Here is a 102,540-nt window from a genome sequence, read left to right on the forward strand (position 1 = left end):
TTTTATGCTCAATATGATTGCGGGACTTATCGCCTATCAATTGAAAGACAATAAGCCACAACTGAACATCACTCACGCAGAGTTTAATGCTATTGCAGTTATGGCTTGTTAAACCGATCTCAGGTTAACTTGAGCCCCTGCCGGATGTACAACAAAGTCAGCCACCTCTAGAAGAGACAAGCATACATCCTTGGTTGCATACATAACTTTTCTAGGAATAATCCCATTATCAGAGCTCATTTGATAAGCACTGAAATAGCTACGCGTTGCCTTCCCAATTCTTTGTGAATCTTCAATTACAAATACAACTTCAGACGGATTAGTTAGCGATGCAAATTCGCACACTTGATGCATCACAGACTGCACTAATAGGTGTAAGTTATCAGTGCCACTTCCGTTTTCAAAACTGATTGCAGACATAGTTGCAAATCTGAAGATGGGTGAATTCGTAAAAAAGGACTCTAGAGCAGATAATTGATCTTTTGAAGGATTCTTTAGCTCTGCAGCGTGAAGCGGTTTATTCCTCCCAGAGAAGTAACTGTCTTTGATCATTGACCATGGTTCTTCTATAAACCGGAAATAATCCCTAGCAAGTACAGCGCATCCACCCAATCCGAAAACCGGAAAATTCTTATCAGCATAATTCTCGCATCCAGTTTCATCGATACCAACAACAAGAGCTGTATCTGGAAGATGATAGCTCCCATTTTCGTGTTCGAAAGATAGCATTCCGATACTCTTAGTTCTGTGGTCTAAGGTCTTATATTTATGCATTACGCTGTTTGCAAAACATAACCCGCTTGTCGGGCTTAGCCGCTGCCACACTCATGTTAATTGGTATGAATGATGCTATCGGAATTTGCTTTTGTAGGATAGCTGTTTTCTATGCGGCTCAGATCGTATTCACTTGATATCGTTTTAGCTTTATAAGTTTAACAAGATACCGATTGTTAGATTTAACTCCCTGCATACACAGATGTCGACGAGATTAAGCACTGTCATGAAAGTGACCGTTGGCGGCATGGATGCCGCCGTCGAGCCTATAGGGATATATTCACGGCGTGTCACTGGAATTGCAGTGCTTAATCGTTCCCCGCCATCATACCTAACGCTATCAAAGCGAGCTTTTGACTGCGGCTTAACTTTTTAACTGCGATTTCACGCCTTAGCGCATCGCTGCGAGTGCCGACTTGCTCTTGATACATTAGGGTTAGTGGCCCTTTGCCGCGCAGGTACTTTGCTGCTTTTGGGCTGTTTGATTGATGTTCGTCAAAGCGGCGTGCGACATCTGTGGTGATGCCAGTGTATAAGTGGCCATTGGCGCAGCGGATAAGGTACAGATACCACATCGAGACTTGTTCTATCTCTGACGTCGCGCCTTGCTCCGAAGTCACAGCTTGCTCAGCTCCTAGCGCTTCTGGCTTGCTAGAAAGCTGAGCTTGGTTAACAGCTGGCGCTTGGCTAGCCCCTTTTTTGGGGCTAGCCGATGGATGTGAATTTGCAGACTTAACGACTAAATCAGTCACCCGTTGGCGCCTACTTAGTCATGCCGAGCAGGCTTAGGAAGAAGGCATATTCCTGCGCAGTGTCTTGATACTGGCGGTAACGACCACTCTTGCCACCGTGTCCTGCATCCATATTGACGTCGAATAACAACACCTTATCGTCCAGTTTGTACCATTTATTTTGCACTTCACGCAGTTTTGCTACCCATTTCGCTGGCTCGAAATACTGCACCTGTGAATCATGCAAACCTGTGGTCACCAACAGATGCGGATACTCATGGTCGGCGACATTGTCGTAGGGCGAGTAGCTGAGCATATAGTCGAAATAGGTTTTCTCGTTTGGATTGCCCCATTCATCGTACTCGTTGGTGGTGAGCGGAATCGACTCATCGAGCATAGTCGTCACCACATCCACAAAGGGCACATGCGCCGCGATAGCAAAGTACTTTTCAGGCGCCATATTGGCAATCGCCCCCATTAGCAACCCGCCGGCACTGCCACCCGAAGCCACCACTTTATTTTTATCACCATAACCTTGCTCGGTTAAGGCGGTAGTGACATCAATAAAGTCATTAAAGGTATTCTTTTTATTCAGCAACTTGCCCGCATCGTACCAAGGGCGGCCGAGCATTTCGCTGCCACGCACATGGGCGATGGCATATACAAAGCCACGGTCGAGCAGACTGATAACCGACGAAGAAAAATCAGGCTCTACTGTGTAACCATATGAACCATAACCATATTGGTACAGAGGGTTGGTGCCGTCTTTCTTGAACTTATCCTTACGATACACCAAGGACACTGGCACCTTAGCGCCATCGCGGGCGGTGACAAATAAACGTTCGGCGCGGTACTGGCTGGCATCGAAGCCACCGAGCACTTGTTCCTGCTTAAGCAAATCGCGTCTATCGGGATTACTTAAGTGGTACTCATAAATCGCCTCGGGCGTGGTCAGGCTCGAGTAGAAAATACGTAACTTATCGCTATCTTGCTGGGCGTTCACATCTAAACCGAGCACATAGGCGGGTTCATCAAAACTCAGCTCAAAGGGCTTTTGACCATTGAATGGCATCACTTTAATGCGCGTTAGACCATTCTCACGGGTTTGAATCACCAAATAATCCTTCAGCACCAGCTCGTCTTCGATGCGCGCATTGGGATTATGGGCAACCACTTCCTGCCATTTGGATTTATCGGCGGCATCCTTAATCGCCACTTTCATCAAACGGAAGTTTGTCGCCTGCCAGTTGGTGAGAATGTAATAGCTATCGCCCAGCTTAGAGACGCTGTATTCATGGCCTTCTTCCCGCGCCAGCACAGGTTTGAACAGGCTTAAGGGATCGTTAGCATCCAGTGCCGACACTTCGCTAGTGGTGGTGCTCTCGTGGAACAGCACAATTTGCGACTCGTCTAAACTCTTGCCGAGGGAGATGTAATAAGCATCATCTTGCTCCTCATACACCAACACATCGCTCGATTGTGGCGTGCCGAGTTCGTGGCGATATACACGGTAGCCGAGCAGGGTTTGCAGATCTTTAGCGATATAAAACACATGGCGATTATCATTGCCCCAAACGATACGACCCTCTGTGTTTTCAAGCACATCGGTGATCATGGCGCCGGACTCAATATCTTTAAAGTAGATGTTGTACACGCGGCGGCTTAGCACATCTTCACCGAAGGCCAACATGGTTTCATCTGGGCTGACGCTGACGCCACCTAAACCATAAAACTCATGGCCCTTAGCGCGCTCATTCACGTCCAGCATCATTTGCTCAACCCCGTCACTGCCTTTGCGGGCGATCAACGGATATTCGCCGCCCTCTTGGTAGCGGCGGTAATAGCTGTGCTGGTGCCATTGGTACGGCACGCTCGACTCATCGGCCACTAAGCGCCCAGTCAGTTCGTTAAACAGCCCATCCTGCAATGACTTAAGCGGCTTAAAGTAGGCTTTGGTGTAACGGTTTTCGGCATTCAGATGCGCCAACACCTTAGGATCTTGGCGTTTATCGTCGCGCATCCAGTAGTAATCGTCGGTACGCGTGACCCCGTGCAAGGTCATCACATGGGGGATTTTTTCCGCAACGGGCGCAGAGACTTGCCCTTTTGGAGTGGAGCAACCGGGTAATAGCATAGCGAGACCTAAAGTAAGCAGCAGAGTGCGCATGTATACGTCCTTGTGACGTTCAAACACCATCGTGGGGCACGACGGCAAGCCAATAAGTTGATGTGTCGGATATGATATACCCAAGCTAGCGCTTGTTGCGAGTTTCCTAAAGATGATGCTGGTTTAAGCTTGGCGGCCAGTTGTGCGCTTGCGCAAACATTGCCCAATTTATGGCGCGATTTTATTGCCATTCCAACTAAATAGGCGCAACATAACCGCGTTTTTAGGCCAAGGCCTAACAACAATTCTCAGGGCGGGGTGAAACTCCCCACCGGCGGTAAATAGTGTCGTGAGCCGTTTTCACTCCCACTAAAGCCCGCGAGCGCCCGAACGCAATTTCGGGGTCAGCAGATCTGGTGACTTAGCTTGTCTCGTGATGGTTAATGCCTATCGAGCGCTACTATTCCAGAGCCGACGGTAATGGACTGTTTGCCATCATAGCAACAGTACTGAGTCCGGATGGAAGAGAATGTAAGACAACATTAGGATACGGGCGCTTCGTTTCAGCCAATGAACAAGAAGCCGTCATCTGAATGTTAGCCTCATATTTTGCAATGAGCCGATGTAAGCCATTGAGCTTAAATGGGTCTATTGCTACAGCTCAATCCCTTTGGGGTAGAAGGCTGTATTTCTGCACGCCCTGATTCTGGAAATTCCCATGTCGTATTTTTGAAGGATATTAACCATGAATCAGTCTTTACTTGCTCCTTTTGGTACTGCTATCGAACGCGTTGAAGCGGGTCTTAAAGCCCTGCGCCAAGGCCAAGGTGTGTTGGTCGTCGACGACGAAGATAGAGAAAACGAAGGCGACTTAATTTTTGCCGCCGAGTCACTCACCAATGCGCAAATGGCCATGCTTATTCGCGAATGCAGCGGTATCGTGTGTTTGTGTTTACCAGATGAAAAGGTCAAAGCCCTTGAGCTGCCACCTATGGTCGAAAACAACTCGAGCCAATATGGCACTGCCTTTACCGTGAGTATCGAAGCTAAAGTGGGTGTCACCACTGGGGTTTCGGCTGCGGACCGTGTCACCACCATTAAAGCTGCTATCGCCGACAATGCTAAGCCGAGCGATTTAGCGCGCCCAGGCCATGTGTATCCACTGCGCGCCCAACCCGGCGGCGTATTAACTCGCCGTGGCCATACCGAAGGCACTATCGATTTAATGCAACTGGCCGGCCTCAAGCCTGCGGGCGTGTTATGTGAAGTCACCAATCCCGATGGCACTATGGCACGTCTGCCAGAAATTATCGCCTTTGGTGCCGAGCACAATATGCCAGTGCTGACGATTGAAGATATCGTTGTTTACCGTAAGTCATTATTAGCCAACGTTGGCTAATTAATCCCCAAAGCGGGATGCTAGTTAAAGGACGTCGGCTCTGCCCACGTCCTTTTTTATTTAGCAAACATCATGCTAAAAAGCGGGAGAATTTGTATCAAATTAAGCTCAATATCACAGACAAACAAAAGATTCGTTTGCTAGGAGAGCAAATACACTAATAAAAATAGTATGTTAGTTATATATAATAAATCTCTGAATTTCGTGAGCTAGATTAGATATCCATAAACTAGGGGTCGCGACCCTCTTGCTTCTATGTTAAATATCCACACCCAGTGCCCGGTCTTTTTCCACTTTCAACACATCAAGGTTATGCCTTGATTTTTTATGTCTCCAACCGGGCAAAAGTAGGAGTAAGTTTACATGCCATCCACGCTACAGCATCTCAGCCTGAAGCAGAAGTTGATTCTGTTTTCACTGCTACCTTTGCTGATGATGAGTATTTTTGTGTTGTCGCGGATGTATGTGCTGGTGAAGGAATATCGCTCCGCCAATCAGAACCATCTGGCAATCCAAGCGACCGCCCAAACCACCGAACTACTCTACCAACTGCATAACGAATACGGCCTCAGTGTCCAGCTTTCTGCCCCCGGTTCCCCCCAAGAAGAAACACGCCTGCTACAGCAACAACAGATAACCTCAGACGCCTTAGATACCCTGCTCAATGGCTCAGGCTTAAGCACTTTAATGTCTGCCTTGGGTCGCAATCAACTCGCCGCCTCGCAGCTGCAGGAGCAGCTCAATACCCTGACCCTGTTAAGTCATAGGCTAGCATCGGGTCGCCAAGAGGCACTCGACCAACATCCTAAGGCCTTTATCGATCTGTATAACCAGTTCAACACGGAATTGGTCAAACTTATCCAGCAATTACAGTTACAAACCAACGATATTGCGCAATCTCGCGCCTACACGGATTTGCTTAATTTATTGATGGTGCAACAACTGGCGGTAAAAGAGCGCAGTGCGATTAATCGAATGCTGCTGTCGCAAACGCTGAACATTAACGACTACCGCACGATCAGCACTATCATGTATGAATATGGTCAAGCCATAGAACATGCCAGCAACGCCTCGATTTCTGACCGTCAGTCCTTAATCCGCAAGGTACAGACCTCCCCCGAGAATCTGCGCATCCTCAAGATTAGCCAACAAATAGAGCAACAAATCCGCGTCAGTACCTTAGTGCAAAATATCAATGCCCATTTAGGCTACGGTGGCTTGATTGACAGTTTTCAGGATTACCTCATCAAGGGCGATGCTGCCTCGCTAGAGAAATTTACTAAGGCGCAGGCAATTATCCAGCTGAATCTCGATGAACTTAATCATGAAATCCGCAATATTCCCGAGCTCAAAGCGGCGGTCAGGACGATTGAAGACAGTGTCGACCAATATCAATTCTGTATGTCTAAACTGCAGCAGTTGAAGCAACAGCAACTGTCACTCGAAGAAATCACCGCCCTCGCCCAAGTCAATGATAGCGGCCTGAGCGAGGCCATAGACAAGCTGTTAATGCCACCGCATCCGGTCAGCAGTAAACACTGGTGGTCGCTCACCAGCGATAGGATCAATAAGCTGCACGCCATCAGCGATGAAATCACTGAAAACATGGCGCACCAGAGTGAAGTACAACAAACTAAGTCACTCAGTTTGCTCGGGTTATATTTATTCTCCGCATTTTTTACCGCGGCAATAACCCTCTGGCTGGGGCGAAAAATTATTCGCAGCTTTATGGTGAAAATCACTAAGATTGCCAATGATATGCAGCGAATGGCCGCCGATCCGCAGCTCAATATCAATATCGATGCTTCCGGCTCCGACGAGCTGGCTCGCATGGCGCAGGCGATGAATCGGATGATCAGCGAGCGCCAAAAGGCCAACCACGCCCTAAGCCGCGCCGCCGCCGTGTTTAACTATTCCGCCGAAGGCATTATGGTCACGGATGCCGATAACCATATCGAGCTGATTAACCCCGCCTTTAGCCAGATCACCGGCTATAGCCTCGAAGAAGTTAAAGGCCGCAGCCCCTCGATTTTAAGCTCGAATCGTCACCCGCATCATTACTACACCGCCATGTGGGAAGCCCTGCATAAAGAAGGCAAATGGGAAGGCGAAATCTGGAATAAACGCAAAGATGGCCAAGTGTATCCCGAGTACCTCGCAATTACTGTGGTGCGCAATGAGCAGGGCGAAATAATCCAACATATTGGTTTATTTATGGATATCAGTAAGCGCAAGCAATACGAACAAGACCTCTGGTATCAAGCCAACTTCGACACGCTAACCGGGCTGCCCAACCGTAAGCTGTTTAACGAGCGGCTACAGCATGAAATCCAACTCGCCCAACACGACTCCCGCAAGCTAGCAATTCTGCTGATCGACTTAGACCAATTCAAATATATCAATGATGTGCAAGGCCATGCGACGGGCGACCTCTTGCTGCAGGATGTGGCCAAACGGTTAGAAAATATTATGGGTAAAAACGATTTTATCGCCCGTATCGGCGGTGATGAGTTTGTGCTTATTTTACCAAGATTAACCAATGAGTTAGCCATCGAGCATATGGCGAGCCGAATCATCGAAACCCTAGCAACTCCCTTTAATTTAAATGAACGGGAAATCCAGATTTCCGCCAGTTTCGGCATTGGCGTCTACCCAGAAGACGGGCTCGATGTCAGTTCGCTGACACGCAATACCGAAATGGCCATGTATCAAGCCAAGGATGCTGGTCGCAATAACTTTAAATACTTTACCTCTGGCATGAACCAGGCCATGTTTGCCCGCATGGAGCTGGAACAACGACTGCGCCGCGCCGTGGCGCAGGACGAATTTACTCTTCACTATCAACCGATTGTGGATATGAAAACGGGTAAAGTGTGTAGCCTTGAGGCACTGATCCGCTGGCAAGACCCAGACTTAGGCCTGATCCCTCCCGATCACTTTATTCGTATCGCCGAAGAAACTGGCCTTATCGAACCTATGGGTGAATGGGTACTCAACCAAGCCATGCACGATTTGAGGCAATGGCAACATATGGGATTCAAACTCAATGTCGCGATTAATGTCTCGAGCCGCCAATGCATCAACACCCGCGGCATAGGTTTCGACCAAGTGCTGCAGGAGTGTTTTAATCGTCACCATATCAACCCGAGAAACGTGCATATCGAGATCACCGAGAGCATGCTGATGGGCGATGCCAGCCACTGCCTAAGCACCCTCGAATCGATTCGCCACTTAGGCTCGCAGATTTATATCGATGACTTTGGCACAGGCTATTCATCCTTGAGTTATCTGAAGAAATTCCCGATTTCCGTTATCAAGATTGACCGCAGTTTTGTCGAAAACGCCCTCGATAACAACTCGAACGCCAATCTGGTCAAGGCCATTGTAATGATGGGGCAAAGCCTTGAAATGGAATTGGTGGCCGAAGGAATCGAAACCGAGGCGCAGTGGAAGTTTCTGCGCGACCTAGGCTGCCACTATGCCCAAGGCTATTTACTCTCTAAACCGCTACCATTCGATGAGATTACGCCATTACTCAGCCAGACATTGCCGAAGATGTTGCACTTAGAGCAGCGTGAGAAGTGTGTAAATAGTTGATAGATTTACCCTGTCGCCACGAATCATAGAGATTAAAAAAGCAGCCTAGGCTGCTTTTTTATTATCGCGTTGAATATCGCAATGGCGCTTAGGCCTGTGGTTGGCTTTGGGGGTTCATAATGCTCTCGCCGCCCTTTGATGCCAACTTAGCTAAATCTTTATCGATAAAGAACAGTGCTTTACCATCTTCGCCCACTAAACGGATCTTATCGACAATCGACTTAAACAGCTTTTCTTCTTCGTGCTGTTCGGCCACATACCATTGCAGGAAGTTGAAGGTCGAATAATCTTGGTTTGAAAAGGCTGCATGGGCCAAGGCATTGATCTTACTGGTGATCAGCTGCTCATGCTCATAGGTCAGCTCGAATAACGCCAGCAGAGAGTCAAACTGTGACTGCGGCGCTTCAATGGCACCCAGTAGAGGTAAGCCGCCAGTTTCGCTCACATAGGTGAACAAACGACGCATATGGCCCATCTCTTCGTCCGCATGTTCGCGCATAAATTTTGCTGCGCCTTCAAAGCCTTGATCTTCACACCATGCGCTCATTTGCAGGTATAAATTAGAGGAGAAGAACTCCATATTAATTTGTTCATTCAACTTTTCGATCATGGTTGCAGACAGCATAGTTAATCCTCTTGGGCATTCGAACTGAAATCTTGGCACACATTGTCATGAAGGGCGTCGCCAAAAGCAACAAAATTTACCTTTGTTTATAGAGCTAAGTTAATGATTCATTGATAAAAATGATTTTCATTTGTTCATAGACTCGTATTTAGCAGCATATCCAAGCCATCGCAAAATGATGTCTTGCTAGCGTTTTCTTTAGGCAAGACTTAAGCAAAACTGTCTGACAAATCACATAAACCCCTATGCAGATCATAGCCAAGCAAGCACAGCGTGGCATAATAGCCAGCATATTTGCCCAACCTTTTGCCCATAAGGAAGACCCGATGTCCGTGAAAGCCGATCCTTGTTCGCAATCTAGCTTAATGCATCCAGATCAAGCCATTCCCCTTCTGCTTGAGCAGGTTAGCCCAGTGTCAGACACAGAAGTCGTTACCCTTCCCCATGCGCTTGGCCGCGTCTTGGCCGAGGATTTGGCCTCTTGCATCGATTTGCCGCCCTTCGATAACTCCTCGATGGACGGCTACGCCTTTCGCTTTGCCGACTTAAACAGCCAGACCAATCAAACCACATTAACCCTGATTGGTAGCTCCTTTGCAGGCCATGGTTTTGAAGGTGAAATCCCCCCTCACTCCTGCGTGCGTATTATGACGGGCGCGCCAGTGCCAGCGGGCTATGACACAGTGCAAATGCAGGAAGAAACCCAAGCGCAGGGCAATCAAATCCAAATCAATCACCCTAAGGCTAAGGGCGCCAATGTGCGTTGCCGCGGTGAAGAGCTGCTGCAAGGCACTAAAGTCTTGAAGGCGGGCATCGAAATTAAAGCCGCAGAACTGGGCGTATTAGCCACCATTGGCGTGAGTCAGGTGCGGGTTTACCGCCAACTCAAAGTCGCGTTTTTCTCCACTGGGGATGAACTGCGCCCCGTGGGCAGCGACTTAGCACCGGGACAAATTTACGATTCAAACCGTTATTCCATCCAAGGCTTACTCAGCCGCGCCAATGTGGAATGGTTGGATTTAGGCGTGATAGCCGACGACCCAGAGGCCATTCGCCACGCATTTCGTCATGCCGCGAGCCAAGCGGATATGGTATTAACCTCAGGCGGCGTCTCGGTCGGTGAAGCAGATTTCACCAAGCAAATTCTTGATGAAGAAGGCAAAATCACCTTCTGGAAACTCGCCATTAAACCGGGCAAACCCTTTGCCATGGGACGCATAGGTAAGGCGGTATTCTGCGGCTTACCGGGCAATCCCGTGTCTTCCATGGTGACCTTCTACAAGTTGGTGTGGCCCATTCTGAATAAGATGCAGGGCTTAACCCCTAAAGCACCACTGATGCTGTCAGCCACTCTGACAACTCCGGTGCGTAAACAGCCCGGCCGTGTCGAATATCAGCGCGGCATTTTATCCCACAATGCACAGGGCGAATTGGAAGTGGCCATCACGGGCAGCCAAGGTTCGGGCATGTTGACCTCTATGAGTCTGGCGAATTGTTTCGTACTGCTGGAGCAATTCCAAGGTGACACCCCAGTGGGCACGCAAGTGACGGTTGAACCTTTTAATTCAGTGCTCTGCTAAGGTACGCCTCGATGAATGAACAACTAGAGATCCTCAGCGACGGCGAACTCACCCGCTACAGTCGCCAAATCTCCATCAAGGCGATGGATATCGACGGCCAAGAGCGCTTAAAACTCGCCAAAGTCTTGATGATTGGCGCCGGCGGTTTAGGCTGCGCGGCGGGGCAATATCTCACCGTTGCGGGCATTGGCGAGCTGACTCTAGTGGATTTCGATACGGTCGAACTCTCTAATTTGCAGCGCCAAGTGCTGCATCAAGACGCCACTATCGGCCAACCTAAGGTCGAGTCGGCCAAGCAGAGCCTTAACCGACTCAATCCTCACGTTAAAATCAATACCATCAATGCGGTATTGGATGACCATGAGATCGACGCCTTAGTCGCCAGCCACAGTATCGTGGTCGATTGCACCGATAATGTCAGTGTGCGTGAGCAGTTAAATCAGAGCTGTTTTAAGCACAAGATCCCGCTGGTCTCGGCCGCCGCGATTCGTATGGAAGGCATGGTTACTGTCTTCGACTATCAAGCACAAACGCCTTGTTATCATTGCTTTAGTTCACTCTTTGGCGAGCAGCAACTCAGCTGTGTCGAATCTGGCATTCTCGCCCCAGTAGTTGGCATGGTCGGCTGCTTGCAAGCGGTTGAAGCCATTAAAGTGATTGCAGGGATGGGCAAGACACTCGCAGGACGAATATTGATGATCGATGCCATGACCATGGAATTTCGCGAAATGAAACTCCCTAAACAACCCCACTGCAAGATTTGTGGTGAGTAACAGATTAACCTTTACCACTTAGCACGCTTTTTACAATTAAGGATATAAAAATCAATGGATTCTGAAAACAGCGTATTCGACCGCCGCACTACCGATGACACTCTCATAGGCGCGGGTCTTTATAATTTAGTGATTGGCTTAACCCTACTCTGGGGTTTTGCCGTGAACTATATAATGGTCAGCCATATCGACCCCGAAGCAATTGCCAGCGTTAACCCGTGGATTTTCTTTATCGGTTATTTCGCCTCCTGCTTCTTTGGGATTTACTTATTTCAAAGTTCGAGTAATCCCCTCGTCAGCTTTATTGGCTACAACTTTGTGGTCGTGCCCTTCGGCTTGATCATTAATATGGTCGTCAGCCAGTACGACCCTGAGCTGGTGACCGAGGCGATTCGAATCACGGGCTTAGTTACTATCGCCATGATGTGTTTAGGAACTATGTTTCCGGCCTTCTTCCAGAAAATCGTCGGGGTGCTGACTATCGCATTGTTATTAGTGATAGTCGTTGAACTGATTGAAATATTTATCTTTAAAACCCACCACGGAATTTTGGATTGGATAGTTGTGCTCATTTTCTGCGGCTATATTGGCTACGATTGGGGCCGCGCGAATCAAATCCCGAAAACAGTCGATAATGCCGTCGACAGTGCCGCCGCTTTGTATATGGATATCATCAACCTATTTCTGCGTATTTTGCGGATTTTAGGACGTAAATAAGTCACTCAACGACAAGGAAAACAGCATGAAGTTAACCTCACCACTGTTAATCGGCCTGATCATGTGCGGCAGCTTAGTCGGCTGCGGCGAGAAGACTGAGCCTACAACTCAGGCGCCTGCCGAAGTAAAAACCGAAGCCAAAGCTGGCGCTAAGGTGCAAATCGCCAACCCAGCCGCCGAATATTGCGTCTCACTGGGCGGCACTTCGGAAATCCAGAAGACAGCTGAAGGTGAACATGGCATTTGTACTTTACCAAGCGGTGAAAAAATTGATGAGTGGGCGCTATTTCGTCGCGACCACCCACAGGAAAACGCCCAGTAATTGAGGCTAGTAAAAAAAAACAGGCGCACTCGGCGCCTGTTTTTATGCCCCGCTGATGACCTGATTACGCCACTGCAAACGTTTAGCCTGCGAATGGAAACTCCATGCGAGCACCCGAGTGACCTTATTACCCTGCTGCATCTCAATGGTTTTTACTGTATCGACACCCAACTTTTCCAAAGCCTGATAACAAGGCTTAAGGTTCTCCTGCTTCGACACTAAGCTAGTAAACCACAAACACTGCTCGGCAAACGCTTGGCTCTCGCGGATCATAGTGGCTAAAAATTGCTTTTCCCCTCCTTGGCACCATAACTCCGCCGCCTGACCACCAAAGTTTAAGGTCGCGCTGGTCGCTTTAGGCTGCTCACCACGATTAAGTTGTAGATTACGCACCTTGCGCAGCGAGCCTTCACTCGCTTCTTTTAACGAGCCATGAAAGGGAGGATTGCACAGGGTTAACTCGAAGCGATCAGAAGCTTGAATAACCCCCTTAAAGACCGCCTTGTCATCCTGCTGCCGCCTTAAGGATAAGTGCCCCTGTAAACTCGGGTTACTGTCGATAATCCGCTGCACATTGGTAAGCGACTGAGGATTAATATCCGAGGCGACAAACTGCCAGTCATACACTTGATGACCTAGGATGGCATAAACGCCATTCGCCCCAGTGCCTATATCTAAGGCACGGATCGCCGCAGCGCGCTTAACTTTAGCGTCCTCAAATAACAGATCGGCCAAGTAATGCAGATAGTCGACCCGCCCTGGAATTGGCGGGCACAGCGCGCCCTTGGGAATATCCCAAAATGCTAGCCCATAATGATGTTGCAAGAGAGCCGCATTCAGAGTTTTCACCGCCAAGGGGTCGGCAAAATCGATAGACAAGTCGCCATAGGGCGTGGGCCGAACAAAGACTTTTAGCTTGGGATAACTCGCCATTAGGGCCGGAAAGTCATAACCATTAATGTGCAAATTACGCGGATGTAAGCGCTTCTTCTCGCCATGCTTTACTTTGGGCTTGCTGGCCGTTTTCGGATTGGCAGTTTTGGGCTTGGCTACCGATTTGGGCGTGCTTGGCTTACCCCGTTTACCTGCGGATGACGTCGCGGGTTTTGCGGCAGTTTTAATGGCGGGTTTAGGCATAATGACTTATCAACAAGGGCGGGCTAATCCAAGGATCAGCCCTCAAACATATTGGCGGAATTAATCGTAAAGATAGGAGGTAAACAGTAGGTTGACCACTAAGGGTTTACCCGCCTCTTTGGTCAGCAGATTATTCACCATATCGAAGCACTCACGGCGGATTTCTTCACGGCCAGTGAGGGACTTAATCTTTTCTTCGGCCTGATTACCCAGCACTTCAATAATCGCGGCGCGCAGCAGCGGATCATGGCGCTCGACGATGACGAGATCATCGGGATTTTGTACCATCAGCTCGACACTGATCTTCACAAACCCTAGTTTTTTGCGGTTTGAAATATAGTTAGTCACGATTTCGGGTTCGAAACCGTAGTAAGCGTAATCCCCTGCGGGAGTCGCTTCTTTCTCGTCGGCCGCATATGCATTCAATACAACACTGAATAAGATCAGGCAGGCTGATAATAATTTTTTCATCGCGGTTTACAGCTCCCTAAAAACAATAATGGTCAATGGAAGAAACTTCCCAATCTATCTGGTAGACTGCCGACGTTTGCTTATATTGTAACGAGTATTTGATGAATGTGACCAGCTTAAGCTTTCCCTATGGCGAATCTATTCAATGGTTTTGTGCCGATAACGCCAAAAATCTTCCCTCATCTCCCCTTAAAGAATGGTTACTGGCACCGGGAAGTCTGACACAAAAGCTTAAGGGCTGTTGTGATAAGTTCGAAGTCAAAATCCTCGGTGAAGGCCAATGTGCGCCGCTCGAAGGGGAATATCCCAAGCAAAATGCCGTTTGGGTGCGAGAAGTGTTACTCTGCCTCGATTCTGTGCCTTGGGTATTTGCTAGAACCTTGATCCCGCAGTCTTTATTATCGACCCGCCAAGCCGATTTTTTAGGCTTAGGAACACGTCCACTGGGCGAATTATTGTTTAGCCAAGACAGTTTTGTGCCCGGTCGCATCGAAATCGCCCGCTTTACCACCGACAGTCGCCTCGCCCAACTCGCCCAAAGCTTAGCGCAAAACGTCGAACACGAACTCTGGGGACGCCGCCGATATTTTCACCATGACGAGGAGGAAATGTTTGTCAGCGAAATGTTCCTCCCTGCCGCAGTACAAGCTATGGCTAGGCTACAACCCTAACCTCTAAGCTAAAACAAAAATGCCTCTATATCAGAGGCATTTTTCGTTAACACATCCGCTTATTGACGCTGGCGGCGCCACACAAAACCACCGAGCAACATCAGGCTCAGCCAGCTTAGGCTGCCACCACCGCCGCCACTCGACGTTTCAGTTGGCGTCGTTGGTACTGTCACGGTAACGCTTGAGCTGCTGCTTGCAGTAGCGTTTTGAGTATCTTTGACCGTCAGCGTGACAGTGTAAGTGCCCGCGCGAGTGTAAGTGTGGGTTGGCGATACCGAAGTGCTTGAGGTGCCATCGCCAAAGTTCCATGTATAACTTAGGCTACCAACGCCACCTGCCGAGGTGTTGCTAAAGTTCACCGTGAGCTGGTTGGCACTGGCACTAAAACCAGCGGTTAAGGGCAAGCTCACCACAAGCGTTTTAGTGGCAGTCGCGATTGTGCCTTTGGCATCGGTTACCGTTAAGGTCAGCGTATAGGTTCCTGCATTTGCGTAGGTATAAGTCGCCGACGCTGAAGTGCTGGTCGCTCCCGCAACACCAAAATCCCAAGCATAAGTGTATGCGCCTTCGCCACCATCAACCACAGCAGCCACAGTAGCAGTTAAGCCACTTTGACTCAGATTGATTGTCGCGGTTAAGGGCGTTAACGCAGGATCGGCATTCGCATTGGCTAAACGGATCACCGCTGTGCTGTTATCACTGGCTTGAGAGACCACTTGCATCGTCAAGCCCAGCTTTTGCAGCACCATCCCCGACTGAGGTTGGAGCGGCGCACTGTAATCGAAACTATCGTCAAACAGGCTCACAGGCTCAAGATTAGTGTCGCCAAGATATGCCGTTTGTCTTACCGTACTAAAGGCCGCATCACGGATTTGAGCATCGGTAGAATTAGTGCCAATCATATTCTGATCCGCATCAATCACCCCAATCAAACTATGGCCAGGATGATCAGACACGTTGTTATCGTAGTAACTAAAATCCTCTAACCACAGGAGTACGCCGGGATCAAAACCTTCATTCTTTAATCCGGCATCCACACCATTGTGACTGCGTAGTTGGATTAAATAGCGGGATGCTGCACCTGGACGCGTGTTGGTGATCCGGCTGTAACCTGCCAGAGTGGCCTTACCGGCAACCTCGACATTATCGGCATACAGCTCAGTTGCACCTTGTTTGATACTGATGTTGTCGATAGTGATTCCCGACTCGATTGCGGCCTCATCGGTCACATAGGTAAACTCAATCGTCACAGCTTTACCAGCGTAGGCTGATAAATCATATTCCAACCCCACCCAAGCATCGCTGCCTACAGCTGTCGAAATACTCGATGATTTACCCGTAATAATATGTCGAGCGCTGTTAATCGCGTTGACGGACTTAGTGTAATTGCCCGCAATCGCCACACCGTTCACTTTGACCTGCATATAGTCGTAGTCGGCTTCAATCTCCCAACTTGCCTGCATGGCAAGCGTGAGTTTGTCACTCGTCGCTGGCAAGTTTACCGTAAAGCTCATGCTGTTGCTCAGCATATCCCCTTGGCCCGAATAGTACTGGTAACTCCCTTGATAGGGTGCTTTAAAGGCTATAGGTGCTGCGGGAAGAGGAATCGATATCTGGTTTACTACGTCTTGATTTGACGCCTGATTCAGTGTCACTTCCATGCCAGATTTAGGAATACTGTCTAAGCTGATTTCACGCTCATTCAGCCATTTACCTTTATATTTTTCCTGTAAATAGGAGCGCGCGTAGGGGCTAAAACCGCTAGGTTTAGTACCAGGGATGGCCCCCGTCCAACTACCCGAAGACATTAAAGACCAAGCGCCCACGGGAGAACCATCTTTATTGGTGTTATCCGTAGTGTCATATTCATCGGGCAAGCCCAGATCGTGGCCAAACTCATGGGTACAGACCCCAGTCGCCGCATCGATTGGTTGAATGGTGTAACCGAAGAGTTTTTTGGTCGACCCAGGTAGGCTATAACCTTGCGTGCTCTGGTCAACATAATAACGGTGCGACCAAATCGCGTTGTCCCCTAATTTACCGCCCCCTGTTTCTTCCCCAATACTCGAGTGGAAAATCATCACATGGTCAATAATGCCATCGGGCTCGTTTAGATTGCCGTTATCATTTAAATCGTATGGATCTTCAATATCATAGGTTGCGAGTTCCGCCGCAGACATATTGGCTACCGCTTGGCTCACCGCCTCTTTAACCAGCTCAGTCACATGGGCATCGCTACCTGTATCGGCATCATTCGCGCCATAGTAATCGGCATTTTGGCTTGCGGTATACCAACCTTTAACATCGCCAGTGAAGAAGAAGGTCTTGCCTGAAACGGCTTGGTAATATTGATAGGCCGAGTCTAAGGTCTGCCCCTGGGGACCATTAAAACCAGTGGTGGAGAAGAGTAAATTTTTATAGTGAGACGCAGGGTAACTTGAGTAATACATGTCGGTATCACTCGCCGTTAAACCATTGTTGTTATACTTTAAATCAGGAAAATCAATCAGTACGGTTAATACCTTCACCGTTTTGGTTACGTCAGCATCCGCTAACACTCGCTGTGCGGGTGCGCGCATCATCGCCGTCGACTTCACTTTTTGTAGCCTGTCTTGCTCGGCCTCAACCACCATTCTCGGCTCTTTGGGCTGGGCTAGGCTGGCACGGGCAATATAGGCTTCAACGGCCGCTTGCTTAACGCTGTCGCTGGCATCCGCGGAGACTTCGCCCCGCTTGATCAACCAATAAAGGATCCTTTCTTTATTGATGACCCCTGCATCCGCTGGCGTATGATTGGGCGCCGCAATACTAGCGCCACTCACCAAGGCCAACATCAATCCTAACGCTGTGATACTTTTTGAACTTCGCATTACTCTTCCTTCCGTCACAATGTGCGCTGTAGCTAAGCTATTTTCTAAGGCTAGTGCCTATTTGCTCTATGGCAAGTTTGTTTTTGGCGGCTCGCGATCTTGAATACCTTCCCCCATTTCGGGGGATGTAAAAACATATCAGGACTATTTTTGCGTAACAACTTGATACATTCAGGGATGGGATTCTTTTTATGTTTTGTCAGGCGTTATTCAGCAAACGCTCCTCATCGCCCCTTAGGCATAAAAAAACCGCATTAACGGGCGTCAATGCGGTTCTTGCAAAACAAAGCTAGGTTTAGCTGGCGGTTTTCATATAATTTGAAACCCCATCGAGGAACATTTGCACCGATATCATCACCAGTACCATGCCCATTAAGCGCTCAACAGCCGTTAGGCCTTTTTCACCCAACATACGGGTAAAGAGCTTATAGAACATTAGGATAACTGCACTCGCTCCCCACGCAGACACTAGCGCTATCGTCCAGTCCCCCATGCGAGAGCTGTCGGTGTGAGCAAGTAAAATCAGCGCAGCCAGAATCGATGGTCCCGCCATCAATGGAATGGCCATAGGGACGATAAAGGGTTCCTCTCCCGCCGCAAGACCAACCACGCCGCCCGGCTGAGGGAAAATCATTCGAATGGCGATCAGGAATAGGATAATCCCGCCAGCAATACTGACTGACTCGGAACGTAGATTTAAGAAACTGAGGATGGCTTCGCCGGCATACAGGAAGGCCAACATGATCAATAATGCGAAAATCAGTTCGCGGATCAAAACCCTACGACGTTTTTTCGGGTCGATATGCCTTAAAATCGACGCGAAAATCGGTAAATTACCGAGGGGATCCATGATCAAAAACAACATTACCGCAGCAGAAAATATATCCATTTAACGTTATCAACACCCAAGCCAACATGAGCCGATATTGTATAACCTTTTCGCGTTACAGATGTGAAAAATTATCTATAAAATTCCTAATGATGGCCCTAAGCCAGCATGCCATTGTCAATTTCCCCCGCCAAATGCCAAGCCGCACTGAGTTTACGCCCTCGAGCGTTAAAGGGATTTCTGCGCCTGCAATGATAGGTCATTGTCACTTGAGTAAATTGCCAGTAAGTCGCTGCTCATTTTGATTACAACTGGTATACTATGGCGTTTTTTCAGCAAAATTCGTGGAATCCATGCTCTATCTTCTCGCTAGCTGTATCGCACTCTTAATCGGACCACTGTTTTATCGCTACTTTTCATCGGGCAGCGGCTTACAGAAGGGACTCGATGGCTTTATCTTCGTCTCTTTAGGCGGGCTAGTGCTGATCCATATTTTGCCTGAATTGCTCGAGCATGGTGGCCTATTGGCCATCGTCTTTGTCGTGCTCGGCCTCTGGGGACCGACCGCCAGCGAACGCTTATTCCATCGCTACTCGGAAATCACCCATAATCTCACCCTGTCACTCGGGATTGGCGGTCTTTTACTGCATACCATCACAGATGGCGGCGCTATGGTGCTGGCGCAGCAGGATGGCAATTCCAGCCTATTAGCGCTCGGGGTGATATTGCATCGACTGCCCGTAGGCCTCGCGATTTGGTGGTTACTCAAGCCTCAAGTCGGAACCCGTTGGGCAAGTCTCGTATTAGTCGCCATGATGCTACTCACTGGCGTGGGTTATTTCGCGGGCGAGCAATTATTATCCCAGCTCAGTTTAGATAATACCGTTTATTTACAAGCTTTTGTGACAGGCTCAATCCTGCACGTTGTGCTGCATCAACCCCATGGTCAACACGATACCGATAAGCAAGGCCAGTATGAATATCAGGCTGGTATCGGCAGTTTACTGGGGATTGGATTGTTGATGGTGCTGCTCCTGATGGATTCCGGCGGCCATGACCATGCTCACCACGATCACAGCACCGAACAGCTAACCACTTGGCTAATGACCATAGCGCCGGTACTTTTACTCAGCTATGCCGCGGCCGCGCTGCGATTCCAGTTAGGCTTAACCCCGCAGGATAACAGCCTCGCTCGCCGTTGGTTCCAACGCTTGGCAGGCCCTGAGGCGCTCGTGCTCACCGCGTTACTGCTCGGCCCTTGGTTAGCGTTATTCCAGCTACTCGTGGTGTTTATTATGAGTGCTTATCTGGCCCACGCTCGGGTCGAGATAACCGATCCCCACAGCAAGTTGCCCCACAATGCGCTGCGCTTTGGCTTTGCCCATCTGGTTGATCGCAGCGCCCCTTGGGTGCTTCTCAGCCTAGTGCTCGTCAATCTGATCGGCCATCCTTCGGTACCGTTAAGCAATCCTATGTTGCAGATTGCCGTACTCTTGTTGGTCTTTTTACCTATGCGCTTCTGTAATTTAGGCGCAGCAGTACTGTCGATTGCCCTTGCCTACAGCGGCTGGAGCCCACTTGCCATCATACTGCCTCTAATTGCTGCGCCCGTGCTGAACATCGCCCAACTTAAACTTATGAGCTGGCCGCAGCGTGGTGTTTTGCTGACTATTATTGCCGTATCACTGGTAGCAGCCCTTAAGTTACCTATGTGGTTCTCCTTGGTTACCTTGCCTGAGGCGATTAATTTGGCCGCCTTGCTGGTTCTATCCGGTTTATTTGCCGCGAGCTTACTGCGCCTAGGACCACGTAAGTTCTTACGTCGCCTGATGATGTTAAAACCCGCTACTCATGGTCATAAGCACGGCCATGATCATGCACACGCGCATGCCGCGGCTACAGAAACCGCCCATAGTCACGGCCATGGCCATACACACTCTCATCAGAGTGGCGGCCACAGCCATAGCGATGCAAATAAGCACCATCACTAGCACTGTTCATTTGTTCACAGACAGGCTAAGTTAATCCTACTCCTAGGATAAATTTAGCCTGTTATGTGCATACTCTTCGTCGCCCTTAAAACTCACCCCCAGTATCCGCTGATCATTTGCGCCAATCGGGATGAGTTTCACCACAGACCCACAGCCCCTGCACAATTTTGGCCGCCGGAGCAGAATATGCTCGCGGGCAAGGACTTGCAGGCGGGTGGCACTTGGTTTGGGGTGAATAAACAGGGGCAAATTGCGGGAGTCACTAACCTGAGGGTGGCGCAAAAATCCCAAGAGCCGATGCGTAGTCGCGGCGAACTGATCATTAAAGCCTTAAGCTCGGGTTCGCTTATCTGTCCAAATTGGCTTGAGGAGCACGCCGAAGATTATCAGCCATTTAATCTCGTGTTTGGCCAAGGCACCAACCTCTATTGCTTCAACAGTCTTAAGCGGAACACGGTAAAACTCACGGCAGGATTCCACGCCATTAGCAATGGCGCGCTCGATGATATTTGGCCGAAAATGGCTAAGGGCCAACGTTCGCTCGAGGCCCTTATCCAACAATCGGAACCGCTTGAGCTAGAGTCGCTGATTCAGTTAATGCAGGATGATTCGCGTCCAGAGGATAACGAGCTACCCGACACGGGCGTCGGGCTAGAATGGGAACGCCGACTCGCGGCAATTTATATTCGTCACCCCGACTATGGCACCCGCTCCACCAGCATTTTGCTGCAAAATGCCCAAGGGGAAGTCCAGTTTACCGAAGTAAGATATGACGGTAAGGGTCGGCGACTGGGACAGCAGGATTTCCACTTCACCCTGCCGTCGCAATTACCTAAAGAGCCGGACTGTCTCGCCCACTTTTAGTGGTTCAGTCCGAACTGTGGTCCATAGTGATCACCCAGCGATCATCAATTTTTTCCACCAGCAGGGTAAATACCCCCGTGGGCGCATCCTTTTGCCGCTTTAAATCCCAGCGCCCCACCACCATAGCGGCGTAGTTACTGAGCATTTTGATTTCTTTGATGGTGAACTTCAGCTCACCCAGCGCCTCTTTATTCGGATAGTTTTTCTTGTAGGCGGCAAGGGTTTCATCCCAGCCGTAACGAAACTTTCCATTAGAGACAAATCTAAGCTGTTCGCTCTTCCAATAACCCTGCATGTAAGCGTCAAGATCGCCGCGGTTCCACGCATCTTCCTGACCTTTTAGCATTTGGGCAATGTCATCCGTCGGCACTGCACTCACCTGCCCAACAAACAGCAACATCAGTACCGCGAGGCACCGTAAAATATGTTTTTTCATCAATCCCTGTCGCAACATAGTATCGCTCCCCAACTATCAGGTTAGACTGTACTATAACCAAATTGGCGCAGACTATCTTGTCAAAGCCGATTTATAATTAAAAAAAGCTGATGATATTATTCATTTTTCGACTCTGAGCACCAAACTATGTTTACACATTTATGCCGCTGGCTACTTAAGATTTCAGGCTGGCAAATCCAAGGGCAGTTACCTTCTCAAGCCAAATACATTGTAATTGTTGCGCCCCACACCAGTAATTGGGACTTTATCATCGGCGTGCTCGCCCGCGGCGCCTTAAACACCCGCATACACTTCCTCGGTAAGCATCAATTGTTTATTCCGCCTTGGGGTTGGTTCTTCCGCGCTATCGGTGGCAGCCCAGTGGACAGGCGTAAAAACAATAACTTAGTCGATGCTGCCGTGCAGTTATTTGCCACCCAACCCGACTATAAACTCGCGCTCGCCCCCGAAGGTACTCGCAGCCCAGTGACTCGCTGGAAATGCGGCTTCTACCATATCGCTTCCAAGGCGCAGGTGCCAATCGTGCCAGTCGGCTTAGACTTTGCCCGTAAGGCCGTGGTGATCCAACCGCCACTGCAACCAAGGGAAATCGAGCAAGATATGGCGGAAATCCTCAGTTTTTACCGCAGCATTAAAGGGCGTCATCCCAAAACGATCCCCGACTATACGCCAGACAACAGACGTTAATGCCTGAGGAATAACGGAGCAAAACATGCAGACCGAAACTTGGTTACTCTACCTTTTTGCGATTGTGTTGATTGGGGTTTCCCCCGGGCCTATCGCTATGTTGTCTATGTCCCACGGCATTCATTTCGGTAAAAAACGCAGCATAGCCACAGGGCTTGGCAGTGTCAGCGCCGCGCTGGTGTTGATGGCGGCTTCGGCGGCAGGATTAGGCGCGATAATCAGCGCCTCGGAATACGGCTTTAGCCTACTCAAATGGTGCGGCGCCGCCTATCTGGTGTTTTTGGGCATTAAGCTATTGCTCACTAAGCAACAAGGGCAAAAGCTGGAAGTGACGAAAACCGAAGGAAAAGGCACAGCTAAGCAACTCTATAAACAGGCATTTTTAGTAGGGTTCAGCAATCCTAAAGACCTGCTGTTTTTTGCGGCGTTATTTCCACAATTTATCGATTTAACTGCCCCACAAATGCCGCAACTGACGATTCTTGCCCTCACCTGGGCGCTGGTCGATTTTAGTTTTGTGATGCTGTACGCCTCGATGGCCAATGTGCTGGCCCCGAGCCTAAAGGTCAGCAACAAACTGCATTGGTTTGACCGTACCAGCGGCGGCGTGTTTCTCACCCTCGCCGCCATCTTAATCAGTCGGGATTAGCCCTCGACTTTCACCGATTTTAGACTGCGGATATCGTTGCCCGTTGGCGCTTGGAAGGCCTGCAAACCAAATTCGGGCAATACGGCAAAGATATGGTCGAAGATATCCGCTTGTATCGCCTCATAAAAAGCCCAACGAGTGTCATTGGTAAAGATATAAATCTCTATCGGTAAACCTTCGGTAGTTGGTGCCAATTGGCGCACCATCAGTGTCATATCCTTATGCACTTTATCGTGGCGTTGCAGGTACTCCTGCAAATAGGCGCGGAAAGTGCCGACGTTGGTCAGATGGCGGCCGTTGACCTTCATATCCAGATCCGACACTTTGGCATTCGACTCTTGGATCTCGCTGATCTTGGCGGGGAAATACTCTTTCAAGCAATTGATTTTACTGAGGCGATTTCGCTCTTCCTCAGATAAAAACTTAATGCTGTTGATATCGATATTGACCGCACGCTTGATACGGCGACCACCCGATTCCGACATACCACGCCAGTTACGAAACGCATCCGACACTAAGGCATAGGCGGGGATCATGGTGATGGTCTTGTCCCAGTTACGCACTTTCACTGTGGTTAAGGACACTTCCTCCACCGCACCGTCGGCGCCGTACTTGTCCATTTGGATCCAGTCGCCCTTGCTCACCATGCGGTTGGCGGCGAGCTGAATGCCGGCCACAAAGCCCAAAATGGTGTCGCGGAACACTAACATCACAAAACCCGTTGCCACACCTAAACCGCTGAGGAAGTACACGGGGGATTGATCCGCCAGTACGGAAATCGACACGATCAGACCGACGAAGAACAGAAACAGTTTAATCAGCTGCACAAAGCTTTTTACCGGCAAGCGGCGGCTGACCAGATTGACATCGGAAATCTCATTAACCGCATCGAGCCCAGCGTAAATGGCGCGGATCATCAGGATAACCAACCAAATACTCAATAGACGGTCGACTAAACTGCTAAGCACGGGGTGCTCGGTTAAGGTAATGGGCACTAGCAGGTTGAGCACTATGGCGGGGACTAACATCGCCAGCTTTTCGAGCACTTTATAGCGCATAAACACATCGTCCCACGTCGCCTTGGAACGCAGGATCACCATGTTCACCGCGCGGATCACCCCACGGCGCATAATAAAATAGGCAATGGCCGCCACCAGCACACAGGCAAGCAGCATAATGCTCGTTGAAATGCTGTCGGACGGTTGGCTGTCGATCCCGACACTCGATAACCAGCCCGAGATTTCAAGGCGAATTTCTTGATCCACAATCTACTCCTAGAGAAACGGCTGGATTATCTGCCCAATCAAGCCATCCCAAGATAAAGCCATAAGGTTGCGAGAGCATGACGCGCTCACGATTGAAGCTAGCAACAAATATTTCACAACCATTTATTTTTCAAACGATTTTAGCATTCGAGGCCAAGAGCTTAAAGCGCATCGCGGTTTAAAATGCCAGATTGAGTCCTGCATCCATAGCGCAGCAGCAAATGGCCTAGCCGCTATTGCTCAAGTTTGGCCTGCGCCTGCTCCAATTCAGCTTGAGCCTCTGCCACCTTTTGGCGTTTTTTATTGATTTTATCCATAGACTTACCCGCAGCTATCGCATCTGTCAGCTCATTTTGACGTTCGACGAGTTTAGCTTCTAAGGCTTCGACCTTGGCTAAGCGCTCTTGGTATAGCTTGTCATCGTCACAGTGGGTTAGCACAGCTTGGCGTGCCTGATCTAACCCCTCTGCTTTTGCTTGATTACCCGCGGCTTTAGCCTCAACAAGCTGCGCCTCAATTGCCGCTAACTTAGCAGCACAGCCTTTAGGGGGCTCATCCTGCGCCAATGCCACGCCACTGCACAACAAGACTAGCAAGCATCCGTATCGACAAAACATAGGCTCCTCCTTTAGGTGGCAATATTTAATCCTGTAATAGGTTTGATAGTGCCATAGCTTATAACCACAAGCTGTATTTGTGCTTAAGTAAAATCGACTTTCTTGGTACAAATGCGACTTAGGCAGTGACTTAATAGCAATAAATTGTTTATGTTAGGGCAAAATATTGACTCAGACGGATATCGGAGCCAGAAACCATGCCCAGTTCATTTCGCCTCAGCGCGCTCAGCTCATTATTGCTGCTCTCTTCATCTGTGATGGCCGCCGATGTGGCAACTATCACCCTAGAGAATGGCGCTCAGGTCAGACTCAAAGATGACTTCACTTGGGAATATATCATCACAGAAACCAAAGTCGCGGCAGCGCCAGCGGTTGCCACAGTTGCTGCCCCAACTACCGCGGTGACATCAACCGCAGCGGCCACAGCAGTAGCCAGCAGCACACCCGCCATTGAAGCTGCCCAACCTGTCACCACACTAACCGCAAACGCCATTGCGCGCCCCGAGCTCTTAGGCTCTACCGCTAAAGATGGCATTAAAGTCACCTTCAACGAGAGCCAATGGAAGGGCGATAAACTCGGCCTGACTTTCGAGCTTGCCAGTACTAGCGGTGAGCACGTGACCTTAGTTGAAGTCGAAGCTAGCTTCTTTGCCGACGATGGCACCTTGCTCAAAACCGAAAAACTGGAAGTCTGGGAAGCCATTTTCCGCATGCCAGAAACCTACCTACGTAAAGGCGAGCAACGTAAGAGCCCAGTGATTTGGGTCGAAGGCGTCGATAAAAACCGTTGGCAGAAACAACTGATTAATCTCAAGATCACTGAGATTAACTCGCGCTAATCCGACGAATGAGGTAAGGAATTGGAGTTAGCTTTCAATTCCTTACAAACACAAACGGGTGTTATCAGACGAATAAGCTACAATTGCCAGCATGCCCTTATTCCCCATATGAGCCAGATGCAAGATGCCCAATAGATATTCATCTCTCGCTCTTACACTCTGGCTCTGTGGTGTTAGTCACCATGCCATTGCCGATACGGTATTTCTGAACAATGGCGATAAAATTACCGGTGAGATTAAAGCGCTAGATGAGCAAAATCTGGTAATCAAACCTAGCTACGCCCCCAAAATCACTATCGAACGCAGCGCGGTTCGCAGCTTTGAAACCCGTGAGCAACAGCCCTGGAGCATCAATCGCTCAATCAAAGAGGTAACGGTTCAAGCTTCTGAATTAGATAGCTTTGTGCTGATAGACGATCAGCAGACCCCAATCAGCGAGTTAATCTATTCGGAACTCCTGAGTGACTCGGACTGGCACTACAGCGGCAGTGTAGAGGCCGCCATTGATGTCACCCATAACAGTAAAAACACTCAAAAGCTGCATGCTAAGGGAGATGTGACCGCCGAAACCTTAAACTGGCGTCATAACCTCAAGAGTGAAGTCCGCTACGAGACCGAAGACAAAACCACTAAGCGTAATACCCTCGAAGCCCATTACAGCCTCGACTATTTGATCAGTGACCATTGGTTCCTGCGGCAAGAGGATTATTATCAGGAGGATAAGCTCAACCTCGATATCCGCAGCTACTACGCCGCATTGGGTCCGGGTTATCGTTTTTGGGGTGTCAACCGCAACAAACTCGACTTTGTACTCACCTACAATCACTTCTGGTTAGATTATCAAGTGTTTACTTATGAGCTAAATGCTTGGGCGGCAACCATTAACTACAAGCAATATTGGTTCGACGGCGTGTTAGAGACCTATGCGGATTTGCAAATTGCCTTCCCCGATATTCCCACCATCGAATATATTTCTGACTCGACGTTTGGACTTAAATACCTGCTAACACAACAGATTTACCTCTCATTTAAATACGATATCAATGAGACTAAATCCGCTGTGCAGCATTCGCGGGATATTTCCTACAGCCTAGGTTTAGGGGTTAACTTCTAAATTTACTGAGGTTTTACCACGCAGGTCATTTCTGGCGCTTCGTATCCCCAGACAATTTTGGCTTCGCCATGGTGTTCCCACAGACTCTCGTTGCGCCCTTGATACTTAGCGCCGCTGCCACTGGGCTGAACAAACATCAAGGAAGTTTGATCGCCACGTTCGGCTATCAGAGTGGCAGGCTCAGTCTTAAAGTAACTCACTACTACTTCATTCGCCGGATTACCGTCGCAGGCGTAAAATATCGGCCCGGTCATTTCCACGAGGCGATACTGCGCCTGTAGCTCGGCAATCCGCGTCTGGTAACTCGACTCGACACAGGCGCGTTTATCTTCGCTCTTCCAACATTCATTACGGCCTTTGACCCAGCCCCGCTGCATGGCTTTTAGCATAGGAGGTTGCTCATTCTTTGCCTTATCAGCAGCTTGCGCGTATACCTCGGCGAGTTGCAGGTCGAGCTTAGTCAAGCCCGCATCCTGGCACACCAGCTCTTCGATACTGCCTGCCTGAACCTTGCCACAGTCAAAGGAAGGCTTTTCTGCGGCCATCGCAGGGACACTTAAGGCCACAGCTAAAAGCCCCGCCACACCTACAGTTTGCATATTGATTCTCTTGGTAAATGTCATACCCGTGATTCCCTTTATCTTTTGCCAATGGCTATCTGTTGCCCATAGCTAACGCCACCTTGGCTTAACCTAAGCTGACTTAAGCTCAATCCCCCTCTTGGAGCGAGCAAAAATCAGCACTTAGCCACAAATACCTGCCAATGTTAGCGCTACAAGCTAACGGCTTTGCACAAACTCGAGTAAGTGTAGTGCAGCCACAGACGTTATCCCAAGAGTGTCCACTGAACGGACAATCGCGCGGACACATTTAGAGTCAGAATGCGGACACTTTAGACTCCTCACGCGGACATAACTTTTATCATGCTGATAAATAAAGAATATTTAGTTGGCACATATTCTGCCTAGTCAGTGGGTCATCACACTTATCCCTATACAAGGAAGCATTATGAACACTCACACAAAAGTATTCGGCGGTTTATTGATCCTCGCGCTCATCCCCTGTGGGATTTGGGCAGCCCAACAGGTAAGCACTCAGTCATCTAGCGACACCCAAATCTCGATCAATAGCCGTAACTATCCTGACTTTTCGTGGATTTATGTACGCCAAGATGGCGAGCTCACGATAGGCGCGGGTGAGAGCCAAGATTGGAATAAACTCAAACGCCAAGGCAATGCTTATCAAACCGACTATCTGTGGGTCAAAACCGCAGGAAATAGCTATGTGATTACCGATCCGGCCTTAGTCAATCAAGTAAAAGAGGCGGTGCGCCCAATGCAGATCCAAGGCGAGAAGATGCAGCGTCTGGGTGAACAAATGCAGGTTAAGGGCGATGCCATCAGCGCCGAAACCAGCAAACTCTTAATCAATCTCGCCTCAAGTGAAAAAGATGCTGAGGTTAACGCGCAAATCGAAAGCCTAGGCGCGTCGATGGAAGTGATGGGTAAAGAGATGGAACAACTCGGCGAAGAGCACCAAGCATTAGCCGATGTGGCTGAGAAGCAGGTTTACGAACTGGCGCAAAACGCGATAAAAAATGGCACCGCAGTACTAACACCTTAAGCCATTTTTAGCACTTAAGGGTAAATTATCGGTTATTCCAGTTATAGAGATTGAATTTCCTAGTGAAATTGACTATTTTCACGCCGCTTTGTTATTTCACTAGGAAAAGGATCAACATGGAACAAGCGATTAGCACAGGGAACGACAACCCCATTCAAATGGCCGATACCGTCTATTCGAAAGAAAAGTCACTGTTTGCAATTTTAGCGATTATTTCGGGACTAATTTGGGCCGTGCTGATCTTAGCCACCAAAGGTCTCGCCCTGATTTATGTGCTGATGTTTTTTATCATTTACCTCTTCACCCACTCGGCGTTTATCAGCTACTTAAAGGGTACGGCGGTTGAAATCAGCCCTGAGCAGTTCCCCGATTTACACAAACAATACCTCGCCTGCTGCGAGCGTTTAGAGATTAAAGAACCGCCCCGCGCCTACCTGTTAGCCGCCGATGGCATGCTAAATGCCCTCGCCACCCGCTTTCTGCGTCGTAACTACATAGTGCTGTTCTCATCGATCGTGGATGCACTCGAGTCCGATAAAGATGCCCTTAACTTCTATATCGGCCATGAGCTGGGCCATATTCGCCGTAACCATATTGGTAAAGAGCCGCTGTTAGTGTTCGCCACTTGGCTGCCGTTAGTGGGCGCAGCCTATGCCCGCGCCTGCGAGTACACCTGCGACCTGCACGGTCTGCGTTGCTGCAATAGCCTACGTTCGGCCACCAATGCGGTTGCCGTATTAGCCGCTGGGGTTGAGCAGTGGAAGCGGATGAATGTCGATCAATATATTCGCCAAACCCAAGAGTCGAGCGGATTTTGGATGTCCTTCCATGAGCTTAATAGCAGCTATCCATGGCTGACTAAACGTATGGCAAGAGTACAAGCGACCGCACAAGGCAAAATGTATGCAGCGCCTTCTCGCAGTGTATTCGCCTACCTCTTTAGCCTGTTTATGCCACGTATGGGCACCGCGGGCGGCGGGATTATCATCCTTGCGGCCATTATCGGTGTGGCCGCTGCGGTCGCGATTCCCGCATATAAGGAATACCAAGAGAAAGCGGGCGCAGCCAGCATTAACTATGATGATGCCAACTACGCCACCAGCACCCCGCAAATGGACTCTGAGCCCGCTAACGTGCCCGATGCCGCACTGGCAATCGAGCATATCGATCAGTTACATCAATCATTAGCCCCGATTACCGGGGTGCTGACTCAGTACTACCAAAACCATAAAGCTTGGCCGACCGAGTTAGAGCCGCTAGGTTTTAGCGATGAGCAGCTAACCACCTTTAACCTTTATTCCGAGGGGATTGTTGGTTTTGTTGCCGGCGAAGCCTTAGGAGATTATCAAGATTATGAGGTGTATCTGTCGCCCCAAGTTGACGAGCAAGATAATGTCACTTGGGTATGTAGCAGTAACGGTATTCCCGACGAATATCTACCAGCCGATTGCCAAGGCTAAGATCAAAAAGCGCTGCCAATGCAGCGCTTTTTATTTTAGGACAAATTAACCTTTTTGAATCGTCATTGTCCAAGCAGCATCACCCTTCTGCGCAAAGTGAATAACTTCATGCCCAGCCTCTGCGGCCCAGCGCGGAATATTTTCAGTTGCTTGGCCACAATCGTAATCCAATACCACTTTATCACCGGTCTCAAGATTGGTGATTAAACGTTGCAACTCAATTAAAGGAAAAGGGCATAACTTACCCGTTGTGTCGAGATAGTGTTCCATATACAGCTCCTTTATCGAAATTAAATCTGCGCAAGGCGCATCGGCCTCAGTAGTGCAAAATAGTTAAAGCACCAACTACCCAATAAAATAGCAGGAATAAATAGCCAGCCTTGCCACGACAAATAGGCTGTACCAACCAGTGCGTTACCCAGCATACAGCCACCAGCAAGCCCACTGCCTACTCCCATAAACAAACCACCTACAAACCCAAACAATACGACTTTATGTCCAGGATAGCGCCAGCGCTGCTCAGCACTACCTCGGGCGGCAATGAAGGCACCGGCAAATAGCCCTAAGAGGAAATATCCAGGCCAACTAAAAAACTTAGTGTTGCCTGTGGTGATAAGATCCCATAATTGCGCACTTGGACCACTGATCCCCACGCTACCAACCCGACCGCTCTCAAGGCTGGCTGGCCAAGCCAGCAGCGCTAGCAAACCAATCATTAGAGCTGTTACAAAAGGATGCCAACGCGCCTCAAACAACCAATGAGCTATCCCCGTTTTACGAGGCGCCATTAGCGCTACCGGACGTTTGCGGCGTTTGAGATAACTCAATGCCAACCATAATGTGAGTGAGACGAGAGCAAGCACGATCACCCAAGGGGAAACACCTAAAGTTTGATAGAGGGTTTGATCCTCAAGTTGATGCTGTTTCAAAGGCTTAAGAAGCCCCTTCATCTCATCAAGGCGCACAAATTTACTGGCAACAATAAAACCAAGCACCGCCATCACACTGGCTGCCAATCCTTCGGCTGCACGGTAATAGGCACCAGTAGAGCAACTTCCCGCTGCAGCCATCCCTACACCAAACAATATTCCACCCACTAAGGTGGCCAACCAGGGAAAATGCCCTTCGGGCAATTTAACCCAGCCCCACTCATAGAACAGAAACAGCCCTAAACTTTGGATGCTGATGGCAATCAAAATCGCGATCACCATGGTAAAGTCACGTTGTAGATAGGTATCGCGGATCCCTCCCGCCATACAGAATCTGCCCCTTTGCATCACAAAGCCCATAGCCAAACCAATCCCTAAGCCACTGATGATAGTTAGCATAGCCCTATCCTCAGCGCAGGATCAGATAACGGATCGTTGGCCCATTTTGCTCAATCTCTAGCACTTTATAGCCATGATTCTTGGCATCGAGTGGAATGTTATTGATTGATTGTGGGCAGTCGCTGATCACTTCTAATATCTCCCCCGGTTTCAGCGTTGGCATGGCCTCAAGGGTTGCCACTGCAGGATAAGGGCAAGGCTCGCCCACCATATCGAGTTGATAATCTGGAATATATTGACTCATTAAGCCGCCTCCGCGATCAGTTGTTCATCCCGCTTCGCCTTACGGGCAAAGAAACGTTTTTCCCACAGCAACATGGCCGCAAACGACAGCGCCAGCAGCAGATAGGTCAGCAATAAACCGCCCTTATCACCAAAGCTAGAGAGCAAGTTAACCTTGTCCCAACTTGTGGCTAATGGCTGGGCTAAATCATCCCAGTAATAGGCCAGCAGGGTTGAACCCAGTACGTTACCTAAACCAACCCACCAGAAATGCACTTGGCCTTCGACGGCGCGGTACATCCAACCCGTCTCACATCCGCCCGCCAGTACAATGCCAAAGCCAAACAGCAGGCCACCAATCACCGCATTCGGGCCAGCCCACATAATTTTTGGCGGCACACCTAATTGCACATAGCTATAAATCCCGATGGCACTCACCGCCATACCGAGAATAATCGCCTTGGCCATATGGGTGCGTCCGGTGATCCACATATCGCGAAATGCCGAGGTAAAGCAGATTTGCGCACGCTCAATCAGTAGGCCAAAACCCACACCGCAGAGCATAGCGATACCCAGCTTAGGCGCGTTGAACATCGTCAGTAATCCCCAACCGATAATGGCCGCAAACACTAACATGCCAATGCGAAAACGCCGTCTGGCTTGGTTTTCATCCTGTTTAACCGAAGTCGCCTTATCGACTTTCTTCAATTTCACTGGAATGCGAAACATAGGCAGTAGCGTAAAGCGCGCACCAAAGTAAGAACCCGCCGCCGTCGCCAGAGCAAAAAACCACGCATGTAAGGAAAACTGCGGAATACCAGTGAAGAAGGCCGCTAAGTTACAGCCCATCGCCAAACGCGCACCAAAGCCCGCAATAATGCCGCCAATTAACGCCTGAGCGATGCGGATACGGCTCTGTGGCATACGCAGCTTAACGTTATTCGCCCACAGCGCCGCCGCAATACAACCACCAAACATGCCGATGATCATCATGCCGTCGATGCGGTCTAAGGGAGAGCCCTGTAAACCTATCACTTTGAAATAACCCCAAGTCTCAGGATTAGCACCGACCAGTTGCAGTAAGTGCCCGCCCCAGCGCGTAAATTCCCCCGTAACAGCCCAAAAAGTGCCAGTTAACCCAAAATAGTAAGTAGAAAGGATACCGGCGGCGATAACCGCAGGCATAGGAGCCCAAAAACGGACTAAATATTGTTGTTTAAATTCTTGCCATGTCATGTCATTACCCTAATGAACGAGACTATAAAAAAATAAGCACAAGGCTTATACCCGTTGCCACACAAGCAAGGCACCATCCCTTAAAAATAAGGCGTTAAAGAATCTTAATTGTGTGGCGACACGCTTTAGATGGCTTTCGCTAGACAACCACGATTTACTCCCGATAACCGATAACTATGGGTGTAGAGCGTGGCTCTGCCATTACGGCAAAAACCGATAAGCGTGATGTTGCTTTTCTCTGCTAATTCCAACGCCAGTGAAGTCACGGCGGACATAGCAAACAGAATTTGGATATTGGCACTGGCGGCCTTTTGCACCATTTCAAAACTGGCGCGGCTAGTGAGCAACACAGCGACAGGTCGCTCTGCCTTACGCATTGAAAACCCACCGATTAATTTATCCAGTGCGATGTGCCGGCCTATGTCCTCAAAGGCGGCAATGATTTGTCCTTCCGCATCTAAGCCCATGGCGGCGTGAGTGGCCCCCGTGAGCTTAAAGTGATGTTGATTCTCTTTGATCTGCTCTAAGGCGAGCTGCAGATGATCGATATTAAATCTGGCGTCCGAGTCCACGCGGATAACGGGTTTAACCGCTTCCTCCAACTGCGCCACACCACAAAGGCCACAGCCAGTACGCCCTGCCATATTGCGCCGTTGCTGCTTAAGCTCCATAAAGCATCTTTGGGTGATTTCCACCTGAATGAGCACGCCTTCGGGGGTGAACTCGAGATCCACCCCTTTGATTTCATTCACATGGGAAACAATCCGCTCCGACAGGGTAAAGCCAATGGCGAACTCTTCGAGATTTTCTGGGCTGGCGAGCATTACAGTGTGGGCGATGCCGTTATACACCAGCGCCACTCGCACCTCGTTAGCCACATAATCGGTTAACTCGGATGCCTGCCCCTGCTCTAAAAGGGTCACTTTTCTCTCAGTAACCACTGCGTGTGAATGATATTCCATAGCGACCCTCTAAACTCATTAATTCAAATAAAAACAATTTGTTTGCTAACAAATTTCGACTCAAGTCACAAAGCGACTAACGAAATACGAATGCGCTTGATTCAGGTTTAAGCATTTTCTACTATCGGTTTGTCTTCTATTGGAAGAACGTCGTCTCCGGTGAGGCGTCCGGACTTCAAATCCGGGTAGGGCTGCCAGCAGTCCTGGGTAGGTTCGACTCCTATGTTCTTCCGCCAATTCTCATGGGAATAAAACAGTTCCCCATCCCGGATCTCCCGACTGTTACTGCGATATTTCCTACGGGTAAAACCACTGCGGTCAAAAAACTCCAACAGCTGAATACTGACCTTACGGCCTAGGCCAATCAGGTCCTTAAACTCTGCGGTTTCGAGCTTGCCGTGGATTTCCACATGCGCTCGCACCAGATTGGCGTAGTGGCACAACTGCTCGCTCAGCAGATATCTGTCCTTCACCACGGCGGTAATAAAGCCCTGTTGCACCAATTGAAAGCACAGCAACCTGAGTTTGGCGGGCTCGAGTTCGAGATATTCAACCATCTCAGTCACCCACACGGGCGAGGTTTGCAGCGCCAACCAAGGGGCCAAGCGTTGCCAGCATTGCTGCGCCTCGCTATCGAGGACAATCCTGTGATCCGCCAGCTGCAGCAAGGCGCCGCGCAGCACCATCAGCCCTTCTTGGCAGAGACTGTCGAGCACCTTATTAGCAAGCTCGCTGGGCAATACGCTGTGGCTCATGCGTTGCAGGCGATTACGCCCCAGCCCTAATTGGTCGGGATGCTGTTGGTGATACTCACGTAACAGATCGATAAACTGCTGTTTTTCTTGCTCAAGTAACTGAGTCGATAGCCCATAGGCTCCGAGGCGAGTCAGCCCCGCCTGCGCCAGCATGGCAGCCAGCCCTTCATCGGTTAGCTGCCAGCGCCAACGGATTTCATCGATACTGAGCGCCTCACTCTGACCGAGTAGCGCCAGCACATTCACTGGGTTGGAGAGCTGGGCCAGCTGTTGCAACTTGCTGACACGCTCCGGCGTGCGCTTCTTACGATTGGGGACTTTTAATGCCAGCACTCGCCCAGCGCCCAGCGTTTGCTTGCCGCCAATATGCCTGAGCACTATTGGGTCGTCCTGACATAGCAGCAATGGCTTATCGAGCACAATTTCGGCCAGATAACGCCCCAGCTCATCGGCTTCATCCAGAAGCGATACTCGCCCTAGGGTATGGTCGGCGCCGTGGTGACAATGCACATTTTGCCAATGGGTTAAGGGTTCGAAACTGCGAATTTGCACTACGGGTCTGCCGCACAGCTCAGCCTGAGGCAGGCTGCTTAACCAGTCACCGCGGGCGGGCGCCCTATGGTTATCAACGCCAGTAAGATTTAAGGCGATCCGAGTGCCACTTAAGGCTCTGTGGACTTCCATCCCTTGGCAATGAATGCCGCGCACCCGTAATTTCGCTTTTTGCCCAGAGCTGTAGAGGCTATCGCCTATACACACACTGCCGCTAATCACAGTGCCAGTGACCACACAGCCAGCACCTTTAACGCTAAAGGCGCGATCGAGCGTCATCCTAAAGCTGCTGGCATCTTCCGGTTGGGTCGATTGCTGCTCGGCAATATCCAAAATATGTTGTTTAAGGGTGTCTAACCCCGCATCGCCTGCATCATTCGCACAGACCTCAAACACACCACTGGCCTCGATACCGTATTCGGCAAGCAGCGCTTTTCCTTCTAGAGTCAACTTGGCGGCGGTTTGGTCATCGACCAGATCCCGTTTGGTCAGCACTAAGGTCAAACTATTGAGCGGTAACAGCGCGAGGATTTGCAGATGCTCGCGGGTTTGCGGCATCACGCCGTCGTCACAGGCCAACACCAGCAGCGCGTGGCGCACATGGCTCACGCCCACCAGCATGTTATTGATAAATTTTTCGTGGCCAGGCACATCGATAAAGGCTAAGCGAGTACCATCCCGCAGTGGCATAAAGGCGTAACCGAGATCGATGGTCATGCCACGGCGTTTTTCTTCGGGGAGCCTGTCAGTGTTCATACCCGTCAAGGCACGGATCAGCGTGCTCTTGCCGTGGTCGACATGGCCAGCGGTGACCGTAATCATAGCTGCACACCTAAGGTGCTGAGTTCGGCTAACAATTCGGCCTCATCATCGATACCGCGCAGGTCGAGACGAAGTTGATCTTGGGTCATACGGCCAATCACAGGCCGCTGCGCCTGCTTAAAATGCTGCTCGAGCAACGTTAAACTGCCGCCCTCTTGCGCGTTAAAGCACAGGGCGATTGAAGGTAAAAAGGTGTCTGGCTGCGAGCCGCTGCCGACTTGGGTCTGGCACTCCACTAATTCAATGCCATAGCTCGGGGCAAACAGCGGCGCTAAGGCGCGCTGTAACCGCTCACCGATTTGGCGCAACTCAGCTTGGCTGCGGGCAAATTTAGCCATAATCGGCAGTTCCCGATCCAAGGTTTCGGGGTTGAGATAGTGGATCAGCGTAGCCTCAAGCGCCGCGAGAATCAGCTTGTCGCAACGCAATGCACGCTTTAGTGGATGACTTTGAAGCTTATTAATTAGCGCCTGTTTGCCGACAATCAATCCTGATTGCGGGCCGCCAAGAAGTTTATCGCCGGAAAAGCTAACCAAATCGACCCCATCCGCCAGCATAGCTTGGGGTGTTGGCTCTTGTTTTAGGCCAAAACGGCGTAAGTCGGTGAGTGAACCACTGCCAAGATCCGAGATCAGCGCGACCCCACGCTCGCGGCAGAGTTGGCCCAATCTGGCCTCATCCACCGAGGCAGTAAAACCACTGATATGGTAGTTACTGGTGTGCACCTTCATGATGGCGGCGGTATTTTCGGTTATCGCCTGCTCATAGTCCTTGAGGTGAGTACGATTAGTGCTGCCGACTTCCACTAAGGTGCAGCCCGCTTGGCGCATAATGTCTGGAATGCGAAAGGCGCCGCCGATTTCCACCAGCTCGCCGCGGGAGACGATCACTTCTTTGCCCGCCGCGACCGCCGACAACATCAGCAGCACAGCGGCGGCGTTGTTATTCACCACGCAGCAGGCTTCAGCTCCTGTTAGGCGCTGGATTAATCCACTAATGGCATTATCTCGATGGCCGCGCTCACCGGCGGCTAATTCAAACTCCAGCGGCGTGGGATATCGCATCACAGAGGTCACCGCCCGAATGGCCGCCTCAGACTGCTGGGCACGGCCAAGATTGGTATGCAGGATGGTTCCCGTGAGATTCCACACGGGCTTAAGACTATGGCTATAGTCCTTAGACAATTGATCAACCAAATATCCGCTCAGTAACGACGGATTAGCACACCAAGCGGGTAAACGTCGCTCCTGAGCAATCAGCTCACGCGCCGTGCGTAACTGGCTATCCAGCGCCGCTTTTACTGCCGCTTTACCATAGCGTTGCAGCAAAGGGGCTAACGCCGCATCGGCGAGCAGGCTGTCCATCGACGGCAGTGCGCGGTACAGGGCTTGGGGTGTATCGGGTACTTGGGTCATCATTTGTATCATCTTGATAAATATAAGGGGAAGGACTCGACGAGCCCTTCCCGACTTTGGTTATTGCTCAGTTTCGTGGGCCAGTAGCAATGGATTGACCGTGGTCGCTCCAAAGCCCTTGGTATTTAGCTCACTGTCGAGCATCAGGGTCGCTAAGTCGTCGGCCGCCACATCCATCAGCGGTGACTTTTCGACGAACAGCATCTTGGTGTAACCATGGCATTCGTCGCAGCTCTCGATACGCACCTGCGCCTTGGCATCATCAAATGACCAGAGCGTCGTCCCTTTATCCTGACCGCAGCTAGTGCAATGGGCGCGAATGTAGTGCCATTCGCTCTCGCACAAACTGCAATGCAGATAACGCAGACCCGCTCGCGGCTGGTCAACGATCACGCTCGCCACGGGATGACAGCCGCAAATTGGGCATAGGTTCTGCTGCACGACTTTGCGTTGATCAATCCGTTTAATCACCATAGGTGCCCAATGGGACCAGTAGACCCCCATCGCCGCCCAGATAAACAAACTGAAGCGCGCGGGCACTTCGCTCATATGTCCCTGACGCAGTGCACTGCCCCAGGAGGTGAGTTGCTCTGGGGATTGCTGCATCAACAAACGCAGCACTCGCGCCATATCCTCATCCACCTGCGGCAGCAGATCGCTTAACAGTTGTTGTAGCAGTCCTTGCCAGTAGCTATCTGCCTCTGAACCCAAGTGGGAAAGCGGAATCGCTTCATCTTTCCCCCAAGCGAGAAGCTGACCGAAGTCAGCCTCCGCCGCCAATCTGGCCTGAATCGCAACCACACGGCGGCATAGCTCAAAGTAGTCGGCCAGCGGCGAGTCCTTGGCCAACGACAACAAACGCTGCGCCCGTCTGTGATACACAGTTTTAGGGTCCACCGCCTTTAAGGGTTTAAGCTCCAGCGGCGATTCGCTGCCGGGGACCATAGGTATCTCGGCTGTATGACTCATTAATGTTTCTCCACGTCCGAATGTTCATCCAACATCAGCGGATGATGTTTACGGCACCAAGCCTTTGAGACCTTGCCGTAAAGCATGCCTGTGATAGAACCTTCCACCCAGGTCGCCATCCAAAAGTGCACCATCACAAACATCAGCATGATCAGAGCACAAATGGCATGCAGCACGATCGCCCAGCCCACTACAGTGGCCGAGAAGTAAGGTGCAAAGTAGGGTTGCCACATGATGAATCCCGTCACGGTTAAGGTGATAGACGTCAGCACAAAGGCACGGAACAGCACTTTTTGGCCAGGGTTGTAATGGCCGATAGGCGGGATTTTGTCCTCGTTCTCGAACATCACGTCCTTGATGGCGAGCATCCAAGCCAGATCGTGTTTTTCCCATTTGTTGTGGTGGTAATAACGCACCAACATCAACATCAGCGGTAAACACATCATCAGGCCGGCAATTGGGTGAATAAACTTCGCCAATTGCGGCGTGCCCGCTATCGCGCCCAACCATTGGAAGGAGGGATAGAAGAAGGAAAAGCCCGTCAGAAAGGTGACTAGCCCCACGGCCACAATGAACCAATGACAGATGCGGTCGAACAGTTTGTGACGCACTACCATTTCTTGCTTGTTATGCTTGCTCATTTCTTGGCCTCCTCTTCCGCTTGCGCCTTGTCCTCTGGCGGCTGATAGCCGGGTTGGTCCTCTTCCACTATGTTGCGACCGACGGTGATCTTATGCAGGCAGGCCACAGCCGCCGTCGCAAGAAGTCCGACAGTACCCAGTGGTTTCACCCAGTCCTGCCACAGGGTGACAGATAATGGGATTTGCGGATCCTTTGGCATTTCGTAGGTTTCAGGCTGAGTAACATCGTGCAATATCATCAGCATGCCTGTGCCACCGACACCTTCAGGGTTGTAGAGTCCCGCCTTAGCAAAACCACGTTCTTTCAGCTCGTTAACACGCTTTTCTGAGTAGAACAGCATGTCTTCGCGCGTGCCAAAACGCAGCGCACCCGTGGTACAGGACTTAACGCAGGAAGGCTCCAGCCCAACAGCCAAGCGGTCAGAGCACATAGTGCACTTGTAGGCTTTGTTGTCGACGGCGCTGATCTTCGGGATATCGAATGGACAGGCACTGGCACAATAGCCGCAGCCAATACATTTGTCCGAATCGAAATCCACAGTGCCATTGGCATGTTGAATAATCGCGCCAGAGGTAGAGCAGGCCTTTAAGCAGGCGGGATCCGCACAGTGCATACAAGCACTGTGGGTAAACTGCCAACGTAATTTGCCTTGGTCTTCGATCTCGTTGTACTTCATCAGGGTCCAGCACTCTGGCGACAGAGATGCTGGGTTTTGATAAGTCCCTTGGAACGAACCCACCTCTTCACGCAGGTCATTCCATTCAGAGCAAGCGACCTGACAGGCTTTACAACCATTACACTTAGTCGCGTCAAACAGCTTCGCAATTTGCTTCACGCCACCGACTCTCGCCTGTGCAGGAGGAGTCGCTTGCGAAGTGCCGGAACGTTGAATGATATCTTGAGTCGCCATTATCAGACCTCCGCCTTTTCAACATTCACGAGGAACGCTTTGTACTCAGGCACACCCGTGTTGGCATCACCCATCTCAGTGGTAAGGACGTTACAGCTATAGGCCTTACGTGTTAGCGCGTTATGGCTACCGTGACGTGGAATACCGAGTGTGTGTACCGTTTGACCATTGACCTGCAATGGGCGCATACGCTTAGTCACTAAGGCTTTGGTGAGAATGTGGCCACGTTTCGAGCTCACTTTCACCCAATCACCATTCTTAATCCCTTTTTCTGCCGCCAATTGCTCATTCATTTCCACAAAGGTCTCTGGCATGGCAATCGCCGCTAAACGGCAGTGTGTCGTCCAGAAGTTAAAGTGTTCTGTGAGTGAGTAAGTGGTACAGGCGTAGGGATATTCCTCTTTAGTACCGATAGTGTCTTTCACCCCTTCGAACCAACGCAGCACAGGGCTGTGCACCACATTCGGATGCAGAGGGTTGGTGCCGATAGGCGATTCGACAGGTTCGTAATGCTCTGGGAACGGTCCTTCTTTCAGTAGTTTGAGCGCGAAGAAACGACCCACGCCGTCAGCCTGCATAATGAAAGGATGCGCACTTTCCTGTGGATTCAACTTGGCATTGAAGTCGGGCACGTCTATCCCTTCCCACTTGCCGTCTTTCCACTCGACAATCTTACGGTGCTCATCCCAAGGTTTACCGTTCACATCGCAAGAGGCACGGTTGTAGAGGACGCGGCGGTTGAGCGGCCATGCGAAGGCCCAGCCTGGCGTAATACCTTTACCCGATGGGTCATGGTTATCGCGGCGAGCCATTTGGTTACCGGCTTCGGTCCAAGACCCCGCGTAAATCCAACAGGCACTCGCGGTACTGCCATCGGCCTTCAGTTCAGCAAAGCTGCTGATCTGACGCTTGGTCGCGACATCGTAACCATTCAACTCTTTCGTCAGTTCGATAGAGCTTGGGTTGTGCGGATCGATATAGTTCCAGTTAATCGCTTCAATCGGCTCGGGCAGTTTGCCGCCCTCTTCGCGATAGAGCTGTTTCAACTCCTGCAGCAAACCAGAGACAATCTCTGAGTCCGACATCGCTTCGCCTGGAGGATTAGCCCCTTTATAGTGCCATTGCATCCAGCGGCCAGAGTTAACGATCGAACCTTCTTCCTCTGCGAACACGGTCGCAGGTAGGCGGAAGACCTCGGTTTGAATGCTGGTGGTGTCGACCTCGTTGAAACCGGGTTCGTTTTGCCAGAAGGTGGCGGTTTCCGATGACAAGTTATCAAGCACGACTAAGTACTTAAGGTTACTCAGCGCCTTGATGTTCTTGTTGCGGTTAGGCATAGAGTTAATGGCGTTAACCCCTTGCACGATGCAACCGTTCACTTTGCCACGGTACATCATGTCCAGATGCTTACCGAAGTCATACATCTGATCCCACTTAGGTAACCACTGATAACCGAACTCGTTTTCAGGCGTCGCGTTTTCACCCCAGAAGGCTTTGAGCAGGGACACATAAAACTTCGGATAATTTTGCCAGTAGTTGGTTTGACCTGGGCGCAATGGCTTAGGCGTGTTCGCCGCCAAGTGAGCCGCTAAGGTCGGTTCTTTATCGTTTGGCAGTTTAAGGTAACCGGGTAAACTTTGGGCCAATAGCCCCATGTCGGTTGAACCTTGCACGTTGGCGTGACCGCGCAATGCGTTAACACCACCGCCTAACTGACCAATGTTGCCCAGTAATAACTGGATCATCGCCATAGAACGGATGTTCTGTGCACCTTTACTATGGTGGGTCCAGCCCAGCGCATACATAAAGGTTGCCACACGGTCTTTAGTATGAGTGCTCGCAATGGCGTCACATACCACTTGGTAGTCCGCTGTTGGCGTACCAGTGATATTACTTACCGTTGCAAAATCATAACGTTCTACGTGTTGTTTGAGTAAGTTCCACACACAACGCGGGTGCTCAAGTGTTTCATCCACTTTGGCATAACCGTCTTCGTCGAGTTGGTAGAACCAGGATTCTTTGTTGTACTCGCCTTTTGCTTCATCAAAGCCTGAGAATAGGCCGTCATGGAAGTCAAAATCATCCCGCACCAGATAACTGGCGTTGGTATAGGCTTTCACATAATCGAAGTTAACTTGATTGGTCGAAATCAAATAGCGAATCACACCCAGAAGGAATGCTATGTCAGTTCCTGAGCGGATTGGGGCATAGTGATCTGCCAATGACGCACTGCGGTTGAAACGTGGGTCAACCACAATCAACTTAGCATTGTTATGCTGCATAGCTTCTGTAACCCAGCCGAATCCGACAGGGTGAGCTTCTGCGGCATTACCGCCCATAATAATCACTACGTTAGAATTTTTAATATCGATCCAGTGGTTGGTCATGGCACCGCGCCCAAATGTTGGAGCAAGACTTGCTACCGTTGGGGAGTGTCAGTTACGTGCAATAGTATCGATAGCCACTAGGCCTAAAGCGCGCGCAAATTTTTGGGTCGCTAAGCCACTTTCATTGGCCATACCGGATGAGGTCATCATCCCTGTAGTTAACCAACGGTTAACCGTTACGCCATCGGCGTTTTTCTCAATCAGGTTCGCATCACGGTCATCTTTCATTAAACGAGCAATACGTTTAAAGGCATCATGCCAGCTGATCCGTTCCCACTTGTTGCTGCCGGGGGCGCGATATTCTGGATACTGTAAGCGGTGTGGACTGTTAACATAATCCACAAGGCCAGCACCCTTAGAGCACAATGCACCGCGGTTTACTGGATGATCGGCATCACCCTCGATATGGAAAATAGCATGCTCAGAGTTTTTGCCCCCGCTGCCTTGGCTGTACATCAGCAGGCCACAACCAACCGAGCAATACGGACAGTTGTTACGGGTTTCTTTGGCTCCGATCAGCTTAAACTCTCGCACTGCTGCATAGGCCTTTTCGGACATCAATCCCAGCGCTGAAATCGCTGAGGTTGCCGCTCCGGCCGCACACAGTTTAAAAAACTGGCGTCTGTTCATAGCGTTCTCTCACACTTTTGTCGTTATGAGTTGGGTAATTGCAGTGGTAACGCTGCAATCGTTTGAGTGAGTCAATAAAGCCCCCACTTAATTTAAGATTATCCTTAAAGTGAAAATAGATAACAAATAATGACATGAGATCAAGATCGCAATTCACTAGCTACAGAACAAATAACTATAAATCTAGATTTAATTAAACTTATTTAGATTTTAACTTCAACAATAATGAACAAATAAAGATATAAATTCAAAGCATGCCAAAAGACATTTTGTCCAACAAGCAAGACCCATTTTGTCTCACAATGGCATGTTGCGGTTATATAAAGTATGAATTTAAAGCCGAAACGAAATAAGAGATGGTTAAAAACACCTCAGACTTACCGGTTTTGGACGGATAGACAGCGATCAAAGCTGACAATGTAAAGATTGGATAAAAAAACACTCATCCTGCGGTGTTAAACACACCTAAAGTACAAAGTGCAAAAACAGCGAAATCGCCGCATAGATAGACAAAAGGCATAGCAAATCGCTATACCTTTCACTTTATTGAGCACTTACTTCGGCACTTTTCACCCGCGGATGGGATATCGGTGCCAAAGACTGCGTATTACAGACTCGGCAACACACCTAGGGGCAAGTAAGCATTGAAGCTGGCGGTATAAAGCAGATCCGTGGCCGCATCGATATCCGGCGCAAAGTATCTGTCTTTATCATAATAGGCAACCACTTCGCGCAGCTCGGCCTTCGCCTGCGCCACTGCTTTACTTGGCATTAACGGCGCGCGGAAGTCCAAGCCTTGGGCGGCTGCCAATAACTCAACCGCTAACACACCGCGGGTATTTTCGCTCATATCCCGTAAACGACGGGCAGCGAAGGTCGCCATAGACACATGGTCTTCTTGGTTGGCCGAGGTTGGTAAACTGTCGACCGATGCTGGATGGGCGTAGGTTTTGTTTTCAGAGGCCAATGCCGCCGCCGTCACTTGGGCGATCATAAAGCCCGAGTTCACCCCGCCGTTTTTAACCAGGAAAGGTGGCAGTTTAGACAAGCTAGAGTCGATAAGCAGCGCGATTCGACGCTCTGCAATCGCGCCTAATTCGGCAATCGCAATCGCCAAATTATCGGCTGCCATAGCAACGGGCTCGGCGTGGAAGTTACCGCCGGAGATAATGTCGCCAGTATCTTGGAATACCAGCGGGTTATCGGTCACGCCGTTGGCTTCTGTGCCTAACACCTCAGCCGCTTGGCGGATTTGAGTTAAGCACGCACCTAATACCTGTGGTTGGCAGCGCAGTGAGTAAGGGTCTTGCACCTTCTCGCAGTTGAGGTGGCTTAGACTGATTTCAGACTCTTCGCCCAGCAGATGACGGAACACCATGGCCGCATCGATTTGTCCTTTCTGACCACGGGCCGCATGAATGCGTGGGTCAAACGGGCTGCGACTACCCATGGCGGCCTCGACGCTCATGGCGCCAATCACTGAGCTGGCAGCAAACAAGTCTTCAGCGTGGAACAAGCCTTCTAGTGCCAGTGCTGTAGAAGCCTGAGTACCGTTGAGCAGGGCTAAGCCTTCCTTCGCGGCTAAATCGATTGGCTTGAGGCCGGCGATTTCTAAGCCTTCGGCGGCCGAAATAATCTGTCCTTGATAGCTCATCTCGCCTTCACCCAACAGCGGCAAACACATATGGGCTAACGGCGCTAAGTCGCCAGAGGCGCCCACAGAACCTTTTTCAGGCACGCAGGGGTAAACTTCGGCATTCACTAGGCTGATAAGGAAGTTAATCACTTCTAAACGGATACCCGAGAAGCCACGGCTTAGGGAGTTGATCTTTAACACCATCATCAGGCGCACTGTGGCGTCCTGCATGTATTGGCCCGTGCCCGCAGCATGGGATAACACGATAGAGCGTTGCAGTAATTGCAGGTCTTCCGGGGCAATCTTAGTGTTGGCTAGCAGACCAAAACCCGTGTTGATGCCGTAAACGGTGCGACCTTCATCCAGCACCTTTTGCACGATTTGCGCGCTGGTGTTGATCTCGGTAATTGCCTCTGGCGCCAGTTCGAGTGTCAGCTTATGGCGGCTGATTTCACGCAGTTGCGCCAGACTTAAACTGCCAGGCGTTAATACTAAATGATTGACTGATTTCATTTTTACATCCGTATTCTTGTCGTTGTTTTTCACGGTTTGTTGAATAGTTAGTCTTTAAGCATGGGCAGATCTAAGCCCTGCTCTTTTGCACAGTTTTTCGCGATCTCATAACCCGCATCCGCATGGCGCATCACGCCTGTCGCAGGGTCGTTCCACAGCACGCGGCCAACACGTTTAGCGGCGGCCTCAGTACCGTCACACACGATCACCACACCCGAGTGTTGGCTAAAGCCCATGCCGACACCACCACCGTGGTGCAGCGACACCCAAGTGGCGCCGCTGGCAGTGTTCAGCAGCGCGTTCAATAATGGCCAGTCAGATACTGCGTCTGAGCCGTCCATCATAGATTCAGTTTCACGGTTAGGGCTGGCGACTGAGCCTGAGTCTAAGTGGTCACGACCAATGACGATCGGCGCCGACAGCTCGCCGTTTTTCACCATCTCGTTAAAGGCTTGAGCTAAACGCGCACGGTCCTTTAAGCCCACCCAGCAGATACGCGCTGGCAAACCTTGGAAGGCGATACGTTCACGGGCCATGTCTAACCAGTTGTGCAGATGAGGATTGTCGGGGATCAGTTCCTTCACTTTGGCGTCGGTCTTGTAGATATCCTCAGGATCGCCAGATAGGGCCACCCAACGGAACGGGCCGATACCTTCGCAGAAGAGTGGACGAATATAAGCAGGCACAAAACCGGGGAAATCGAATGCGTTTTTAACGCCAGTTTCGAAGGCCATTTGGCGAATGTTGTTACCATAGTCTAAGGTCGCCGCGCCTGCCGCTTGCAGATCCAGCATGGCTTGCACCTGTACCGCCATCGAGGCTTTAGCCGCTTTAACAACGGCGGCTTCGTCTGTTTTACGCATGTCAGCCGCTTGCGCCATGGTCCAGCCCTGTGGCAAATAGCCGTTCAGCGGATCGTGGGCAGAGGTTTGGTCGGTGACGACATCAGGAGTAATGCCACGCTTCACTAATTCGGCAAAGATATCGGCGGCGTTAGCCAGCAGGCCCACAGATACGGGTTTGCCCGAGGCATTGGCATCGTTAATCATAGCCAAGGCTTCATCTAGTGAAGTCGCCTTTTTATCCACATAACGGGTACGCAGACGAAAATCGATACGGGTTTCATCCACTTCACAGGCAAGCACAGAGAAACCAGCCATAGTACCGGCCAGCGTTTGCGCGCCGCCCATACCGCCTAAACCACCGGTGAGGATCCACTTACCGGCAGCCACGCCGCCAAAGTGTTGTTTTGCCACGGCTACGAAGGTTTCGTAGGTGCCTTGGACAATGCCCTGAGTACCGATATAAATCCACGAACCCGCGGTCATCTGGCCATACATGGCCAAGCCTTGTTTATCTAACTCGTTGAAGTGTTCCCAGTTTGCCCAATGTGGCACTAGGTTAGAGTTAGCAATCAGCACGCGGGGAGCATCCGCGTGGGTGCGAAATACGCCTACAGGTTTGCCCGATTGCACCATTAAGGTTTCGTCGTCTTCGAGGCGTTTTAGCACTTCGATAATCTTGTCGTAGCAGTCCCAGTCACGGGCCGCGCGGCCGATACCGCCGTAAACCACTAAATCCTCTGGGCGCTCGGCCACATCTGGATGTAAGTTGTTCATTAACATGCGCATTGGCGCTTCGGTTAACCAGCTTTTGCAGCTTAATTGGCTACCATGGGGCGCAATAATACGGCGGCTTGGGTCGTGTCGCTTGTCCATTGAGATGTCCTCTTTCAACCTGTTGAACTCACTCGCCATTCGGCTGAGTGCTATTGTTTTTATTGTGTTTTTGTCGCTAAACATCGGATGAATGCCATAAGCCTTCACCTCTGTTTGCGTACGTTATTTATTAAATGTCAGGTGTCCGCCGAGCTTAAAGCGGCTACCCGGGTGTACTAATTTGGCAAAACTCACCACCCCTTGGCGTGACCAAGTGCGGCGTGAAATCTGTAAACAGGGTTCGGTCGCCGGAATGGCTAACCTCTGCTGCAATTCGCTACTGGCAATAATGGCTTCGATGGTGTGGTGCGCCTCGGTCAGCGGCGCCACCTGCGACAGGTATTCATGGGGTGTCTGCTCGCTAAAGTCTTGCGCTAGGTAGTCTGGCGCAAAGGCGGGATTCACATAACGCTCCTCAACTTGCAGTGGTACGCCCTGCTCGCAATGCACTAACACCGAATGAAACACTGGAGTCCCGAGCTCCAGCGCCAGTGCAATGGCGATAGGCGCGGTGGCATTCACTTGTCTCAGTGCTAACTGCTGCACACTGTAACCATGACCACGGTCTTTGATTTCATCGGCGATATTGCGGATCGCCAACATGGAGGATTGCGACTTTCGCCCCGCCACAAAGGTGCCCAGCCCCTGTGAACGTTCAAGCACGCCGTTGTCTGTCAGCTCTGTCAAGGCGCGACGCGCCGTCATCCTGCTACAGACAAACAGTTCGGCTAGCTGGTTTTCCGAGGGGACACGGGCATTTTCTTCCCACTCACCAGACTCGATACAGCCAATGATATATTGCTTAATTTCTGCAAACTTAGGCGTAGCCAAAACACTTCCTCAAGATAAAATCTACCTAGGTTTGGCGTGGTAGGTACTCACACACCAAAACACTGAGCCACTTTCAAACGTTCAAAATTGCGGCTACAATCCTAGCTTGTATATACAAGTAAATACAAGCTAGCTCACATAACTTTCGATAATAAAGAGTTTGCTGGGCCAAAAAGCCAACGCAGCGAGGGATAACAATGTCTTGGGATCAGGTTTGGATAGACGTTAACGTAGCAACAATGGACCCTTCCATATCAGCACCTTACGGCGCAATTACCAATGCGGCTATCGCAGTTAAAGACGGTAAAATTGCCTGGTTAGGCCCACGCAGCGAGCTGCCCGCCTTCGATGTGTTGTCCATTCCTGTTTACAGGGGCAAGGGCGGTTGGATCACTCCAGGGCTGATTGATGCCCACACCCATTTGGTCTTTGCCGGTAATCGTGCCAACGAATTCGAACTACGCCTAAAGGGCGCCACCTACGAGGAAATCGCCCGTGCTGGCGGCGGCATTATTTCCACAGTTAACGCCTGCCGTGAGGCCGACGAAGCCGAACTATTTGACCTCGGGCGCCAGCGTTTAAATGCCTTGGCGAAGGAAGGCGTTACCACGGTTGAGATTAAATCTGGCTATGGCCTAGATACCGAAACCGAACTCAAAATCCTACGCGTAGCCCGCGAACTCGACCAACATCACCATGTTGATGTGAAGACCACCTTCCTCGGTGCCCATGCGGTGCCGCCCGAGTTTAAAGGCAATAGCGACGGTTATGTCGACTTAATTATCAATAAGATGCTGCCTGCGGTGATCGCCGAAAATCTCGCCGATGCGGTGGATGTATTCTGTGAAAATATCGCCTTTAACCTAGAGCAAACCGAACGCGTGCTGAGCGCCGCCAAGGCGGCTGGCCTGCAAGTTAAACTGCATGCCGAGCAATTATCCAATATGGGCGGCTCTGAATTAGCCGCACGTTTAGGGGCTAAGTCGGTTGATCATATTGAGTATTTGGATGAGGCTGGCGTTAAAGCCCTAAGTGAAAGTGGCACCTGCGCCGTGCTGTTACCGGGCGCGTTTTACTTTTTGCGGGAAACCCAAAAACCGCCTATCGACTTATTGCGTCAATACGCGGTGCCTATGGTGCTCGCCAGCGACTTTAACCCCGGCTCATCGCCCATCTGCTCGACCCTGCTGATGTTGAACCTGGGTTGCACCCTGTTCCGCTTAACCCCAGAGGAAGCGCTTGCGGGTTTAACATTGAATGCCGCTAAGGCGCTAGGGATTGAAGAGAGTGTCGGCAGCTTAGTGGTCGGCAAACAGGCGGATTTCTGTCTATGGGATATAGCCACCCCGGCGCAACTCGCCTATAGCTACGGCGTGAATCCCTGCAAAGATGTAGTTAAAAACGGTAAGTTAGTGCATCAATAACCTGCGGTTCAGCTAAACAAGGTCGCCATGGATACTGGCGGGCTTGTTTAGCAATCATATCTGCGGTTAGTGAGCGCCATTCTCTAACTGCTCATCTTGTTGTTTTACCAGTTTATGCTCGCCTTCATTACAGCCGATTTTCCAGTAACTTGATGTATAAAAATGGCTTTTCGGTAGGTCGTATGTCTGCTTAAGCAGCTTTCTTAGGGTGCGCATACTGCTAAATTCACAGGCGAGCCATACTGCGCCTTGCCCTTCCAGTTTTGGCAACTGGGCAATGCATTCGGCTAAGGGCTTACCTTCTGGGTCGGCTTGTGGATTAATTACCCAATGCAATTGCACATGGCTAGGATGCACTAAGGGCTGAATATCGGCTTCACTTAACACCTCAATCACAGCGTAACCCACGGCATTGCTTGGCAATTGCGCCAAGTTCACGCTGATGGCGGGCAAAGCCGTCATATCCCCTGCCAGTAAAAACCACTCGGCATCCACATTGATCAGTTTTTTCAGTCCGGGGCCACCGATTTGGATGGTATCCCCAATCTCGGTCGACTTTGCCCAACGGGATGCGGGGCCATCGGTGTCGTGCAAAACAAAGTCTACATCGATTTCATTCGTCCGCTGCTGACGAATGGTATAAGTGCGCATTAATGGCCTCTCATCCCCCGGCTGCGGAAACAGTAACTTGATATAGGCGCTTTCTTGATCGGCGGGAAAACCTGCAAAGCCAGCGCCGCCTAAGGTGATACGTAGCATATGTGGCGTGACTTGGGTTTTACCTATCACGGTCAATTCGCGCGGAGCGGGTCTGTTCATACTAAAACTCCAAAAAGATAAATGGCACTCAATTGTTAGCTTTCCGCCACGCTATCGCTGATCTGGTTGGCAATACGGATAAACACCGCAATTTCATCCTGATCGAGTGCTTGGGTCATATGGGCAACGGTGGCTTTTTCGGCGGCAATAATTTGCGTCATCAACTGCTCGCCCTGCGCCGTCGGCCTCAACAACTGACTTCGACCATCCTTAGGATTATCGACTTTTAGGATATAACCACCCTGCTGTAGCTCATTGAGCACCCGCGTAATTTGGGCTTTATCCCGCTGCATACGTAGGGCAATAGACTGCGCCGTGGCCTCGGGATGGCGGCAAATCCCCTTGAGCGCCCGAATATGGGTGACAGGTAATTCAATCTGCTGCGCGGCAATATCCGCACGCAGCTGTTTTTTGTAGGCATGCACTAATCTGTGCAAGGTTTCACCGAGGGAAGTGGCTGACATAATGGCATCTCGATATAGTTGACAGTATCAACAATATCGGTATTGGTTGATTGTGTCAACTAATGAAGTTTTTGGATAACACCTTTACTGAGAAAGTAGACTTAAGCAATTCACTCATGACGTACTTAATCAAGGGATTTGTGCAACTAAATGACTTATCTCGGAGGTCATTGAATTTACAAAGGAGAATCCTGTAAGTTAGTGCAAACCAACTAACAGGCGCGAAATGGAGTTGTTATGTTAAGAATACTGAGCTTGCTGCTACTGATTTTTTCCAGCCAAAGCCTAGCCAGTTCATGGCCTGTACCTAAGTCGATTGTGATGGTTAGTCCTGATGGAGGAGTAATTGCGCGACTCCACTCTGGCTCATTTCCTTTAGACAAACCTGAATCAGCACAGATGAGTATTTTTATCTGGAATGAACAGTCTGGATATGTGCTTTCCGAGCGCTATCCACTGCCTTATCGCTTTGCTCCGGCCAAATTTGCAGTAAACGACAATGGATTTGTGATTACTGTAGGTAAATATGTTGCAGAAGAAACAGGCCCAGATATTGGCATTTTTAATCCTCAAGGACAGCAAATACAGTCCTATACCTTGGAGCAACTTTTCCCTGATACAACGCAAAGACAGCAATTAATCGCTCAATCACAAAAATTAACCACTGAATGGCAGCAGCCTCTGCGAGATGAACCCCAATGGTATTGCCTATCTGCCCCAGAGGCCATGATGAATAATGCTTTCTCCGTTAGATATGAATTAGGTGCTTTATTGTTTTATGTCGATGAGAATCCATTTGAAATCCACTTATTCGATGGTGGCTGCCCATGATAGTGTTCCACAAGAATTCTATTAGTTCCCAGACAACGAATCCTCTCTTCTCACTCCAAAGTATCAATAAAACTAGCAACAAAATTCTTGCTGTTTAGATGCAATAAACTGCTAGGATAACCGTTCAAATTTGAGCTTGATCACACAAAACACGGTTTAACACTTGGGGGATAGGTTCGATAACGGATTTGCCTCAATGTCTTTGTATGAGTAACCCGATGAAAAGAATAATAAATGCTTTAATGCTGGCCATGTTAGCAACGGGCTGTAGCGATCCAAACCCAACACAGACCAATCAAACTGCTGAGCAGGCCAAGGCCGAAAAGGCCATCCCAGTATTGAGCCTAAAGCAGCAACTCGCGCCAATCACCCAGCGTTATTTTGCCCTTAGACCCGAAATCGCCACCTATTATGGCGTGGCTGAGGATGAGGCAGGCAAGGATGTGCTCTCTAAGCTGACCGATTACAGCCCATCGGGGGAAAATCATCGCCGTAAAGCACTTAAGACCATATTAGCCGAACTCAACGCTATCGATGCCAGCCAGCTTAGCGCCTCGGAGCAAGTGAGTTTAGGCTCGATAAAATCTGAAATCGCCGGTGCCCTGCTGCCTGCCGAAACCGTGGCTTATGGCACTATCCTCGGTGAATACGGCGTTTGGTTTTTACCTTATGTCGTCAACCACTTATCGGGACTACATGTTGAATTTCCGGGGTATATGGAAGATAAGTTTGCGGTCACCAGCCCAGAGCAAGCCAAGGCCTATCTTAACCGCTTAACCATGTACCCTGCCGCCATGGGCACAGTTATCGATAAGTTGGATCAAGATGTGCAGATGGGGGTAATCCCACCCGATTTTATTATCGATAAGACCATAGCGGGTTTGCAGCAACAGTTAGTCCACCATGCAAGTGAACATCCCTTAGTTAGCAGTTTTAAAGCCAAATTAACCGCCGCCCAAGTACCAGACAGTGAGGCGTTGGCGAACTCTGCCGCCGAACTGGTGGAGACAAAATATTACCCTGCGACGCGTCAGTTGATTTCCGCACTGCAAGCCGTGCGCCTTAAGGCCACTCATGTGGCGGGACTCGGCCACCAACCTCAAGGCGCGAAACTTTACAAGGCGATGATTAAGCACCTCGCCAATTCGGAGATGACCCCAGATGAGATCCACCGACTGGGATTAGACGAAGTCGCCCGCATTACCGCCGAGATGGATGTGTTACTCAAACAAGTGGGTTACCGCAAAGGCACAGTTGGCGAGCGTATGCAGCGATTGCTTAAGGATCCTAAATACATCTACCCCAATACCGCCGAGGGCAAACAGCAATTAATGACGGACATTCACGGCTATCTGGCGAAAGTGAATGCCAAATTACCACTGTGGTTTGGGCTGTTACCGAATCAAGAGGTTGCGGTTGAAGCCGTGCCAGACAGTCGCGCCGCCGCAACCAGCGGTGCATTTTACGATGCGCCTTCACAGGATGGTTCACGTAAGGGCACCTTCTGGATAAGCCTGTACGATATGGCGGCGCTGCCCTCCTATTCGCTGCAAACCTTAACCTATCACGAGACCAATCCCGGCCATCACCTACAGACTCTCATCGGTCTGTCGGATACCTTGCCGCTGCTGAGTACCATTTTTTACTCTAATGCCGCGGGAGAAGGTTGGGCGCTGTACGCCGAGCGTTTAGCCGCCGAGATGGGCATGTATCAGGATAATCCAATTAACGACCTTGGCCGCTTGCAGTCTGAGTTACACCGCGCGGTGCGCTTAGTGGTCGACACGGGTATGCATGCCAAGGATTGGAGCCGTGAGCAAGCCATTGATTATGCTGTGGCGACTGAGGGAATACACCTCTCTGAAGCCACGGGCGAAATCGAGCGCTATGTGGTTTGGCCGGGGCAAGCCTTAGGTTACAAGCTGGGCGAGCTGAAAATTATCGAACTACGCACTAAGGCCAAAAAAGCCTTGGGCGATAAGTTTGATATTAAAGTCTTCCACGACAGGCTGCTCGAAAATGGTGCCTTGCCCTTAGATTTATTGGAGCAAAAGATGGATCAGTGGCTCGAATCCGCTAAGGCTGCCAATGCCGCCGAGACCAAGGTTTAATTCGGGTACAACCGCTCAAATCATCTCAATATAGGGGCAGCTTAGGCGGCCCCTATGCTTTTACGGATCCCTTAGTTTTTACGGCACCCTTTCTTTTCAGGACTCAGGTTAATCCGCAAAGCGACGCTGATACTTGCCGCTTAAATAGCGGATCACCACAAAACCGACAACACCTGGTAGTGTCCACGACAACAGACGCAAATTGCCATGGTCGATAAACAAACGGCTGCCACCAAAGGCGAAAAAGGCGGTGTAACAAGCGATACCCGAGCCAATCATGGCGCCTAAATGCTCAATCCACCATTCTAATTTGGTCAGGGTCGCCTTAAAGCTATAACGCAGGAATCCCGCCCCAACCATTGTGCCTAACAGGCCGAAAATCACCGCGAGGATCAGCTTTTCTTGGTATCCCCATAGCGCCATCACAGGGCCAAGTAGCGTTAAGCTCAGCATTAATAACAAATGCAGCGGCGATTTTAATAACTGACGCTGCACCTTATAACGCAGAACTAACACGCCATGCCTCACGGTCACTAGAGTTAACAAGCTGATATAGATGAGAAATATCCAAGCATTTTGACGATCCGCAATCTGCGCTGCTAAGGCGTCGGCACTGACAGCAGGCTGTTTAATCACGGCGAGCGGATCAATTAAGCCCGTTGTTGCCATCGCCACGCCCGTCGCCGCCACTGTGTACATGGCATAGACATAGTAACGGCCAAAACGACTGTGATTCGCGCTGCCCTTTTTCAGCATGGCAGGCATCCAAAATAACACTAATGCCAGTGCGCCCGCGGTGATATGCACAAATTGCGACAGGGTGAAAATCGTGTTCATCATCTTGCTCCATCAAAGTTTGAAGCTTGATAGTAACGAGCACGGGGAGTCACCCATAAGTGCCAAAAGTCATGTTTTAAGCTGCCGCATAAAGCAGCCACAGTATGTGGCTGCTATTGAGGTGACTGTTGCTATAACCCGGTATGCTTATCAAGTTTTAAAGTATCGATGATCGAGAAGGTATAACCTAACTCGGTGAACATCTGCTCGATATTGAGCTTAAAATCGATGGGGCGATCTAAATCGAGTTGATTGATAAAGAAATGGTGTTTTGTCGGGATCTTAATCAGCAATTGTTTTTGATAGAAACAGGCTTCAACCTCGGCATTTAGCTCGCGACCTAAGGCCAAGAGATTCTCCATCATCAAGGGATTGAGTAAGTAGCGCGCCTCGACTTGGTCGCTGCTATACACCTCAAAACAACGCTCAAAACGCACATCCTCAAGCTTGACCCGCGACAGCTTTGTCTTAAACCCCTCAATACGATTTTTTAAACTGCCCTTATCCGTGACTAACAAGGTCGTGCCGTTGAATCGCTTAGGAATATTGCACACCAGTAGCACACCATTGAAGATGGTCTCTCGCTCAACCGAGCCATTATTGTTCGATTTAGTGTTGTAAGCATCGACCTCATAAAACTGGAACGGCACCTTGTTATAGGTTCCCTTAAGGCAATTTTGCGCATACTGTTTATCGGTTTTAGGCAGCAGCCCCAACTCCAGAAAGGTTGAGAAATCCACCTTAGGCTCCCTCGTTAACACATAATCATTGCCGAAGTACTTGAGACTAATGGGATAGAGTTTTTCAAAAGCGGCATTATAGAGTTCATTGCTTTCCTTTCCCGAGGCAATCGCCACTAACGCTATCACGGGAGTCGGCAGAAACGCGCCAATCATCAAAGGCACAAAATAATCCATAGGCACCAGCATAAACTGGACCCCGAGCAACCCGGCGAAGGCGCCCAAAATCACCGTGATGCATAGGTAGTAGATTGGGGTAGTGAACTTGGCATTTTCACGCCGCCTCTGGTTCACGCCTTCACGTTTTGCTTCAAACGGTGCGCATTTAGGGGCGATTTTTTGTTTGTAATACTTCTGAAAGGGAATACGGTGATCTTCGGGAATATCAAATTCAATCGAACTCATTGGCTCCTACTCTTACGACTCAAATCCATTTAGGGCAATGATTTTACGGATTTTATTCCAGCAAGGCCAGTTTAAGGTCAACAAATGACCGATTAAGCCCGAGCCAGCCTACGACCACGGCGCTGCAATAAGCCAAAAATAATCAGCACTCCAAAGGTGGCACTAAAGAGGGTTAAGGCTCTGGCTACGCCGTAAAAATCCGTGAGATTAAAGGAAACCCCATCCGCCCACAGCACTAAGGAACCTAAGGGTAATTGCATCGCCACCGCTGCGTACCAATCGAATGGCAATCGAGGAAAAAGTCGCTGATAGCTAAATAACATCAGCCCAGAGAGCAGCAATAATAAGCCCGCATCATGGGCACCTAACCCCAGATAAACCGGGCTAGTGTGGCTAAGGTTATCGACGCTTCCGAGCAAGGCGTACATATAGCCCGCCGTTGCAACCAGTGCAAAACTCACAAAGCTCAATACCGCCAACAGAATACCTAAGCCAAATGCGGGTAAATATTTCATAAACAGTCTCATCAGTGCGGAGCGCGCTCGACCTCATCCATAAAACCCTAAAGGGGAACAAATTCAGTCGAAAGATAGTAAAGCTACAATAACAGCCAAAATTTCCCTTAGCTATTAAGACCATAGTCTTATGCTGGCAACAAACTGTGGGATCATAAACAGCCTAATTCTCCCGACTAAATCCAGTATTTCATCCATATCCACTAGATAAGCCTCTAAAATTCCTCATTTAATTAAGTTTCAGTCGAATAGCTGAGTGATATGGTGCACAATCTCCCACGGTCTAAGGGCGAAATCCACTAGCCAATTACCCCAATAACGCTTAGGATCGGGGTTGCATTTTTTAGCCAACATATTGTGGAGTATCAAAACATTATGGGTATCAGAGCCATAGTCGTAGACACAGCAGGCACCACGACAGACCTAACCTTTATCCAAGATGTACTATTCCCCTACTCTGTCAAAGCCTTACCAGACTTTTTAGCGCAGAACCAACACAATGTCTTGGTGGAAAACTGTATCTGCGACACCCGAGATATCGCCCTCGAACCCGATGCCGATTTAGCCCGCGTGACTGAAATTTTGCAGCAATGGGTGTATGAAGACCGCAAAGTGACCCCACTCAAAACCCTACAGGGTTTAATTTGGAAGCAAGGTTACGCCCATGGCGAATTTACAGGCCATATCTTCCCCGACTTTATCGAAGCGGTTAGCCGTTTTAGCGCGCAAAAACTGCGTATTTACAGCTTCTCTTCGGGTTCAGTTGAAGCCCAAAAACTGCTGTTCAGCCACAGTGATGGCGGCGATTTAACCGAGCTGTTTAGCGGCCATTTTGATACCCGTACCGGTAACAAATTAGATAAACAAGCCTACGCCAACATACTCAACACCATCAGCCTAAGTCCTAAGCAAGTGCTGTTTGTGTCTGACGTGGTTGAAGAGCTTAAAGCCGCCGAAGCCGCTGGCATGATGACCTGCCAAATGGTGCGCGACAGCAAACAACGCACGGGTGATTTTCGCACTATCAAGAGTTTCGATGAGCTAGTCATCGAGTAACACCGACACTGCACACAAAAAGCGACCCTAGGGTCGCTTTTTGTTTATCAGGCAGGCAACAAAACCTACCTATCCGCAGGGTGATTCACCCCATCGCAAACGGGCACATCACCTAATTCATAGGGATTCACGCCTTCGAGGCAACCAAGGTTATAGCCATATTCATTGGGATTAGAGCGCCTTTGATGATGGGTATAGATACCGCACACAGAGCAGAAGTAATGTTTGGCGGTTTTGGTATTAAATTCGTAGCACTTTAATACGTTCTCGCCTTTGATAATCTTCAATCCCGCCAGCGGCACTGAGCCGACGATAGCCCCCTTGCGCCGACAGATTGAGCAATCACAACGCCTCGGCTTTTCAATGCCATTGGGCAGCGATAACTCCAATACCACGGCGCCACAATGGCAACTGGCGAGATGCTTGGCTTGGATCTGAGTATTGCCAACGTGTTTAATCACTTAAGCTCCTTATTGATTAACGCCCCAACCTGCCTTGCCGTTCAACTTGCGCTTGCCAGTTTTGCACTTGCAGCGCCTTGGCATTAATCACAGGCCCCAGCATTTGGCTCTTAGCGCGCTTAAAGCCACTAAAGACTAAGGTCGCGATATCTAATTGCTTTAGGGCGGGTGCGCCTTGGAACCACTTGTAATACCAAGGCGGCGTATCCATGGTCATGATAATGCGTGAGGTTTTCCCCTTGAGCAGTCGATTGGGAAAGGTTTTCCCCTGCTGGTACTGAAAGGCAAAACCGGGTAAAAATGTTCGGTCAATTAATCCTTTAAACTTGGCGGGTACGCTGCCCCACCAAATGGGCACCACAATCACAACATGCTCAGCCCAGAGAATAGCCTGTTGAAAGCGTTGCAGATCCGCCTCTAAGGGCTGTTGTTGATGGTATCCCTGCGCCAGATTAGGCTCAAATTCTAACTCGCTAAGTTTTAATAGGCGCACCGAATACGACTCGCTCGCAGCCTTGGCGTAAGTGTCGGCTAAATGTTCACACAGGCTATCGGGTTTGGGATGCCCAGAAACCACCAGTATCTTTTTTGTCATAGTAAAAACCTTGAGTATTCAATATGACAACAGCTTAAGCTCTGCCCCTAGGGGCAGAGTCAAGCCCGCAATTACGCGCGGGATTCGCAGGTATCCAAACCATCAATACAGGCATCGAGCCTGACTAATTTATCTTCTAATTCGCTAATCTGCCGTAGGAAATCAGCTTTGATATGCAATAAAAACTGCTGCACAGACTCAAGCTGCGCCGCCTGTTCACCCTCGGTAAACAAGTCTTTAAGTTGCGAGAGTTTGATACCTAAGGTTTTAGCCTCTTTGATCAGCAATAACTGCTTTATATCGGTTGCGCTATAAGTGCGATAACGCCCCTTACGGATCGGCGCACTGATCAATCCACACTCCTCGTAGAGACGAATCGCCTTGATAGACAGGCCAGTTTGCTTCGCCACAGCACCAATATACATAGTATTTAATCCATTAAAATAATTGAAAAAATCATCATAAATCTGCCGCCCTTTGCCAGCATATCACCACGCTTTAGGCTTGTCGCTCGCACTTTATACTGCTAGTCTGGCTTCTTAAACGAGCGTTTTAACTAGAGCTTTTGACTATGAGTAATGCAATGGAAAGTCCAACACTAAGTCCAATGGAAAAGTTTCTCGCACAGCACCCTATAGTGACCGAAATCCCCGTGGCTTGGGGCGAAATGGATGCGCTGCAACACGTCAACAATGTGGTCTATTTCCGTTATTTTGAAACCGCACGTATCGACTTTTTCAACCGTCTCTTTCCACTCGATGCCCTGTATAAATCGGGTGTCGGTCCTGTTATTAGCGAAAATCAGGCCCGCTATAAACGCCCTGTAACCTTCCCCGATACGCTATTGGTCAGTGTGAGTATCAGCGATATTCAAAGTGACAGATTTACCATGCATTATCAGGCATTTAGTAAACAGCAACAGGCAATTACGACCTTAGGTACTTCGGTCGCTGTAATGTTTAACTTTAAAACGGGTCAAAAAGTCGAGCTTCCCACGGAATTACTCACCATTCTTAAACAACACGAGCAAGCTTAAGCTACCGAGTCTATGGCGACATTGCCATAACACTTTAGGCCAAATCAGAGGGAGGCTGTATGTCAGAAAAAGCGCCAATAGAAGCCGCCGTTGAGCATCAACAGGATAAACAACGCTTTGTGATCCCAGTGGACGGGCATGAGGCCGTGCTGGAATACCGACTCAATGGCCAGCACATCGATTTTAATCGAACCTTTGTACCCGACGAGCTACGCGGCAAAGGCCTTGCCGAACGTTTAGTTCGCCATGGCCTGAAATGGGCCAAAGCCCAAGATTTTGAGATAGAAGCCAGCTGTTGGTATGTGCAGAAGTTTTTGAAATAACTAGTTTTATAACATAATCAATGATATCGCCGCAAAGGAATGCTGCAACATGAACCTAACTCGAGTTTGCCAGGGTTTACTGCTTGTCAGCCTAACTCTCATATCCGATTGCCAACAACGCCAAGCCATTTTGATTACTCAAGGTGTTGAGCAAGTTAAGATACAAGCCATTAAAACGGCCTTGATACAATTCGGTTGGCAGGTGAGTCAAAGCCCGATTGCTATTCCGGTGGAATTTCCAAATGCCGTAATCGCCACCAATCCGGCTTTTCGCGATACCCAAGCCATAGCGGAAATTGAAAACATCCTAAAAGGCCAGGGTTTTACCGAGCCAGCAATCTAAAAATTTGCCGAAGGTAAACACTTTTTCAGCACGAATAATGTCGGTATTTACTTACGCGACAGCACACAAGCTTTACACTCTTTGCCGCCATCTTTTATCAGAACAGAGCATTGCAGTGCTGGTGATGCAACCCTGAATCTTACGCCACAAGGCCAAGTCGTACTCGAATACGAAAAACCGACCAACAATAACTTTGAGCTAGAGCAGCACATTGGAACTTGGTTTTTTGATGGAGAACAACTCAAGGTTCGATTAAATCATACTCAACAAGCGTTTCAGCTCACTCACGAACAAAGAGAAACATGGCGCGGCCCTAGCCCTGCCGAAATCTACACGCCAATCCAAAACTCTGATTTTAAAGTACTTAACTGTACCTTCTTGCTTATCTATCTAGAGTAGATCCTTAAGCCGCATCCGAGTTTAAGGATTTATTTTGACTTGTACTGTACAGAGCTAAATCCAATACACTGGATAGTGGCGCTTGGGATCGGTGGAGAGATTATTCACGACCAGCGCCACCAGCAATAGCAGTAGTGAGCCGAGAAAGACTGGCATCAAGGCATAGAGAAACCCGAGTTGATGCACGTTCTCGCCGCCAATCACGGCAATTAATGCCGTTGCGCCGCCCGGAGGGTGCAGCGTGCGAGTTAAATACATCAATGCGATGGCAAGTGATACCGCTAACGCACTCGCGAGCACCATATAGTCGGCAAATACTTGATACACAGCCACACCAATCAGTGCCGATAACACACTGCCGCCAATCAAGTTACGTGGCTGAGAAAACTCTGCCAGCGGCGCACCATAGACTAATACCGCCGACGCCCCAAATGAGCCAATCACAAACATGGTGCCGAGTAGATTATCGCCCATATAAGTGGCGAGACTGGCGACTAGATAAATGCCACAAAAGGCCCCTACCCATGACCAAACGATCTTTTTCAGGGGTTGTCGTGGCGGACAGATGTCCTTAGAACGCATTCGGGTGAAGTAAAATCTCATGCTAAATCCGGCCGGGAGGAATAAAGGCGCGGATAAGTGATCCGCATCACATTTGCGGCCGCCACGTTAACGTTTTCACCGCGCAATTGCAATTGTGCGGTGAAAGCGAAGATCAGACTTAAGCAGCTTCGCCGTTCAGGCTAGCTAAGATTTCACGAATATCTTCAGGGATGGGACGACTCTTCTCGCAGCTGTAGTCGTAGTGCACTAAGGTGGTTTTCACTTCGGCGGTTTTATTGCCCGCTTGCCAACAGCTTTGGGTCAGCTCGAAGCTGCTATTGCCGATACGGCTGACATAGGTTTTCACCGTCACGCTCTTGCCATAATAAGTCGGCGCGATAAAGGCCACGGTAAAGCCTGCCACTATGAGGTTCCACTGATGCAAATCCAACTCGGGATTAAAAATCTCGAAGATTGGTGTGCGCGCCGCCTCGCACCACACGGGGATCACTGTGTTGTTGATATGGCCTAGGCCATCGGTTTCGGTAAATCTTGGGTGGATTTCGAGGCTGTATTCGGTGACTGACATGCAAACTTCCCTTTTGTTGTTCTTATACTTTATATGCTGTGAATGGGATAAACGAGGCGCTTACCCTGTTTATCCCTACCAAGCCTAACAGAAATAAGAAGCGCGATGCTAGAACTGGCAGCTCGCGGTCTCTGGGGTTTGCTTGCCATTGGCATCGTATTTTTTCATACAGCCAGCCTTACCCATATCATAGATTTTTTCGTATTTGAGCTTGCCACTGCTGTCGTAGGACTTAAACACACCATGGCTTTTCGGGTTTTCTAAGTGATAGATTTTGCGCCCCTTAGTCACATGGGAAAAATCCGAGAACCCCGGTTCCTCTTGATAGATAACCCCGTTCATATAGCGCTTATGCACTACATGCTGCTCGTCGATACGCAGCATTTCGCTGGCTAACTTACCATTGCGGTCATAACAGACTTTATCCACGGCATAATTGCCGTCGAGATCCTCGATACAACTCACGGCACCATTATCAAAATACTCTCGCTGGATACCGCAGCGCGCAATGGCGTTATCCCAGAAATAGGGTTCACCGTTCCAAGTTTCGCCTTCTTGCTGGCAATAGTTCCACAAGCTCTTTAACTGGCCGTTCGGATAGAAAGTGTAATGGGGGCCAGAGAGACGGTTATTAATCAGATGACCATATTGGACGAGCGAATAGCCGCCGTCGGTAGAATAGCGGATGCTTGGGCCGTATTCCTGACCCGCTTTATAGGTCTGCAGAGACGTTAAGCGACCGTTGGAATCGAATCGATATTCTTTATCAAGCGACCCATTGGTGTAATAGCTTAATTCGGATAGTTGGCCGCCGCGATACACTCGCTGCTCACCGTCTTTAATCGAGCTAGTTTCAGCATTTTTTGCGCTTAATACGCCCTCACAATCACCTGCGTAGGGCTCTTTTCGCATCATGCATTCATCCTGCGAGGGTTTAAGTGTTACGGCGTCATTAAACTTATATTGGCTCAACTCATTCAGATCGCCGTTAGGCTCGAGCCACATTTGTGCGCCATCCAACTCGCCTTGACGATAGTTGGCAACATTGCTGACGATATTTGGCGCTGAGTACCATAGACTTTCACCGTGGAGGCGGCCCTTATCGTAATGTTTAAGGGCGAACATAAAATTATCTTTATTGAATAGCTTAGCCTCACCTTGGCGTAGGCCATTCTCATAGTTGACTTCGGTCTTATAGAGATAAGTCACTGATTGCTTTGTGGTAAAGGCATCGTTCTCATCGGGCGTTCGAATATAGACCCAAGTACCTGAACGTTTACCATCGAGGTAGCGGCCTTCACCGGTTTGAAAGCGATAATCCCCTTGGGTGACCTTTTCCACCCAAGCGCCTTGTTTCACACCCTTTTGGTATTGGCCTTTGCTGCCATCGGACTCAAGCCACTCACCATCTTTAACGCCATTGAGATAAATGCCCTTTTCGGACAACTTTTTCGCGCCTTCGGTGCTGGAATCGTAATCTGGGGTATAGATTTCACTCGGGCCATCGGGCAAGCCCTTGTTGTAGTGAATAAAGCCGTAGTTATCGGCGTCATCCATAATGGACTGCAACACCCATTTGCCCTGTTTCTTACCGTCGAGGTACTCGCCTACCCAGTAGGTTTCACGGCTGTCGGCTTCAATCCACTTACCCACTTGCTTACCCAGCTTATAGTCACCGGCATACATCACACTGCCATTGCGGGCATCGTAGGCGGCAAAGTGACCATCCAGCTCACCCTGCACATAATGGGCTTCACTGGCAACACCAGCCCAAGTACTGCCCATACTCATGAATTCGTAAAAAGGCCCTGTTCGCGGAATTTTTTCGCTACCATTTTTAAGCCAATCGACGTCGTCGACCTCATAGCCAATGGCCACCAGCATAAAGCTGCTATCTTCTTCGACGTAGGCACTGCGATCAAAGGTTGCCACCAGACTGTATTTTCGTTCACGCCCCTCGGCATCTTTATCGGTGCGAGTCACGGGATAGCGCAGCTTGTATTCCACTGCGGTTTTTACATCCGTCGCCGTACCTTCAGAATTGCGATAGCCAATTAAAGTCGGTTTGAGCTTAGAGGTACCATCAAGAATCGCTTTGATGTCAGGTTCTTGGACGCCCTCAGCCTCATAGGTCATACGGTACTGCTGCGGTGGTAACTGGCTTAATACTTTGCGAACGCCGCCGACGGTAAAGGTGCTAATGGTGGGTGCGACTTCATCGAGTACGGCTTGCAGGCGCGGCAGTTTAGTCAACTCCTCGCCCTCAAAACCATAACCCCGCAGATGCTGGCCATCGGCATCCTTGAGCATGACGATCACCTCTTTGGTGCCGCCCTTGTCGAAGTCATAGTAAAACACCGCCACGATTTCGGCGCGGCCGTAATCGTCAATGCGCACACCTGGCGCATCGCCGTAGAGCATTTCGCCCCACACCTGTTGATCTTTTTGATAAAAATTGAGCCATTGGCCATTGGGAAGATCCACGGGACCGTGAACCATTTTGTCATATTCCGCCGCAAGTGCAGCAGGAATAACCGCAAAAGAAGAGAGCAACACCGCACCAACTGCGGCGCATAAACGACGAATCGAAAGTTCCATTTAACTATCCTTAACACCGACACCTTGCGCCTCGTGCGCACCAGTAAGCGGGGCGAATTTTAAGCGAAGTCCGATGCTTCAGGAAGTGGCTGACACAAAAAAGGCCGCAAAGCGGCCTTTTAGGATCAAAGCTTTAACAATCAATTATTGTACATAGCATTAATTTCATGGGCGTACTTGTGATAAATCATTTTGCGGCGCAATTTCAGCGTCGGGGTGATTAATCCCGCCTCCATCGAAAAGGCCTCTGGCAGCAAAGTAAACTTTTTGATTTGCTCAAAACCCGCCAACTCTTGCTGCAAATGCTTTAAGCGCTGCTCAAAATGCTCAACCACATGGCTATGACGCAGCAGCTCGATAGGTGACTCGTATTTCAAGCCCTTATCCTTGGCCCAGGCTTCGAGGGATTCAAAGGCTGGCACAATCAGCGCAGTCACATAGTTACGGGCATCGGCAATCACAGCCACTTGTTCGATAAAGGGGCAACGGCCCACAGTGCCTTCAACCCGCTGCGGTGCAATGTATTTACCGTTAGAGGTTTTCATTAGCTCTTTGATGCGGTCGGTAATAAACAAATTGCCATTAGCATCGAGTCGCCCCGCATCGCCGGTCTTCAACCAGCCATCTTCAAAGGCAGCCGCAGTGTCTTCAGGGCGATTGTAATAACCGCGCATCACGGTATCACCACGGACTAAAATCTCATCGTCCTTACCTAGCTTCACTTCGATTTCGGGCAATACTTTACCGTTCGAACCTGCAACCCGGTTATCTAAAGTATTACAGGTCACAGTCGCGTTCGTTTCCGTCATGCCGTAACCACAAAGTACAGGAATACCAATGGCATGGAAGAAAGACGCTACGTTTAAATCGAGGGCGGCGCCACCGCAGGGCATAAACTTTAAGCGGCCACCGAGCACAGCCTGCAACTTACTGTAAACCAGCTTGTGCGCTAAGCGCCACTGCAAGGATAGCCACAAACCGCCCTTAGCGCGGCCTTGGCTCACCTCAAACTGACGATCGCCGACGCCCATGGCCCAAGCGAACAGTTTTTTACGGCCTTTGGCGGATTTAGCGACCTTATCCTGCACTGCGCTGTAAACCTTTTCGAGGAAACGCGGCACCACACACAGGGTATGCGGACGCACGGCACTGATGGCCTCTTTCACTCTCTGGGTGTTTTGCAGGTAAACGTTGTGGCCGCCACGGCACAGCACGTAGAAGCTCCAACCACGCTCAAACACATGGCTTAGCGGTAGGAAAGCTAACGACACATCGCCAGTGGTAAACGGCAGGATCTGATCGTGCTGACGCACAGTCGAAGCCATATTGCGGTAATCCAGCATCACGCCCTTAGGGTCGCCCGTGGTACCAGAGGTATAAATCAGGGTTAACAGATCATCGAGATTGGCATCCTTTAAGCGCTGCTCAAGCTCAGCACTCTGGCCGTATTCTTTGGCTAATAAGCTGTCTAAATGCTGATGCTGGGCGTTGTCCTGCGCCAGCTCAACACTCGCGTCGAACACAATCACATGCTCTAGGGTCGGACACTGTTTTTGCAGCTCACAGGCCAGCGCATATTGCTTAGCGTCGTCGACAAAAATCACCTTGGCCGCCGCATCATTAATGATAAAGCTAGCCTGCTCTAAGGTGCTGGTTGGGTAAATGGGTACTACAACGGCACGACTTTTCAGGGTACCTATGTCGGCGCAGGTCCATTGAGGGCAGTTTTGTGACAGGATCACGCAACGGTCTTGCACTTGTACGCCAAGTTCAATCAACACCTGTGCAATTTTATGGCTGATTTGATCGAATGCCTGCCAACTGACTTGATGCCAAGGCGCAGCCATTTCAAAACCTTCCAGCGCGATAGCCTCTTTTAATGACTGGCTTTGCTGCTGTAATAGTCGAATTACGTGATATTGTTCGAGAGACATGAGTGACTCACCTTTTAGCTTACAAGTGTACCGCTTTTGCGGCATTCTACCTGAAGGCAAGCCAAAAACTAAGAGTTTTTGCTCTAATCTTGTGCAAATGTCGCCCCAATCACGCCATTTCAGGGCAATCAGAGCCCGGTAATGTCGCCCTGCCAGAGCTTTTTGCTGCCCCAATACAGTGCGATTTGCCCAAGGATCACCAGTAAAATATTGCCCAGCGACCAATAAAACAGGCTGCCCTCATGTTGCAGCGCTGCAAGGCTAATAGACACCCAGATTGAATGCCCCACGACCACCAGCATGGTTAGGCTCACCTGTAATACGCGGCGGCACAGGCAGCCTAGCCCTAACACTAAGGCGCAGGCCCAATAAGTGCTCATCACTAAGTGCGCCAGCAAGGCCAATGTCATGTTGCCATTGAGCCAAGTGATAAACAGACTCGAGAGCAAAATGCCTATGCCGATGAAAAACAGTAATCGTTGCTGCCCACGGGCAAAGGCTTTGACTAAACCTGCACGCCCATCGAACCCCGGCAGTAATAAGAGCAATTCTGTCGCCCGAGAGCGCTGCACCCGGCTCCAGTGCACTAGCGAGCAGCCGATCACACTAAACTGCGCCAACAGCAGTAACACAGGGAAATTCCATTGCAGTTCATGGGATAACCCCCCGAGCACTATCGTCAGCACAGGGAGTAATAGCAGCAATACGGTCAGCATAGGACCGATAAAGAAGTTAACCGGATGCAGGTAGCGCTCTAATCGACTCAAGATCCGCATCGATTGCAGGCTCGGCAACCAAAACCAGCCCATCTCGAGTCCATTGAGGTACACGCTGCGCGCCTCTACTCGCCAAGGTAACACTAGGCATCGGCGCCAAATCAAGGCGGCTAATACAAACAACACGGCTAAACTCAGCCACAGCGGCACTTGCTCGGCCAAATCGCTGGAAAATGGCACTAAAATAAACAGTAAAAATGAGCTGTAAAACCACTGGGTTTGCAACAAACACAACAGAATGAAGCCTAGGCTTATCCCTTGCGCAAAGACCAGTAATGACAGGCTCGAGGTGAAGTCATACAACACACAAAGCAGCACGGCTAAGCTAAATACACCGATAAGCATCACTTCGCATTGGATAAACACATTCTGTCGATAACGGGGAATTAATATCGAACACTCATTGGCCATCAAACGAATAAGCTGCCAAGCCACGGCCGCCGAAGTCGAAACGACAGCCATGGCAACGAAGATATCGAAACTCTCTTTCTGTCCCGCCCATCCAGCCAAGATACTCAGCACTAAGCCAAATATGCCTGTACCGAGAAAACTCACACTGCCGACATCAAACAACCACAGGCGCAGCATGCCGTTAAAGGGATTAATCGAATGGTGCGTCCCCAGTTTTTCAGGTACTTGAACTAAGGGTTTAGCGGCACTCATTTGTGCAGCTCCACAAAGAGTTGCTCCAAATTCAGCGCCTCACTGCGCAGCACACCGGGCAGATTAAGCTCAATATCGCCCCTGTCCACCAGCACAGAATCACCATCACGGCTGAGGATACGCACCTGCTCCGGCAACTCGGCACCGTCCGCTAGCTTAACGAGTCGCACCTCTTCCCGCAGGGCATCTATCTCCTTAAACAGCACTAACTCGCCCTGCTTAATCAGGGCGACATGGCTCGCGACCCGTTCTAAATCTGAGGTGATATGGGATGAGAACAACACGGCCGAGCCGGATTCGAGGGCCAAGTCGAACAAATCGACCATAAACTTGCGCCTGACTATCGGGTCGAGGCTGGCCACGGGTTCATCGAGGATCAGCAACTCGGGGCGATAGGCCATCGCCATGATCAAAGCTAAGGATTGGCGCTGACCAACGGACAAGCGTTGTACCTGTTGAGTCACATCTAATTCGAAACGGGCGAGCCAATCCTGCTCTAGCTGCATGTCCCAGTGGGGATAAAAACTGCGGTGCAAATCGAGGGCGCGCTCAACGGTAAAACCTTCATAACCAAAGGGTTGCTGCGGAACATAGCCTAAGCGTTCCTTAGCGGCAGAAGAAAGCTGCTCCGGCGTTTCGCCTAAGGTGCGGATTTCACCCGAATCCGGCGAGAGGATCCCCAGAGCGCAGCGCATTAGGGTCGATTTACCCGCACCGTTTTGTCCCAATAGACCCACCACCATACCGGCCGATAAACGTAAGGTCAGATCCTTGAGCGCACGTTTTTCGCTGGCACCTTTGCCGCGAAACACTTTGTTTACGTTAGAAAACGTTAGTATTGGGGTACAGTCTTGGTCCATCGAATTGCGTCCTTTTTATTCTCGTTTTCGCTTAGCTCGACTCAGGCTACCAGCGCTCATTAATCAATTGCAGTAACTCGGGCAGACTCACGCCCAGCTGCTTTGCCTGTGCCAGCAGCGCATCTAATTGCGGCTCGAGCAGACTCACGCCCGACTCCATCGCCTCACTGCGCGCGGCGACCCTAGTCGCCTGACCACGGCGGCGCTCAAGCCAACCTTGATCGACCAATTGCTGAATCGCGCGGGACACCGTCATCGGATTAACCGCAAGATATTCAGCAATTTGGCGCACTGAGGGTAATACGTCTTCCTCTTGCAGTTGGCCGCCCACAATCAAGCGCACGATTTGCTCGTGTAATTGCTTGTAAATTGGCTCACCACTGCTGGGGTTGACATTTAAAAGTTCTAACATTAGCCTTTACACACTGTATTAATACATTGATACACCGATACACTGTATTTAAAGTAACACACTCATCCTGAAATGCAAAAAGGAAAGCGCTCATGATAGATAGCATGATCCACAGGAAGTCCCATAATGCCAGCGCTGACGTGGCAATGAAGCGCATTGATACGCGCCAGCACTCGGGCAAGTTAAGCAAAAGCATCATCAGTTTGAGTGCGCTGATGCTCGCCATGGGTAGCGCCACGGCTTGGGCGAGCGACAACTCAGTAAAGCCCACTGAATCCGCCAACACCTGTTATGTGGAGGGCGTGTCGGACCGCTTAAACTGCGGCTTTGTCACTGTGCCGGAAAACCCTAATAAGCCCGATGGCAAACAGATCCAAGTGCATTATGTGGTCTTGCCCGCAGTGAAAAACGTCAACCACGAAGAGGCCTTACTGGCGATCGCCGGCGGCCCAGGTCAATCGGCCATAGATAACGCGGCAGGCTTCGATAGCATGCTGAACAAAGTGCGCCAACAGCGCGATATTCTGCTTATCGATCAACGGGGCACTGGCCGCTCGAATCCACTGAACTGCAACTCAGGCCCGCAATCTCCGCTCGCCATCGACGAGGATAATGTCGATACCTTGGTCGAGGCGCAAAAATGCCGCGATCAATTCCCCGATACTGACGTTACCCAATATGGCAGCCTCAATGCGGTGCAAGACTTCGAAGCCGTACGCGCCAAGTTAGGCTATAAGAAACTGCACCTCTACGGTATCTCCTACGGCACACGTATGGCGCAGCTCTATATGCGCTTATATCCCGAGCACTTAGCCACAGTCACCATAGACGGCATTGTGCCCATGCAGCAGAGCGTATTGGAGATTGGCTCGGCGATTGAACGTGGCTTTGACTTGCTGTTTAAAGACTGCCAAGACACTGCCGCCTGCCATGCCGAGTTTCCTGAGCTCAAGGCCGAGTTTGACCAAGTAGTCGCTAAACTCAGCCAAGGGCCAGTGATGGAGCAAGTGCACGACCCTGTGACGGGAGAAAAGACCCTACTCACTATGACGCGCTCAAAGTTTTACGGCGCGATCCGCATGGCGCTGTATCAAACCAATGTGCGCGCCTTAGTGCCCCATGCAATTCATCAGGCCGCTAAGGGTAACTACCAACCATTACTCGGGTTATTTGCCTTAACTACGGATAATGCGGGTATGGCAATGGGCATGCACGCCTCAGTCGTCTGCGGAGAAGACATGCATCGCATCACTCCGGCGATGCGTGAACAGGCCAAAAACTCCTATGTCGGCAAAACCATGCTCGAAAGCCTCGAAACCTCGTGCTCTGTGTGGAAGGTGCCTGCGGTCGATGCCAACTTTAGCGAGCCTATCAAGAGCGATATCCCCACACTGTTGCTGTCGGGCGAAATTGACCCAGCAACTCCACCGAGCTGGGGTGAACTGGCGATGGAAAAACTCACTAACGCCAAACACTTTGTCGCGCCATACGCTACCCATGGCGTGGCCTATCAGTCCTGTGCCAATAACTTAATCGCCGAGTTAGTGCGTACTGGTTCGGTCAAAGATCTCGATGGTGAATGTTTGAAGAAGGATGTACGCCGTAGCTTCTATTTAAATGCCAGCTCGGTTGAGCCACTCGTGACCGAAGCCGCAACCCAATCAGCCAAGGATAAGCCCAGCACTGGTGCCAAGGAGTAATCATGATCAAAGTATCCCATCTTTCTAAGCGCATCGGCGAAGTGCAGGCCCTAAACGATTTGAGCTTCGTGGCCGAGAACGGCCAGATCACCGGCCTGCTCGGCCCTAATGGCGCGGGTAAAACCACCTGTTTACGCACGATTTTCGGCCTGTTAAAACCCGACACTGGCACGGCTGAAATTGAAGGTATCGACGTTACCATCGACCCGATTGGCGCTAAGCAGCAGTTAGGCTTATTCCCCGACCCGTTCGGTCTGTATGAGCGCTTAACACCGCGGGAATATATCCGTTACTTTGCCGAACTCAGCGGTTTATCCGCGAGCGATGCCAAGGCGGCCACCGACAATGTCATCGCCAAATTGCGCCTCGAAGATATCAGCGATCGCCGCTGTAAAGGCTTCTCCCAAGGGCAAAGAATGAAGACCGCACTCGCCCAGGCCATAGTCCACAGTCCGAGCAATATTATCCTCGACGAACCGACCCGTGGACTCGATGTAATGAGTACTCGTTTGCTGCGCGACATTCTTATTGACCTTAAGAATCAAGGGCATTGTGTGCTGTTTTCCAGCCATGTGATGCAGGAAGTCGCAGCATTATGCGACCAAGTGATCGTGATGGCGCAGGGTCGAGTGGTCGCCATCGGCAGCCCTGAACAGCTCTGCGCGCAAACGGGTAAGGCCTCACTCGAAGATGCCTTTATCCAGCTGATCGGTACCGATGAGGGGATTGCCGCATGATGACTCACAGCATTAACGCTCACACAAATTGCGATAACGCCTGCTTCGACCTCATGGCGAACAGACAAACTTGGGATAAGGAATAATCATGAACAAAATCATCGCAATGGTTCGCAAGGAACTGATAGACGCCGCCCGCGATAAACGCTCTGTGATGGCGGGACTCTACTACGCCATCGGCACGCCACTGATCATGTGTGGCCTGTTTATGGTGCTTATCGGCCAGCTGACCAGCCCAGACGATCTCAAAATCAACATCACTAACCCCGACAAAGCACCTGACTTAGTGAGATTTTTGTCCAACAAGGGCATTACCCAAGGTGAAGCTGGCGCTAAGGATCTGAAAGCCATCGAGCTGATTATCAGCCCCGACTATGCCAAGCAGATGAACCAAGGCAAAGGCGCCGAGATCACTATCGTGGCCGATAACTCAGAGGAAAAACTGCAAAACTCGATTCGTCGCTTAGAGAAACAGTTGCAGGCCTACAGCGCCGAAATGGGTAGCCTACGCTTAATCGCCCGTGGTATCGACCCTCGAGTGGTGCAGCCACTGAAAGTAAATGTGCATGACCAAGCCACGACCGACTCTAAGGGCGGGATGATCTTAGGCATCGCCATTTTCACTATGATTTATTCAGTGTTTATCTCGGGGATGAATCTGGCCATCGACACCAGCGCCGGTGAGCGTGAGCGCAACTCCTTGGCATTGTTACTCAGCCATCCACTGACCACACGCCAATTAGTGCTCTCTAAAATCATCGCCGTCGGCCTATTTGCCCTGCTCGGCTTAGTGTTGATTTTACTGGTGTCTAAGGTCGCCTATACCTTCGTGCCTTGGCAGGAACTCGGCTTTAGCGTCAGCATCACCAATGAGTTTATGGCGCTAATGCTGCTGGTCGGTATTCCCGTCGCGCTGATGGCCGCCTGTCTGCAATTGTTTGTGTCCTTTATGGCGAAAACCTTTAAGGAAGCCCAATCCTACCTGACCATGGTGTTGTTTGTGCCCTTAGCGCTATCGATGGCGGCCAGCTACAACATAGCGCCGGACATTCTGCAGTGGTTGCCCGTCTCGGGTCAGCAACAGGCACTGATGGATTTTATCAAAGGTAAGGACATGAGCATGCTGCAACTGCTGGTATCGACGCTCGGCACCTTAGCCATCGCCCTCGTCTTGGCGTTCGGTATGGAAAAATCCTTAAAGAGTGAAAAAGTGGTCTTCGGCTTATAACACTATCGACCCAAGGGCACTGTACGCCCTTGGGTTAAAGAGGTCAGTTATGGAAAACGAATATGTGCTGATGGTGATCATGGTGACTTTTGTGGTGGGCGTGAGTGCCACAGAAATGTTTAAGCATTATCTAAAAATCCGCCAACTGGGCGGCGGCAACGAGCGACAGCTTGAGGATAAACTCACGCAACTGAGTTTACAGAATCAAGTGCTTACCGAGCGTCTGCAAGTGCTGGAGCGCATAGTGACAGACGCAGAGAATGACACAGCCAAGAGATCTCTGGCGCAGCAGATTGATGCGCTGAAATAGCCGTTAATGCAGTTCGGCCTCGCAGCAGTTGTCGCTATCAAACTCATATTGCTGAGTATTAAAGCGCTGCCTGTAGGCCCTCGGGGTTAAGCTCGTTAGCTGAATGAATAATTTGCGAAACGAGCTGACATCCTCATAACCCACACGGGTGACCACTTCCTCTAAGCCTAAACTGGTCGTTTCCAATAGACGTTTTGCCTCATCCACCCGCAGACGCTGTACATAGCTGGCCGGAGTCTCGTTTAATGCCTTTTTAAAGCGGCGAATAAGGGTACGCTTACCTAAAGCAAATTTATCAGCAATATCATCTAGTAACAGCGGTTCGGTTAAATGATGCTGCATCCATTGCTGCACATTCCAAATCACCTCGTCCTTATGGCTCGACGTCATCAGATCCATGGTCATAAAGGGTTGTTGGGATTGGCGATTAGGATCAATCAACAGGATTTTTGCCATCTGGCTTGCTAACTGCTCACCCACCAAAATGTGCACTAAATGCAGGGCGAGGCTCATATTCGAGGTCGTCGCCCCCGCGGTATGCAGATGGCCGTCGGACACCACCAGCTTGTCCATCCGCAGGTTCACCTTGGCAAAGTGTCGCTGAAACATCTCATTCAGCCACCAGACGGTGGTCGCTTCACGCCCATCCAGCAGGCCGGAGGCCGCTAAAATCAAGGTGCCGGAGCAATAGGCCGCCAATGGTTTTCCTGAGGCAGCAAACAGCCTTAACGGTTCGAATAAGGATTCAAAATCATTGAGATAGGTTTGAAACTCGCTTTTATTGGTCACCATGGCCGAGGCCAAGATCACCGCATCGGAGTGCAGAATATCACTCGGGGTATTAAGCCCAACGGCAGGCACTTTAATACCTTGATTCGTTAGGATATCACCGCCATGACTCGACACCACTTGGCACTCAAACAAGTCTTGTTCGGCCTGTGGATTGACTCGCCGCCAATAGGTATTGCAGAAACTAAACACATCGAGAAAACCAATAATCCCGCTGGCAACCGTATTATCCGTCGCCAAAATAGTGATCCTTTTCATCCCAATGCCCTCCCCAGCCTCATCATGCATTGAGTCTAGCGCACTGGCCAAAAATGTCACTACTCACCCTAAAACTGTCAATAACGACACTTCAAACCCAATATGGGAGTTTTTAGACTGTGCTTAAATCTCCAGCACACAGGACGACACTATGACACAGCGCACCCTCAGCCAGTTTAAACGCCTGCTGGCCTTTGGCTTACTCAGCCTCATTTGGGCACTCTTGCTCTGGTTAAACTTCAGCATTGCACCCAATGCCTTCGCGCATTTTGTGGCTATCCCAGTGCTGTTTATCGCGACGGGCGTGTCGGCGCTGCTAATCACCAGCAAGCCACCAACTCCGAACAAGCCAATAAAAAACCCAAGCTAGGCTTGGGTTTATGTCATCTTGCTGTGCGGCGCGTTATTTTGCCTTAGGCCTAAAAGGCTTAATCACGGCTTCGTTACACTCGAGGTACGGCCCTTCCATCAGGTCGATGCAGTAAGGGATGGCGGGGAACACCGCATCTAAACATTCGCGGATAGATTTTGGCTTGCCCGGCAGGTTCACAATTAATGAATCCCCTCGCAAGCCCGCAGTTTGGCGCGAGAGAATCGCCGTAGGCACAAACTTTAACGACTCGGCGCGCATCAGTTCACCAAAGCCCGGCATCATGCGATCGCACACGGCCTCAGTCGCCTCAGGCGTGACATCGCGCTTGGCTGGACCAGTGCCGCCCGTGGTCACAATCAAGCAGCAATCCTGCTCATCGGCCATCTTGATCAGGGTCGCTTCAATCACATCCTGCTCGTCGGGGATCACTTGATAAATCGGCTCCCACTCGCTGGTGAGGTAATCATTGAGGGTGTCGATAATGGCCTTGCCCGAGATATCCTCATAAATCCCCGCGCTGGCACGATCGCTTACCGTAACAATCCCGATTTTTGCTTTGCTCATAGGAAATCCCCAATCATGTTGAAATAAAACCAATCGACCGAAAGCAGAGGAGAAACCTATGCTCCTTCGACTATAAGCCGCAGCTAAAATAGCATAAATGCTCGACTAATGGGGCAAGTAAAACGTGATGAAGTTCGCGCAATAGGCTCGAAAAAAAGCTAAGGCAAGCAATCACTCACCTCAGCTTGATGGTTTGCAGGAAGAGTTAACTCACCTGTGACAGTGTGGGCAACGCAGGGAAAGCGCCCTTCTGCCCACAGGTTACGGCGCCGCAACGCACCGCAAACTCAATCGCCTTGCGCAACTGTGTCTGACATGCGAGTCGATGTTTTAAGGTTAGATGCTCGAGATCAAACGCCAACTCAGAACCTAGCGCAAACAAAAAACCCGCCATAAAGCTGTCGCCCGCCGCCGTGGTATCAACGGCTTTAATTTGTGGGACTGGCACACTAAATCGTTCATTCACTGTGATGCATTGCACTGGATTGGCGCCGTCAGTAATCAAAATAACTTCAACACCTTGCGCCAAACAAAACTGCAAATAATCTTCGAAACTCTTATTCCGCGTTAATGCTAAATACTCAGCCTCTTCACGGCTCATTTTCAGCACTTGTGTGTAACGAAAACACTGCTCAACCCGCTCAGCAAGCAATGCGGTATCGGGCCAGAGCGATAAGCGCAAATTAACATCAAAACTCACTATCTTATTGAATGAATTCGCACAACGAGCGCCATAGAGACTCGCGTTAAAAATGCTCGCTTCGGTAAAGGTATTGGAGCAGAGATGAAAAATATCCATCTGTTGCCATGGAATGGCATCAAAATGGCGCGGGCTATAGCAAAGGTCGGCAGTCCCTTGGCGGTTAAACTCAAAGGTCCGTTCGCCATGCTCATCCAAATTTACCACCACAGTCGCCGTTGGCGCCTCCGGCACTTGGGTCAAGTAATCCGTTACAACCCCTTCATTCGCTAGGGCTTGTTTTAACATAGCCCCATAATCATCGGTGCTGATGCCGCCGGCAAAGTAACTCTTGCCCCCCAGTTTGGCATAACCCACAGCCACGTTTGCAGGCGCGCCGCCCGCAATGGCTTGATGGGACTTGCCGCTAATATCTGTGGGCAATAAATCCACTAACACCTCACCGAAACTGAGTAATACCGTCATATGGATCCCTTTATGTCTCTAATGGTTAAGCAAAAAGCCCATGCTTGATGGGCCTTTTAAATTGTTGGTTTTAAGCCTCAAACCCGCCGGAGTTAAAACTCGTATCTCAAGGTTGCACTCGTGGTTCTGCCATTAATGGTGCGAGCACGGATAATATTGTTATCAGGAATCGAACCCTCTTCAGCTTCAGTGATACCCGTAGCATCAAACAGGTTGTTGACGTTTAACGAGACGCTTAAGGCCTGAGTCAAGTTGTAGGTTGCAAAGGCATTGACCTGATTGTAACCATCAAACTTGAGATCATTATTATCCTGTGCATAGGAGTCAGTGGTACCAATCAGGTTGATGCCCACTGAGCCTTGGTCAAAGTTATAACGGCCCATCAGCGAGTAGATAAAGTCGGCCTGTCTTCTTGGGGTATTCCCCACAACGTCTGGCGTTAACGCATCCTTGGCAATTTCAGCGTCGGTCCAAGTGACATTGCCCCTAAAATCGAAGTCACCGATAAAATAGGCCGATTCAATTTCAATACCTTTGGCTTTGTACTTACGGTCGAAGAAACGCTGACTGGTCGCCTCGAAGTTTTGCTCTTCGGTCTCTGAATAGAAAGCGGTCGCGAACACCGATAAATCATCGTAACGGTACTTAACGCCTAACTCATATTGATCCACATTATCGACAGCGTCTTCTTTTGCCACTGAACCATCGGCACGAACCTTACCAAATAACAGGCGATCCGCATTGGCGCGGCCACCATGACTCAAGCGACCAAATGCAGCTAAATCACTGTCAAACTGATAGTTTGCTCCGAGTGAATAGGAGGTGTAGCTCCAGTCATAATTCACGGGTTGCGGATTGGCATTATCGATAGAAGAGACGCTCTGCTCAGGAATAGAGATAACGCCATCCAAGTTCATATCCACTTGCGATTGCACATTACCTGCGTAGTAACCACTGGCATCGCCGCTGTCGTACCGCACACTGGCATCCAACGACAAATCCCCAAAACTTGACGCTACCGCAAGATAAGGCGCCTTAATGTTGTATTCGGTATCGTAATTACGTTGGCAACAGTTGCCCCAATAAGGCACACCATAGCCGTAGAGCCCAGCATCAGAATAGGCGGTACCATCGGTGGCCACCACATCGAGCAATGCGGCGTTATCCCCTTTGACTTCCATCAGATAGGAGTTCCACATCCAGGTCATATTGATATTTTGGGTGGCATTGTAATAACCCAGAGTAACGCTGGTATCGTCAAAAGTTTTCGTCAATTTTAAGTCGTTTACGATTGAGCCAAAGTCATTCATCTTGACGTCGAAGGTATGGATACGCATGGCGAGTCCATCCATAGGATTGCCCGCATCGGGACCATTGGCATAAATCAACTTGGCGCCAGTGCCGGCAATACTGGCCGCAATGTCGGCACCATTAGCCACTTCGGCAGGGAATGGCGCCATAAAATTACCGCTCACATCCGAGAAACGGAAACGGTTTTCGACCTGCCAATCATTGCCTAAATCAAAAGACGCCTCTAAACCCACAGAGTTAACCTCAGGGTTCATACCATCGCGCATATCACCGCGACGACGCTCACCATCGGCGCCCAAACTCAGGGTTGAGAGGAAATAAGCTGATTGAATAGCATCGGATTTCGCATTAAAACCTGGGACAGAACTACCGTCCGAATACATTGGCATAGGTAAGTAGCCAATACTCTTATCATCTAAGTGTTTAAAATAAAGACGAACATAGCCACTATCGAACTCTTTGGTAATGTTGGCTTTTACCTGGCCGCCCTTGTTGGCATCATAACCAGCTTGGCGAGGACCTTCGCCAGTCCGCACAAATCCCCCCACATGGAAACGCAGACTGTCATTGATACTCGTGCCATATTCAAAGTCGGTGCGGAAGGTATCGTAGTCCAAGCCAAAGGTGGTAGACACACTGCCAGCATCCGAGCTACCAGTTTTACTGATCACGTTAATAATACCGCCGGGAGCATTACTGGCCGCAGTAGACGCCGAACCACCGCGAATCGATTCAATAGTTTGCACTGTAGAATCTAAGCGTAAGAAGATATCCGCATTACCAAAGGCAATATCGCCAAACTGCAGAATAGGTAATCCATCTTCTTGGATTTGAAGAAACTTAGCACCGCCCGATGCCACAGGTAAGCCACGGACAGCAATGTTAGCGTTACCTTCACCACCCGTTGATTCCACCTTCATCCCCGGAATGATCCGGAATGCTTCGGCAGATGAACGGGGAGTACTAACCTCCAACTCGGCGAGTGATACGCTGCTAACTGACACGCTCGAGTCCATGACGCGGGTACCACGAGCAACGCCCGTAACGGTAATACGCTCGAGGCCTAACGCATCTTTCTTGGTTTCTTCCTGCGCGGGTGCATCGGCAGCCCAAAGCTGAGAACTCACCAAGACGGCGATGGTACTTAACAAGAATTGTTGTGATGTGCGATTTATCATTTTTATGTCCCCACCCATATTTTGAGAAGCTGCCTATATCTCCCCACGGCAACTTCTACTGAATTGTTGTTAATCGATTAGTGAGTCTTGTTTGGTTCCCAAAAACATCTTAATCGATTAAGTTAACAAGTTAGCAACTAAATAACAAAAAGCAAGTGCGTTTTTTGTACAAGCCAACAAACTTAAAGTGGGAACAGCTAGCAATTAATTGATTAATCGAAAAAATGTGACAGAAAAAATTTTTCTGTCACATTTCAATTCAAACGGTTTCACGGCTTAACAGAGCTTGAGAAGGATCTTTAATCAGATTAATCCCCGCTAACAGGCACAACAAAACGGCAAACCCGGTTGCGAGGTAAAAGCCATACTTCACATGGCCGAAAATATCCCCAACTAACCCCATGCACAGGGGAGCCAACGCCGCAGAAACCGCGGTAAAAAACAGGATAACTCCAGCCACAGAGCCGTGCTGTGCCACGGGGAAACAACTGATCCCCTTGGAGTTTAAAGTGGGATACATCATTGACATAAACAGCCCTGAGAGGGGCAAGAGAATAACGGCGGCCTCAACGCCATAGAGCATAGAGCCGAGGTAGCAAAGGCTGATCGCTAAGCTAAACCAGAACATAACCTGTTGCCACGAAAAGTGATTTAATATCCACCCACCCAAAAACCGTCCACCCGCTCGCAGGGTAAAAAAGATGGTCAAGGCATAGGCCGCAAGTACTGTGTAATCCCCCTGATACTCTTGCAGCAAGCTAGGCATCCATACATAAATCGCCACTTCGGTGGCCACATACAAACCAATCGCAAGGGAAAACCCTAATGCATAAGGATTTTTCATCATACTGAAGGTATTCGTCAGATTAATTGTTTCCGTTGAAGATCGCTTAACCTGCGGATAATCGGCCCTAAACGCTAGCCAACAGAGGAGCAGACAAAACACACCCGCCCCAAAATACAAATACTTCCATGACACACCACTGATAAGCAGATAGCTGACGATGGCTGGCCCCACCATGGCGCCGACCCCAAAAAATCCTTCGACCGTATTCATGGTGCTGGAATGCTGTTTTGTCGACCGAGAAATATCACCGATCAGGGCTAAGGCCCCGGTTTTAAATACCCCTATTGCCAAGCCCACCAAGGCCAATAGCAGCAGGAAATAATAAAACGACTCCCCAAGCGCAAATAAAAAACAGGCAATGGCGAACAACAACAGCCCTAATAAAATGGTTAGTTTACGCCCTATTTTATCCGCCAAAAAACCGAGGAATAGACCACTTATTGCAATAAAAATCATCGGCATATAATGAAAGGCGCTCGCCTGTGATAAAGAGAGGCCAAACTCAGAAATCAGCTGAGGAATGATCACGCCCACGGCATCTGAGGTCATAGCGAACATAAAAAACATTAAATACGTCAACACTCTAATTCGAGTGTGATGGCGATTTTCTACAGAATTTGAATCACTTACCATACTGTTTCACCTTATCGTTATCGCGCTAAATCCCCTTTGAAGCTAGCTAAGCCCCAAACAGCTTTAGGCATTATTTATGTACAGCAGTGAGCTAATCCCCCCAAAACCAAGACTAACTCAAAAATCTAACAAACCACTTGAATAATGTTTCACATTGGTTAAATATACAACTTAATCGATTAAGTTTGTTTGTGCAATTTATAAATAACCGCCAGCAAACTTTACTCTGGGAAGGCTACTAAAGCGTGGGCAAAGTATGAAAAATCAAGTGCAATTGATCACCTATGTCGATCGGATAACCGGTGCCGGACTCAAACAACTCAAAGCCTTACTCGATAATGAGTTAGATGGTTTATTTGGGGGCGTTCATCTACTGCCATTTTACTATCCCATCGATGGCAGCGATGCGGGGTTTGATCCCATAGACCATGTACAAGTGGACTCACGCTTAGGTGATTGGGACGATGTCAAAAGCATAGGCGAAGCGTTCGACATCATGGCCGACTTGATCGTTAACCACATGTCCGCAGAATCCCCCGAGTTTAAAGATGTACTCAAACATGGCAAACAATCGGTTTACTGGGATTTATTCCTGACCAAGGACAAGGTATTCCCTGAGGGATTAAGTGAACAGGATCAAAAAGCTATCTATCGCCCCCGCCCAGGGAGCTGCTTTAGCACTTACACCTTAGCGGATGGTTCAACGGAAGAATTTTGGACCACCTTTACCCGTAACCAGATCGATATCGATGTTAACTCAGCTGCAGGTAAGGATTATTTAAACCGCGTATTGGCGCGATTTAACCACAGCAAAGTCAATTTAATCCGCTTAGATGCTGCAGGTTATGCGATAAAAAAACCCGGCACTAGCTGCTTTATGATTGAAGAGTCCTTCGAGTTTGTGGATAAATTAGCGAAGCAGGCCAATGAGTTAGGTATGACAACCCTAGCCGAAATCCACTCCCATCATATGACGCAAATCGATATCGCCAAACGAGTGGACATGGTTTACGACTTCGCCCTGCCACCGCTCATCCTGCACACGCTGTTTAGCCAAGATTGTAGCGCCCTGAGTCACTGGCTAGACATGGCCCCTCGCAACTGCATTACCGTTCTCGATACCCACGATGGCATTGGTATTATCGATGTCGGCCCAATGGATGGCTTACGCGGATTATTGGACGAAAAACAAATCGATAATCTGGTCGAAACCATACACGACAACAGTAAGGGCGAGAGTCTACAAGCCACAGGGGCGGCCGCCAGCAATGTCGATTTGTATCAAATCAACTGCACCTATTACGATGCCCTAGGGCAAAATGACCTTGATTACTTGATGGCGCGAGCAATTCAGTTTTTCGCACCGGGTATTCCTCAGGTCTACTACACAGGCCTGCTTGCCATACCAAACGACATGACGTTGCTGAATCAAACCCACGTCGGCCGAGACATTAATCGCCCCTATTTAAACCGGGAAAAAGTGCAACAAGCCCTGCAAAAACCTGTGGTTAAAGCCCTCATCCAATTGATTAAACTGCGTAATAGTAGCGCAGCATTCAATGGCCGCTTTTCGATGGCAGCAAGTGGAAAAACACTAACTCTCACATGGTCTGCACAAAATGCATCGGCCAGTCTTAGTCTCGACTTTGCCCATAAACAAGGGCTGATCACCCTACTTGATGAGCAAGGCATCGAAACCCAAATCGCATTAGCAGACCTGCTCACTCAAGCACAGGCCTAATGCAGAACAAAAACAAAAGGCGCTTAATTAGCGCCTTTTGCATATAAAACTGATTGTATTAACAGCTTTTGCCTAAACGTAGTTCATACCCTAATACCTGAGCATGCACGGCATCGTCGATAAACATCTGCGCCGCCATTTGGCCTTTTTGTTCCGAGTATTGGTAAACCGTGGTCAGTGGTGGATTCGAGCGAGTCGCCTCATCAATACCATCAAATCCCACGACACGAATATCCTCAGGAATCGCTAATCCCATGGCCTGCGCCTCACCCAGCACACTAAGGGCAATTAAGTCGCTCATACATAAAAATACATTGGGTCTTGGGGTTGAGTTTAATGCCTCCTTGGCCGCAATCCGCGCATACTCCGCATTACTTTCTGGAATATTCCAAATCCGATCATTACCAAGGGTGACACCCGTTTCCTCAATCGCCTGTAAATATCCCTGCAACCTCTGGTGCGCAATCGACATATCGATTTCGAGCAAATTCAAATCGTAAACTCGGCAAGTTAAATGGGTATCGAGTAGCCTCAATCCCAATATTGCAACTTGATCGGAGGGAGATTTTAACGCCAATTTTGCCACCTCATAGGCGGCTAACTTATTGTCAATGCTGACAGAAGCGTTGCGGTGGATATCAAAGTCCACTGTAACCACCTTCTTCTTAACCTGTTTTAATTGCTCGGCGAGCAAGGTATTGCGCGGGCGACCATAACAAATAAACCCATCCACAAAATCGGCCACCGCATTCACACTGTCGGAGCTGCCAGAAAATAGCAGTAAGTTGAGTTTTTCCCGCTCCAATACCGAAGCCACCCCCTTCATAAACTTACTGGCGACAGGATCGGACACCATATATTCAACACTATCGGACAGTACCAGCGCGACGGTATCAAATTTGCCCCTACGTAGGGACTGCGCCGCCTTATTTGGGCCAAAATACCCCAGTTTAGAGCAGGCGGCTAAAATCTCGTTGCGACGTTTTTCCGATAGCTGATCGGGACGATTAAAAGCATTAGAAACAGTGGCGTTAGAGACACCTAGCTCGTTAGCTATGCTCTTTAAAGTCCAGTTTTTAGTTGTCATGCAGAATTCCTGGCAAAGAATGGGGTCACAGCGGAAGCGAACCTACCGCAAATACTACACAGCTTAAATCCGTCGTGCACCAACAAATCTACTCATGATCCCTAAGCGCAGTCGCAGGCGAGAAATAACCCACAATCGCCGAGCTGAGTGCCACCAGAGCCGCCGCGATAAAACCCCATTGGAAGGCGTGATGCACAACCTCTATGGGTAACTGCTTTATTGCCGCAATTCCCACCTGCGCCCCGTCGAGCGGTAATAAGCCATATAGCAACAGACTGAATAAAGCCGTACCAATTGCCGCGCCCATGGAACGACTCAAGGACACCATGGCGGTGATTTGGCTTAAACGCGCCTTGCCCGACACGCTCTGCACTACCAGCTGCACGCTGGGCATCACAGTCCCTAAGCCAATACCCACCAGCACACCTAAAGCGCCGATCAAATTCGCATTCGGCGGCACTAAACCGATTAAGAGCAAGCCGATAAAGGCCAAGCCCATGCCGAAGGTCGGCAACCATTTAGGCGCCACATCCCGACTCAACAGCCTGCCAGCGATGGTGGAACCTGTGACAATGCCAAAGGTCATTGGCATCAGCAGCAAGCCCGTTTTGGCCGGATTGGTGTGCAGACCGACCTGCAAGTAAATGGGTAAAAAGAAGATCATCGCAAACAGGCAGGCGGCAAACAGCGCAGCCGTGAAGAGCGGCATATAAATGGCTTTATTGGCGAGTAAATCTAGCGGTAAGAAAGGACTCTCACGCCGACGCTCCCACCACAAGAGCACTAGGGCGCCCACACAGATAAATCCCATAAAGCCTAAGCTTGTGGCCGATAGCCAAGCAAAGTCTTGCCCCGCCACAGACAACCAATACAGCAGCGCTGTGATGATAGCGGGAAATAACAGTACGCCGAGTAAGTCAAACCGCCCTTGCCGCACCGGTTTAACACTCTGTTTATGCAAGCGATTAAGTCGCCAAACCGCCAGCATGACCAAAGGAATATTCGCCCAAAATAACCAGTGCCAAGAATAGGCATGCACAACAAAGCCACCAATCACGGGGCCGCCAACACTGGCGAGGGTAAACATAGCGGCAAAATAGCCCTGAAAACGTGCCCTTTGCCGTATCGGCACCAATTCCCCCACAAGGGATTGGGACAGACTCATCAGCCCGCCACCGCCGAGACCTTGGAGTATTCGCCCGGCAATCATGTGGTCCATCGTACTGGCACTCGCGGAAACAACCGAACCCAGCGCAAACACCACTAAGGCGATCATCAGGATTTTAGCGCGGCCAAAGTTATCCCCTAGCCAGCCGTAAATAGGCACACTGGCCGCCATCGCCAGCATATAACCGATAGTGATCCACGAGGCTTGCCTGAGGCCGCCAAGATCTTCCACTATCGCTGGGGTTGCGGTGGCGAGTAGGGTTTGATCGACCGCCGCCAGAAACATGGGTAAGAATACGGCGGAGAAAATCGCCAGAAAAACCGAGGTGGGCAGAGGCTCATGTTGGGACGAAGCAGACGCTGGGGTCATAGAGTCTCCACCTGTGATTAAGGCTTAAATTCGCCTTGCATTCCAATACTTTGATGCCCAATAACTGTTTAGCAGACTCGAAATTTTTACCCCTTGGCTTGTCGAGACATGGAGAAAATTATTCCCGCCCACATAAATGCCGACATGGTGCGTGCTCCAACCCGTTTTGAAAAACACTAAGTCGCCTTTACGCAGTTGGTCCCGCGCCACGGGTTTGCCGAGGGCTTGCTGTTCTTCTACTGTGCGCGGCAGAGTCATGCCCAACATCTTTTGATAAGCGACCGACACAAAGGCCGAGCAATCGATGCCTTTTTTAGTGCCGCCACCTAGGCGATAGGGTACGCCGCGCCATTCGGAATGGAAATCGGCGATATTGCTATCGTTCCAAACGGATACGGGTTCAACTTGCTTCACCACAGGCTTAGGTTCTGGCGCGCTCGCACAGGCGCCAAGACCTAAGGCTAAGATAACTATCAGTAATCGTTTCATTAGCGTAAAACTCATCGCAGGCAATTCTTGCGTAATATCGGGTGCTATCAAAGCGATAACGAAAATATCGTGAAAAAACCGATGGTAACAGCCTAAGCTAATCCCAAGCTTAAAACTATAACGCCGTCCACAATAAACGAATACCCACCAGCACCATTAAAATCAAGATGATGCGTTTAAACAACCTATCGCTGATCTTATCTTGAATCGCCAACCCCAGTTTTACGCCTAACCAAGCCAAAGGCGCAAGTAATAGCGAAATCAGAATGTTACCTTGGTTAATTTGCCCGAGCAGACTATAGGGCACCAACTTAACCAGATTCACCACCGCAAAAAATACCACTGCCGTGGCTAAAAACTCTGGCTTGGCCAAGCGTAACGGCAGCAAATAGGCATTGAGTGGCGGCCCGCCCGCATGGGCCACAAAGCTGGTAAAGCCTGCAGTTAAGCCGCAGAGCCGCCCCACGAGTGGCGAAGGCGTTGCTTGGGTTTTATCCCCTAATATCAAGCCATAAAGACCAAAACCTAAGGACACACAGCCTAAAATCGCCCGTAAGTAATCTTCGTTTAAGCGGTCGAACAACCAATAGGCCATGCCTATACCCACAATCGCCGCGGGTAAAAGGATCCATAATTGGCGTGGATTATGTTGGCCCCACCAAGAACGAACACTTAAAAAATCCATATAAATCAGCAATGGCAACATGATTGCTGCCGCAGTTGCCGGGCTTATGGCCAGCGCTAACAGGGGCACGGTCAGGCCACCGACGCCCCCAGCAAAACCCGATTTAGAGATCCCAGTGATCAACACCGCTGGAATCGCCACCAGCCAAAAAACAGGGTCTGTTAACATCCCTTATTCCCAATATTGCGTTAAAGTCATTAAGGTCGAGCATCGAGTAACAGACCTTGAGGGCGATAACACGCCTCGCTGCACCAGCATAAATGTTAAGTCTATCCGTGTCTAAATGAAGATAAGGAGTCGATATGAGTCAAATGCAAACATCGCCATTTTACGGCGGCCCAAGGGAATGCCCCGTCGAAGATGGGCGGATCCAAATCCAGCAGATTGCCCCCAAAATCAGTGATGTGGGCGGGATACCTGTGGCGTGGGCGATTCCGCAAAAACCGCGTCGACTCATAGGACCTTGGTGTTTTCTGGATCATATTGGCCCAGTCACCGACGGCCCCTTAATGAATGTGGGCGAGCATCCCCATATCGGCCTTCAAACCTTCACTTGGATGCTGGAGGGGGAAATCATGCACAGGGACAGCCTAGGTAGCGCCCAAGTGATCCGCCCAAAGCAGGTCAATCTGATGACCGCAGGCCATGGTATTGCCCACACCGAAGAGTCCGTCGAAGGTCATCGCACTATGCATGCGGTGCAGTTATGGATTGCGCTGCCGCTGGAACACAAAGACACTGTCCCTAGATTCGACCATTATCCCCAGCTGCCCACTTGGCAGGAAGCGGGCGCCGAATTTACCCTATTGATTGGCTCGTGGAAGGATAAACAAGCGCCCACGCTACACTTTTCACCAATCGTCGCGCTCGATATCTTTGCCGCAGAGGCCACTCAACTGACGCTCAGGCTGGATCCGCGATTTGAATATGGCCTAATGCCACTCGAAGGCAGATTCGATATCGACGACGAGGCCTTTGATAACAATAACCTCGCTTACCTTGGCATGCTGCGCGAGAGTGTGACGCTCGACCTTCACCCTGGCGCACGTTTACTGCTGATTGGCGGCGCCCCCCTCGCCGACACCGTCAGTATTTGGTGGAATTTTGTCGGCCACAGCAAGGAAGATATCGCCAGCGCCCAAGCCGATTGGGAGGCCAAGTCCCCACGTTTTGCCACTGTGCAGGGTTATAACGGCAAACGCTTAATGCCGCCGCCCATCCCTTGGTAGCCCAAGCCTTTCATGCGTTAGCGCGAGGTAACCGAGCTAGATTACCTCGCGTAATGGCGGTATTTGCAGCCACTATCCAATGCAACTTGGCGAGCAGAACCGCCAGCCTGATGTAAATGCCAGACAACATTCACAAGCCAAACCCCAGAAAATTTTACGGATTTTTTACGCGCTATCCCTACAGGCCTTTGCTAGAGTAGCCTTAACTTCAGCAACGCCTTAGCCGTTATGACTTTTGCAAACACAGCCTCCATCAACCAATACTGGCGCACGCACCCCGCGTTATTTACCGCCATGTTGTTAGTGATTGCTCTGCTCACAAGCTATTTGATTGATTACTTTTCAGGCTCGGCCATTGCCGTACTGCTTATCCTGCAATTAGCCGTGGTCGCCGTGGCCCTGCAATGCAGCGCCAACTACGCCTATTTTGTGGCCGTGTTTGGCGCAGTGAGTTTCAATTTTTTATTTACCACCCCGCGCTATTCGTTGCAGATGTTCAACGTTGAAGACATAGTCAATCTAAGCGTGTTTTTGCTGGTCGCCCTCACTAGCAGCAAGTTAGCCGAACATTATCGCCGCCAGCAACAGGCACTCGAACAGGCACAGCTTAGAAATAGCATTTTGCTCTCTGTCTCCCACGATTTACGCACGCCGCTTGCGACCATTATCGGCACCTTAACCACGCTGAAGGAATACCAAGCTAAACTCAGCCCAGAGCAAAACGAGGAGCTTATCGACTCGGCCGCTGCCGAGAGTCATCGCCTGCACCAATATATTGAAAACCTCTTGCAGGCGACCAAGTTACAACATGGCGCGCTCAAATTTAGCCTAGACGAAGCCAATCTACGCGAAGTATTACAGCGCACTATTGCCCGCTTTCAAACCGCGCAACCTAGGATCCAAATTCACTGTGAGCCAGAGCTTCCGCCATTAATGATTTGTAGCTCTTTGATTGAACAGGCGATTTTTAATGTGCTCGACAATGCCCTGCGCTACTCGCCCGCAGAACTGCCTGTTACGGTAAACCTATACCGCCACCAACAGCTGCTACGCATCGATATTCAAGACTTAGGACAGGGCATAGCGCCAGCCGACGCCGAGGCCATTTTCGAGCTGTTCTATCGTCAACATCCCTCGACCGATGGCGGTGCGGGATTAGGCCTTGCGGTCGCTAAAGGCATTATTACCGCCCACAGGGGCAGCATCGGCGCCGAAAGTGTCGCCCAAGGCAGCCTGATCCGCATCGCTTTACCCATAACCACGGAGGCGGCATAAATGGCTTATAAGATATTAGTGGTGGATGATGAGCCGCAAATCCATACCTTTATGCGGATCTCACTCGAAGCGGAAGGCTTTGAATACTTAAGCGCCACCAGCATAGCCACGGCGCTCAAACAATACCAAAGCCACCAACCGCACCTTATCGTGCTCGACCTCGGCCTGCCCGATGGCGATGGTATCGAGTTGCTCCATGGGCTGCGCCAGCAGGATAAGACCCCAGTGCTGGTGCTCACCGCCCGCGATCAGGAGGAAGAAAAAATCCGCCTGCTCGAGGCAGGTGCTAACGATTATCTGAGTAAGCCCTTTGGCATCAGAGAATTAATCGTGCGTATCAAGGTATTAGTCCGCGACCTTGTGGATACCTCAAGCCCCATCGATATGCTGCAATTTGGCCCGCTCACCCTACAAAAGAGCAGCCATCAATGCTGGCTCAATCAACAGGAAGTGGCACTCACTAAAAAGGAATTTGCCCTGCTCGCCCAACTCATGTCCCACCCGGGGCAATTACTGAAACAAAGCGAACTGCTGCGCAATATTTGGGGTGAGACTCACCAAGAAGATAGCCACTATCTACGGATTTTAGTCCGCCAACTGCGTAAAAAGCTCAACGACAGCGACGAACAACAGCTGATCAAAACCGAGCCCGGCTTAGGGTATCGACTCACCGACCTCGGCCCGCCCTAGGCCAACTCGCCTCACTCTTTAGCTCAATCACAAAAGGATATGAAATGGCACATTTTACTGTCATCGGATTAGGCCGCTTCGGCGTTGCCGCGAGCCTCGAACTCATCCACTTAGGCCACACGGTTACCGGTGTCGATAGCGACCCCAAAATCGTTGAAAAATATGTAGAAAGTCTTACCGAAGCGGTGATTTGCGACTGCGCCGATGAGGCGTCGCTGCGCGAACTCGATCTGACCAACTGCGAGGCCGTGCTGGTCGCTATCGGTGAGGATATGCAGTCTAGCCTGCTGTGCACACTGGCACTGAAAAACCTCGGCGTGCAGACGATTTGGGTCAAGGCCAGCACCAAGGCGCACCACACCATAGTGTCGAAACTCGGCGTTGCCCGTATTATTCATCCCGAGGAAGAAATGGGGATCCGCGTCGCCCAGTCGCTTAACTACCCTATGGTGAATAACTTTCTCGCCATCGGCGATGGGCTTTATATTGTTGAAATCCATATTAAAGCCCAGTTGCATCACACCACTGTTGGCCAACTGCTCGGGAGCTTGCAGGAGCACAGCGCCGATGAGCAAACCAATGTCCCACGCAATCCTAAGGGCAAGGTAGCGGCGCTAATGGTTAAGCGTGAGCACAACGTATTTAGCAAGATTGATAGCGACTTTAGCCTGCACACAGAGGATGCCCTATTCCTCTGCGGTAGCCGTGCCGAATTAAAACAGCTCGCACCAAGGTTGGTGTAACGTGGTTCAATGGCATCCTTCGCTCACCCTAGAGCACACACCTAAAAGCGGTAAAAAACTCTTTGGCGCGCCGCCCTTTATCCTCAGTGTCAGTTTTGCCCTGTTGATCCTCGTCGGCACTTGCTTGCTTAAACTGCCTATCGCCACCGAGTCGCCTATTAGTTGGCTGCAAAGCCTCTTTACCGTAACTTCGGCGGTAACGGTCACTGGGCTTGTGGTCGTCGATACTGGTAGTGTGTTCACGCCCTTTGGCCAAGTGATTATCGCGCTGCTAATTCAATGCGGTGGCCTAGGCTTGATGACCTTTGCCATCGTCACGCTGATAGCGCTGGGCGGTAAGATAGGTTTCTTGCAGCAAACGGTGGCGAAAGAAGCATTTAATCAAACCGATACCTCCACCTTAGTTTCGACCGCTAAGGCCGTGCTGGTGTTTTCGCTATTGGTTGAAGTCGTGGGCATGTTGATTTTATCCGTCTACTGGAGCGGCGAACAGGGCTGGCAAACCAGCCTGTTTCATGGCTTTTTTTATACCATTAGCGCCTTTAATAACGCGGGTTTTGCCCTAAGCCCTGATAGCCTGATGCCCTATGTGGCCGACCCAGTCGTTAACCTCACCATCACCGGCTTATTTATTGTGGGCGGCCTTGGGTTTTCGGTATGGATTGACCTCAAGCGCAATAAACGTTGGTCGAAACTCACCGTCTACAGCCGCATGATGATCACTGGCACCGTACTGATCAATGCCGTAGCCGTGATTGCCATTTACCTCATTGAGTACAACAACCCCAACACTCTCGCGCCCTTAAGCGAACTCGGCAAATGGTTGGCCTCTTGGTTTCAAGCCGTGACCCCGCGCACCGCAGGCTTTAACACCTTGCCCATAGACCAGCTCGAGGATGGTTCCACCTTGTTGATTTTAGTGCTGATGTTTATCGGCGGCGGCTCCCTCAGTACCGCCAGCGGCATTAAAGTCGTGACCTTTATGGTGTTAATCCTTGCCACCTACGGCTATTTGCGCCGCGATGAAGCTGTGTATGTGTTTAAGCGGGAAATCCCAAAAGACACCATTAGCAAGGCACTCGCCCTGGCAATGATCTCCATCGGCGTAACTTGGCTGGCAATATTCGCCCTCGTGCTCACCGAAAAAGCCCCAATTATGGATATCGCCTTCGAAGCCGTATCCGCCCTCGGCACCGTCGGGCTATCCCGCGGATTAACAGGCAATTTATCCAGTGCAGGCCAAGGGATTATCATCTTTATGATGTTTATGGGACGCCTCGGCCCATTGATGTTGGCCTACTTCCTTGCCAACCCAAGGGTAAAAAAGCTGCGCTATGCAGAAACCAAATTGGCCATTGGCTAAGGATTGATTGGTGGGTGATACACCAAATTGACTGACCATCAGAGATTAGTCATCTTGAGCCAGCGAGATAATCAAGCGAGCTATGAAAGCACTGACTTATCGGCGAACCATGGCATTTGCTCGACGACGCGATGAATAGACCGCAAGTGCCGACGGTCGTCTTGCGCGAATATGAATAATGCCAGCCAAAGTACAACAAGAATCCAGAGCAAAGTGGGGGCAAATAAAGGCCTATGTCATACAGATTTAGGCTGATATGGAGCCCCAACTCGCCATCCCCCCCTTCTAACGACCAAGATTATTTTCAAGTTTCTGCCAAAATGAATGTTGACCTGTCTAAAACTTCACAGTTTATAGTTCGCTCACAAATGAGAGGAACCCCATGTACCGTATTTCTGAATTAGCGCAAAAAGTCGGATTGAGCCGTTCCACTCTGCTCTATTACGAAAAACTCAGACTAATTTCTGCCAAACGGCAAAGCAATGGGTATCGCCGGTATTCAGATAAAGATGTCCAACAAGTCAAACTGTTACAACAACTACAGGCTGGAGGATTAACCTTAAAAGAGTGCCAAGCATGCTTGGAGGCTCAAATTGACAGAGAGTTGCTACTTCATAGGCTGAATGTATTGGATGAAGAAATCGCCCAAAAACAAAGGGCAAGAGAGCTGCTTTCCTCAATGCTTGGCATGAACTCGATGAAGGAGTGGCACCAGTCAATGGAAAAAGAAGCTCCGTCAGCACACCTAGAATGGTTGTTAAAACAGGGCTTTAGTGAAAAGCAGGCACTGAGACTCAAATGGTTGTCCAAAGATATGAATGAACATGATCAATATATGGCTGACTTTGAAGCGATTTTTCAAGGTTTAGATCGGCTGGGGCCTAGTGATGAAGGTGACTCCCTCAAAGCATTACGCTCTTTGCCTATTAAGTCAGGGGATGCACTAGAAATTGGCTGTGGAAAAGGAGTCACAACCCTCTTTCTGGCAAAAAACTCTGCCTTCAATTTAACGGCACTCGATAACGATGAGTACAGCTTAAGCTGCCTTAAAGAAAAGGCTAAAGAAAATGCTCTTGAACATCGAATAACATCGATTTGTGCCAGCATGACGGCGCTACCATTTGAACAGGGGCAATTTGACCTGATCTGGTCAGAAGGCAGTGCCTATATTATGGGCATCAAGCAGGCGCTCAAAAGTTGGAAACCATTTCTTAAGCATGATGGTTACTTAGTGATTAGTGACTTGATTTGGTTGACCAATAACCCAGATACCGAAGCCATAGAGTTTTGGCAACAAAACTATCCCGACATGGCAACTAGCGAACATCGAATCAAAGAGATGATAAAAACTGGCTATGAGGTTATTGAAAACTTTACACAGAGTGAGCAGTCGTGGCGTAACTATCTGGAACCATTGAAGCAAAAGATCGATCAGCTCGATGACAAGGATTTTACTTCTAATTCACTCAATGACTTACGCAAAGAACTCAGGATACACGAGCAATACTTAGGTCAATATGGTTACCAAGTATTTATATTAAAGAAACAACGGTTAAAACATGAAAATTAGAGCTGAAAATCACTCCGACCTTTCAGAAATTGAACATCTTATTTATCGAGCGTTTGAGAACCATCCGCACCACGAACCGGGAGCTAAACCAACAGAACACTTGATCGTCAACAGACTACGTGAGGCGAAAGTGTTGTCGTTATCTCTAGTTTGTGAAGATCAAACTGGCATCATTGGTCATATTGCCTTTTCTCCGATTCTGATAAATGGCGAAGAGTATGCTTGGTGTGGCTTAGGCCCAGTTTCAGTAGTGCCGGAACGTCAAGGTGAAGGTATCGGTGGTGCACTTATTCGTGAAGGGTTATCACAACTTAAAGCACAAGGGATTGAGGGGGTCGTATTACTTGGCGAACCAAAATACTATGGCCGATTTGGCTTTGAGTCACAGCCAAAACTGACACTTCCAAATATTCCTTCAGAATATTTCCTAGCTTTATCGCTAGCCGACGATACTCCGACGGGAGAAGTTAGCTATCACTCTGCATTTTTTGACAACTAAAAAGTAAAGAGAAATTATGAAACCAATGAGTTAGCGTCAATTCCCTAACTCATTTTTTATCCATTGCTGAAATGTGACTTCAAGTAGCTATGCATTACAGCACATCATATAAATGTGGATATGAAGATGCCCTTTCAGCATAGTTCCGGGAGCCTTCAAGCATCACTGAACTTCTATTTTAGTAGGGCCCTCTGGGGCAGTTCTTATTAAAATATAGGGTGGTATGTGACTGAGGTAACAATGACACATCACCCTGCACGCCTAACGACAACGTTATCAAGCTTTGGAGTTAACCAGAAGATTGGCTTTGATGAGTTCAAACCGTCAGGGCTTTAAACTCATCAGTCTTGCAAGCTAGGGATTAAACCACTCGACCAGCGGCCACGCCAGATGCCCAAGCCCATTGGAAGTTAAAGCCGCCTAGCCAACCGCTAACATCCATCACTTCGCCGATAAAAAACAGGCCGGGGACTTTTATGGCTTCCATGGTTTTGGAGGAGAGTTCATGGGTATCCACGCCACCTAGTGTCACTTCGGCGGTGCGATAACCTTCCGTGCCATTCATTAAGACTGTCCAGCGGTGCAGATCGTCGACTAACTTGGCGCGCTCTGCATGAACCAGCTGATTTAAGGCTTTGTTGAGTAAAGCTTCATCGAATAACACTTCCACCAGCCGCTTAGGTAACCACTGACTTAAGGTATTACGCAGACTCTGTTTAGGATGTGCGGCCAGTTGTTGCTCTAAAGCCTGTGCGGCATCCATATTGGGTAATAGATTGATTTCTATGGTTTCGCCCGCTTTCCAATAGTTGGAAATCTGCAAAATAGCGGGGCCAGATAAGCCTCTGTGGGTAAAGAGTAAGGCTTCGCTAAAGGCGGTGCCATCTTTGGCGGTAATACGGCTCGGTACGGCAATGCCCGACAGCGGTTCGAAGCGAATTTTATCTTCGCTGTGCCAAGTAAAAGGCACCAGACCCGCGTGAGTTGGCAACACCTTAAGCCCAAACTGCTCGGCCAATTGATAGCCGTAGGGTGTGGCGCCGAGTTTTGGCATTGATAAACCGCCGGTGGCGATCACTAAGGAGTCGCAACTTAACTCGCCATTTGAGGTGTTTAGCTCAAAGCGGCCTGCTTCTGTTTTGCTCACCGCCAGAATATCGGTGCGAAGTTTAATGCTCACGCCCGCCCACTCACATTCGGTCAGCAGCATAGTGACTATCTCTTTGGCCGAGTCATTACAGAACAGCTGGCCATGGTCACGCTCGTGGTATTCAATGCCGTGGCGCTCAACCAGTTCGATAAACTGCTGCGACGGATAACGCGCCAATGCGGATTTGACAAAGTGCGGGTTGCCACAGATAAAGTTGGCGGGTTCGACTTTCAGGTTGGTAAAGTTACAACGGCCGCCACCGCTGATAAGGATTTTACGCCCAGCCTGCTTGGCATTATCGAGTACCAGTACATCACGACCTCGGTAACCCGCTGTTGCAGCACACATTAATCCTGCGGCGCCGGCTCCGATAATAATTACATCATGATGTTTCACACTTATACTCCAGTCGATAAATTGATTTGGCTATTGCCCATCATCCCAAATAGTTCAAAGACTGAGTGACAGTATTGGTCTTCGATATTGGGGTAGATATTCCGCGTTCAGCATCCAGCCTTAATGGATACAGCCAATGCCGACTGCTGCCAGTACATTAAGGCGATAGCGATCGGACATAAATCCCCTCTGTCACCATCCATGGCGATCGGGGATAAATACTTCCATGTATAAAAAAGGGCGCTATTTTAGCACCCTTTATTTTATTCAGCATCATCACGACTTGCGCTTTATTGCGCTGGCGTTTCTGATTTCTTTTCTCTGCTGAGCAGTTCTTTGGCGGCATCCAAGGGCGCTTTGCCTTGGTAGAGCACTTGGTAGATTTGCTCGGTGATTGGCATTTCGACGCCCATGCGCTTCGCCAGCGTAAACACTTCTTTAGTATTGCGATAACCTTCAACCACTTGGCCGATTTCGGCCTGGGCGGTATCCACATCGCAGCCTTTACCTAAGGCTAAACCAAAGCGGCGGTTACGGGATTGGTTGTCGGTACAAGTTAACACTAGGTCACCTAATCCAGCCATGCCCATAAAGGTGGCGGTGCTGGCGCCTAAGGCTTCGCCTAAGCGGGTTAACTCGACCAAACCACGGGTAATTAACGCAGTTCTGGCATTAGCACCAAAGCCAATACCGTCTGACATGCCCGCACCAATGGCGATAACGTTCTTCACCGCGCCGCCTAATTGCAGGCCGATAAAGTCGTCGTTAGCATAAACGCGTAAACGTTTAGGGCTGTGCAGCAATTCCACTAGCTCAGCGGTAAATTTGGGACAAGTACCCGCAACCGAAATCGCCGTAGGTAACCCCATAGCTAATTCCTTCGCGAACGTCGGTCCTGACAATACCGCCAGCGGATATTGCTCGCCTAACACATCACGGGCCACATCTTGCAGCAAACGTCCGGTTTCAGGCTCGAGTCCTTTGGTCGCCCATACGATGCGAGCATCTTGGCGTAACAAAGGTTTCGCTTGGGCCAGTACCGAGCCAAACACATGGCTAGGTACCACAACCAGCACATTATTGCTGGCAGCTAAGGCTTTGGCTAAGTCGGCTTCGATATGTAAACACTCGGGGAAGGCAATACCAGGCAGGAAAGCTTGGTTGCATTTGTCCTGAGCGAGCGTTTGCATATGGGCAGGATCGTGCCCCCACAACAAGGTCTTATGACCATTGCTGGCTAGAGAGATGGCAAGGGCGGTGCCATAAGAGCCCGCCCCTAACACCGTGATATCGGCAGAGTTTTTCATGTAATTAAGCGTTAGCTTCTTCGGCTGCTGGTGCAGCTGCTGCGGCTTGACGTTGTTGCACGTATTGTGCGAACAGAGCGTCGAAGTTTACTGGTGCTAAGTTCAGTTGTGGGAAAGTACCACGCCCCACTAAGCTACCTACAGCTTCACGCGCATATGGGAATAGGATGTTAGGGCAGTATGCACCTAATGAGTGAGCCAGTTGTGGCTCAGTCAGACCTGCGATTGAGAAGATACCCGCTTGTTGTACTTCACACAGGAATGCAGTTTCGCCAGCGTTTTGTGCAGTCACAGTCAAAGACAGAACCACTTCGTATACGTCGTCGGCTAATTTAGCGCTGCGAGTGTCTAAATCTAACTTAACTTCTGGATTCCATTCTTTTTGGAATACAGCTGGGCTGTTAGGTGTTTCGAAAGAAACATCTTTAGTGTAAACACGTTGGATGTTGAATTGTGGGGCTTGTTGTTCGTTGTTTGCTACTTCAGCCATAATTTCCTACCTATCCTATCAATGTTATGCCAACGCTTATCCGGCTGGCTTTTTGTCTATTTCGCTCGGGCTTGTGCTTTGATGCCTGAATGAGATCTCAGTACCGTCCCAACGTTCCCTTAACGGGGTACTTTTGAAGTCAATCTAAATACTTAATTTAAGCCCTTAGTGACCACAGGATTAGTATGCCAAACAATGATGACGCCACTGCTGCACAATCAATTAACTATGCAGCACAGCGCATAACTGCCGCCGACAACTTATCTTTTGCTTTTTGAAACAGGCATATTTGCTGCCTGCCATTCACCCATACCACCTTTCAAGTTATACAGGTTTTCAAAACCTTGTTTACTTAAAAGCTGAGCCGCTTGAGACGAGGTCATGCCAGCATTGCATACCAGTATAATGGGACTGCCTTTGAACTTTTCAAGGGCTGAAACCTGATTATTTTTGATATCCGCGAGCGTAACGTTAACTGCATCAACAATATGGCCCTTACGGAACTCGTCATTTGAACGCACATCCACGACTTTAGCGTCTTGTCTGTTCACCATAGTGGTGAGTTCTTGATGAGTGACATTTTTGATTTTAGAGAAGCTCGATTTGATCACACTGACCACAAGCATTACAAACAAACCCACCCAAGCCAGACTTAGCATAGTGTGAGCCTTAAAAAATTCGATATATTCTTGCATGGTAACAGCCCGTATAAATGGCGAAAAATTCGATAAGGGCACAGAGTATACCCATTGCCTTGGCAGATTGCAGCAGTTTAGTCACAGTTCTAGAACACAGCTCAGCCCTTGCGCCATCTCGCTTCTCTTGGCGCTCACAGAATCTGCTCAAATAGCGATTCGATGACCTTAATCTAGGTAAAGCGCTTTTTCGTACCCCGCTTACGTAGTAATATTTAACCAATTTCAGATTTCTTTAGCTTCCTTAAACTTTAAAGGTATCACCATGACGACAACTAAACGTCCAATCGCGTTGTTGATCCTCGATGGCTGGGGTTACCGTGAAAATACGCATATGAATGCGATTTACCACGCCAACACACCAGTACTCGACCGTCTCAACGCCCAATATGCCCACGGTTTAATTTCAGGTTCAGGCTTAGATGTAGGCTTGCCCGATGGGCAGATGGGGAACTCTGAAGTAGGCCATATCAACTTAGGTTCTGGCCGAATCGTTTACCAAGAGCTGACTCGTATCAGCAAAGCCATTGCAGATCATGAGTTTGAACAAAACCCAGCCCTTTGCAATGCCGTCGATGCGGCTGTCAAAGCCGGTGGTGCAGTGCACATTATGGGTCTGCTCTCTCCCGGTGGCGTACACAGCCATGAAGAGCATATAGAAGCCATGTGCCGTATGGCAGTAGCGCGCGGTGCCACTAAAGTGTACTTACATGCCTTCTTAGATGGTCGCGATACCCCACCTCGCAGCGCCAAAGGCAGCCTAAGCCACTTTGATGATCTGTTTACTACATTAGGCCATGGCCGTATCGCCTCTATTATTGGCCGTTACTTTGCCATGGACCGCGATAACCGCTGGGACCGTGTGTCTCAGGCTTACGACCTGATCACTCAAGGCAAGGCGAAGTTCCAATACGATAACGCCGTGACCGCGTTAGAAGCCGCTTACGAGCGTAACGAAAACGATGAGTTTGTGTCGTCTTCTGCCATTACCGATAGCGAAGGCAAGGTTGCCAGCTTGAGCGATGGCGACGCGCTGGTTTTCATGAACTTCCGCGCCGACCGTGCTCGTCAAATCACCCGCAGCTTTATCAATGCCGATTTCGATGGTTTTGAACGTGCAGTGACGCCAAAGGTTAACTTTGTAACGCTGACCGAATACGCAGCAGATATCAAAGCACCTATCGCTTATCCTTCTGAAAACCTAGTGAATACCTTAGGTGAAGTGCTGCAAAACCGTGGCCGTACTCAGTTACGTATCTCCGAAACTGAAAAATACGCCCATGTGACCTTCTTCTTCAACGGCGGTAAGGAAGAGCCATTCAACGGTGAAGATCGCATCCTGATCAACTCACCTAAAGTGGCAACCTACGACTTGCAGCCTGAGATGAGCTCAACCGAGCTGACGGATAAGTTAGTCGCAGCGATTGAATCCGCTCAATACGATGTGATTATCTGTAACTACCCGAACGGTGATATGGTGGGTCATACTGGCAACTTCGATGCGGCGGTTAAAGCCTGCGAAGCTGTCGATGCCTGTATCGGCCGCGTAGTCGATGCGCTGGCGAAAGTGGGCGGCGAATGTATTATTACCGCTGACCACGGCAACGCCGAGCAGATGACCGACGAAACCACTGGCCAAGCCCATACGGCGCATACCAGTGAACTCGTGCCCTTTGTGTTTGTTGGCCGTGACGCCACCATAGATGAAGGCGGTAAACTGAGCGATGTCGCCCCAACGATTCTGCACCTAATGGGTGAAACCATTCCCGCAGAGATGACGGGTAAGCCCTTAATCCACGTAAAAGAGTAGTTGTTACCTAGTGAGCACTCGACTCCCCGTTAAAGCCAGCATTATTGCTGGCTTTATGATGTTATCTTTCTCGGTCTACGCTTCTGATTTGGAGAAGCGTCAGTCCGAGTTGAAATCCATCCAAGCGCAAATCAACCAACAACAAAGTGCGCTCAAAAACACCAGTAAACAGCGGGAAAAGTTACTCGCTCTGCTGCGTAGTGACGAAGAGGCGATTGCGGCGGCAGCCAAAAAGGTCAATAGCACCAAAAACAGTTTGGCGCAGATTGATACTAAGCTCGCAGAACTCAAACAACGCCAAGAAGAGTTAGAAACCCTCAAGGTCAGCCAGCAAAAAACGCTCTCAAAACAACTCTCTAGCGCCTATCTTGCCGGTAACCACGATTACACTAAGATGATGCTGAATCAGCAGAGTCCCGCCACGATTGAGCGGATGTTGGCCTATTACCAATACCTCAACAAGGCACGCATGAACTCGATTAACGAGTTAAAGAAAACCATCACCGAACTAGATGAAATTAAAGTCTCGCAAACTAGCAAGCAAAAACAATTAACTAAGCTGATGGCCGAGCAACAAGTGCAATCTAAGCGCTTGAACCAAGAACAAGATCAACGCCAGCTCACCCTAAAAGAATTACAGCGCACCCTGAATACCAAGGGCGCCGAACTCGAACAACTGCAAATTGAAGAAGCCAGCTTAAAACGAGTGGTTGAGCAAGCGCTTAAGGCGATGCGTGATAACCCCTCAATGGAAGGCTTCGATAAACAAGGCGGCAAACTCAAGTGGCCGACTAAAGGTCGTGTCAGTGCCAGCTTTGGCAGCCCGAGATCCGGCCAAGTGGTGTGGAAAGGCACTATGCTCTCCGCACCCGAAGGACAAAATATTCGTGCGGTTTCCGGCGGTAAAGTCATCTATGCCGACTGGCTTAAAGGCTTTGGTATGGTGATGGTGATAGACCATGGCAAAGGTTATATGAGCCTCTACGGCCATGCGCAGGCCCTGTTAAAAAGCCCTGGGGACATGGTCAAAACCGGTGAAGCAATTGCTTTAGTCGGACGTTCGGGTGGACAGACAGAGCCTGGCCTATACTTTGAAATAAGGTATAAGGGGCAAGCGGTCGATCCAGCCAAGTACTGCCGTTAATCAGTACTGTCGCTAAGGTGGCCGTCCCCATCATCACAGGGGACGGCTATGAAACAACTAATCCGCAATATCGTCTGCCTTGGACTCGGCCTAAGCCTAGGTCTGTCCATTAGCCTCTCCAGCCAAGAGAATGCCAAGTCATATCAAAGTGACTTCGACTACCCGCTATTGCAGGATGTATTAGAAACGGTCGAAACCTATTACGTTAAAACCGTTTCCAAAGATGAGCTGGTGCAAGCCGCCATTAAAGGGATTTTTGAGCATTTAGATCCCTATTCCAGCTTTTTAAATCACCAAGAATTACTCGACTTAAAAGACTCAAATCGGGGCGAATACTTTGGCTTTGGCTTTGAGGTCGCCAGCGATAAAGACCATATCAGCATTATTGCACCCTTCGCCAATTCTCCCGCCGAACAGGCCGGTATCCAAGCGGGCGATATCATTATCAAGCTGAATGACACCCCAACCACCGAAACCAACCTTGCGGATATCCTCAATCAAATCAAACAACATAGCCTAAGCAATCAAAGTATCCGCCTGACGCTTAAACACCGTAATGATACCGTGGAATTTGAGGTATCCCTTAAGCCCAGCACCATTACGATTCAATCTGTCGCCAGTAAATTGCTGGATGGTAATATCGGCTACGTCAGGCTCAGTAGCTTTCAAGAGAACTCCACCGAAGACATGGTGCGCAGTTTAAGCCAGTGGCAAAACGCGCATCTTACAGGCCTGATTTTAGATTTACGCAATAATCCCGGCGGCTTGCTGGATCAGGCAATCAAGATTGCCGATCTGTTTTTAGCGAAGGGCCGAATCGTCTCAACCTCTGGCCGCTTTTTCGATGCCAACTCCGACTATTACGCCTCACCGCAAACCATGCTGACTAATGTGCCTATGTTAGTGCTGATCAACAAAGGCTCTGCCTCCGCCTCCGAAGTCCTCGCTGCCGCCCTGCAGGAAAATGGCCGCGCCAAACTACTCGGTGAAACGAGCTTTGGCAAAGGCACAGTGCAAAGCCTGATCCCCATACTGAACGACGGCAATGCCATCAAGCTCACCATCGCCCAGTACAACACGCCCAGAGGGGAAAACATTCACGATATCGGCATAGTGCCCGACATTAAAGTTGTAACCGAAACTGGTTCCAATCAAAAGAATATGGCTATAATCGACGCCATCTCAGCACGAACCGATGTTAGCCAAGACAGCCTAGTGACCTCTGCTATCGCTTGGATGCGACATCATGACTAATAAGAAGAAATAGTGCGTCTATTTTATATATTGGCCCTTTGGGCCCTGTGCATTGCACCAAGCAATGCGGCTCAAATCGCCCTGATCATCGATGATATTGGCTATCGCCACACCGACGAAGCCGTGCTGTCACTCCCAAGCGCAGTCACCTTGTCGGTGCTGCCACACACACCGCTCAGTAATAAATTAGCCAAAGCCGCGCACGCTAAAGGCCACGAGATTATGCTGCACTTACCCATGCAGGCTCTCAATGGTAAAGCCTTAGGTGTTGGCGGTTTAACGAATAATATGAGCGAAGCACAGATCCGTAGCAGTGTACTTGCAGCCATCGCCAGTGTGCCCTTTGCTAAAGGCGCCAACAATCATATGGGAAGCCTGCTAACGCAGCTCGATGATCCTATGCTGTGGGTGATGGAAACGCTAAAGCAGAAGCGGCTCTACTTTGTCGATAGCATGACAACCAAGTTCACTAAGGCAGGAGATAAGGCAGATTTACTCGGCGTGCCACTGTTACGACGCCAACTCTTTCTCGATAATGATGTTAGTGCCGCAGCGCTGGAAAAACAATTTAATCTAATGATTAGTCAGGCTCACTCGCAAGGCAGTCTGGTGGCTATCGCCCATCCTTACCCAGAAACCATTCACTTCCTAAAAACGAACTTAGCGCGCCTAAAGGCGGAAGGGATTGAGCTAGTGCCGACGTCAAGTTTGTTGCCCATAGAACTAGCCCATGAGAAAGGTGCTAATCCAACTGTAAGACAGAAATAGTCATATCTGGCAACAGTGCCAGCAGCTCATTTCGATTGCTGACAATGTCCTGCAGGCTGTATTGATCGAGCACGTTTAAATACGCCTCAACGGCTTGGGCTAACACGCCCTTCAACTGACAGGCGGGAGTGAAACGGCAATAGGGTTTACTGCAATCAATCGGTGCCAGTGAGTTCTCTAACGCACGGATCAGTTGCCCAAGGTTAATTTCACTCGCTGGTTTACCTAAACGAAATCCGCCCATTTTGCCGCGTATGGTTTCCAGATAACCCAACTTGCCTAAGTGGTGCACAATCTTCGAGACATGATTTGGCGACAAATCGAAGACCTCGGTAATCTCCGCGATCCTAAAAAGGGTAGTTCTATCGGGCTGAACCGCCAGATACATCAGCGTGCGAACACCAAAGTCGGTATAGCGTGTTAACTGCATAATTCACCTGTCAGCAATAAACTATTGAGATGTTTGAGATTCAAGGTTTGTGATCAACCAGAGCGCCTCTTCGTTTGAATCCCCACAGACATCTAAAGACGCTTCAAAATCACTACAAACCGCAGGACGATCAGGCGAGCCGAAAATCAAACATAAATTGTCATCACTGAGCTGCACACAGCGCTCTCCAGCCGCCTTACCATTTGGCATACCAGGGATCCCACTGCTGATTGAAGGCGCAATACAGCAAGCACCGCAACCTAGACGACAATTCATTTTATTACTCGTAAAAATTGGTAAACATTATACCGTTTAATTTATCTGAGGGCAGAAACACAGTTCAATACTGCCAAGTGGCGCACAACCACCTCACCCACAAATGAAAAACTGACCTGTCCAGCCGTAAAAACTAGCAGTCTATCATAAAGAAAACCGCTAAACCCTTTTAATAAAAAGAGTGGTTTCAGAATAACTTACATAAACGAGGCTGAGTAAAACACCGCTGAAAGTGGGTCTGAGCAGATTTATCCAGCGTCTAAACGAAAAAAGCCTCATCTTTCGATGAGGCTTATCTCTTTGTGTTGGCGGAGCGGACGGGACTCGAACCCGCGACCCCCGGCGTGACAGGCCGGTATTCTAACCAACTGAACTACCGCTCCAACTC

Annotated in this window: 95 protein-coding genes, 2 tRNA genes, 2 pseudogenes and 1 riboswitch; of the genes and pseudogenes, 42 read left to right on the forward strand and 57 right to left on the reverse strand. The window is 49.7% G+C overall.

What is annotated here, in order from left to right:
• Positions 1 to 112 (forward strand): annotated as a pseudogene (locus B5P39_RS24520) (IS982 family transposase); the annotation flags it as partial.
• Here the strand turns inward: B5P39_RS24520 and B5P39_RS19775 are convergent.
• The 3 genes from B5P39_RS19775 to B5P39_RS19790 all read right to left on the reverse strand — a co-directional run bounded on the left by B5P39_RS19775 (position 109) and on the right by B5P39_RS19790 (position 3,672).
• On the reverse strand, positions 109 to 729 hold the full coding sequence (locus tag B5P39_RS19775; RefSeq protein ID WP_088212684.1) for a DUF3800 domain-containing protein: 621 nt from the start codon (positions 727 to 729) through the stop codon (positions 109 to 111). The pseudogene B5P39_RS24520 and the gene B5P39_RS19775 sit on opposite strands and share 4 nt — an antisense overlap.
• A 353-nt stretch (positions 730 to 1,082) precedes the next feature.
• Complete coding sequence (locus B5P39_RS25035) at positions 1,083 to 1,526, reverse strand: GIY-YIG nuclease family protein (RefSeq protein ID WP_088212686.1); 444 nt, start codon at positions 1,524 to 1,526, stop codon at positions 1,083 to 1,085.
• A 10-nt stretch (positions 1,527 to 1,536) separates the two neighbouring features.
• A complete protein-coding gene (locus B5P39_RS19790; protein WP_088212687.1) occupies positions 1,537 to 3,672 on the reverse strand; it encodes a S9 family peptidase in 2,136 nt (711 codons plus the stop codon).
• A gap of 240 nt (positions 3,673 to 3,912) precedes the next feature.
• Positions 3,913 to 4,147, forward strand: a riboswitch (FMN riboswitch).
• Between the two features lie 210 nt (positions 4,148 to 4,357).
• Here B5P39_RS19790 and ribB point away from each other — a divergent pair.
• Positions 4,358 to 5,011, forward strand: coding sequence for a 3,4-dihydroxy-2-butanone-4-phosphate synthase (gene ribB / locus B5P39_RS19795; RefSeq protein ID WP_088212688.1), 654 nt, complete (start codon positions 4,358 to 4,360; stop codon positions 5,009 to 5,011).
• Between the two features lie 363 nt (positions 5,012 to 5,374).
• Positions 5,375 to 8,608, forward strand: coding sequence for an EAL domain-containing protein (locus B5P39_RS19800; RefSeq protein ID WP_088212689.1), 3,234 nt, complete (start codon positions 5,375 to 5,377; stop codon positions 8,606 to 8,608).
• A gap of 88 nt (positions 8,609 to 8,696) precedes the next feature.
• Here the strand turns inward: B5P39_RS19800 and ftnA are convergent, their stop codons facing one another.
• Positions 8,697 to 9,233 (reverse strand): non-heme ferritin, encoded by a 537-nt coding sequence (ftnA, locus tag B5P39_RS19805; RefSeq protein WP_011620966.1) that lies wholly within the window; start codon positions 9,231 to 9,233, stop codon positions 8,697 to 8,699.
• Positions 9,234 to 9,559: 326 nt separating this feature from the next.
• Here ftnA and moeA point away from each other — a divergent pair, with 326 nt between their 5' ends.
• From moeA to B5P39_RS19825, 4 genes are read left to right on the forward strand one after another with little or no spacing between them, the layout of a single operon-like run.
• Entirely contained in the window at positions 9,560 to 10,813 is a 1,254-nt protein-coding gene (gene moeA / locus B5P39_RS19810; RefSeq protein ID WP_088212690.1) for a molybdopterin molybdotransferase MoeA, read from the forward strand.
• 11 nt (positions 10,814 to 10,824) lie between these two features.
• Complete coding sequence (gene moeB, locus B5P39_RS19815) at positions 10,825 to 11,586, forward strand: molybdopterin-synthase adenylyltransferase MoeB (RefSeq protein ID WP_088212691.1); 762 nt, start codon at positions 10,825 to 10,827, stop codon at positions 11,584 to 11,586.
• A 54-nt stretch (positions 11,587 to 11,640) separates the two neighbouring features.
• Positions 11,641 to 12,303 (forward strand): Bax inhibitor-1 family protein, encoded by a 663-nt coding sequence (locus B5P39_RS19820; RefSeq protein WP_088212692.1) that lies wholly within the window; start codon positions 11,641 to 11,643, stop codon positions 12,301 to 12,303.
• Positions 12,304 to 12,328: 25 nt separating this feature from the next.
• Positions 12,329 to 12,625, forward strand: a complete 297-nt coding sequence (locus B5P39_RS19825; protein WP_088212693.1) for a putative hemolysin — start codon at positions 12,329 to 12,331, stop codon at positions 12,623 to 12,625.
• 42 nt (positions 12,626 to 12,667) lie between these two features.
• On the opposite strand, the gene rlmF is transcribed toward B5P39_RS19825, so the two are convergent.
• Positions 12,668 to 13,762 (reverse strand): 23S rRNA (adenine(1618)-N(6))-methyltransferase RlmF, encoded by a 1,095-nt coding sequence (rlmF, locus tag B5P39_RS19830; protein WP_088212694.1) that lies wholly within the window; start codon positions 13,760 to 13,762, stop codon positions 12,668 to 12,670.
• Between the two features lie 60 nt (positions 13,763 to 13,822).
• Positions 13,823 to 14,233 (reverse strand): flagellar basal body-associated protein FliL, encoded by a 411-nt coding sequence (locus tag B5P39_RS19835; RefSeq protein WP_088212695.1) that lies wholly within the window; start codon positions 14,231 to 14,233, stop codon positions 13,823 to 13,825.
• 101 nt (positions 14,234 to 14,334) lie between these two features.
• On the opposite strand from B5P39_RS19835, the gene B5P39_RS19840 reads away from it, so the two are divergent.
• On the forward strand, positions 14,335 to 14,904 hold the full coding sequence (locus tag B5P39_RS19840; protein ID WP_086902881.1) for a chorismate--pyruvate lyase family protein: 570 nt from the start codon (positions 14,335 to 14,337) through the stop codon (positions 14,902 to 14,904).
• Positions 14,905 to 14,963: 59 nt separating this feature from the next.
• Here B5P39_RS19840 and B5P39_RS19845 read toward each other — a convergent pair whose 3' ends face one another.
• Both B5P39_RS19845 and B5P39_RS19850 read right to left on the reverse strand, forming a co-directional pair.
• Positions 14,964 to 17,774, reverse strand: coding sequence for an immune inhibitor A domain-containing protein (locus B5P39_RS19845; RefSeq protein WP_088212696.1), 2,811 nt, complete (start codon positions 17,772 to 17,774; stop codon positions 14,964 to 14,966).
• 295 nt (positions 17,775 to 18,069) lie between these two features.
• Entirely contained in the window at positions 18,070 to 18,663 is a 594-nt protein-coding gene (locus B5P39_RS19850) for a YhgN family NAAT transporter (protein ID WP_011715396.1), read from the reverse strand.
• A gap of 293 nt (positions 18,664 to 18,956) precedes the next feature.
• Between B5P39_RS19850 and B5P39_RS19855 the strand changes: the two genes are divergently transcribed.
• Positions 18,957 to 20,594, forward strand: coding sequence for a metal transporter (locus B5P39_RS19855; protein WP_088212697.1), 1,638 nt, complete (start codon positions 18,957 to 18,959; stop codon positions 20,592 to 20,594).
• Between the two features lie 63 nt (positions 20,595 to 20,657).
• Positions 20,658 to 21,458: an NRDE family protein gene (locus B5P39_RS19860; RefSeq protein WP_088212698.1), complete on the forward strand. Its 801-nt coding sequence runs from the start codon at positions 20,658 to 20,660 to the stop codon at positions 21,456 to 21,458.
• Between the two features lie 4 nt (positions 21,459 to 21,462).
• On the opposite strand, the gene B5P39_RS19865 is transcribed toward B5P39_RS19860, so the two are convergent.
• Positions 21,463 to 21,912 carry a YybH family protein gene (locus tag B5P39_RS19865; protein WP_088212699.1) on the reverse strand — a complete coding sequence of 150 codons (450 nt, stop codon included), beginning with the start codon at positions 21,910 to 21,912 and terminating at the stop codon, positions 21,463 to 21,465.
• A 129-nt stretch (positions 21,913 to 22,041) separates the two neighbouring features.
• Between B5P39_RS19865 and B5P39_RS19870 the strand changes: the two genes are divergently transcribed.
• On the forward strand, positions 22,042 to 22,602 hold the full coding sequence (locus B5P39_RS19870) for a lysophospholipid acyltransferase family protein (RefSeq protein ID WP_011715392.1): 561 nt from the start codon (positions 22,042 to 22,044) through the stop codon (positions 22,600 to 22,602).
• A gap of 25 nt (positions 22,603 to 22,627) precedes the next feature.
• The gene (locus tag B5P39_RS19875; RefSeq protein WP_088212700.1) at positions 22,628 to 23,251 is read left to right on the forward strand and encodes a LysE family translocator; all 624 of its coding nucleotides are present in this window, start codon (positions 22,628 to 22,630) and stop codon (positions 23,249 to 23,251) included.
• On the opposite strand, the gene B5P39_RS19880 is transcribed toward B5P39_RS19875, so the two are convergent.
• Both B5P39_RS19880 and B5P39_RS19885 read right to left on the reverse strand, forming a co-directional pair.
• The gene (locus B5P39_RS19880; RefSeq protein ID WP_011715390.1) at positions 23,248 to 24,516 is read right to left on the reverse strand and encodes a mechanosensitive ion channel family protein; all 1,269 of its coding nucleotides are present in this window, start codon (positions 24,514 to 24,516) and stop codon (positions 23,248 to 23,250) included. The two genes, B5P39_RS19875 and B5P39_RS19880, sit on opposite strands and share 4 nt — an antisense overlap.
• Before the next feature lie 233 nt (positions 24,517 to 24,749).
• Positions 24,750 to 25,133, reverse strand: a complete 384-nt coding sequence (locus tag B5P39_RS19885) for a DUF1090 domain-containing protein (protein ID WP_088212701.1) — start codon at positions 25,131 to 25,133, stop codon at positions 24,750 to 24,752.
• A 197-nt stretch (positions 25,134 to 25,330) separates the two neighbouring features.
• Here B5P39_RS19885 and B5P39_RS19890 point away from each other — a divergent pair, with 197 nt between their 5' ends.
• Both B5P39_RS19890 and B5P39_RS19895 read left to right on the forward strand, forming a co-directional pair.
• Entirely contained in the window at positions 25,331 to 25,972 is a 642-nt protein-coding gene (locus B5P39_RS19890) for a DUF3157 family protein (RefSeq protein WP_088212702.1), read from the forward strand.
• A 124-nt stretch (positions 25,973 to 26,096) separates the two neighbouring features.
• Positions 26,097 to 27,086 (forward strand): DUF481 domain-containing protein, encoded by a 990-nt coding sequence (locus tag B5P39_RS19895; protein WP_088212703.1) that lies wholly within the window; start codon positions 26,097 to 26,099, stop codon positions 27,084 to 27,086.
• Between the two features lie 2 nt (positions 27,087 to 27,088).
• On the opposite strand, the gene B5P39_RS19900 is transcribed toward B5P39_RS19895, so the two are convergent.
• Positions 27,089 to 27,685, reverse strand: coding sequence for an MliC family protein (locus B5P39_RS19900; RefSeq protein WP_374905391.1), 597 nt, complete (start codon positions 27,683 to 27,685; stop codon positions 27,089 to 27,091).
• 409 nt (positions 27,686 to 28,094) lie between these two features.
• Here B5P39_RS19900 and B5P39_RS19905 point away from each other — a divergent pair, with 409 nt between their 5' ends.
• Together B5P39_RS19905 and B5P39_RS19910 are read left to right on the forward strand one after the other, a co-directional pair.
• Complete coding sequence (locus tag B5P39_RS19905) at positions 28,095 to 28,709, forward strand: hypothetical protein (RefSeq protein WP_088212705.1); 615 nt, start codon at positions 28,095 to 28,097, stop codon at positions 28,707 to 28,709.
• A gap of 116 nt (positions 28,710 to 28,825) precedes the next feature.
• Positions 28,826 to 30,169 (forward strand): M48 family metallopeptidase, encoded by a 1,344-nt coding sequence (locus B5P39_RS19910; protein ID WP_088212706.1) that lies wholly within the window; start codon positions 28,826 to 28,828, stop codon positions 30,167 to 30,169.
• A 45-nt stretch (positions 30,170 to 30,214) separates the two neighbouring features.
• Here B5P39_RS19910 and B5P39_RS19915 read toward each other — a convergent pair whose 3' ends face one another.
• The 5 genes from B5P39_RS19915 to fdhD all read right to left on the reverse strand — a co-directional run bounded on the left by B5P39_RS19915 (position 30,215) and on the right by fdhD (position 33,917).
• Entirely contained in the window at positions 30,215 to 30,439 is a 225-nt protein-coding gene (locus B5P39_RS19915; RefSeq protein WP_086902895.1) for a sulfurtransferase TusA family protein, read from the reverse strand.
• A 20-nt stretch (positions 30,440 to 30,459) separates the two neighbouring features.
• Entirely contained in the window at positions 30,460 to 31,497 is a 1,038-nt protein-coding gene (locus tag B5P39_RS19920; RefSeq protein ID WP_217895751.1) for a YeeE/YedE family protein, read from the reverse strand.
• 10 nt (positions 31,498 to 31,507) lie between these two features.
• Complete coding sequence (gene yedF, locus B5P39_RS19925; RefSeq protein WP_088212707.1) at positions 31,508 to 31,741, reverse strand: sulfurtransferase-like selenium metabolism protein YedF; 234 nt, start codon at positions 31,739 to 31,741, stop codon at positions 31,508 to 31,510.
• Entirely contained in the window at positions 31,741 to 32,955 is a 1,215-nt protein-coding gene (gene yedE, locus B5P39_RS19930; protein WP_011715383.1) for a selenium metabolism membrane protein YedE/FdhT, read from the reverse strand. Before yedE ends, yedF begins: the two co-directional genes overlap by 1 nt.
• 125 nt (positions 32,956 to 33,080) lie before the next feature.
• Entirely contained in the window at positions 33,081 to 33,917 is an 837-nt protein-coding gene (gene fdhD / locus B5P39_RS19935; protein WP_011715382.1) for a formate dehydrogenase accessory sulfurtransferase FdhD, read from the reverse strand.
• A gap of 141 nt (positions 33,918 to 34,058) precedes the next feature.
• Between fdhD and B5P39_RS24765 the strand changes: the two genes are divergently transcribed.
• Positions 34,059 to 34,153 (forward strand) — tRNA-Sec (locus tag B5P39_RS24765).
• A gap of 69 nt (positions 34,154 to 34,222) precedes the next feature.
• Here the strand turns inward: B5P39_RS24765 and selB are convergent.
• The 9 genes and pseudogenes from selB to hutC form a co-directional block, all read right to left on the reverse strand.
• Positions 34,223 to 36,046 (reverse strand): annotated as a pseudogene (gene selB / locus B5P39_RS25190) (selenocysteine-specific translation elongation factor); the annotation flags it as partial.
• Entirely contained in the window at positions 36,043 to 37,464 is a 1,422-nt protein-coding gene (selA, locus tag B5P39_RS19945) for an L-seryl-tRNA(Sec) selenium transferase (protein WP_088212709.1), read from the reverse strand. The pseudogene selB and the gene selA, both read right to left, overlap by 4 nt.
• 57 nt (positions 37,465 to 37,521) lie before the next feature.
• Positions 37,522 to 38,430, reverse strand: a complete 909-nt coding sequence (fdhE, locus tag B5P39_RS19950; RefSeq protein ID WP_088212710.1) for a formate dehydrogenase accessory protein FdhE — start codon at positions 38,428 to 38,430, stop codon at positions 37,522 to 37,524.
• A complete protein-coding gene (locus tag B5P39_RS19955; RefSeq protein ID WP_011620938.1) occupies positions 38,430 to 39,071 on the reverse strand; it encodes a formate dehydrogenase subunit gamma in 642 nt (213 codons plus the stop codon). The genes fdhE and B5P39_RS19955 overlap by 1 nt, the downstream gene beginning before the upstream one ends.
• Positions 39,068 to 39,982, reverse strand: coding sequence for a formate dehydrogenase subunit beta (gene fdxH / locus B5P39_RS19960; protein WP_088212711.1), 915 nt, complete (start codon positions 39,980 to 39,982; stop codon positions 39,068 to 39,070). The genes B5P39_RS19955 and fdxH overlap by 4 nt, the downstream gene beginning before the upstream one ends.
• A gap of 2 nt (positions 39,983 to 39,984) precedes the next feature.
• Positions 39,985 to 42,999, reverse strand: coding sequence for a formate dehydrogenase-N subunit alpha (fdnG, locus tag B5P39_RS19965; protein WP_088212712.1), 3,015 nt, complete (start codon positions 42,997 to 42,999; stop codon positions 39,985 to 39,987).
• Between the two features lie 607 nt (positions 43,000 to 43,606).
• Positions 43,607 to 45,148, reverse strand: coding sequence for a histidine ammonia-lyase (gene hutH / locus B5P39_RS19970; RefSeq protein WP_088212713.1), 1,542 nt, complete (start codon positions 45,146 to 45,148; stop codon positions 43,607 to 43,609).
• 47 nt (positions 45,149 to 45,195) lie between these two features.
• The gene (gene hutU, locus B5P39_RS19975) at positions 45,196 to 46,866 is read right to left on the reverse strand and encodes a urocanate hydratase (protein ID WP_011620933.1); all 1,671 of its coding nucleotides are present in this window, start codon (positions 46,864 to 46,866) and stop codon (positions 45,196 to 45,198) included.
• A gap of 123 nt (positions 46,867 to 46,989) precedes the next feature.
• On the reverse strand, positions 46,990 to 47,697 hold the full coding sequence (hutC, locus tag B5P39_RS19980) for a histidine utilization repressor (protein ID WP_088212714.1): 708 nt from the start codon (positions 47,695 to 47,697) through the stop codon (positions 46,990 to 46,992).
• 197 nt (positions 47,698 to 47,894) lie between these two features.
• On the opposite strand from hutC, the gene hutI reads away from it, so the two are divergent.
• A complete protein-coding gene (gene hutI / locus B5P39_RS19985) occupies positions 47,895 to 49,121 on the forward strand; it encodes an imidazolonepropionase (protein WP_088212715.1) in 1,227 nt (408 codons plus the stop codon).
• A 66-nt stretch (positions 49,122 to 49,187) separates the two neighbouring features.
• On the opposite strand, the gene B5P39_RS19990 is transcribed toward hutI, so the two are convergent.
• Together B5P39_RS19990 and B5P39_RS19995 are read right to left on the reverse strand one after the other, a co-directional pair.
• The gene (locus B5P39_RS19990) at positions 49,188 to 49,940 is read right to left on the reverse strand and encodes a siderophore-interacting protein (RefSeq protein ID WP_088212716.1); all 753 of its coding nucleotides are present in this window, start codon (positions 49,938 to 49,940) and stop codon (positions 49,188 to 49,190) included.
• Between the two features lie 35 nt (positions 49,941 to 49,975).
• A complete protein-coding gene (locus tag B5P39_RS19995; protein ID WP_088212717.1) occupies positions 49,976 to 50,404 on the reverse strand; it encodes a MarR family winged helix-turn-helix transcriptional regulator in 429 nt (142 codons plus the stop codon).
• Between the two features lie 237 nt (positions 50,405 to 50,641).
• Here B5P39_RS19995 and B5P39_RS20000 point away from each other — a divergent pair, with 237 nt between their 5' ends.
• Both B5P39_RS20000 and B5P39_RS20005 read left to right on the forward strand, forming a co-directional pair.
• The gene (locus B5P39_RS20000) at positions 50,642 to 51,235 is read left to right on the forward strand and encodes a hypothetical protein (RefSeq protein WP_088212718.1); all 594 of its coding nucleotides are present in this window, start codon (positions 50,642 to 50,644) and stop codon (positions 51,233 to 51,235) included.
• 218 nt (positions 51,236 to 51,453) lie between these two features.
• Positions 51,454 to 53,346, forward strand: coding sequence for a DUF885 domain-containing protein (locus B5P39_RS20005; protein ID WP_254915825.1), 1,893 nt, complete (start codon positions 51,454 to 51,456; stop codon positions 53,344 to 53,346).
• A gap of 108 nt (positions 53,347 to 53,454) precedes the next feature.
• Here B5P39_RS20005 and B5P39_RS20010 read toward each other — a convergent pair whose 3' ends face one another.
• The 3 genes from B5P39_RS20010 to B5P39_RS20020 form a co-directional block, all read right to left on the reverse strand.
• Entirely contained in the window at positions 53,455 to 54,186 is a 732-nt protein-coding gene (locus B5P39_RS20010) for a hypothetical protein (protein ID WP_176400012.1), read from the reverse strand.
• Between the two features lie 128 nt (positions 54,187 to 54,314).
• On the reverse strand, positions 54,315 to 55,328 hold the full coding sequence (locus tag B5P39_RS20015; RefSeq protein ID WP_088212721.1) for a DUF3137 domain-containing protein: 1,014 nt from the start codon (positions 55,326 to 55,328) through the stop codon (positions 54,315 to 54,317).
• 92 nt (positions 55,329 to 55,420) lie between these two features.
• Positions 55,421 to 55,855 (reverse strand): hypothetical protein, encoded by a 435-nt coding sequence (locus B5P39_RS20020; protein ID WP_088212722.1) that lies wholly within the window; start codon positions 55,853 to 55,855, stop codon positions 55,421 to 55,423.
• Between the two features lie 363 nt (positions 55,856 to 56,218).
• Between B5P39_RS20020 and mtnC the strand changes: the two genes are divergently transcribed.
• Positions 56,219 to 56,899 (forward strand): acireductone synthase, encoded by a 681-nt coding sequence (gene mtnC / locus B5P39_RS20025; protein ID WP_088212748.1) that lies wholly within the window; start codon positions 56,219 to 56,221, stop codon positions 56,897 to 56,899.
• A 65-nt stretch (positions 56,900 to 56,964) separates the two neighbouring features.
• Here the strand turns inward: mtnC and B5P39_RS20030 are convergent, their stop codons facing one another.
• From B5P39_RS20030 to B5P39_RS20040, 3 genes are all read right to left on the reverse strand, one after another.
• On the reverse strand, positions 56,965 to 57,360 hold the full coding sequence (locus tag B5P39_RS20030; RefSeq protein ID WP_088212723.1) for a GFA family protein: 396 nt from the start codon (positions 57,358 to 57,360) through the stop codon (positions 56,965 to 56,967).
• A gap of 16 nt (positions 57,361 to 57,376) precedes the next feature.
• Entirely contained in the window at positions 57,377 to 57,955 is a 579-nt protein-coding gene (locus B5P39_RS20035; RefSeq protein ID WP_088212724.1) for an NAD(P)H-dependent oxidoreductase, read from the reverse strand.
• Positions 57,956 to 58,026: 71 nt separating this feature from the next.
• Positions 58,027 to 58,380: a MerR family transcriptional regulator gene (locus B5P39_RS20040; protein WP_088212725.1), complete on the reverse strand. Its 354-nt coding sequence runs from the start codon at positions 58,378 to 58,380 to the stop codon at positions 58,027 to 58,029.
• A 182-nt stretch (positions 58,381 to 58,562) separates the two neighbouring features.
• Between B5P39_RS20040 and B5P39_RS20045 the strand changes: the two genes are divergently transcribed.
• The 4 genes from B5P39_RS20045 (at position 58,563) to B5P39_RS25050 (ending at position 60,056) form a co-directional block, all read left to right on the forward strand.
• Positions 58,563 to 58,991: an acyl-CoA thioesterase gene (locus tag B5P39_RS20045; RefSeq protein WP_088212726.1), complete on the forward strand. Its 429-nt coding sequence runs from the start codon at positions 58,563 to 58,565 to the stop codon at positions 58,989 to 58,991.
• A 59-nt stretch (positions 58,992 to 59,050) separates the two neighbouring features.
• Positions 59,051 to 59,314 carry a GNAT family N-acetyltransferase gene (locus tag B5P39_RS20050; RefSeq protein ID WP_088212727.1) on the forward strand — a complete coding sequence of 88 codons (264 nt, stop codon included), beginning with the start codon at positions 59,051 to 59,053 and terminating at the stop codon, positions 59,312 to 59,314.
• A 49-nt stretch (positions 59,315 to 59,363) separates the two neighbouring features.
• On the forward strand, positions 59,364 to 59,657 hold the full coding sequence (locus tag B5P39_RS25045) for a hypothetical protein (protein ID WP_254915826.1): 294 nt from the start codon (positions 59,364 to 59,366) through the stop codon (positions 59,655 to 59,657).
• A gap of 81 nt (positions 59,658 to 59,738) precedes the next feature.
• A complete protein-coding gene (locus B5P39_RS25050; RefSeq protein ID WP_254915827.1) occupies positions 59,739 to 60,056 on the forward strand; it encodes a hypothetical protein in 318 nt (105 codons plus the stop codon).
• Positions 60,057 to 60,110: 54 nt separating this feature from the next.
• Here the strand turns inward: B5P39_RS25050 and B5P39_RS20060 are convergent, their stop codons facing one another.
• From B5P39_RS20060 to B5P39_RS20090, 7 genes are all read right to left on the reverse strand, one after another.
• Positions 60,111 to 60,659, reverse strand: a complete 549-nt coding sequence (locus B5P39_RS20060) for an HPP family protein (RefSeq protein ID WP_037416221.1) — start codon at positions 60,657 to 60,659, stop codon at positions 60,111 to 60,113.
• Positions 60,660 to 60,777: 118 nt separating this feature from the next.
• Positions 60,778 to 61,188, reverse strand: coding sequence for an acyl-CoA thioesterase (locus B5P39_RS20065; protein WP_088212728.1), 411 nt, complete (start codon positions 61,186 to 61,188; stop codon positions 60,778 to 60,780).
• 108 nt (positions 61,189 to 61,296) lie between these two features.
• The gene (locus B5P39_RS20070) at positions 61,297 to 63,786 is read right to left on the reverse strand and encodes a toxin-antitoxin system YwqK family antitoxin (protein ID WP_088212729.1); all 2,490 of its coding nucleotides are present in this window, start codon (positions 63,784 to 63,786) and stop codon (positions 61,297 to 61,299) included.
• A 140-nt stretch (positions 63,787 to 63,926) separates the two neighbouring features.
• Positions 63,927 to 65,720: an AMP-dependent synthetase/ligase gene (locus B5P39_RS20075; RefSeq protein WP_088212730.1), complete on the reverse strand. Its 1,794-nt coding sequence runs from the start codon at positions 65,718 to 65,720 to the stop codon at positions 63,927 to 63,929.
• A 128-nt stretch (positions 65,721 to 65,848) separates the two neighbouring features.
• Complete coding sequence (locus tag B5P39_RS20080) at positions 65,849 to 67,159, reverse strand: ABC transporter permease (protein ID WP_088212731.1); 1,311 nt, start codon at positions 67,157 to 67,159, stop codon at positions 65,849 to 65,851.
• Positions 67,156 to 68,019 (reverse strand): ABC transporter ATP-binding protein, encoded by an 864-nt coding sequence (locus B5P39_RS20085; protein WP_088212732.1) that lies wholly within the window; start codon positions 68,017 to 68,019, stop codon positions 67,156 to 67,158. The genes B5P39_RS20080 and B5P39_RS20085 overlap by 4 nt, the downstream gene beginning before the upstream one ends.
• 46 nt (positions 68,020 to 68,065) lie before the next feature.
• Positions 68,066 to 68,431 (reverse strand): GntR family transcriptional regulator, encoded by a 366-nt coding sequence (locus B5P39_RS20090; protein WP_088212733.1) that lies wholly within the window; start codon positions 68,429 to 68,431, stop codon positions 68,066 to 68,068.
• Between the two features lie 92 nt (positions 68,432 to 68,523).
• Between B5P39_RS20090 and B5P39_RS20095 the strand changes: the two genes are divergently transcribed.
• The 4 genes from B5P39_RS20095 to B5P39_RS20110 all read left to right on the forward strand — a co-directional run bounded on the left by B5P39_RS20095 (position 68,524) and on the right by B5P39_RS20110 (position 72,406).
• On the forward strand, positions 68,524 to 70,131 hold the full coding sequence (locus B5P39_RS20095) for an alpha/beta hydrolase (RefSeq protein ID WP_088212734.1): 1,608 nt from the start codon (positions 68,524 to 68,526) through the stop codon (positions 70,129 to 70,131).
• Between the two features lie 2 nt (positions 70,132 to 70,133).
• A complete protein-coding gene (locus tag B5P39_RS20100) occupies positions 70,134 to 70,868 on the forward strand; it encodes an ABC transporter ATP-binding protein (RefSeq protein WP_088212735.1) in 735 nt (244 codons plus the stop codon).
• An 88-nt stretch (positions 70,869 to 70,956) separates the two neighbouring features.
• Positions 70,957 to 72,096, forward strand: a complete 1,140-nt coding sequence (locus B5P39_RS20105) for an ABC transporter permease (protein ID WP_088212736.1) — start codon at positions 70,957 to 70,959, stop codon at positions 72,094 to 72,096.
• Positions 72,097 to 72,145: 49 nt separating this feature from the next.
• On the forward strand, positions 72,146 to 72,406 hold the full coding sequence (locus B5P39_RS20110; RefSeq protein ID WP_088212737.1) for a hypothetical protein: 261 nt from the start codon (positions 72,146 to 72,148) through the stop codon (positions 72,404 to 72,406).
• A gap of 3 nt (positions 72,407 to 72,409) precedes the next feature.
• Here the strand turns inward: B5P39_RS20110 and B5P39_RS20115 are convergent, their stop codons facing one another.
• On the reverse strand, positions 72,410 to 73,453 hold the full coding sequence (locus tag B5P39_RS20115) for a GlxA family transcriptional regulator (protein ID WP_088212749.1): 1,044 nt from the start codon (positions 73,451 to 73,453) through the stop codon (positions 72,410 to 72,412).
• Between the two features lie 151 nt (positions 73,454 to 73,604).
• Here B5P39_RS20115 and B5P39_RS20120 point away from each other — a divergent pair, with 151 nt between their 5' ends.
• On the forward strand, positions 73,605 to 73,823 hold the full coding sequence (locus B5P39_RS20120; protein WP_011620903.1) for a hypothetical protein: 219 nt from the start codon (positions 73,605 to 73,607) through the stop codon (positions 73,821 to 73,823).
• Between the two features lie 33 nt (positions 73,824 to 73,856).
• Here B5P39_RS20120 and mog read toward each other — a convergent pair whose 3' ends face one another.
• The 4 genes from mog to B5P39_RS20140 form a co-directional block, all read right to left on the reverse strand.
• A complete protein-coding gene (gene mog / locus B5P39_RS20125; RefSeq protein WP_006083754.1) occupies positions 73,857 to 74,390 on the reverse strand; it encodes a molybdopterin adenylyltransferase in 534 nt (177 codons plus the stop codon).
• 205 nt (positions 74,391 to 74,595) lie between these two features.
• Positions 74,596 to 75,555: a carbohydrate kinase family protein gene (locus B5P39_RS20130; RefSeq protein WP_086902922.1), complete on the reverse strand. Its 960-nt coding sequence runs from the start codon at positions 75,553 to 75,555 to the stop codon at positions 74,596 to 74,598.
• 92 nt (positions 75,556 to 75,647) lie between these two features.
• Positions 75,648 to 78,044 carry a TonB-dependent receptor domain-containing protein gene (locus tag B5P39_RS20135; protein WP_086902923.1) on the reverse strand — a complete coding sequence of 799 codons (2,397 nt, stop codon included), beginning with the start codon at positions 78,042 to 78,044 and terminating at the stop codon, positions 75,648 to 75,650.
• Positions 78,045 to 78,303: 259 nt separating this feature from the next.
• Entirely contained in the window at positions 78,304 to 79,524 is a 1,221-nt protein-coding gene (locus tag B5P39_RS20140; protein ID WP_086902924.1) for an MFS transporter, read from the reverse strand.
• Between the two features lie 256 nt (positions 79,525 to 79,780).
• On the opposite strand from B5P39_RS20140, the gene gtfA reads away from it, so the two are divergent.
• On the forward strand, positions 79,781 to 81,265 hold the full coding sequence (gene gtfA / locus B5P39_RS20145) for a sucrose phosphorylase (RefSeq protein ID WP_086902925.1): 1,485 nt from the start codon (positions 79,781 to 79,783) through the stop codon (positions 81,263 to 81,265).
• Positions 81,266 to 81,323: 58 nt separating this feature from the next.
• On the opposite strand, the gene B5P39_RS20150 is transcribed toward gtfA, so the two are convergent.
• The 4 genes from B5P39_RS20150 to B5P39_RS20165 form a co-directional block, all read right to left on the reverse strand.
• Positions 81,324 to 82,352 (reverse strand): LacI family DNA-binding transcriptional regulator, encoded by a 1,029-nt coding sequence (locus tag B5P39_RS20150; RefSeq protein WP_086902926.1) that lies wholly within the window; start codon positions 82,350 to 82,352, stop codon positions 81,324 to 81,326.
• Positions 82,353 to 82,440: 88 nt separating this feature from the next.
• Positions 82,441 to 83,889 carry an MFS transporter gene (locus B5P39_RS20155; RefSeq protein ID WP_088212738.1) on the reverse strand — a complete coding sequence of 483 codons (1,449 nt, stop codon included), beginning with the start codon at positions 83,887 to 83,889 and terminating at the stop codon, positions 82,441 to 82,443.
• Between the two features lie 24 nt (positions 83,890 to 83,913).
• Entirely contained in the window at positions 83,914 to 84,378 is a 465-nt protein-coding gene (locus tag B5P39_RS20160) for an NlpC/P60 family protein (RefSeq protein WP_041408656.1), read from the reverse strand.
• 115 nt (positions 84,379 to 84,493) lie between these two features.
• Entirely contained in the window at positions 84,494 to 85,231 is a 738-nt protein-coding gene (locus B5P39_RS20165; protein ID WP_086902928.1) for a sulfite exporter TauE/SafE family protein, read from the reverse strand.
• 134 nt (positions 85,232 to 85,365) lie between these two features.
• On the opposite strand from B5P39_RS20165, the gene B5P39_RS20170 reads away from it, so the two are divergent.
• The 7 genes from B5P39_RS20170 to B5P39_RS20200 all read left to right on the forward strand — a co-directional run bounded on the left by B5P39_RS20170 (position 85,366) and on the right by B5P39_RS20200 (position 92,432).
• Positions 85,366 to 86,292, forward strand: coding sequence for a pirin family protein (locus B5P39_RS20170; RefSeq protein WP_088212739.1), 927 nt, complete (start codon positions 85,366 to 85,368; stop codon positions 86,290 to 86,292).
• Positions 86,293 to 86,520: 228 nt separating this feature from the next.
• Positions 86,521 to 87,567: a sensor histidine kinase gene (locus tag B5P39_RS20175; protein WP_088212740.1), complete on the forward strand. Its 1,047-nt coding sequence runs from the start codon at positions 86,521 to 86,523 to the stop codon at positions 87,565 to 87,567.
• Entirely contained in the window at positions 87,568 to 88,257 is a 690-nt protein-coding gene (locus B5P39_RS20180) for a response regulator transcription factor (protein ID WP_086902930.1), read from the forward strand.
• Positions 88,258 to 88,301: 44 nt separating this feature from the next.
• Positions 88,302 to 89,000 (forward strand): potassium channel family protein, encoded by a 699-nt coding sequence (locus B5P39_RS20185; protein ID WP_011624699.1) that lies wholly within the window; start codon positions 88,302 to 88,304, stop codon positions 88,998 to 89,000.
• Position 89,001: 1 nt separating this feature from the next.
• A complete protein-coding gene (locus B5P39_RS20190) occupies positions 89,002 to 90,363 on the forward strand; it encodes a TrkH family potassium uptake protein (protein WP_088212741.1) in 1,362 nt (453 codons plus the stop codon).
• Between the two features lie 382 nt (positions 90,364 to 90,745).
• A complete protein-coding gene (locus B5P39_RS20195; protein ID WP_088212742.1) occupies positions 90,746 to 91,933 on the forward strand; it encodes a MerR family transcriptional regulator in 1,188 nt (395 codons plus the stop codon).
• The gene (locus B5P39_RS20200) at positions 91,923 to 92,432 is read left to right on the forward strand and encodes a GNAT family N-acetyltransferase (RefSeq protein ID WP_088212743.1); all 510 of its coding nucleotides are present in this window, start codon (positions 91,923 to 91,925) and stop codon (positions 92,430 to 92,432) included. Before B5P39_RS20195 ends, B5P39_RS20200 begins: the two co-directional genes overlap by 11 nt.
• A 361-nt stretch (positions 92,433 to 92,793) precedes the next feature.
• On the opposite strand, the gene B5P39_RS20205 is transcribed toward B5P39_RS20200, so the two are convergent.
• From B5P39_RS20205 to B5P39_RS20220, 4 genes are all read right to left on the reverse strand, one after another.
• Positions 92,794 to 93,978 (reverse strand): NAD(P)/FAD-dependent oxidoreductase, encoded by a 1,185-nt coding sequence (locus tag B5P39_RS20205; protein WP_011620884.1) that lies wholly within the window; start codon positions 93,976 to 93,978, stop codon positions 92,794 to 92,796.
• 290 nt (positions 93,979 to 94,268) lie between these two features.
• Complete coding sequence (gpsA, locus tag B5P39_RS20210; RefSeq protein ID WP_011620883.1) at positions 94,269 to 95,285, reverse strand: NAD(P)H-dependent glycerol-3-phosphate dehydrogenase; 1,017 nt, start codon at positions 95,283 to 95,285, stop codon at positions 94,269 to 94,271.
• Positions 95,286 to 95,289: 4 nt separating this feature from the next.
• A complete protein-coding gene (secB, locus tag B5P39_RS20215; protein WP_011620882.1) occupies positions 95,290 to 95,775 on the reverse strand; it encodes a protein-export chaperone SecB in 486 nt (161 codons plus the stop codon).
• 260 nt (positions 95,776 to 96,035) lie between these two features.
• On the reverse strand, positions 96,036 to 96,470 hold the full coding sequence (locus B5P39_RS20220) for a rhodanese-like domain-containing protein (RefSeq protein ID WP_011620881.1): 435 nt from the start codon (positions 96,468 to 96,470) through the stop codon (positions 96,036 to 96,038).
• 265 nt (positions 96,471 to 96,735) lie between these two features.
• On the opposite strand from B5P39_RS20220, the gene gpmM reads away from it, so the two are divergent.
• The 4 genes from gpmM to B5P39_RS20240 are packed head-to-tail and all read left to right on the forward strand — an operon-like array spanning position 96,736 to position 101,446.
• On the forward strand, positions 96,736 to 98,280 hold the full coding sequence (gene gpmM / locus B5P39_RS20225) for a 2,3-bisphosphoglycerate-independent phosphoglycerate mutase (RefSeq protein WP_088212744.1): 1,545 nt from the start codon (positions 96,736 to 96,738) through the stop codon (positions 98,278 to 98,280).
• A 10-nt stretch (positions 98,281 to 98,290) separates the two neighbouring features.
• Complete coding sequence (locus B5P39_RS20230) at positions 98,291 to 99,424, forward strand: murein hydrolase activator EnvC family protein (protein WP_011624692.1); 1,134 nt, start codon at positions 98,291 to 98,293, stop codon at positions 99,422 to 99,424.
• A gap of 48 nt (positions 99,425 to 99,472) precedes the next feature.
• Entirely contained in the window at positions 99,473 to 100,678 is a 1,206-nt protein-coding gene (locus B5P39_RS20235) for a S41 family peptidase (RefSeq protein ID WP_088212745.1), read from the forward strand.
• Positions 100,679 to 100,690: 12 nt separating this feature from the next.
• The gene (locus B5P39_RS20240; protein WP_088212746.1) at positions 100,691 to 101,446 is read left to right on the forward strand and encodes a divergent polysaccharide deacetylase family protein; all 756 of its coding nucleotides are present in this window, start codon (positions 100,691 to 100,693) and stop codon (positions 101,444 to 101,446) included.
• Here B5P39_RS20240 and B5P39_RS20245 read toward each other — a convergent pair.
• The 3 genes from B5P39_RS20245 to B5P39_RS20255 all read right to left on the reverse strand — a co-directional run bounded on the left by B5P39_RS20245 (position 101,421) and on the right by B5P39_RS20255 (position 102,535).
• Positions 101,421 to 101,876 carry an Rrf2 family transcriptional regulator gene (locus B5P39_RS20245; protein ID WP_011620877.1) on the reverse strand — a complete coding sequence of 152 codons (456 nt, stop codon included), beginning with the start codon at positions 101,874 to 101,876 and terminating at the stop codon, positions 101,421 to 101,423. The genes B5P39_RS20240 and B5P39_RS20245 overlap by 26 nt on opposite strands.
• A 21-nt stretch (positions 101,877 to 101,897) precedes the next feature.
• Positions 101,898 to 102,152 carry a YkgJ family cysteine cluster protein gene (locus tag B5P39_RS20250; RefSeq protein ID WP_011624688.1) on the reverse strand — a complete coding sequence of 85 codons (255 nt, stop codon included), beginning with the start codon at positions 102,150 to 102,152 and terminating at the stop codon, positions 101,898 to 101,900.
• A gap of 306 nt (positions 102,153 to 102,458) precedes the next feature.
• Positions 102,459 to 102,535 (reverse strand) — tRNA-Asp (locus B5P39_RS20255).
• Positions 102,536 to 102,540: the final 5 nt, after the last annotated feature.

The organism is Shewanella sp. Shew256, assembly GCF_002196695.1.
Taxonomy (GTDB): Bacteria; Pseudomonadota; Gammaproteobacteria; order Enterobacterales; family Shewanellaceae; genus Shewanella; species Shewanella mangrovisoli.

Bases quoted from the DNA above. Each gene is read 5' to 3' on its own strand.
- B5P39_RS19775 (WP_088212684.1), bottom strand. From the start codon at position 729: ATGCTATCTTTCGAACACGAAAATGGGAGCTATCATCTTCCAGATACA.
- B5P39_RS19790 (WP_088212687.1), bottom strand. From the start codon at position 3,672: ATGCGCACTCTGCTGCTTACTTTAGGTCTCGCTATGCTATTACCCGGT.
- ribB (WP_088212688.1), top strand. From the start codon at position 4,358: ATGAATCAGTCTTTACTTGCTCCTTTTGGTACTGCTATCGAACGCGTT.
- B5P39_RS19800 (WP_088212689.1), top strand. From the start codon at position 5,375: ATGCCATCCACGCTACAGCATCTCAGCCTGAAGCAGAAGTTGATTCTG.
- ftnA (WP_011620966.1), bottom strand. From the start codon at position 9,233: ATGCTGTCTGCAACCATGATCGAAAAGTTGAATGAACAAATTAATATG.
- moeA (WP_088212690.1), top strand. From the start codon at position 9,560: ATGTCCGTGAAAGCCGATCCTTGTTCGCAATCTAGCTTAATGCATCCA.
- moeB (WP_088212691.1), top strand. From the start codon at position 10,825: ATGAATGAACAACTAGAGATCCTCAGCGACGGCGAACTCACCCGCTAC.
- B5P39_RS19820 (WP_088212692.1), top strand. From the start codon at position 11,641: ATGGATTCTGAAAACAGCGTATTCGACCGCCGCACTACCGATGACACT.
- B5P39_RS19825 (WP_088212693.1), top strand. From the start codon at position 12,329: ATGAAGTTAACCTCACCACTGTTAATCGGCCTGATCATGTGCGGCAGC.
- rlmF (WP_088212694.1), bottom strand. From the start codon at position 13,762: ATGCCTAAACCCGCCATTAAAACTGCCGCAAAACCCGCGACGTCATCC.
- B5P39_RS19835 (WP_088212695.1), bottom strand. From the start codon at position 14,233: ATGAAAAAATTATTATCAGCCTGCCTGATCTTATTCAGTGTTGTATTG.
- B5P39_RS19840 (WP_086902881.1), top strand. From the start codon at position 14,335: ATGAATGTGACCAGCTTAAGCTTTCCCTATGGCGAATCTATTCAATGG.
- B5P39_RS19845 (WP_088212696.1), bottom strand. From the start codon at position 17,774: ATGCGAAGTTCAAAAAGTATCACAGCGTTAGGATTGATGTTGGCCTTG.
- B5P39_RS19850 (WP_011715396.1), bottom strand. From the start codon at position 18,663: ATGGATATATTTTCTGCTGCGGTAATGTTGTTTTTGATCATGGATCCC.
- B5P39_RS19855 (WP_088212697.1), top strand. From the start codon at position 18,957: ATGCTCTATCTTCTCGCTAGCTGTATCGCACTCTTAATCGGACCACTG.
- B5P39_RS19860 (WP_088212698.1), top strand. From the start codon at position 20,658: ATGTGCATACTCTTCGTCGCCCTTAAAACTCACCCCCAGTATCCGCTG.
- B5P39_RS19865 (WP_088212699.1), bottom strand. From the start codon at position 21,912: ATGTTGCGACAGGGATTGATGAAAAAACATATTTTACGGTGCCTCGCG.
- B5P39_RS19870 (WP_011715392.1), top strand. From the start codon at position 22,042: ATGTTTACACATTTATGCCGCTGGCTACTTAAGATTTCAGGCTGGCAA.
- B5P39_RS19875 (WP_088212700.1), top strand. From the start codon at position 22,628: ATGCAGACCGAAACTTGGTTACTCTACCTTTTTGCGATTGTGTTGATT.
- B5P39_RS19885 (WP_088212701.1), bottom strand. From the start codon at position 25,133: ATGTTTTGTCGATACGGATGCTTGCTAGTCTTGTTGTGCAGTGGCGTG.
- B5P39_RS19890 (WP_088212702.1), top strand. From the start codon at position 25,331: ATGCCCAGTTCATTTCGCCTCAGCGCGCTCAGCTCATTATTGCTGCTC.
- B5P39_RS19895 (WP_088212703.1), top strand. From the start codon at position 26,097: ATGCCCAATAGATATTCATCTCTCGCTCTTACACTCTGGCTCTGTGGT.
- B5P39_RS19900 (WP_374905391.1), bottom strand. From the start codon at position 27,685: ATGCAAACTGTAGGTGTGGCGGGGCTTTTAGCTGTGGCCTTAAGTGTC.
- B5P39_RS19905 (WP_088212705.1), top strand. From the start codon at position 28,095: ATGAACACTCACACAAAAGTATTCGGCGGTTTATTGATCCTCGCGCTC.
- B5P39_RS19910 (WP_088212706.1), top strand. From the start codon at position 28,826: ATGGAACAAGCGATTAGCACAGGGAACGACAACCCCATTCAAATGGCC.
- B5P39_RS19915 (WP_086902895.1), bottom strand. From the start codon at position 30,439: ATGGAACACTATCTCGACACAACGGGTAAGTTATGCCCTTTTCCTTTA.
- B5P39_RS19920 (WP_217895751.1), bottom strand. From the start codon at position 31,497: ATGCTAACTATCATCAGTGGCTTAGGGATTGGTTTGGCTATGGGCTTT.
- yedF (WP_088212707.1), bottom strand. From the start codon at position 31,741: ATGAGTCAATATATTCCAGATTATCAACTCGATATGGTGGGCGAGCCT.
- yedE (WP_011715383.1), bottom strand. From the start codon at position 32,955: ATGACATGGCAAGAATTTAAACAACAATATTTAGTCCGTTTTTGGGCT.
- fdhD (WP_011715382.1), bottom strand. From the start codon at position 33,917: ATGGAATATCATTCACACGCAGTGGTTACTGAGAGAAAAGTGACCCTT.
- selA (WP_088212709.1), bottom strand. From the start codon at position 37,464: ATGATGACCCAAGTACCCGATACACCCCAAGCCCTGTACCGCGCACTG.
- fdhE (WP_088212710.1), bottom strand. From the start codon at position 38,430: ATGAGTCATACAGCCGAGATACCTATGGTCCCCGGCAGCGAATCGCCG.
- B5P39_RS19955 (WP_011620938.1), bottom strand. From the start codon at position 39,071: ATGAGCAAGCATAACAAGCAAGAAATGGTAGTGCGTCACAAACTGTTC.
- fdxH (WP_088212711.1), bottom strand. From the start codon at position 39,982: ATGGCGACTCAAGATATCATTCAACGTTCCGGCACTTCGCAAGCGACT.
- hutH (WP_088212713.1), bottom strand. From the start codon at position 45,148: ATGAAATCAGTCAATCATTTAGTATTAACGCCTGGCAGTTTAAGTCTG.
- hutU (WP_011620933.1), bottom strand. From the start codon at position 46,866: ATGGACAAGCGACACGACCCAAGCCGCCGTATTATTGCGCCCCATGGT.
- hutI (WP_088212715.1), top strand. From the start codon at position 47,895: ATGTCTTGGGATCAGGTTTGGATAGACGTTAACGTAGCAACAATGGAC.
- B5P39_RS19990 (WP_088212716.1), bottom strand. From the start codon at position 49,940: ATGAACAGACCCGCTCCGCGCGAATTGACCGTGATAGGTAAAACCCAA.
- B5P39_RS19995 (WP_088212717.1), bottom strand. From the start codon at position 50,404: ATGTCAGCCACTTCCCTCGGTGAAACCTTGCACAGATTAGTGCATGCC.
- B5P39_RS20000 (WP_088212718.1), top strand. From the start codon at position 50,642: ATGTTAAGAATACTGAGCTTGCTGCTACTGATTTTTTCCAGCCAAAGC.
- B5P39_RS20005 (WP_254915825.1), top strand. From the start codon at position 51,454: ATGAAAAGAATAATAAATGCTTTAATGCTGGCCATGTTAGCAACGGGC.
- B5P39_RS20010 (WP_176400012.1), bottom strand. From the start codon at position 54,186: ATGATGAACACGATTTTCACCCTGTCGCAATTTGTGCATATCACCGCG.
- B5P39_RS20015 (WP_088212721.1), bottom strand. From the start codon at position 55,328: ATGAGTTCGATTGAATTTGATATTCCCGAAGATCACCGTATTCCCTTT.
- B5P39_RS20020 (WP_088212722.1), bottom strand. From the start codon at position 55,855: ATGAGACTGTTTATGAAATATTTACCCGCATTTGGCTTAGGTATTCTG.
- mtnC (WP_088212748.1), top strand. From the start codon at position 56,219: ATGGGTATCAGAGCCATAGTCGTAGACACAGCAGGCACCACGACAGAC.
- B5P39_RS20035 (WP_088212724.1), bottom strand. From the start codon at position 57,955: ATGACAAAAAAGATACTGGTGGTTTCTGGGCATCCCAAACCCGATAGC.
- B5P39_RS20040 (WP_088212725.1), bottom strand. From the start codon at position 58,380: ATGTATATTGGTGCTGTGGCGAAGCAAACTGGCCTGTCTATCAAGGCG.
- B5P39_RS20045 (WP_088212726.1), top strand. From the start codon at position 58,563: ATGGAAAAGTTTCTCGCACAGCACCCTATAGTGACCGAAATCCCCGTG.
- B5P39_RS20050 (WP_088212727.1), top strand. From the start codon at position 59,051: ATGTCAGAAAAAGCGCCAATAGAAGCCGCCGTTGAGCATCAACAGGAT.
- B5P39_RS25045 (WP_254915826.1), top strand. From the start codon at position 59,364: ATGAACCTAACTCGAGTTTGCCAGGGTTTACTGCTTGTCAGCCTAACT.
- B5P39_RS20060 (WP_037416221.1), bottom strand. From the start codon at position 60,659: ATGAGATTTTACTTCACCCGAATGCGTTCTAAGGACATCTGTCCGCCA.
- B5P39_RS20065 (WP_088212728.1), bottom strand. From the start codon at position 61,188: ATGTCAGTCACCGAATACAGCCTCGAAATCCACCCAAGATTTACCGAA.
- B5P39_RS20070 (WP_088212729.1), bottom strand. From the start codon at position 63,786: ATGGAACTTTCGATTCGTCGTTTATGCGCCGCAGTTGGTGCGGTGTTG.
- B5P39_RS20075 (WP_088212730.1), bottom strand. From the start codon at position 65,720: ATGTCTCTCGAACAATATCACGTAATTCGACTATTACAGCAGCAAAGC.
- B5P39_RS20080 (WP_088212731.1), bottom strand. From the start codon at position 67,159: ATGAGTGCCGCTAAACCCTTAGTTCAAGTACCTGAAAAACTGGGGACG.
- B5P39_RS20085 (WP_088212732.1), bottom strand. From the start codon at position 68,019: ATGGACCAAGACTGTACCCCAATACTAACGTTTTCTAACGTAAACAAA.
- B5P39_RS20090 (WP_088212733.1), bottom strand. From the start codon at position 68,431: ATGTTAGAACTTTTAAATGTCAACCCCAGCAGTGGTGAGCCAATTTAC.
- B5P39_RS20095 (WP_088212734.1), top strand. From the start codon at position 68,524: ATGATAGATAGCATGATCCACAGGAAGTCCCATAATGCCAGCGCTGAC.
- B5P39_RS20100 (WP_088212735.1), top strand. From the start codon at position 70,134: ATGATCAAAGTATCCCATCTTTCTAAGCGCATCGGCGAAGTGCAGGCC.
- B5P39_RS20105 (WP_088212736.1), top strand. From the start codon at position 70,957: ATGAACAAAATCATCGCAATGGTTCGCAAGGAACTGATAGACGCCGCC.
- B5P39_RS20110 (WP_088212737.1), top strand. From the start codon at position 72,146: ATGGAAAACGAATATGTGCTGATGGTGATCATGGTGACTTTTGTGGTG.
- B5P39_RS20115 (WP_088212749.1), bottom strand. From the start codon at position 73,453: ATGAAAAGGATCACTATTTTGGCGACGGATAATACGGTTGCCAGCGGG.
- B5P39_RS20120 (WP_011620903.1), top strand. From the start codon at position 73,605: ATGACACAGCGCACCCTCAGCCAGTTTAAACGCCTGCTGGCCTTTGGC.
- mog (WP_006083754.1), bottom strand. From the start codon at position 74,390: ATGAGCAAAGCAAAAATCGGGATTGTTACGGTAAGCGATCGTGCCAGC.
- B5P39_RS20130 (WP_086902922.1), bottom strand. From the start codon at position 75,555: ATGACGGTATTACTCAGTTTCGGTGAGGTGTTAGTGGATTTATTGCCC.
- B5P39_RS20135 (WP_086902923.1), bottom strand. From the start codon at position 78,044: ATGATAAATCGCACATCACAACAATTCTTGTTAAGTACCATCGCCGTC.
- B5P39_RS20140 (WP_086902924.1), bottom strand. From the start codon at position 79,524: ATGGTAAGTGATTCAAATTCTGTAGAAAATCGCCATCACACTCGAATT.
- gtfA (WP_086902925.1), top strand. From the start codon at position 79,781: ATGAAAAATCAAGTGCAATTGATCACCTATGTCGATCGGATAACCGGT.
- B5P39_RS20150 (WP_086902926.1), bottom strand. From the start codon at position 82,352: ATGACAACTAAAAACTGGACTTTAAAGAGCATAGCTAACGAGCTAGGT.
- B5P39_RS20155 (WP_088212738.1), bottom strand. From the start codon at position 83,889: ATGACCCCAGCGTCTGCTTCGTCCCAACATGAGCCTCTGCCCACCTCG.
- B5P39_RS20160 (WP_041408656.1), bottom strand. From the start codon at position 84,378: ATGAAACGATTACTGATAGTTATCTTAGCCTTAGGTCTTGGCGCCTGT.
- B5P39_RS20165 (WP_086902928.1), bottom strand. From the start codon at position 85,231: ATGTTAACAGACCCTGTTTTTTGGCTGGTGGCGATTCCAGCGGTGTTG.
- B5P39_RS20170 (WP_088212739.1), top strand. From the start codon at position 85,366: ATGAGTCAAATGCAAACATCGCCATTTTACGGCGGCCCAAGGGAATGC.
- B5P39_RS20175 (WP_088212740.1), top strand. From the start codon at position 86,521: ATGACTTTTGCAAACACAGCCTCCATCAACCAATACTGGCGCACGCAC.
- B5P39_RS20180 (WP_086902930.1), top strand. From the start codon at position 87,568: ATGGCTTATAAGATATTAGTGGTGGATGATGAGCCGCAAATCCATACC.
- B5P39_RS20185 (WP_011624699.1), top strand. From the start codon at position 88,302: ATGGCACATTTTACTGTCATCGGATTAGGCCGCTTCGGCGTTGCCGCG.
- B5P39_RS20195 (WP_088212742.1), top strand. From the start codon at position 90,746: ATGTACCGTATTTCTGAATTAGCGCAAAAAGTCGGATTGAGCCGTTCC.
- B5P39_RS20200 (WP_088212743.1), top strand. From the start codon at position 91,923: ATGAAAATTAGAGCTGAAAATCACTCCGACCTTTCAGAAATTGAACAT.
- gpsA (WP_011620883.1), bottom strand. From the start codon at position 95,285: ATGAAAAACTCTGCCGATATCACGGTGTTAGGGGCGGGCTCTTATGGC.
- secB (WP_011620882.1), bottom strand. From the start codon at position 95,775: ATGGCTGAAGTAGCAAACAACGAACAACAAGCCCCACAATTCAACATC.
- B5P39_RS20220 (WP_011620881.1), bottom strand. From the start codon at position 96,470: ATGCAAGAATATATCGAATTTTTTAAGGCTCACACTATGCTAAGTCTG.
- gpmM (WP_088212744.1), top strand. From the start codon at position 96,736: ATGACGACAACTAAACGTCCAATCGCGTTGTTGATCCTCGATGGCTGG.
- B5P39_RS20235 (WP_088212745.1), top strand. From the start codon at position 99,473: ATGAAACAACTAATCCGCAATATCGTCTGCCTTGGACTCGGCCTAAGC.
- B5P39_RS20245 (WP_011620877.1), bottom strand. From the start codon at position 101,876: ATGCAGTTAACACGCTATACCGACTTTGGTGTTCGCACGCTGATGTAT.
- B5P39_RS20250 (WP_011624688.1), bottom strand. From the start codon at position 102,152: ATGAATTGTCGTCTAGGTTGCGGTGCTTGCTGTATTGCGCCTTCAATC.